Below are 112271 nucleotides of genomic sequence, written 5' to 3'. Positions count from 1 at the left end.
TCAACGTTCGCATCCTCGGCGAGACGAGCGATCAGGTCGTGCAACTGCTGCATCGCCGCGAAGTGGACCTCGCGCTCGGCCGACTGACCACGCCGCTTCAACACAATGACTTCGACTTCGAACCGCTCGCGCGCGAAGCGATGCGCCTCGTCGTACGCGCGAAGCATTCGCTTGCCGCGAAGACTTCGCTCGCGCTCGATAGGCTCGTCGGCTGGCCGTGGATTCTTCAGCCGATCACGAGCCCGGCGCGCGGTCTCTTCGAGGAAGAACTCGCGCGCGCGGGACTCACGACGCCCGCCGATATCGTCGAATGCGCGTCCATCTTCGCAACGCTGCAACTGCTGCAAAACAGCGACGCCGTGGCGATGCTGCCCGAGTCCGTCGTGCGCGACTACCTGCGCGCGCAATTGCTCGTCGCGCTTCCCGTCGAAATCGGCAAGAGCCTGTCGGGGTTCGGCCTTCTGCGCCGCAAATACGAAACGCTGAGCGAGCCGGCCGAGTACTTCATCGCGCTATTGCGCAAGTATTCGTCGGCGTCGCTCGCGCTCACTGCAAGTTGACGAAGAGGCCGCCGTCCACCAGCAAGGACGCGCCGGTCACGTACCGCGCGCGGTCCGACGCGAGAAACACCACGCATTGCGCGACGTCGTCGGGCGCGCCGAGCCGTCCGAGCGGGATGCGCTTTTCCATATAGGCACGCTTGTCCGTATCGGAAAGGTCTTCCGCATTCAAATCCGTTGCGATAGTGCCCGGCATCACCGAATTGCACCGGATTCCAAAAGGTCCGAGCGCGATCGCGCAGGATTGCATCAGCGAATGCACGCCCGCTTTGGTGGGCGTGTAATGCGTCTGCATGCCGCCCCCGACGAGCGCGCTGATCGAACTCGTTGCGACGATGGCGCCGCCCGTGCCCTGCGCTTTCATCTGGTTTGCGGCGGCCTGCGTCGCGTAGAACGCGCCGTTCAGATTCACGGCGACCGTCGTTTCGTAGACGGAAGCGGGCATGTCGAGAAACGCATGAAACGGACAGATTCCCGCGTTGCTCGAAAGCACGTCCACACGCCCGAACGCCTCCACCGTGCGCCGCACGAGTTCGATGCCCGTCTCGCGCTCCGCGACGTTGCCTTCCACCGCAATCGCACGACGCCCGAGCGACTCGATTTCGCCGACGATCGATTCCGCCGCCGATGCCTTGCCGTAGGACTGATCGTTGTCGCGCCAGTAATTGATCGCGATGTCAGCGCCTTCGCGCGCGCTCGCGAGCGCAATCGCCCGGCCGATGCCGCGCGAGCCGCCCGTCACGATCACGACCTTGTTTTCCAGCAGCATGTGACGCCTCGTCAGTGGGTGTAAGGCCGCGCAAGCGCGCATTCGGGATTGAGCCGCACGCCGAAGCCCGGCGTTTCCGGCACTTTCATGCGGCCGTTCACCGGAACCGGCTCGTCGAGCAGCAAGGGCGTGAACATCGGCACGACCTGATCGGCTTGCGGGGCCATCATCAGGAATTCCGCGAATGGCGAGTTGTGCCGCGTCACGACGAAGTGATAGCTGTACACCGACGACCCATGCGGCACGACCAGCACGTTATGCGCGTCCGCAAGCGCGGAAATCTTGATGAGTTCCGTGATGCCGCCGCACCAGCCGACGTCCGGCTGCACGAGATCCGCGCAGCCCATCTCGAAGAGCATGCGAAAGCCCCAGCGCGTGGCTTCGTGTTCACCCGTCGTCACCATCATGCCGCGCGGCACCGATCGGCGCAGTTCGGCGTAGCCCCAATAGTCGTCCGGCGGAAGCGCTTCTTCGATCCATTTCAGCCCGAATTCGCGCGCCGCCGTCGCGAGACGCTTCGCGTAGTTGAGATCGAGGCTCATCCAGCAATCGAACATCAACCAGAAATCGTCGCCCACTTTGGAACGCATGTCCGCAAGTTTGGCGATGTTCGCGGCAAGCCCTTCTTCGCCTTCCGCCGGGCCGTGCTGCAACGGCATCTTGCCGCCGATGAAACCCATCTGCTTCGCGAGATCCGGGCGCGCGCCGGTCGCATAGAACTGCAATTCATCGCGCACCGGGCCGCCGAGCAACTGAAACACCGGCTCCTTGCGCACCTTCGCGAGCAAGTCCCACAACGCGAGATCGACGCCCGAAATCGCGTTCAGAACGATGCCCTTGCGTCCGTAATAGAGCGTCGCGAAGTACATCTGATCCCACATCTTCTCGATGTCCGTCACGCGCTGCCCTTCGAGGAAACGCGCCAGATGCTTCTCGACGATGAACGCGCCGATCTCGCCGCCCGTCGTCACCGCGAAGCCGACTGTGCCGTCGCTCGCTTCGATCTCGACGACGAGCGAACCGAGCACGTTCAGGCCGAACGACTGCCTGCTCTGCCGATACTCGGGATAACGCGCCATCGGCGTCGCGACGTGATCGTCGATCCAGTGATCGGCGCCCTGATCGTGATAATCCGCGCCGCCGCCGCGAACGGTGAACGCGCGAACCTGGCGAATGGTGGGCATGGACATGGTTTTCGTCTCCTAGTTGTCAGGATGCTTCGACGGGCTCACCGCCCGAAATCGGTTGACGTTGCGGCACGCGCACCAGCGCGACGATCACGAGCGCGGCCAGCACGCTCGCCGCGCCGAGCAGCACGAGGCCGGCGCTCGTTGAATGGAAGGCGGCGTCGGCGGCGGTGCGGGCTATCGGCGCGAAGAATCCGCCGAGGCCGCCGAGCGAATTGATGAGCGCGATGCCCGCGGCGGCGGCCGCGCCCGTCAGATAGCGCGTCGGGAAAGTCCAGAAGAGCGGCTGCGCGGCGATGAATCCGCTGGCGGCGCAACACAGCGCGATGAGCGAGACGAGCGGCATGCCAGCCAGCCCCGACACCGCGATCGCCACGCCCGACATCACGAGCAGCGCGACGGCGCATGCGCGATGCTTGCCCGTCCGATCGGCGTAGCGCGGCACGATCCACGTCACGACGAGCGCAGCGATCCACGGCAGCGCGGTCACGAGTCCCACGCGAAAGCCGACCTTCGTGCCGAGCAACGCCGACACCTGTTGCGGCAGATAGAAGACGACGCCGTACACGGCCGCCTGAATCAGGAAATAGACGCAGCACAACACCAGCACGCGGGCATCGACGAGCGCGGCGAGCACGCGATGCGGCCCATGCGACGAAGCGGCGCGCGCGTCATCCGCGAGGCGCGCGACGAGCCACGCGCGTTCATCGTGCGCGAGCCAGCGGGCGCGGGCGGGATCGTCGTCGAGATACCAGAACGCGCACACGCCGACGATGGACGCGAGCAGCCCTTCGACGAGAAAGAGCCACTGCCAGCCCGCAAACCCGAGCGCGCCGTGCAGATCGAGCAGCAGCCCCGAAAGCGGCGCGCCGAAGATGAACGCGAGCGGCGCGCCGAAGTAGAAAACGCCGAGCGCGCGCGCACGCGACGCTTGCGGAAACCAGCGCGTCAGGTAATAGACGATGCCGGGAAAGAAGCCCGCTTCCGCCACGCCGAGCAGAAAGCGCAGCGTGTAGAACGCGGTTCCAGAATGCGCGAAGGCCATCGCCGCCGAAACGAGGCCCCATGTGACCATGATGCGGCACATCCACAGCTTCGCGCCCACGCGATGCAGCAGCAGATTGCTCGGCACCTCGAAAATCGCGTATCCGACGAAGAACACGCCCGCGCCGAACGCAAACGCGGCGTTCGTGAGCCCCGTATCCTGCTGCAACGCCTTTTGCGCGAAGCCGATGTTCGCGCGGTCCAGAAACGCCAGCACGTACATGAGCAGCAGGAACGGCAGCAGCCGGCGCATCACGCGGGACGTGACGGCGCCTTCCGCGAAAGCGGATCGATCCATGTCTCTCTCCAGTGAAACGCGCGGGAATCAGTAGGTCGCGCGTCCGCCCGACAAGTCGAACACCGCGCCCGTGCTGAACGCGCAGTCTTCGGACGAGAGCCACAGGATGAGCGACGCCGCTTCCTCGGGCATGAGGAAACGGTTCATCGGAATCTTGGAGAGCATGTAGTCGATGTGCTGCTGCGCCATCGAATCGAAGATTTCGGTCTTGGCCGCGGCGGGCGTGACGGCGTTCACGAGGATGTTCTTGCCCGCGAGTTCCTTGCCGAGCGACTTGGTGAGCCCGATCAGCCCGGCCTTCGACGCGCTGTAGTGCGAGGCGTTCGGATTGCCTTCCTTGCCCGCGATGGACGCGATATTGACGATGCGCCCGTAGCCCGCCTTCAACATGTGCGGCACGATCGCGCGGCACGTGAGATATGGTCCGATCAGATTGACGTCGATGACGCGGCGCCAGACTTCGGGCGCGAGTTCCCACGTCGCCCCGTTGCCGCCGGTGATGCCGGCATTGTTCACGAGCACGTCGATCTTGCCGTGCGCGGCGAGCGTCGCTTCGACGGCGGCGTTGACGGAAGACTCGTCCGTCAGTTCGACGACAGCCTCGCTGACCGTGCGCCCGTCGTATTTCGACGAGAGTTCGGCGCGCGTGCGCTGGAGCCGCTCCGCGTCCACATCCCACAGCGCGACGCTTGCGCCCGACGCGAGCGCGCGCTCGGCGACCGCAAGGCCGATACCCCGCGCGCCGCCGGTGATGACCACACTGCGATCCGCCAGATCGATCCGGTTCATGCCCTGTCTCCTTGTATTGTCGTGTCGGTGAGATGCCGTGACGGGCACTATAGACCGGCGCCAATAGCGGAACAATTCGAAAGGGCCATCGTTCGATAACGAAAGCGGATCGCCGGTTTAGCGACGGCGCTTGAGTGTCGTGCGTGGCACTTCGGGAACCGTCAGCGTGGGCGCTTTTTGCAGATGCGTCCGGCGAAAAGTCCTGTCGGCGAACAATGCGAACGCGAAAAGAGCCGCGATTCCAACAGGGCAAAGCAAAAGAGTGGCAACGAACATGATGGCATTCCGAGGTCTGTGTTGCGACCGAGTATATCGGTGCAACGTCGCGCAACTGAACCCGAATGTCGTCAAAACATCGTTCAACGCCGTGCAACGCGGATTAGGATAGTTGCGATGTCCACCGCCCTCGCAGCGCGGGCTTAACCGCCCTGGCACGCCCATTGCTCATTGGCTCGCACTGTCGACCAGAGCGCCACGCGCCGCGTCCGGCGACGACCACTCACCCAACTAAAAAAGCATGTTCACACCGAAACCTTGTACCGCAACCTGCGTCCTCGACGGACTGCCCGTCACCCTCACCTACTACCCCGACACGGCGCTCCTGCGCATCACCGACGCGAAAGGCCGCTGCGTGCGCGAAACGCGCTGGCCGGCTCCGTGGCGCACCTTGCTTGCGACGCTGCGCGAATTCAGCGGCCGGGAAGCGAACAGCCAGCTTTCGACGCTGCTCGACGAGATGCCGGACGAAGCCGCGCTCGCCTGACGCATCGCGACTGACGCTCATAACAATCGATCCACCACGCGAGGACGCCCCCCGTTCCACGCTGCAAAAGAAGAGGAAACAATGGCAATTGGCACTGTGAAATGGTTCAACGACGCGAAGGGGTTCGGATTCATCAAGCCGGATGACGGCAGCCCCGACCTGTTCGCGCATTTCTCGGAGATTCGGGCGGACGGTTACAAGTCGCTGCAGGAAAACCAGAAGGTGATGTTCGAGGTGCGTCAGGGTCCGAAGGGCTTGCAAGCGGCCAACATTCAGCCGCAGTAAGCCGCAGTAAGCCGCAATAAGCCGCAACAAGCCGCGAATGCGCAAAGCCGTGAGGCCGTATCGGTCTCGCGGCTTTTTTTCATCGGCAATCAAACGCGACCGAACATCGCCGCCGGCGCCGGGCGCAGCGCGAGCCAATAGACCAGGAAGCGTCCCGCGAAGATTCCGGCGACCACGCCCGACACGAGACCGTTCAGCACGACGAACATCGAATCGACGCCCGCCGCTCCGCCCGTCGCGAGTTCGAAGCCGATCCAGAATTTCGAGGCGAACGTCGCGAGAATCAGCAGCATCGGCACGATGGACCCCGGCACCGTGACGGTGCGCTGTGCGCGATCCACCGTCAGCCCGCTTCGCTTCGCCAGCGCAACGCCGACGCCCGCGCCGGCCAAGCCGCCGACAAGCCACATCGCAGCCGTTTCCCAGCCGGCCGCCGGCCCGGTGACGATGTGCAGCACGCCCCAAGCCGCGAACACGGCGGGCACCACCGCCAGTTTCGAGAGCGGCGCGGTGCCGCCTTTCATCGCCTTCAGGCCGCGCGACACGAGCACCGCCAACAACACCCAAACCCAGACCGGCGTGCCGGCCAGAATCGCTTGCAGAGACATGATCGTTCTCCAGTTGATTGCGCAAGTTCCGTCGATCGACGAATCTTTACGTTGGAAAGATTTTGACTTTCGAGTGCGGCTGGGTCAACATATTTTTACATTGTAAAGATTGATCGACCAGAGGGTTTCCATTCCTATGCAGAACGCCGAAACGCCGCGAAAGCGCGGCCGGCCCGCGACGAAGAACCCCGCGCCGCACGCCTACCACCACGGCTCGCTCCCCGATGCGCTGCTGCATGCGGCCGAGACGGTGCTTCGGCGCGACGGCTTGCGCGGGCTGACGCTGCGCGCCATCGCGCGGGAAGCCGGCGTGTCGCACACGGCGCCCCAGCATCATTTCGGCGATACGGCCGGCGTCCTCAGCGAACTCGCGGCGAGCGGCCATCGGCGGCTCGCGGATGCCATGGCGAAGCGCGCCGCACGAGCGCAGAGCGCGGCGCAACGCAATCGCGCGATCGCGCACGGCTATATCGACTTCGCGGCGGACAATCCCGACCTCTTTCGCCTTATGTCGCGAAACGAGTTGCTCGACGCAAGCCGCCCGTCGCTGATCGCGGCGCGGCGCGTGTCGGCGGGCGCGCTGTCCGGCATGTTCGATACTGCGCAGCCCGCGCCCGCCGCCGACAGCGCCCACCCATTTGCCGAAATCGACGCCGCGCGCGCCATCGCGATGACGTCGGCGTGGGCGCAGGTTCACGGGCTCGCGTCGCTTCTCGTCGACAACCGGCTTGCCGGACTCGCCAGAGCAGCCAGCGCATTCGCGACGCCGCGCGACCTCGTCGACGCCGTCATCGACGCGATGTGACCGCACAGCGCGGCATCGGCGATTGCAGTTTTGAATACGGCGAGCGCCGGCGTTTACAATGAGTGATTCGCTGCGCATCGGCAGCGGCATCGGCATTTCGAAACGCGGTACGCAATATGCGGTACGCCTCGCGTTTTCATGCCTTCACGTGAGCACCCGCTGGCAGTATGGTCACTGAAACCTCATCTCTCGAATCGCTCGCCGTCGCGGAGCGCGTGCGCGAGCTCATGAGCCGGCACGGCATCGGCAAGCGGCAGCAGACAGCCGAGTTGTGCCGCATCCTCGATCTGAGCTTCTCGCAGGGACATCGCAAGCTGCGCGGCAACAGTCCGTGGACGCTCGCGCAGATCCGCCGCGTCGCCGATGCCTTCGACGAACCCGCGCTCAAGCTCTTCGACAGCATTGACACGCGCCCCGACGAAACGGAAGGCATTGCGCACGAAGCCGTCTTCAAGCTCGGCTCGGTCGAGATCGCGTGCACCGCGTGGGTCGGCAACGCGCTCGATGCGGGCAGCCGGCCGGATTTCATCGCGCAGAAGGTGAACGGCCGCTGGATCGTCATGCGGCACGAGGGCGTGCTGCTGCAACAGGCGTGCGACGTCCACAAGATCGAGATTCAGCCGCGGCGCGCCGATACGGAAAAGCCGGTGATCGCGGTCGTCGACGACGATCACGCGTCCGCCGACAATCTTCACGATTATCTCGAGATGACCGGCTTCACGGCGATGGCCTTTTACGGCCTGGACGCATTTCTCGACGCGCTTCAGTCGCAAGTGTTCGACGCCGTGGTCATCGACTGGCTTTTCGGCGCACATACGTCGGCGGGCGCGATCGCGGCGGTGCGCGAGTCCGACAATCCCGACGCGCCGATTTTCGTGCTCACCGGCGAGCTGACGACGGGCAAGGCGAGCGAATCCGAAATCAGCCAGATCATCCGCGATTGCAACGTGACGTGCTTCGAGAAACCCGCGCGGCTCGGCATTCTCGTGGCCGACCTGTCGAAGCGTCTGCTGCGCGCGTGAACGCGCAATACGCGGCTCAGGCCGCGCGCCGCCGCGCCGTCGCCGCGCGATGCACGGCCGCCTTAAGCACTTCGTAGCGCACCGGTTTCAACAGATAGTCGAAAAAGAGAATGGTGGCGCTCGGGTCCACGCGTTCGGGCGCGTAGGCGCTCACCGCGATGATCGGCACGCTCGCGCCCGGCGCCGTCCTCGCGCGGTATTCGTTCGCGAACGAGTAGCCGTCCTTGCCCGGCATATGCAGATCCGCGAGGATCACATCGGCGTCGTTGGCGCGCAGCCACGCGAGCGCACTGTCCACGTCCGGCATCGCGACCGCCGAATAGCCGAGATGCGTCAGCATTTCGCTGAGCGATTCGCGGATCGACTCGTGATCGTCGATCACGAGCACGCGAGACTTCCGAAAAGCGGACACGTCCGCGTCAAGCGCCGCGCGCTCCGGCATCCGCTCCACCGAAATCACCGGCAGGCTCACGCGAAACGCCGCGCCCTGTCCCACTTCGCTCGACACTTCGATGCTGCCGTTGAGCAGATCGACGAGTCCGCGCACGACCGCGAGGCCCATGCCCGCGCCGTCGAAACGCCGCGTGCTCGACGAATCGAGCTGCATGAATTCTTCGAAAATGAGCGGCAGTTGCTCGCGCGCGATGCCCGGTCCAGTATCGATCACGGAAACGTGAAGATGCTCCTCGGCGCGCGCGAAATGCACATCGATGCTTCCGGCGTCCGTGTACTTGATCGCGTTGGTGACGAGATTCGTCACGATCTGCCGCACGCGATGCGGGTCCGATTCGATCGGCCCGCGCACGCCTGCATAGTCGCCGCGCAGCCGCAGACCTTTTGCGCTCGCGGCGGGCGCGTTCGCATCGACGATGGATTCCAGCAGTTCGACCGGATCGAACACCGTCATGCGCAATTCGAGCTTGCCCGCGCCGAGCCGCGCGTAGTCGGTGAGATCGCGCATTTGCGCTTCGAGATGGCGCGCGCCCGTTTCCAGCCGCTGAATGATCTTGCGGTCCGCCTCGCCGCGCAGATTGAGCCCGAGCAGTTCGATGGACGAAACGATCGCATGCAGCGGCGTGCGCAGTTCGTGGCTGATCATGCCGAGGAACGTGTCCTTCGCGACGCCCGCTTCGCGCGCCGAGCGCGTCGCCTGATGCTCGGCGGCGAGCGCCGCGCGTTGCTGGTCGATGAGCCGCGTGCGCCGGTAGCCGTTGAGCAGAAGCAGCGAAGTCGCCCCCGCGGACAAAAGCCCGAGAAGAATGCCGGCGTAGACCAGATAGCGCCGCTTGGCCTCGAAGTCGCGCACCACCGCTTCGTGCTCGGCGACATCCATGAGCCGACGCCCGCTCGCCAGTTCCGCGACCGCCGGCGCGTTCTGCCGCAGCACGCCGATCACGCGCAGCGTGTGCCCTTGCGCGCGTCGCGCGTCTTCGAGGTCGAGCCGGATCGAATCGAGCGCCGTGCGCAACTGCCGCAATATCTCGTGCTGACGATTGCGCAGCGCCTCGTGGCCTTCGAGCGTGACCGTCGATTCCGAGACCTCGTCGAGCCGCGCGCGCAGCCGTGCATAGCTTGCGCGCACCGCGTCCCCGTCCTCGTCGATGCCATCGCGAAAGAGCAGCACCTGGCTCTCGAAACGCTCGTAGGCGATCTGGAACTGCGCCGCGTCCCAATAGAGGCCGTCGTAAGGCACGACGAGCCGATGCGTCTCCCGCGCGATGACGCCGGAATACAGCATGTAGCCGACCGCGCCGATCGGCGGCGCGACCGCGAGCGCGATCATCGCCACGTACCAGAGGCGGCGAAACCACGGGCGCGTGAAACGAGCGCGACGCTGAGGTTGGCTGGGCGAGGCTGTCATGCGCGTGCGTCGGAGGGAACGCGGCGGCTAGCGCAGCGCCTCGATCTCGCGCGCGGCGCGTTCCGACGCGACGACGATCAGCTTCATCGTCGCCCGCGTCGCGCCGACGAAGATCTTGCGCGCGGCCTGATCGTCGAGGGTGTCGAAATCGACTTCGGTCAGCACCACGCACGGCGCGGACTGCCCCTTGAAGCGATAGATCGATTCGAGCAGCACGTCGCCCTCGCGATACTCCGGGTTGCCGAAGAGATCGTAAGTGCCGGTGAACGCGCGCAGCCGATGCGGGCCGAGATGATCCACCGCCGTGAGCGCCGAGCCTTCGCGCCCGCGAAACGACAGCACCGCGATGTCCTGCTTGCGGAATCCGAGCGACAGCGCGTGCGTGATGGCGCGCTTGGTGGCTTCGATGACTTCCTCGGGATGGCCGTCCTCGTAGGTCGAAACGGTGACATCGGAGCCGTCGAACGGGCTGCCCGCGTCGAGCCGCACGTCCGGCCCCACGATCTTGCGAATGAAGCCGAGCAAGTCGCGCGGGCTGCGATAGTTGGTGGTTTCGCGCAGGATCGTCCAGCCGGGCAGCGGCACGGACTCGCGCAGATACAGGTTCTGCATCGGGTCTTCGAGCCACCACCACGCGCCCTCGGGATTGAGCAGCCGCTCCAGCGCGCCGACCCACGCGGCCTGAAAGTCCTGTCCTTCGTCGACGATGAGCACATCGGTCTTCCACTGCTCCGGCACCGGCACCGCGGCGAAACGTTCTTCGAGCGTCGTGAAGACGTTGGGCTGGCTGAAATCCGGCGGACTGCCCGCATCGCGCGCGACCGCCGCGCTCAGTTGATGATAGTTCGCGATCTTCGCGCCCTTCGGCGCAATCGCGCGGATATGGTCCGCGAGCGGCCGGTTGAAGCAGACGTACAGCACGCTTTTGCCGGCGGCGAGCGCATCGCGCATCACGCACACTGCGAGTTGCGTCTTGCCCGCGCCCGCCGTTGCGATGACGCGCAGGCGAAACGGCGCGAATTCGAGCCGCCGCGCCCACGTCGCGAGTCCGCCGGAGAGCCGCGTGACGAGCGTGTTCGCCGCGCCGACGAGCGCGTTCGTGTCGGGCGTGAGCGAGAGTTCGTCGGCGAGAAAGTGATGGATGCGCGCCGCCGCCTCGAAACGCGGCTCGTCGGGCGGAAGAATGTCCAGCACGACGCGCGCGAGCTGCGCCTTGCGGCTCGCATCGACGATACGGCCCGCCGGCACGCCGGCGATCGCGGCGTCTTTCACCGTGTAGTCCGGGCAAAACAGCAGTTCCTCGATGCGGTACGTCCCCGCGCCGAACGCCGCCGTGAAGCGCCGATGCAGGTTTTCGAGCGTGCGTGCGAGCTGGATCGCGACGTTGCGTTCCTTCTGCAGATACACCTTCACGAGGCCCGCGCCGGTTTCGCGCAGGAATCCGGCTTTCATTTCGATCATCAGCACGCGGCCGGACGGCGCGACGACGACGAAATCGGCCTCGCCGAAAACGGAGAAGCCTTCGTTGATGCGCGTCCAGTGAACGCCGTGATAGACCGTGTAATCCTCGGGCAGCTTTTCGAGGAGCGCGAGCGTTTCCAGTTCGCGCGCGGCGGCGCCGGTCGCGTCTAGATTCTTCCAGTCGTCAGGAACGATTCGGGCCATGCGATGCCTTTGAGCATGAGGGACGTGACGGAGATGATGCGGCGTGATGCGGCGTGCGAATCATTGTACGCAACGCGCCTCGCGTGGCCGAAGCTCTGGCGCCGGCGTCGTCAGTCGGCGTAGTCAGTCGGCGTAGTCGTAGCGCCCGCCGCGTTCGAGCGCGCGCCGGTACACGGGCCGCGCGTGAATGCGTTCGAGAAACGCGTGGATATGCGCCAGGTCTTTCGCCCCGGCGCGCTGGCTCGCGGCTTCGAGCGGAAAGCTCATCTGGACATCGGCGGCGCTGAAGGTATCGCCCGCGAACCAGGCGGATTTCGCGAGTTCGGCGTCGATATAGCTCAAGTGCAGCTTCAGTTGCGGATCGATAAAACTCGCCTGCAGCGTCTCGCCGATGCGTCTTGCAATCGGCTTCGCGAAGAACGGCATTTTCGCCTTGCCGATTCTCGACGCGACGAGCTTGAGCAAGAGCGGCGGCATGGCCGAGCCTTCGGCATAGTGCATCCAGTAGTTGTAGCGCACGCGCGCGGGCGACGCGCCATGCGGCGGCGAGAAGCGGCCTTCGCCATAGCGGTCGACGAGATACTCGATGATCGCGCCGGACTCGGCTATCGCGAGCGCGTCATCGGTCAGAACCGGCGACTTGCCGAGCGGATGCACCGCGCGCAATTCGGGCGGCGCGAGCATGGTCCGGGCATCGCGCTCGTAGCGCCTGAGTTCGTAGTCGACGCCGAGCTCCTCGAGCATCCACAGCACGCGCTGCGAGCGGGAATTGTTGAGATGATGGACGGTGAGCATGGCGTGCTGTCGTGTCGTGCTTCGTGATGATCGGCCGCCGAAGCGCTTTGCTCCGACGGTATGCATCTTGCAGGCGTAAGCCGGAGCGAAAGCGAAAGCGAGACCGAACGCGCTGGAAGTCCGCTCGCCTCGCTCACTTTTCACACGACTAAAAGGAGAACCCGATGACGCTGATCATTTATCTCGTGGGCTGGCTTATTTTCATCGGCGGCGTGTCGTGGGCGCTGGTCGCCATGCACGTCTCGCAGCATGTGATCGCGATCGTCGCCGTCATCATGCTCGGCGTCGCCGTCATTACGGGCGCGACGCGGGCGCGCAACCGCGACCGTTCCTAGCAGCGCAAGCCTTGAAGAAGCGCCGCGCGGACGCGGCGCTTCGCGTATCGGTCGCGATCAGGTCACGACGCGCGCATTGAGCGAGTCCTGAATGAGCGTGACGAGTTCGTCCGGATGCGCGGGCTTCGTCATGAAATGCTGGAATCCCTCGCCGATGCTGCGTAATCGGTATTCGTCGCCGTTGTGTCCCGTCAGCGCGATGGCGACCGACGGCGGCAGATTTCCGCGTATTTCGTGGTCGCGCAAACGTTGGATGAGATAGAAACCGTCCATGCCTGGAAGGTCGAGATCGCAGATCACCGCATCGGGGAGCACGCGCGTCGCGGTTTCCGCGCCGTCTTCGGCGTCGGCCACGGCAACGACTTCCGCGCCCTCTTCTTCCAGCAACGTCTGCAGTGATGCCCTGCTTTCCGGATCGTCCTCGATGAGCACGATCCGCGCATGCCCCAGTCTTGCCACTTCGTTCATCATTTTGTTTTCAACAGCCTAAAACGGAATTCTCGCGCTCGGTCTCCACGGGTCGCCGCTTCATCCTCATCTGCCGACCTTCGCGCGGTGCGTTCTGGTGGACAGAAAAACGCGGCGGGAATTCCGGACGCACCGTGTTTTTTGCCGCGCGTGCGCCGGTGCGGAACGTCTCGCGGTGTCCTGGACGGCGCCAGCACGAAATTTCTGCAAGTCGCCACGAGTCCAGCCACCTGAATCGAGCAAAATCCGGACCGGCGTGCACTTCTGCCCGGAGCGCCGCGCGCCGCGCCGCATCGCGCTCTTCCGGTTCTCGCCCGATATCGGCTCTGCTCGCGCACGACCGTGTAATTCCGTTATGGTCCACGCTCGGATTACCGTCAGACGCCGTTCGCATGACAATCGGCGCGGCGGGCGGGCGACTGCTTGGACGACTGCTTGGGCGACTGCATCGGCGACTGCAGCGGCGACTGCAGCAGCGCACGATATTCGGTCGGCGTAATGCCGACGGTCGCCTTGAACTGACGCGTGAACGCGCTGTGGTCCGTGTAACCGCAGAGCGCGGCGACATCGGTGACTTTGTCGTGCGTGACGAGCAGCGTCGTGGCGGCATCGAGGCGCGTTTTCAGCAGCACTTGCCGCGGCGTCAGATGAAAGACCTTGTGGAAGTAGCGTTCGAGTTGCGCGATCGACATGTTCGCCCGCTGCGCGAGGTCGCGCATATTGAGCGGCTGCACGTAATTTTCCTGGATATGCTGCACGACCGCCGCAAGCCGGCTGTACGCGGGATGCGTGCTTTCGGCGGCCTGCAGATCGCGCGAAATGCCCGCCAGCCCGGCGATTGCGCCGCGCGCGTCGCGCAACGGCTCCTTACACGTCATGCACCAACCGGGCTCGCGTCCCGGATAGAGATGCAGTTCCAGTTGGTCGACCAGTTGCACGCCCTGCGCGATGATCGCCTGATCCTGCGCCGTATAGATGCGCCCGAAGCGGCGCGGGAACACGTCCTCGGCCGTCTTGCCGAGGAGCGCGGTCTTGTCGTCCTTGTGGCCGCAGCGCCGCGCGAGCGTGCGGTTGACCATCGCGTAGCGCGCGTCGCGGTCCTTGACGAAGAACACGATGTCCGGCATCGCATCGAAGACGGGCGCAAGCAGCGCGAAGTGCGCGAGCATCGCGTCGAGGCTTTCGGCCGGTTGTGCGCCGATGCCGAACGCGAGAGGCGAGGCGCTGCCGGCAGTGACTGCGGTCGTGCTCATCGTGCGTTCGAGAAATCGCGGTCGGGTCAGAATGGCGCCGATTATAGGGGCGCGAAAACGACGCCAATATTGGCGCTGTCCCCACTATGTTTTCGTTCTTACGTATCGTCCAACGAATCGCACGCGGCGAGAAGCGTGTCGATTCGAACGGGCGCGAACGGTTCGCGCGCCGCCGCGCGCGGCCAGCCGAAATAGAGCGCCGCCGCTTCGCCGCAGATTCGGCCCTGGCACGGACCCATCCCGCAGCGCGTGAGCAGTTTGGCTTCGCGCCAGCTCGCGTGCGCCGCCACTTCGCAGATAGTCACGTCCTCGCAGCGGCACATCGTCGTGTCGGCGGGCGGCATTGCGCGGGCGGCTTCGCCGAGTTCGAACGCGCGCTCGACGCGGGCCGCGAACGCGCGCCACCGGTTGCGCTCGCGATGCCAGCGCGCGTCGATGGGTGCGCCGAGCGCCGCGTGCGCCGCGCACGCGCCCTCCGCGCGCGCGAGTTCCATGCCGCCGACGCCCGTGCATTCGCCGGCCGCGAGAACATCCGCGAGCGACGTGCGCTGCCGGTCGTCCACGCGAATCGCACCGTTTTCGTCGAGCGCGCAGCCGAGCGCAAGCGCGAGCGTCGTGTTCGGCACCAGCCCGTAGCCGCACGCGACGCGATCCGCTTCCATCGTTTCTTCGCCGTTTCGCGTGCGAATCGTGACACGCGTGACGCGCTCGACGCGCGCATCGCCTTCTGCTTTCACGACGACGCTTCCCGTCCGATAACGCGAGACGCCGAGCGCACGCGCAAGCGCCACGGCCTGCGCGAGCTTGGCGGGCGTGGCCGCGAGCGAGCCGAGAAAGCGCGCGATGCGTGCCATCGGCGCCTGTTCGACGACCGCGCGGACATCGGCGCCGTAGCGGCGCGCGGTATCGGCGGCGGCGAGCAGCAGCGGCCCGCTGCCCGCCACGACGATGCGCTCGCCGCGCACCGGAAAACCGCCCTTGATGAGCGCCTGCAAGCCGCCCGCGCCCGTCACGCCCGGCAGCGTCCAGCCTTCGAACGGCAAAAGCCGCTCGCGCGCGCCGGTCGCGAGAATCAGCGTGCCGTACCCGATGACGGCCGCCACGCCTTCGCGTTCGAGCAAGAGGCGCTTGCCGCCTTGCGCGGCGGCGACTTTCGTCGCGGTCATGACGTCGAGGTCGACGCGCGCGGCGGTCGATTCGAGCCAGCCGCGCAGAAGCGGCGAGATGTCCGCAGCCGGCCCTTGCCGCCAGATTTGCCCGCCGGGGCGCGGATTGTCGTCGATGAGCGCGACGCGCGCCCCCGCCGCAACCGCGATGCGCGCCGCCTCCAGCCCCGCCGGACCCGCGCCGACGATCGCGATGTCGAAGCGCTGCGCGTTCATCGCATGGTCTCGATCACGAGTCCATCGCGGCAGAGCGTCTGACAGCCGAGCACATGCGCGCGGCCATCTACGCGCACGCGGCATTCGTGGCACACGCCCATGCCGCAGAACGCCGCGCGCGCCTCGCCGCGAACCGAGCGGCGCGTCGCGGTCCGGCCGTTCAGCGCGATGGCGGCGGCAACCGTCGTGTGTTCGGGAACGGCGAGCGTCACGCCGTCGATGGTCACGCACACGCGTTCAGTCATCGACATGCGCCCCCGCGAAGCGTTGCGCCGAAAACGCGGCGGCGTCCGGCAGCGGGAACGGCATCGGTTCGCCGAACATCTGCGCGGCCAGCAGCTTCGCCGTGCCGAGCGAAGTCGTCACGCCGAGTCCTTCGTGGCCGGTCGCGAGCCAGAGGCGGTCGTCTGCGGGGCGCGCGGGGCCGATGACCGGCAGGCCGTCGGGCGTCGCCGCGCGAAAGCCGGTCCACGCGCGAATCGCGTCGAGCGCGCCGATGCCCGGCAGGTAATGCGACGCGCGCCGGAGCATCGCGCCGAGCACGTTCATGTCGACGGCGGGATCGAGCGTGCCGAACTGCCGCGACGAGCCGATCAACATCTGACCGGTTGGCCGCGGCTGCGCGTTGAACGCGACGGACGTGCCTCGCGCGTGATGCGCGCTCTTGATATAGCCGAGTTCCAGCACCTGATGATGCAGCGTGCCCGGATACCGGTCCGTAATCAGCAAATGCCCCTTCTTGGCTTCGAGCGGCACGCCGTCGATGAGCGCGGACGCGGCGAGCCCGTTCGCCACCACGACATGCGCCGCCGTGCGCCGCTCGCCGTTCGCGAGCGTCACGCAGGCCGCGCTTTCGCTTGCATCGACGGCGGCGACCGCGCATTGCGTCGACACGCGAATGCGCGCCGCGCCGGGCGAACGCGTCAGGAGAAATTGCGCGGCGGCGGGCGCGTAGACGATGGCGTCGTCGTCGATCAGCAGGCCGCCCTGCATCGCGTGACTGAGCGCCGGCTCCGCGTCGCGCAACGCGGCGGCGTCGAGCTGATGCGCGCGCACGCCGCCGCTCGCGAACGCCGCGTGCATCGCGCGGGCGGCGGCGAGCTCGTCGTCGTCCTCGGCGATCCAGAGCGTGCCGCAGCGCGAAAACGCGTCGATCTCGCGAAGATGCGGCGCGAGCGCGAGCCACAGTTCGCGCGAATGGCGGGCGAGCGCGAATTCGGCGGGCGAATCGTTCATCACGACGATATGGCCCATGCCCGCCGCCGTCGCGCCGCCGCCGATGCCACGCGCCTCGATCACCTCCACCGACATGCCGCGCGCCGCGAGTTCCGCCGCGCACGCCGCGCCGACGATGCCCGCGCCGACGACGATCGCGTCCGCGCTCATGCAGGTTCGCCGGGTTCTATCCCCCACGCGAACGGATCGCGTTCGTCGATGACGAGCCGCCCTTCGCCCATCACATGCGCGTAGCCGGTGATGGTCGGGATCAGCCGGTCGCCGTCCATCGCGTAAGCCGCGTCGAACACGCTGCCGATGATGCTTTCCTGCCGCCACGCCGCGCCGGGCGCGAGAAGGCCGTCGGCGGCGAGGCACGCGAGCTTCGCGCTCGTGCCGGTGCCGCACGGCGAGCGGTCGTAGGCGCTGCCGGGACAGAGCACGAAGTTGCGGCTGTCGATGCCCGCGCGCGGCGAATCGGCGAACAGCTCGATATGGTCGATGTACGCGCCGTCCGCGCCCGTGACGCCCTGTGCGTGCAGCGCGTCGCGGATGGCGTCGCAGAACACCGTCAGCTCGCCGATGCGCGCGGGCGTCAGCTCGCGTCGATGCTCCGTTTCGGCCACGAGGAAGAACCAGTTGCCGCCCCACGCGACGTCGCCCTTCAGCGCGCCGTGCCCCGGCACGTCCACGCTGACGCCGCGCCGATGCCGGTACGCCGGCACGTTGCGCACGCTGACGCTGCCGTTCGCATTGAGCGTCGCATCGACGGGGCCGACCGGCGTATCGATCCTGTGCCGCCCCGGCGCGATCCTGCCCGCATGCGCAAGCGACGCGACGAGCCCGATGGTGCCGTGCCCGCACATGCCGAGGTAGCCCACGTTATTGAAGAAGATGACGCCTGCGGCCGCCGCAGGATCGTCGGGCGCGCAGAGCAACGCGCCTACCATCACGTCCGAGCCGCGCGGCTCCGTCACGATGGCGCGCCGCCAGTCGTCGAAATGCGTGCGGAACGCGTCGCGCCGTTGCGCGAGCGTGCCGCCGCCCAGTTCCGGCCCGCCCGCGACGACGAGGCGCGTCGGTTCGCCGCCCGTGTGCGAGTCGATGATGTCGATGGTTTTCATGCCGCCTATCCTAGAAATGCGCGCGGCGGGCGTCTTGGCGCGGCTAGGCGGTTTTGATGACGAAATCGGCATAACGGGGCTATGCCGAAATCGGCGTCGGTCACGCGCGAAACGCGCAAGACGCGCGCATTTGCGCTGCCTACACTCGGTCCGTTCAATCACTTTTGGAGAACCGCCGTGGCGCATATCTGGGAAGGCGTGATGCCCGCCGTCACCACCAAGTTCAACGCCGATTTCAGCATAGACCGCGCGTGGACGAAGAAGAACATCGAAGCGCAGATCGATGCGGGCGTGGACGGCATCATCGCGTGCGGATCGCTCGGAGAAGCCTCGACGCTCTCGCTCGACGAAAAGCTCGACGTGCTCGACATCGCCGTCGATGCGGCGCGCGCGCGGGTGCCGGTGCTCTTGACCATCGCCGAAAACAGCACGCTCGACGGCTGCCGGCAGGCGGAGCGCGCGGCCAATCACGGCGCGTCGGGCTATATGGTGCTGCCGGGGCTGCGTTATCTCTCCGACCGGCGCGAGACGCTCAACCACTTCCGCATGGTCGCCGACGCGAGTCCGCTGCCGCTGATGGTCTACAACAATCCGCTTGCCTACGGCGTCGACGTCACGCCGAGAATGTTCGCGGAACTGGCCGAGGACGCGAAGTTCGCGGCAATCAAGGAATCGAGTGGCGACGTGCGGCGCATCACCGATCTCGTCAACGAGGTCGGCGAGCGTTACGCGCTCTTTTGCGGCGTCGACAATCTCGCGATGGAAGCCATGCTGATGGGCGCGCACGGCTGGGTGGCCGGGCTCGTGTGCGCGTTTCCGCGCGAGACCGTGGCGATCTACCGGCTGCTGCGCGCGGGACGCATCGAGGAAGCGCGCACGATCTATCGCTGGTTCGCGCCGCTGCTCGCGCTCGATGTCTCGCACAAGCTCGTGCAGAACATCAAGCTCGCCGAGGCGATCGTCGGACTCGGCACGGAGCCGGTGCGCCCGCCGCGCTTGCCGCTTGCCGGCGACGAGCGCCGCGAAATCGAGGCGCTGATTCGCCGCAGCATCGAGACGCGGCCCGAGTTGCCCGCGTTTTGAAGCGCCGAAGCATCGAAAAAAATGCCGTCTTTCGACGGCATTTTCATTTGTGCGGCCCGAAGACTTACGCCGCGATACGCGCGTGTTCGGAATCGACGCGCTCGTCGCCGGAATCCTCGCCGTCGTCGTACAGATGAAGCAGGCGGTAGCCGCTCTTGTACACCGGCTGCAGGCGGAAGTGATTGACCGGCTCGATTTCCAGCGCGAGCCGCAGACGCGACACATGGCTATCGATGGTGCGCGTGGTTTCGCGGAACTCGCGGCCCCAGACCATCGCGAAAATATGATCGCGCGACAGCACGCGGCCGATATTCGAGAAGAAGAGCTGTGCGAGCCGGAACTGCGTGCCGCTCAGTTGCACCGGACGCCCGCGCACCGTGACGGTCTGCTGGCGCGAGTCGAAACGATACGGGCCGATTTCGAGGCAAGCGCTCGACGTGGCCGGATACGCGCGGCGCAAAAGCGCCTCGATGCGCGCGCCGAATTCGCCCGGCCGGATGGGATAGACCACGTAATCGTCCGCGCCCGCGGTCAGCGCGCAGACGACGTTGTGCTCGGCGCCATCCGGCGAGGCGAACAGGACCGGCACGCGCTCGCCGAAACTCGAACGCACGGATTTGAGCAGATCCAGTCCGCACAGTCCGGACGAATTCCAGTCGAGGATCAGGAGATCGACCGTCGAGCGCGACAGCGCCTTCGACAGCAGGAGACCGTCGCCGAACGTCACGCAGGTGTGACCGAGTCGTTTCACGACGTCGCTGATGAGATTTCTGTAACTTGAGTCGGTTTGCAAAACGGCGACGCGCATAGTGAAGCCTGATGGGTCCAAGGAACATGGGCGATGCCGCGTCGAGCGGCACCGTCCCGGGCGTCTCGTTACAAAAAGAGACGGGAAACAGGCGGCATTCTGGTCAGCGCGCCATTCCTTTCCCATCGGACTCGTCCGAAAGTGTCAACGCATGTAATCACTTGTTCGCGATGGCGGCGCGCTCGCGCGACAGCAATCGTCATATTTCGTGTAGCAGCGGCTTACATCCTGTAACATGCCGCCTTCGGCGCAAATCCGCCGAAAAGTCCCCGCTTTCGCCGTTTTACCGAGACGCCGTGAGAGCAAGCAGCGACGCGGCGTTGCACCGCCGTGCGCCGCGCGGTCGACTCACGCCGGCTTCGAACCGCGCCCGAGTCGCTCCCTGACGCGCTCACCCGCGCGCCTGACATCCCGCAGGGCATCGCTTCGTCCCATGCGCCGCTTTTCGCCGCGCGTGGCTTCTCTCATTACGGGTCCTTTTTCGATGCAGGCAACACCTCTGAACGGCGCATCGCACGCCGCCGGCCGCGCCCTCACGCGCGGCGACTACAAGACGCTCACGCTCGCTGCCCTCGGCGGCGCGCTCGAGTTCTACGACTTCATCATCTTCGTGTTCTTCGCGCCGGTCATCGGCCAGTTGTTCTTTCCGGCGGCCATTCCCGAATGGCTGCGGCAATTACAGACCTTCGGCATCTTCGCGGCGGGCTATCTCGCGCGGCCGCTCGGCGGCATCGTGATGGCGCACTTCGGCGACCTGCTCGGGCGCAAGCGCATGTTCACGCTCTCCGTGCTGCTGATGTCCGTGCCGACGCTCCTGATGGGCCTTCTACCCACGTATGCGTCCATCGGCCTGATGGCGCCGGTGCTGCTGCTCGTCTTTCGCGTGATGCAGGGCGCGGCCGTCGGCGGCGAAGTGCCGGGCGCGTGGGTGTTCGTGTCCGAGCACGTCCCGGCGCGTCACGTCGGCTATGCGTGCGGCACGCTCACGGCCGGGCTGACGGCGGGCATCCTGCTGGGCTCGCTCGTCGCGACGTTCATCAACAAGACCTTGACTACCGCCGATGTCGCCGGTTTCGGCTGGCGTCTGCCGTTCCTGCTCGGCGGCGTGTTCGGGCTGTGCTCCGTCTATCTGCGCCGCTGGCTGCACGAGACGCCGGTGTTCGCCGAGCTGCAGAAGCGCAAATCGCTCGCAGCCGAGATTCCGCTCAAGGCCGTGCTGCGCGACCACGGCCGTGCGGTCGTCGTGTCGATGCTGCTGACGTGGATGCTGTCGGCGGCGATCGTCGTCGTGATTCTGATGACGCCCACGCTCCTGCAGAAGCAGTTCCACATTGCGCCCGCGACGGTCCTCCTCGCCAACTGCGCCGCGACGCTCGCGCTGACCATCGGCTGCGTGACGGCGGGCGCGATTGCCGGGCGCTTCGGCGCGGGCCGGACGATCTTCGTCGGCGGCATCGCGCTGGCGGTTTCGTACTACGCGCTCTTCCAGCAAGTGGCCGCCGATGCGTCCGTGCTGTTGCCGTGGTACGCGTTCACGGGCTTCACGGTCGGCGTGATCGGCGCGATTCCGTTCGTGATGGTCAAGTCGTTCCCGCCCGCCGTGCGCTTCTCGGGCATCTCGTTTTCGTACAACGTCGCGTATGCCGTGTTCGGCGGACTTACACCCATCGTCGTCTCGCTGATGATGAAATCGAACCCGACCGCGCCCGCGCTCTATGTCGCGGCGCTGTGCGTCGTGGGCGCGCTGACGACGCTCTTCATCAAGGACGCGCCGTCCGCGCGCTGACGGCACGCGTTTCAAACCTCGCTGCAATGGCGCGCCTTCGACGGTGCGCCATTTTCATTTCAGCCGACGCCGAAACATCCCGCCGACGCCGCGCCTACGATGGGCGGCATGAACTCGAACCTTTCCCTGCGTCGAATGCTGGTCGTTGCCGCGACGAGCGTCGGCTTCGTCGTCTCGCAACTGGACGTGTCGATCGTCAACGTGGCGCTGGCGAGCATCGGCCATGATTTCGGCGCAAGCGTCGCGAGCCTGCAATGGATCGTGGACAGCTACGCGCTCGCGTTCGCCGCGCTCATGCTCTCGGCCGGCGCGCTCGGCGACCGCTTCGGCGCGCGGCGTCTCTTCGCGGGCGGCCTCGCGCTCTTCGCGATCGCGTCGCTGGCGTGCGCCTTTTCCCGCGACGCCGCGCAACTGATCGCGGCGCGCGCCTGCCAGGGCGTCGGCGCGGCGGCCATGCTGCCGAACTCGCTCGCGCTGCTAAACGCCGCCTGCGGCCACGACCCGCGCGTGCGGGCGCGCGCGGTCGGCGCGTGGACGGCGGCGGGCGCGGTGTCGATTGCGGCGGGGCCGGTCGTCGGCGGCGCGCTGATCGCGGCCTTCGGCTGGCGCAGCATCTTCTGGGTCAACTTGCCGATTTGCGGCGCGGGCATCGCCGCGACCTTCGCGTGGGTGCGCGCGACGCCGTCGCAACGGCGTGGCGGCATCGATCTGATCGGACAGGCGCTCGCGATTCTCGCGCTCGCCACGTTCGTCGGCGCGGTCATCGAGATGCGGCCGCTCGGCCCGTTCCATCCGCTCGTGCTCGCCGGACTGATCGTCGCGCTGGCGACGGCGAGCGCGTTTGTCGCTTTCGAACGAAAATGCCGCGCGCCGATGCTGCCGCGCTCGCTGTTCGCGCACCGCACCTTCAGCGCCGCCGTGCTGTTCGGAATCGGCGTGAATTTCACCTACTATGGAATGGTGTTCCTGTTGAGTCTGTATTTGCAGCGCGTGCTCGGGCATACGCCGTTCCAGACTGGGCTCGCATTCCTTCCGCTGACGGGCGGCTTTCTCCTTTCGAATCTCGCGAGCGGGCCGATCGTGGCGCGCTTCGGCGCTCGAGTGCCGATGATGGCGGGCGCGCTCGTCGATGCCGCCGGTTTTGCCGCGCTCGTTTTCGTCGATGCGCACACGTCCACCTTCGCGCTGCTTCTGCCGTTCCTGCTGATCCCTTTGGGCATGGGCGTGGCCGTTCCCGCGATGACGAGCGCGTTGCTCGGCACGGTCGGCCAGGAACGCGCGGGCACGGCCTCGGCGGTGCTCAATACCGCGCGGCAGGCAGCGGGCGCGATCGGCGTCGCGGCGTTCGGCGCGCTAGCAGGTCATGGGGAAAGCGCGGCGGCATCGGCGCAAATCGTCGATGCGGTGCGCGCGTCGGCGGGTGTTTCGGTCGCGATGCTGGCGTGCGCGGCGATCATCGCGCATTTCGTGAAACCGGAACATCGCGACGAGGCGCAGGCGAGACATCCGCGCCGCGCGATGGAATGACGAACCGGGAACGGCCGTTGCGCGATCACGGCAAGCGCATACAGGAGAACCATTCATCATGTCGACGATCATGCCTCGCTCCCCCGAAGAAACCGTGGAAACCGTCGAACCGGACCCAGACAAGCTCCTTGATCCCGACGCCGCTCCGAACCCCGACGATCCCGACATGCCCGACGGCCCGGACTCCGCTACGCCGATGATCCCCGCCGATCCGAAGAACGGCGAGCCGCGCATGTAACACGGCGCGGCCATGAAGCAGTGCCCGCGAGGCGGTCACGCCAGCGCGGGCATCTTGCATACAGAACGCAAATCGAATCAGAGCGTCGTCGTCTGCACGGCGCCCGTTTCCAGCGCGCGCTCGATGAGCGCTTCCTGCTGTGCCTTGCGCACCGCGTCCGCAACGAACGTGTCGGGCGCCTCCACTTCGGCGCGAATCGTGCCGATGATGCCGTCGGCCTCCACGATCACCAGCGATTCCGCCGAATCGGCCTTGCTGATGATGACCCGCTGCGGCCCGCCGCCTTCCGCGATGCTCGCGCAGAACTGCATCCGCTCACCGCCGATCACCTGTTCGAATGTCTGAATCATGGCTGCCTTTCCGCGTTGGTTGAACAAGCTGTGAAGGGTGCATGCAAAATGCACGCACCCTACCTCCTCCACATTGATTCGCACATCGGAAGCAGGTTCCATTCCGTAAGCAACCGGCGTCAGCGGCGCGCTGTGGCAAGGGCGCGCAAGGTATCGGCGGTGAAGTCGTCGGCGGGAAGAAACGCCTCGATTGCCAGCTCCGACACGGTGATGTCCACGGGCGTGCCGAACACCGTCGTCGTGCTGAGAAACGAAAGCGGGCCGTGCGCAGTGCGCAAGACGAGCGGCACGATGACCGCATCCGGCACGCTGCGCGGCGCGCTCCTCGCATGCGGCGGCGCGGGATACGCCTTCAGCTCGCCGAGAAGCGCGGCGAGTGTGCCATCGCCCGATACGTCGACTTGCCGCCGCACGCGCGCAAGCAGATGCGCCCGCCATTCGTGCCAGTTCTCGATGACGTTCGCGAGTCCCTTCGGATGCATCGAGAGGCGCAACACGTTGACAGGCGGCGCGAGCAGCGACGCGTCCGCCGATGCCACGAGCGGTTGCAGCGCGGCGTTGGCCGCGAGCATCGTCCAGTGACGGTCCACGGCGAGCGCGGGATAAGGATCGTGACCATGCAGCACACGTTCGACGGCGCGGCGTGCCGCATGGAGTTCGGGATCGTCGAGTGGCCGCTCGCGATACAGCGGCGCATAGCCCGCCGCGAGAAAGAGCGCATTTCGTTCGCGCAGGGGAACGTCGAGTTGCCCGGCCAGACGAATCAACATGTCGCGGCTCGGCATGGAGCGTCCCGATTCGATGAAACTCAGATGCCGCGTCGAGACGTCCGCGATGCACGCGAGTTCGAGCTGACTCATGCGCCGGCGCTGACGCCACTCGCGCAGCAGCATGCCGACAGTGGCGGGCGGCGCGCGATGCGAACGCGGTTCGAGACATTCAAGTGTCGTATCCATGCGCCGATATTAGTCCAGGCGCCGACGCGCGCTCCATTACCTCGCGCGTAATCGGCTGCACCTTACCGGCTCGCGCAAAAGTCGAAGTAACATTTACCTCACGCCGTGGCGCTCCCAAATGTTTGCGCACGTCACCCTAAATCTACCGGTGTACCGCGCCGTTAAAAAGCCAGCATCAAGCAGACACTGCTTTGCGACCCATGCGTGTTTCGCCGTCTTCCGGTGAGCGCGCAAGGCTCGCCAAGCGCGGACATTTGCGGAGAAATCATGTTTGTCGTTATTGGATGGGTGCTCGTCATCGGCTCGGTGATCGGGAGTTTCATCGGCGTCGGCGGTCATCTCGCGGCGCTCGTTCAGCCTTTCGAATTGCTGTGCATTTTCGGCGCGGCAATCGGCGCATTCGTCGTGTCGAACCCTGTGTCGACGCTCAAGAAAACGCTTCAGGCGTTCCCCAAGATCTTCAAGAACGCGGGGTATAGCAAAGAGAAATACCTGTCGCTGATCGCGCTGCTCTACGAGTTGCTGCAAAAGGCGCGCAAGGAAGGAATGATGGCGCTCGAAGCAGACGTCGATGCGCCCGAAGCAAGCCCGCTCTTTCAGAAGTACGAGCACGTCATGGCCGATCATCATCTGCTCGACTTCATCGTCGATTATTTGCGCATGATGTCGGCGGGCAACGTGAACGCGCTGGAATTGCAGGACCTGATGGACGAAGAACTGGAGACGCATCACGCGGAAAGCGCGGTGGCCGCCAATGCGATTCAGAAGATGGCCGATGGTCTGCCCGCGTTCGGCATCGTGGCCGCGGTGATGGGCGTGGTGCATACGATGGGCTCGGTCGGCGCCGCGCCCGCCGTGCTCGGCGAGATGATCGCCGGCGCGCTCGTCGGCACGTTCCTCGGCATTCTGCTCGCGTATGGCTTCATCGGGCCGCTTGCGGATCTGCTCAACGCCAAGGGCACCGCCGAGGCGAAGCCGTTCCAGTGCGTGAAGTCCGTGCTGCTCGCCTCGATGAACGGCTATGCGCCGACGGTCGCCGTCGAGTTCGGCCGCAAGGTGCTTTTCACCGCGGATCGTCCGAGCTTCCAGGAACTGGACGACGCCGTGCGCGCGACCAAGATGCCGAAGTCGGCTTGACGCAACGTTAGAGGCTTATCGCTCATGGCTGAAAGACCGTCACGCGACCCGCTGCAATCCGTGCTCGCACCCACTGTCGTCGTGCGCCGCAAGAAAAAAGGCGGCGGCCACGGCGGGCATCATGGCGGCGCGTGGAAGATCGCTTACGCCGACTTCGTCACCGCGATGATGGCGTTCTTCCTTCTGATGTGGCTGCTCGGCTCTACATCCAAGTACGACAAGGACGGCATCGAGCAATACTTCAACACGCCGCTTTCCGCGCTCTTCGGCAATGACGGCGGCGCTTCCGCGCATACGAGCATCATCAACGGCGGCGGCAAGGACTTGTCGAGTTCGCGTCCGGGCGAAGCCAACAAGAGCCAGACGCAGCCGGTGCCGCCCTCGATCGCGCGCGCGGCCGTCGCAGCCGACGACTTGCAGCGTTTGCAGCAGCTCAAGCAGAAGCTCGCCACACTGATCGAGAACACGCCCGCATTGCGCGCGTTCAAGGACCAGATACGCATCGCCATTACGAGCGAGGGCTTGCGCATCGAGATCGTCGATTCGCTCAAGCGGCCGATGTTCGCATCGGGCAGTTCCAGACTGGAAAGCTATGTCACGACGATTCTCTCGAACATCGGCGCATCGCTCAACGATGTGGACAATCGCGTGTCGATCGCCGGTCATACCGATGCGGTGCCCTATTCCGGAACTCAGGCGGGCTATTCCAATTGGGAACTGTCGAGCGAACGCGCGAACGCGGCGCGCCGCGCGCTCGTCGCAGGCGGCATGAAGGAAAGCAAGGTGCTGCAAGTGCGCGGCCTCGCCGATGTCTTGCCGCTCAACAAGGACGTCATCGACGAGCCGACGAACCGACGCATCAGTATCCTCGTGCTGAACAGGGCAGCCGAACTTGCGTTCTTCCGCGATGGCGGACGCACGACCGTCGATCAGGCGCTGCCCGCCGATGCGGCTATTCCCGCCGCGGTCGCCGCGAAGTCGAATGCGCCGGTTGCCGTCGTCAAGTAACGCACTCGAGTAAGCCACTCAAGTAAGCCACGACGAGGCCGTCTGCACCACTAGCCAGAGGTTCGCCGCGCTGATGACGAAGAACAGCAGCCACGCGATCGCCTTCGTATGCGAGGCGTTCGCGAAGCTGCCCATCAGCGCGCGATCGCTCGTCATGCGGATCAGCGGATAGAGCGCGAACGGCAACTGCAGGCTCAACACGACCTGACTCGCGACGAGCAGCTTGCCGACCGCGCCGTTGCCCATCGCATAGACGCCGATCAGCGCGGGTACGAGCGCGAGCGCACGCGTGATGAAGCGCCGCTGATAGCACGGAATCTTGAGGCGCAGGAAGCCTTCCATGATGACCTGCCCCGCGATAGTTCCGGTGAACGTCGAGCTTTGACCCGAAGCGAACAGCGTGACGGCGAAAAGAATCGCGGCAAGGCCGCTGCCGACGATGGGCGCAAGCAGCTTGTACGCGTCCTCGATTTCGGTCACTTGCGTGTGACCTGTCGCATGAAACGCAGAGGCCGCGAGAATCAGGATCGCCGCGTTGATCATCAGCGCGAGCACGAGCGACACGATGGTGTCGAGCCTCGACAATCGGATGGCCGATGCGAGGCGCTTCGGCTCGCGATCCACCACGCGCGTCTGCACGATCGAGGAATGCAGATACAGGTTATGCGGCATCACCGTTGCGCCGAGGATGCCGATCGCGAGATAGAGCGGCTCGCGCTGCGACAGCACGTTGAACGAAGGCACGAGCCCCGACGCCGCCGATGCCCAATGCGGCTTGACGAGCACTAGCTCGACGATATAGCCGAGGCCGATGGTCGCGATGAGCCCGAGCATGACCGCTTCGAGATCGCGGAAGTTCTTTCCTTTCAGGCCCAGCACGATGAGCGTATCGAAGGCGGTGAAGATCACGCCCCACATCAGCGAGCAGCCGAATAGCAAGTGAAACGCGAGCGCGCCGCCGAGCACCTCGGCGAGGTCGCACGCGATGATCGATAACTCTGCGAGTGCCCATTGCGCGCGGGCGATGGGCTTCGAATAGCGCTCGCGGGAAAGCTGCGCGAGATCGCGGCCCGTCACGATGCCAAGACGCATCGCAAGACATTGCAGCACCATCGCCGCGACACTCGATAGCACGACGACGAATAGCAGGCTATAGCCATAGCGCGAGCCTGCTTCGATGTCGGTCGCCCAATTGCCGGGGTCCATATAACCAATGGATATGAGCAGGCCCGGACCGGCGAATTGCAGCAGCTTTTTCCAAAGCGGCGCGCCGGGCGCAACGGCCACGGAGCCTTTGACTTCGGATGGACAAAACGGAGCGGTGGCGGTTGTCGGCAGTTTGAACGGCAATTTCCGGGCTTTCCTGATTCAATGATCTGATGCCTCTAGGCGATGCGCGAGCCGAGTCTATCACCGGCAGCGTGGCGTTTCATGCGGCGTGAGCGCCCTTCAGTCTGACGAGAGCGCCATGAGCGGGACAGCATCGCGTCACGGTACGACGAATAGAATTCGAGCGTGACCTGTGCATGCGGTCACCGGTTCTTCGCCGCTCGTCGCCCATTACCCGCAACAGGAGTTCGCCATGAAGCTAGTCATGCGTATTGCCGTCGCCGCGCTCATCGCATCGCCGCTCGCCGCGTTCGCGCAGCAAGGGCTTACGCGAGATCAGGTGAAGCAGGACTTGAAGCAGGTCGAAGCGGCCGGCTACAACCCTTCCGAACGCGATGCGTTCTATCCCAACAACATTCAGGCCGCCGAGGACAAGGTCCAGTCCGGAAGGGCGTATGGTTCGTCGTCGGATGGTGCGTCGGCTTCCGGGCATTCGATGTCGACGACGCCGCCCGGACAGACGCCGCAATAAAGCGCTTATTCTCGTTACATCGTTCGATACGACTGGCTCGATCAGGCGAATTCCGAGCACAGGCACGCGCCTACAATGAAGACGGACCCGGCTTGCCTGCCGCGTCCGCGCATTGCAGTACGTTCCCATCATTCGCATGAGGAGTTCGCCATGAAGCCAGTCACGCGCGTCGCCATCGTCGTGCTTGCGCTGTCGCCTGTCGTCGCGACCGCGCAATCGAATGGACTCACACGTCAGCAAGTTCGCGACGATCTGATCCGCGCCGAACAGTCGGGGTATTACCCCGGCGTCGACGATCAGCGTTATCCCGGCAGTTTCCTCGATCTCAAGGAAGGCATCTATACCGGCGCGAGCGTCTATCGCACGGCCGCGCCGCGCAACGTGTCGTCCAGCGATCGTCCATCCTTCAACTGACTTCACGCCGGGCGAGCGCACTCACGCGATCGCTCGCGTCTCGCGAAACATATGCAATATGGCGAAACCGCCATATTCGCGTCATATTGTCGTTGGCACGCGGCCACTACCATAGCGGCACCGAACACGAACCGTCCGCCTCTTCGCCAAGCACGCCGCGCGCACGAGCAGGCCCGCGCCCTTCCCTCGCCTTTCTCGAACGACTCAATGTGGATCGTCAACGTTGCGCTCAAGCGGCCTTACACGTTCATCGTGATGGCCATCATGATTCTGCTGGCCACGCCCTTCGTCCTCTTGACGACGCCCGTGGACGTGCTGCCTGAGATCGACATTCGCGTCGTCAGCATCATCTGGAACTACACGGGCCTGTCCGCGGAAGACATGGCCAATCGCATCACCTCGGTCAACGAGCGCAGCCTCACGACGACGGTGAACAACATCGAGCACATCGAGTCGCAGTCGCTGCCGGGCATCGCGATCATCAAGCTCTTTCTGCAGCCCACCGCGAACATTCAGACGGCCATCGCGCAGACGGTGGCCGTCGAACAGGCGCAGTTGCGACAGATGCCGCCGGGTGCGACGCCGCCGCTCGTCATCAGCTATTCGGCGTCGAGCATTCCGGTGATTCAGCTCGGCCTTTCGAGCCCGAAGCAGTCGGAGCAGGATCTCAACGACACCGCGCTCAACTTCCTGCGCCCGCAACTCGTGACGATTCCGGGCGCTGCCGTGCCTTACCCGTATGGCGGCAAGACGCGCCTCGTCTCCGTCGATCTCGACACGCGCGCGCTGCTTGCAAAGGGACTCACGCCGACCGATGTCGTGAGCGCGGTCAACGCACAGAACCTCATCCTGCCGACAGGCACCGCGAAGATCGGCCCGCGGGAATACACGATCAACATGAACGGCTCGCCGACGACAGTGGCCGGTCTCAACGACATCCCGGTGCGCACGGTGAACGGCGCGACCACCTATCTGCGTGAAGTGGCGCATGTGCGTGACGGCTTCTCGCCGCAGACGAACATCGTGCGTCAGGACGGACGCCGCGGCGTGCTCATCTCCGTGCTCAAGAACGGCAACGCATCGACGCTTTCCATCGTCAATACATTGCAGGGACTGCTGCCACAGGCGCGCGCGTCGCTGCCGCAGGACCTTAAAATCACGGCGCTTTTCGACCAGTCCGTTTTCGTGAAGGCCGCCGTGCAGGGCGTCGTTCGCGAAGCGCTTATCGCCGCCGCGCTGACCGCCGCGATGATCCTGCTCTTCCTCGGCAACTGGCGCAGCACGTGCATCATCGCGATCTCGATTCCGTTGTCGATTCTCTCGTCGCTGCTTGCGCTGCATGCGCTCGGGCAGACCATCAACATCATGACGCTCGGCGGTCTCGCGCTTGCGGTCGGCATTCTCGTCGACGATGCCACCGTGACGATCGAGAACATCGAGCGTCACCTGCACATGGGGACCGATCTGCACGAGGCCATTCTCGAAGGCGCGGGCGAGATCGCGGTGCCGGCGCTCGTTTCGACGCTGTGCATCTGCATCGTGTTCGTGCCGATGTTCTTTCTGACGGGCGTTGCGCGTTATCTCTTCGTGCCTCTCGCGGAAGCTGTCGTGTTCGCCATGCTCGCGTCATATGTCCTTTCGCGCACGCTCGTGCCCACGCTCGCGATGCTGCTGATGGGCCACGCGCACGCGCCCGATGCAAAGGCGAACTCGAACGTGTTCATACGGCTGCATCGCCGTTTCGACCGTGGCTTCGAGCGCATGCGCGGCGCGTATATCGTGATTCTCAGCAGCCTGCTCGTGCGGCGGCGCCGGTTTGCATCGCTATTTCTGGGCTTTTGCGTGCTGTCGGCAGGACTCGTGTTCCTGCTCGGCGAAGACTTCTTTCCAACCGTCGATGCGGGCGATATTCGCATGCACATGCGCGCACCGACCGGCACGCGCATCGAGGAAACGGCGCGTCTCGCGGATCAGGTCGAAAGAGTCGTGCGGCGCGTCGTGCCGCAAGACGAACTCGCCACGATCCTCGATAACCTCGGCTTGCCTTATAGCGGCATCAATCTTTCGTATAGCAACGCGGGAACCATCGGCACGCTCGATGGCGAGATACAGGTCGCGTTGAAACCCGATCACGCGCCGACGCAAGGCTACATCGACCAGTTACGTTCGTTGCTGCCGCGCCTCTTTCCGGGCGTCGAATTCTTCTTTCAGCCGGCGGACATCGTCACGCAGATCCTGAACTTCGGTCTGCCCGCAGCCATCGACGTGCAGATTCAAGGGCAAAACCAGCAAGCGAACTTCGAGGCCGCAAGCAAGCTGATGAAGCAGATACGCATGATTCCCGGCAACGTGGACACGCATATCCAACAGAAGCTCGATGAACCGGCGCTCAACTTGCAGATGGACCGCACGCGCTTGCAGCAACTCAACCTGTCCGCGAGCAACGTCGCGCAGAACGTGCTGATTTCGCTCTCCGGCAGTTCGCAGACTTCGCCGGGCTTCTGGTTCAATCCGCGCAATGGCGTCGAATACAACATGGCCGTGCAGACGCCGCAGTATCAGGTCTCGTCGATCGACGAACTGATGCGCACGCCCGTCTCCGCTTCGATCAACGGGCCGACGCAATTGCTCGGCAACCTCGTGCGTCTTTCGCCGCACAACCAGTTCGCCGTGGTCACGCACTACAACATCCGGCCCGTCATCGATATCTTCGTGAGCGTGGAAGGGCGCGATCTCGGCAGCGTCGCGCGACGCGTGAACCGACTTGTCGATCAGGCGCGCGGGACGCTTCCGCGCGGCAGCCAGATCACCGTGCGCGGTCAGGTCGAGACCATGCGAACGTCCTTCTTTGGACTGGGCATCGGCGTTGCGACGGCAATCGTGCTCGTGTATCTGCTGATCGTCGTGAATTTTCAGTCGTGGATCGATCCGCTCATCATCGTCAGTGCATTGCCCGCGGCGCTCGCCGGCATCATCTGGATGCTGTTCCTCACAGGCACGCATCTGTCCGTGCCCGCGCTCACCGGCGCGATCATGACGATGGGCGTCGCCACGGCCAACAGCATTCTGATGGTCTCGTTCGCGCGCCAGCGCCTCACGGCCGGCGCGCCGCCGCTCACCGCCGCGCTCGAAGCGGGCGCAAGCCGCATCCGTCCCGTTCTGATGACGGCCTTCGCGATGATCATCGGCATGATCCCGATGGCCCTCGGTCTCGGCGAAGGCGCCGAACAGAACGCTCCGCTCGGGCGCGCGGTCATCGGCGGCCTGCTCTTTGCGACCGTGTCGACGCTGTTTTTCGTGCCCATCATCTTCGCGGGCATCCATTCACGGCTTGCGCGCCGCGCGACGCGGCATAAAGAAGCCAAAGAATTTCATCGCGACGATCAACGCTAAACCGCATCACGCCTCGCGCCGAACATGACAGAAAAGAACCACGCCTCTCTCGCGATTCCCGCACGCGATCCGAACGAAGGACCCGCGCTGCCGCCGCGCAACCTCGAATGGAAGCGCGCAAAGATCGCGATCATCATCGTGCTCGCGTTGCTCGCGATAGGCGCGGCGCGCACGGTCGTGACCGACATGGTGCATGGCCGCTCCGTGAACACCCGCACACAACAGAACGCACAACAATATGTGAACGTCGTTTCACCGAAGCAAAGCGATGGCGGCGGCGACACGACCTTGCCGGGCAGCTTGCGCGGCTTCGTGGAATCGCCGATCTATGCACGCGCGACCGGTTATCTGCTGCACTGGTACGTCGATATCGGCGCGCGCGTGAAGCAGGGCCAGTTGCTCGCGGACCTCGATACGCCCGAGATCGATCAGGAACTCGCGCAAGCCGTTGCGCAACGCGATCAAACCGCATCGAGCCTCGGCCTTGCAAAGACATCGCTCGAACGCTGGCAGCAGTTGCGTCAGCGCGATGCCGTCTCGCAGCAGGAACTCGACGAGCGCCAAAGCACGTATAACCAGGGTGTCGCGAACCTTGCCGCCGCCGATGCCAACGTGAAGCGTCTGCGCCAGCTCGAATCGTTCAAGCGCATCGTCGCGCCTTTCGCGGGCGTCGTCACGCAGCGCAATGTGGATGTCGGCGATCTCATCGATGCAGGAAGCGGTGCGAGCCGCGCGCTCTTCGCGCTTGCGCAGTCCGACCCGTTGCGCGTCTATGTGCAATTGCCGCAGGCATATGCGCAGAACGTATCGGTCGGGCAGCAGGTCGTCGTCACGCAGGCGGAGCTTCCAGGCCAGCAGTTTCGCGGCAGGATCACTCACGTATCGGGGGCGATCGATGTGCCGACGCGTTCGCTGCAAATCGAAGTGACGCTGCCCAATCCCGATGGCCGCCTGCGGCCGGGCGCCTATGTGCAGGTCACGGTGCCGTCCGTCGCGCAAGCGCGCATGCTCGTGCCCGGCAATGCGTTGCTCTTTCGCGCGGAAGGTCCTCGCGTTGCCGTCGTCGACGACAAGGGACTCGTGCATCTGCGCAAGATCGTAATCGCAGAAGATCTCGGGCAATCGCTCGAAATCGAAAGCGGCATAGAGGCCAACGACAAGGTCATCATCAATCCGAGCGACTCGATTGCGGACGGCGATCATGTGGTGATCGCTTCACCGCAGAAGCAGCAGCAAGGTGAGACGGAAAAGAAGGCCGCATCATGAGACGCATCGCAGCCACCTTGATGGTGTCGATGCTCGCGGCATGCACGGTCGGCCCCGATTATCAGCGTCCGCTTGCGGACACGCCGCCGTCATGGAAAACCGATTCCTACTGGCGCGTCGGCGAGCCTTCGCATGCGCCGCTCGCGCTCGACTGGTGGCGCGGCTTCGACGACGACATCCTCGACGGACTCGAAGCACAGGCGCTTGCACAGAATCAGACGCTTGCCGCCGCGAGCGCGCATTATGAGCAGGCGCGCGAGACGCTCGCGCAGACGTCGTCGCTTGCGCTGCCCGAAGTGGATCTCGGCGTGCAGGCCGCGCGTTCGCGCACATCGCGCAATCGGCCCGTCAACAACTACACGACGCCGAACATGTCGACCGTGCAGAGCGATCTGAAGCTCGCGCCGACCGTCGATTACGACCTCGATCTCTTCGGACGTATCCGGCGCGAAGTGGAAAGCGCGCAGGCATCGGCGGATCAGTCGCGCGACGATCTCGCGAATGCGCGCCTCGTTCTGACCACGGACCTCGCAAGCGCGTACTTTTCGATGCGCGAGTTCGATGCGGAGATCGACGTGCTGAATCGCTCTGTCGCGCTGCAAGAGAAGGCGCTCGACTATGTGACGACGCAGCATGACCTCGGCGCCGTCTCGGGTCTCGACGTATTGCAGCAGCAATCGCAACTCGATTCCACACGCGTGCAGGCGCAACTGCTCCTTAATCAGCGCGCGCAATACGAACATTCGATCGCGGCGCTCGTCGGCACGCCCGCGCCGCAGTTCTCTATTGCGCCGATGCTCGGCGAACATCCGCTTCCGTCCATTCCGCTCGGCGTTCCGAGCGATGTGCTGCAACGCAGGCCCGATGTCGCTTCCGCCGAGCGCGCAATGGCCGCGGCCAATGCGCAGATCGGCGTGGCGCGCGCCGCGTTCTTCCCGAGCCTCACATTGAACGGCACCATCGGATGGGAAAGCACCGCGCTCGCGAGCCTCGTCTCTGCACCGAGCCTCTTGTGGACCATCGGCACGATGGCGAGCCAGGTCGTCTTCGATGGCGGCCGGCGCTCCGCCGCCGTCGCGTTTGCAAGCGAAGGGTATCGCGCGACGGAAGCCAACTATCGTCAGACGGTCCTCAACGCGTTTCAACAAGTGCAGGACGGCATCGTCGGGCTGTCCGTGCTCGACGGTGCGGCGAAGCAGTCGCATGCGGCCGTCCTCGATGCCGAGCGTCTGCTCTCCCTTGCCAATGACCGCTATTCGGGCGGCCTCGTCGCGTTCCTCGACGTCATCACCGCGCAGCAGCAATTGCTCACGACCGAGCGACAGGACGTTCAAATACGCGGGCAACAGCAGACCGTCTCCGTTGCGCTCGTGAAGGCGCTCGGCGGCGGATGGGACGCGCATGATGCGCCGCAGGAACAAGGCATGGCAGAGGCGCAGGCGAAGTGAAACGTCGGCAGCATGAATCCGACGCTCGTATAGTGTCGGCATCGATACGCCAGTCGCGACACACTGAACACACACAGGTGCAGGCATGAAAGTCCTGATAGTGGAAGATGAACACAAGGTGGTGGACTACCTGCGCTCGGGACTCACCGAGCAGGGATGGGTCGTCGATATCGCGATGGATGGCGAGGAAGGCACGCATCTCGCCATCGAATACGACTACGACGTGATCGTGCTCGACGTCATGCTGCCGCGCCGCGATGGTTTCGCCGTGCTCAAGGCGCTCAGAATGCAGAAGTCCACGCCTGTCATCATGCTGACCGCACGCGATCACATCAACGATCGCGTGCGCGGCCTGCGTGAAGGCGCGGACGACTATCTGACCAAGCCATTCTCGTTTCTGGAACTGGTCGAACGTCTGCATGCGCTCGCACGTCGCACGCGCGCGCAGGAATCGACGCTCATCTCCGTTGGCGATCTCTATGTCGATCTGATCGGGCGACGCGCGACGCGCGACGGTGTGCGCCTCGATCTCACCGCGAAGGAGTTTCAGTTGTTGAGCGTGCTTGCGCGACGTCACGGCGATATCCTGTCGAAAACGGCCATTACCGAACTCGTATGGGAAGTGGATTTCGAAAGCCATACGAACGTGGTGGAGACCGCGATCAAGCGTTTGCGCGCGAAGCTCGACGGACCGTTTCGCACGAAGCTGCTGCATACCGTGCGCGGCATGGGTTATGTGCTCGAAGTGCGCGAGCCGCGCGATGCGCGCGAAACGAGGGAAGACGCGAGGCCATCATGAACGTGCAAGGGGCAGCATTGCGCGAAGGTATGCAACGGTCGCAACGGTCGATTGCGCGGCGGCTTGCCGTGATGTTCGCGCTCGTCGCGCTCTTCGTGTTTTCGCTCGTCGGCTCCGGTCTCTTTCTCGTGCTGCGCGTGCAACTCGAGCAGCATTTGCGCGACTCACTCGACAATCGCGCGGAGATTGCGCGGCTCATCGTCACGCATGTCTCGAACGCGGACAAGTGGAAGATCGCGAACGAGAAGCTCGCGGACATCACGCCGCGCGATGGCTCCACGCTCTTCGCGGTGACGAGCAACGATCCGCGCTTCAACTATGGCGCGCCGCCCATAGGCCACGTCGAGAAGCGAGTGCTTGGCGGTTATGCGCGCTTCAGGCCTCAAGGCCGCGCCTACGACATGCTCATGACGACGCTCACCATTCCGCCCAACGCGGAGCGGCCCCCGCTGCAGTTGTTCGTTGCAGTGGATTGCTCGCCCAACGTTCGCACGATGCGCGTGTTCGGCGTCGCGCTGGCCTCGTTGATGGCGCTCGCTACGGTCGCCGTTTTGCTGTTGAGCTATTCGGTCGCGAAGCTCGGTCTCGCGCCGCTGACGCGCCTCACGCGCGATGCGCAGGACGTGAGCGCGAACAATCGCTCACAGCGGCTCAACACGCGCTCGCTGCCGTTCGAACTCGAAGACCTCGCGAAGTCCTTCAACGGCGCGCTGGAAAGGCTGGATCACGCGTATGGACGCCTCGAATCGTTCAACGCGGATGTCGCGCACGAATTGCGCACGCCCGTCACCATCCTCATCGGTCAGACGGAAGTGGCGCTCACGCGAGACCGTCCCATCGAAGAATTGCGGCATACGCTGCAATCGAATCTCGAAGAGTTCGAGCGCGTGCGCGCGATCATCAACGACATGCTGTTCCTCGCGCGCGCCGATCAGGGTGAACGCGCGACCGGACTCGTCGAAGTGTCGCTTGCTGCGGAAGTGCATCGCACGCTGGAGTTTCTGGAAATACCGCTCGAAGATGCACAGGTCCGCGCAGTGTCGAGCGGCGATGCGCGCGTATTCGTCAACACGTCGCTCTTCGGGCGCGCGTTGTCCAACCTCGTGATGAACGCAATCCAGCATTGCACGCCGGGCGCGACCATATCCGTTTCGATCACGCGCGAACCGGGGCGCGTTCGCATCGCGGTGGCCAATCCCGGCGAGCCGATCGCGCCGCACATCATGGAGCATCTGTTCGATCGCTTCTATCGCGCGGAAAGCTCGCGCACCAACAGCCGCGAGAATCACGGGCTCGGGCTTGCCATCGTGAAGGCGGTCGCGGAAATGCATCGCGGCACGGTGTCGGCGACGAGCGCGAATGGCGTCAATACGTTCTCGTTCTCCGTGGCGCGCTTTGGCAGCGAGCATCGTCCGGCCAGCGATATCCACACGGCACATGCGGTCGAGCCGTCCAAGCCGCGCGCCGACAAGATGGGCGTGCGGCCCGCCGGCTGACGCGCTTACTGACAGAAGTATTCGTCCGATGCCGCGAGCGGCGCTTCGGGCGTGGCGGGCTTGAAGCGGCTATACGTGCGATACGTTTTGCCGTTCGCCGTGACCGTCGCGGCCGATTCCGTCTCGCCGGATGCGAGCGCGCGGCTCCATGCGTCGGCACGCGTCGCGGTTTGCGCGATCGAGTTCGTCACCGGGTTGCCGAATGCTTTTGCGTCGAGCGTCGATTGCTGCGGACGATAACCCCACTTCGACGTCAGTGCGTTCATGTCGATGGTCTGCGGCTTCCATCCGATGACTTTCGCGCCAATCGCGAGCGGCGACAGTTCGACGGCAACGATGCGCGTGCCACGCCGCGCCACGAGCAGGCACTTTCCGCCTGACGTTCGCAGCGGCGCATAGCCGCCCGAAGGCAATAGCGAGAGCGCCTGCGCGTCGGGCATCGGCTGCGCGCCGACGGGATTCGCCGCCCAGATCGCCGCTCCGTTTTCCGCCGCATGCGCACGCAGTGGCAATAATCCGGCGATCGCGACACCGGCGCTCACGGCCAGCAACGCGAACGCCGCTGATTTGAACCGACTCTTCATTGCTTGCCCCAGACTGAACGAGAAAACGAGGGTTGGCCTTCCGGGACCATCGACACCAAAGCCAACCCTTAAGGGAAGAGACGCACGAGAGGGACGTCTCCTGTTCTTGCTGCTTCTAAACGTTTCGGTATCCTACTTTACAGACGATACGTCGATCTTCTCGCCAGCGGGCGCGGCCTGCGTCTTCATCTTGACGGCCGGATCGTTGGCCGAGGTGATCGGCAAGCCGAGACGCGCCCGGATGATCGGATCGCGATACTTCTCGTCATCGGACAGCACCGCGCCCTCGCCGGATTTCGCAAGCGGCGCCGTGGTGCCGGGGCACAGATGCCCGGTCGCTTCCACAGCGCGCCGGTTTGCGTCGCTCTGGCACAGGAGCGCGAGCGCCACGTCGGTCAGGCCCATCGCGCGGAATTCGCGCGCATCGAGGCGTCGCACGCACGCCTGATCGACGAGCGTCGTGCCGCCGGTCGCGCCGAAGCCCGTGATGGACAAGCCGAAGCTGGCCGAGCCCATGCATGTGTCGGAGAGCGTCGTCGTGAGGGCGGGCGCGGCAAGTGCCGGCGTGGTTCGCACCGAGTATGAGCTTTGGTTATAGTCGACGGTCGCACGCGTGTCGTAGGCGCTCGATCCCGGCGTCGATGCGGCTTTCGCCGTGCCGTCCGCTCCGGTGGTCGATGCAGGAAGGCCGCTGCCGCTTGCACCCGCCGACGTATTCGAGCTGGAACCGGACGACGCGAGCGACGGCATCGTGACCGAGATGTTCACGTTGGACGAACCTCCCGTGGCCCGCGCGCTGCCGACGCCGCCAACCGACGACGAGTTCGACGCGGTGCTCGCATTCGACGTCGCCGACGTGCCGATGTTGTTGAGGCTCGATCCCCCGCCCTGACCGATGCCGACCGAACTCGAGCCGGACGTCGAGCCGGAAGTCGAATTCGCGGATGTTGCCGCGTGAGCCAGTTGCGCCGCGCAGAAAAGGACCGCGCACGCCAGATTCAATGTGGTCTTGTTCATGATGGTTCTCCGGAAGAAACGGGAACGCCTGTGGCTAGGCAACGGCGTTCCCTGAACGACTTGATTTTTTTATGGTTGACGCCGACGCGCTTAGCGCCACCCGCCGCCCAGCTTGCTCCATGCGTTCGCGGCTGCGTCGGCGCCCGACGTGCCGCCCGCTTGCGACGTGCCGTGGCCGAAGCCGCCGACCGTCGACGTATTGCTGTGGCTCGTCGTCGCGTTCGTGAGATTGCCCGTCGAGCCGAAAGCGCCGCCGGCGAGCGCCTGCGCGTTGCCGTTGGAAACGCCGTAGTCGGTCGCGGTGAAGCGGCCGAAACCCGACACGGATGCGGACGTCGAGCCGCCCGACGTGGAGCTGGAGGTGGAGGTGGTCGTCGTGGCCATCGCAGCGGCCGAGACGATCGAGAGCAATGCAGCAGCGATCACAATGCGCTTCATGATATGGATTCCTTATCTATCAGTTTAGATTAGCTTTCGGCTTTTTCTTCGACACGTAGGTTTGAATGAGGCAGCGTTGCGTGCGAACGCTTAACGCCAGCCGCCGCCGAGCTTGCTCCACGCATTCGCGGCGGCATCTGCGCCGGAAAGCCCCGTTGCCGACGAACCGCCGAAGCCCTTGCCTGCCACCGACGACGTGTTGATATGGCCGGTCGTCGCGTTGGTCGTGTTGCCCGTCGAGCCGAAACCCGAACCGGCATTGGACGACGCATGGCCATTGGCGGCGCCCGCGTTCGTTGCGGTGAATGCGCCGAAGCCATATACGGCTGCGGACGTGTTACCACCCGAAGTCGAACTGGAACTCGAGTTCGTGCCCGTTGCAAAGGCGGTCACGGAAACAAGCGAAAGAACAGCAGCGATCAGTTTGCGTTGCATGATGAGTCTCCCGATTGGCGTGCGTGGTCGGCCCTGCTGCATGGACGCCGTCATGCAGCAGGTACAGCAATTAATGTTTTATTTAGCTATACGAACGACGCACGTCAGCCGTACGGGCGGCGTAGCGGTGCGCGCAATGTATGGGGTATGGTGCGGACCGGCGAGCGGTCGTAGAGGCGGCGGCCTGCCGCTCTATATGGTCGGTGTGCGTTCTTCATGGCAATCCCCGTATCACCTTTTCGATGATGTTTCCCAGGCCTGTCGTAACGATCGTGTGCCTGTGTTTTGAGGTGACTGTACGGAAGACGCGCCACGCTCTTCGTGGGCGAGACAACATTCGGGCGCACGTCGCGCCGAAACATGAGAGGAATAGTTGGAGAGCGCTCATTCGGGCTGCAGCGAGCCCGAAAGCGCCTTGTTTCCAGAGGTTTTTATCGACGAATCAGGTTGTGGCGAGCCGCGTCATTTCGGTTTCGACAATGAGTTTCCTGAGTTCTGGCACGCACGACCCGCAATTCCCGCCCGCCTTCACGCATGCGGTGATTTCGGCGGCCGTCGTGAGGCCTTTGTCGCGGATCGCGCTGCAGATGGTATTGCGGCCTACGCCGAAACACGAACACACGGTCGGCCCCGTATCTTCGCTTCGTCCCATCGGCTGACCTAGCAGAAGGCTCGCACGGTCTTCGTCGTTTAGGCGCTCCTTGTCGAAGAGGCTCGCAAGCCACGCGCGTGCGGGCAAATCGGGCCGCTCGGAGACGAAGACGCAACTCTCGATGCGATCGTCGAGCACATGCGCCGCGCGATATATACCCGCACTCTTGTCCTCGTATTCGATCCAGTCGGCACGTGGATCGTCGAGTTGAAAGAGGGAACGCGCCCACGCGCGATGATCGTCGTGCGACGCATCGAAGCGATTGCGTCCCGCGAGTTCATAGTGCACGAAGCGAGCGCCATGCACGCGCGTCCAGTGCGTGACGGTGTCCAGCGCGGGCGCTTGGCGCGATAGCGAAAAGCCATGCCATGTCACATGAAACTTGTCGACGGCAACCGGCGTGTGCTTGAACTCCGGTTCGCCCGACACAGGATCGACGGCGGGATTCACCAGCGCGCCCACGCGCGCATCGGATGCCACCTGGTCGTTCCAGTGAATCGGCACGAACACGCTGCCGCGCGGCATGCCGCCGCCGTGTTGCACGCGCGCGATCATCGAACCCCAGCGGCTCGTGATGCGTGCAAGCTCGCCTTCGCGCACGCCGCATGCAAGCGCATCTTGCGGATGCATGTCGATGAACGATTCGCTGATATGAGCCGCGAGCTTCGCGGAACGGCCCGTGCGCGTCATCGTGTGCCAATGGTCGCGCACGCGGCCTGTATTGAGCACGAGCGGATAGTCCGCATCCGGCGCGTTCACAGGCGCGCGCGGTACCGTTGCTATAAAACGCGCGCGGGCATCGGCGTGACTGAAGCGTCGCGCTTCGAAAAGACGTGCCGTGCCGCGCTCGCTTCTCGCGCGAAGCGGCCATTGCACAGGCTCCATTGCGTCGTACTGCGCGCGATCCAGCCCGCTCAAACCGCCGATATGAAATATACGATGCACGCCCGTTACGTCGTCGTTGCGATAGGCGGACAGACGCGCATGTTCGTCGAAGATCTCGTGCGCGCTCTCGAATTCGAAGCCATCGAAACCCATGCGGCGCGCGACATCGCAGATGATGCGCCAGTCCGCGCGCGCCCGTCCCGGCGTCGGCAAAAAGGCACGCTGCCGCGAAATACGTCGCTCGGAGTTCGTCACGGTGCCGTCCTTCTCGCCCCAGCCGAGCGCGGGCAACAGCACGTGCGCGAACGCATTGGTATCCGTCTTCTCGACGATGTCCGACACGACGACCAGTTCGCACTTCTCGAGCGCACGCTTCGCACGGTCGCTGTCGGGCAGGCTCACGACCGGGTTCGTCCCCATGATCCAGACGGCTTTCACGCGCCCGCTCTCGATTGCATCGAAGAGTTCGACGGCCTTTAGCCCCGCACGCGCGGCCATTCGCGGCGATGCCCAGAACGTCTGCACGATTTCGCGATGATGCGCGTGGTCGAGTTCGAGATGCGCCGCGAGCGTGTTCGCAAGCCCGCCGACTTCGCGCCCGCCCATTGCATTGGGCTGGCCAGTGAAGGAAAACGGCCCCATGCCCGGCTTGCCGATGCGCCCCGTCGAAAGATGGCAGTTGATGATGCTGTTCACCTTGTCGCTGCCCGCGCTCGACTGGTTCACGCCTTGCGAGTACACCGTGACCACGCGCTCGGTGCTTGCGAAGAGGCGATAGAACGCCAGCAGTTCATCTACGTCGAGCTTGCAATCCCTTGCGACTCGCGCCATATCGCCAGGCGCGGCTGCGGCGAGCGCGGCGGCGTATCCGCGCGTGTGGGCATCGACGAATGCGCAGTCCGTTGCGCCCTGCTCTGCGAGAAACGCGAACAGACCGTTGAAGAGCCGCACGTCGCTGCCGGGCTTGAGCGGCAGATGCAGGTCCGCCATCTCGCACGTCGCCGTATGACGCGGATCGATCACGACGATCTTCGCATCGGGCCGCGTCTCCTTCATCTTGACGATGCGCTGAAAGAGGATCGGATGACACCATGCCGTATTCGATCCAACGAGCACGATGAGGTCCGCGAGTTCGAGGTCTTCATAGTTCACCGGCACGATGTCTTCGCCGAATGCGCGCTTGTGTCCCGCGACCGACGACGACATGCACAGCCGCGAGTTCGTATCGATGTTCGCGCTGCCGATATAGCCCTTCATCAGCTTGTTCGCGACGTAGTAGTCCTCGGTCAGCAGCTGGCCCGACACATAGAACGCCACGGCATCGGGGCCGTGTTCCGCGACGATGCGCGTAAAGCCGCTCGCGACGGTGCCTATTGCATCGGCCCATGAAACATCGGCTAGCGCGCCCGTTGTCCTGTCTCGCAGCTTCGGACTCAGCAAGCGCCCTTCGAGGCCCACTGTTTCGCCGAGCGCCGAACCCTTCACGCACAGGCGCCCGAAGTTGGACGGATGCGCTTCGTCGCCTTCTATGACAACGTCAGCGGGCATGCGTGGCGTCGCCTTGACGCCGCAGCCCACGCCGCAATAAGGGCACGTCGTGCGGACGCTCGACGGCTCGCTCGGGATGATCGGGATGCCTGCTTTCATATTCATGCGTCTATGTCTCTGCTTCACGCGGCTGCTTCGCAAAGCGACTTGCCGAACAACAGTCGTCCGCGCAAGTGCGATACGTCCGTGCGGTTCTGAATCAGATCGAAGTACCACGCGCCGTCTTTCACATCGCCGTAAAGCACGGCACCGATCACGCGGCCGCCGCGCAGCACGAGACGCTTGTAGACGCCGCGCCGCGAATCGCGCAATACGATGTCTTCGCTATCGTCGCCGCCGATGAAATCGCCCGCGGAATACAGGTCGACGCCTGTCACTTTGAGTTTCGTCGCCGTTGCGCGTTGCACATAGCGGCGATGTCCCGCGCCCGCGAGATGCGCGCCCGCAACGCGCGCCTGATCCCAGATGGGCGCAACGAGCCCGAACGTGGCCGAGCGATGCTGGACGCATTCGCCCACTGCATAGACGCGCGGATCGAAGGTCTGGAGCGTGTCGTCGACGACGATCGCGCGCTCGCAATGCAGACCGGCGTCTCTAGCGAGCGCGATGTTCGGGCGCACGCCCGCCGTCATCACGACGAGATCCGCTTCTATCTCGCTGCCGTCCGCGAAGCGCACGGCCCGCACGCGATCTTCGCCGACGATGTGCGTCGTCTGCGCCGCCATCGCGAAGCGCAGGCCTTTCTCTTCGAGAGAACGCTTGAGCAGCGCGGAGGCGCTTGCATCCAGTTGCCGGTCCATCAGGCTGTCGCTTGCATGCACCACCGTCACCGACATGCCCTGCCGCTGCAAGCCGTTGGCCGCTTCGAGACCGAGCAAGCCACCGCCGATGATGACCGCATGACGATGATCGCGCGCCGATGCGATCATCGTTTCGACATCCTCGATATCTCTGAATGCGATTACGCCGAGGAGATCGCAGCCGGGAACGGGGATGATGAACGGCGTCGAGCCTGTTGCGATCAGCAAACGATCGTAGCGCGCCTGAACGCCTTTCTCCGAACGCACGATGCGCCGCGCACGATCGATTTCGACGACGGCATCGCCAGCATGCAGCGTGATGCCGTTCGCGTCGTACCAGTCGCGCGTATTGATGATGATGTCGTCCATGCTCTTTTCGCCCGCGAGCACCGGCGAGAGCAGGATGCGGTTGTAGTTGCCGTGAGGCTCCGCGCCGAACACGGTGATGTCGTAGAGTTCGGGCGCAATCGCGAGCAGCTCTTCGACCGTTCGCATGCCCGCCATGCCGTTGCCTATCACGACGAGCCTTTGCTTCGCGACGCGAGCCGTGCCAGCGCAAGCCGCGAGCGCATATTCGGTTCTCATGCCTCGATCCACACCTTGCCGCCCGCCACGCGCGCGCGATACGCACTCACCGAACGCTCCGGCGCTTCAAGACATTCCCCCGTGCGCAGATCGAAGTGCTGCTTGTAGATGGGCGACGCGACGACGATCCGCTGGCCGAGACTGCCGACGATGCCTCGCGACAGCACGGCTGCCTGCGAATGCGGATCGAAGTTGTCGATGGCATACACGGTCTCGGATTCGCCCGCCACATGAAAGACCGCTACTTGTGCGCCGTTGACGAGCGCGCAAACGCCGGTGTCAGGGACGATATCGTCGAGATGGCAAACGGGGGTCCAGTCGAGTTCGATGCGATCGTTCATCCTTAGCTCCTCTCGTTCAAGCGGTTTCGACGACTACGGGAATATCGATGCGCCTCGTCTTGCGTTCTTGCGGCGTGGCAGGCCGAATCTGCCCGCGCTCTTCGACGAAGCTCACGTTATCGTCGTTGCTGTCGCTGTTGACGAAGTGACGGAAGCGCTTGCGCGTTTGCGGATCGGTGACGGCCTTCTTCCATTCGTCCTCGTAGGTATCGACGACGAGCTGCATCTCCGCTTCGAGTTCGCGCGCGATATGGAGCTTGTCGTTGAGGACCACATCGATCAGATAATCGAGGCCGCCTTCGAGGTTGTCGCGCCATACGCTCGTGCGTTGCAGGCGGTCCGCGGTGCGGACATAGAACATGAGGAAGCGATCGATGTAGCGCACGAGCGTCGCTTCATCGAGATCGGATGCGAGCAGTTCCGCGTGACGCGGCTTCATGCCGCCGTTGCCGCAGACGTAGAGATTCCAGCCCTTTTCCGTCGCGATCACGCCGATGTCCTTGCCTTGCGCTTCGGCGCACTCGCGCGTGCAGCCCGATACGCCGAACTTGATCTTGTGCGGCGTTCGCAGGCCCTTGTAGCGGTTCTCGAGCTTAACCGCGAGGCCGACGGAATCGCCGACGCCATAGCGGCACCACGTCGAACCGACGCACGACTTCACCGTGCGCAGCGCCTTGCCATACGCATGACCGGATTCGAAGCCCGCTGCGATCAGTTCTTCCCAGATGAGCGGCAATTGCTCGACGCGTGCGCCGAACATGTCGACGCGCTGCCCGCCCGTGATCTTCGTGTAGAGGCCGTACTTCTTCGCGATCTGTCCGACGGCGATGAGTCCATCGGGCGTCACTTCGCCGCCGGGCATGCGCGGCACGACGGAGTACGTGCCGTCGCGCTGAATGTTCGCGAGGTAGTAGTCGTTGGAATCCTGCAGGCTCGCGTGTTCCTTCTTCAGCACGAACTCGTTCCAGCACGATGCGAGAATGTTCGCGACCGCCGGCTTGCAGATATCGCAGCCTCGCCCCTTGCCGTGCTTCGCGAGCAAGGACGCAAACGTGCGATGCCCTTCCACGCGCGCAATGTGGTACAGCGCCTGGCGCGAATACGCGAAGTGTTCGCAGAGATGGTTGTTGACCGCGAGGCCCTGGCGCTGCATCTCCGACTTCATCACCTGCGTGACGAGCGGCACGCAGCCGCCGCACGACGCGCCCGCCTTGCATGCGCTCTTCACCGCGCCGATGCTCGTTGCGCCCGCGCATACGGCCGCGCAGATATCGGCCTTGCTCACGTTGTTGCACGAACAGATTTGCGCCGCATCCGGCAGCGCTTCGACGCCGAGCGTGGGCTTCGCGCGCCCGTCGCTTTGCGGAAGGATCAAGAATTCCGGCGCTTCCGGCAGTTCGATGCCATTCAACATCATCTGAAGGAGCGTGCCGTATTCGGCTGCATCGCCGATCATCACGGCGCCGAGCAGATACTTGCCGCACTCCGACACGACGAGCTTCTTGTACACCTGCTTGCGCTCGTCGCTGAACTGATACGAATGGCTGCCCGGCGTCTTGCCGTGTGCATCGCCGATGCTCGCCACGTCCACGCCCATCAGCTTGAGCTTCGTGCTCATGTCCGCGCCAGTGAATGCGGCTTCGATGCCGAGCAACTGCTTCGCGACGATGCGCGCCATGTCGTAGCCGGGTGCCACGAGCCCGAACGACTGCCCCTTCCACAGCGCGCATTCGCCGATGGCGAAGATGTCGGCATCGCTCGTGCGGCATGTGTCGTCGATGACGATGCCACCGCGCGCGCCGATCTCGAGCCCCGCGGCACGCGCGATGTCGTCGCGCGGACGGATGCCCGCCGAGAACACGATCATGTCCGTGTCGAGATGATTGCCGTCCGCGAACATCATGCGGTTCGCGGCGCCTTCTCCATCGACGATGGCAAGGGTGTTGCGGTTCGTATGCACGCTGACGCCGAGCGCCTCGATCTTGCTGCGCAATACGCGCCCGCCGCCTTCGTCCACTTGCACGGCCATGAGGCGCGGCGCGAATTCGACGACATGCGTCTGCAATCCCATGTCGCGCAGCGCCTTCGCCGCTTCGAGACCGAGCAGGCCGCCGCCGACCACGGCGCCGATCTTCGCGCGCGCACCGAAGGCTTGCATCGCTTCGAGATCGTCGATCGTGCGATACACGAAACATCCTTCGCGATCCTTACCATCGACGGACGGCACGAACGGATACGAGCCTGTCGCGATGACGAGCTTGTCGTAGCCAAGCGTTTCACCCGTGGATGTGGTGACGATGCGCGCGGCGCGGTCGATGGCGACGGCTCTCGCATTGAGCCTGAGCGCATAGCCCGAGCGCTCGAAGAAGCCTTCTTCGACGAGCGACAGCGCTTGCGCCGACTTCCCCGCGAAGAACTCCGACAGATGCACGCGATCGTAAGCCGCGCGCGATTCCTCGCACAGAACCGTGACGTCGAGCGCTCGATGGCCGCTTTCTGCGAGATATTCGAGGAACTTGTGGCTCACCATGCCGTGACCGATGACGACAATTTTCATGACAGGGACCTTCCTCAGTTGGCAACGCCGTTGTTGACTGCAAGCGCGCTATCGCGCAGCGCGGCTTCGCGAGCCTTGTGTTCGGGGGAGAAGCGCACCGCGATTGCGCACAGCGCCGTGCCCGCGACGAGCACGCCCAACAGCGAGAGCGTCTGCTGCACGCTGCCGACGCCTTTCATCAGAAGGCCCGCGGCCACCGCGCCGACATTGCCGCCCGCGCCGATCACGCCCGCCACGCCGCCGAGCGCCTTGCGGTCGATGAACGGGACGAGCGCATAGGTCGCGCCGCATGCCATGTGCGTGAAGAGACCGAAGGCCAGCATCGCGATGATGGCGAGCGTCACGCTGCCCGCATGCGCGAATGCATAGAGGCCGATGCCTTCGCCCGCGATCAGCACGAAGAGCAGCGTCGCGCGCACGTCGAGGCCTTTTTTTGCGGCGGCTTTATCGGAGAGATAGCCGCCGAGCGCGCGTGCGAAGAGCGCGAGCAGACCGAAGCTGCCTGCCGCCATGCCCGCTTCGCCGAGCGTGAGGTTGAAGCGGTCGACGTAATACACGGCCGCGATGTTGTGAATGAACACTTCGACGCCGAAGCACGCGCCATAGGTCACGAAGAGCATCCACACGCGATAGTTCGCGCATGCGGTGACGAAGCTCTGCCAGCCGCCCTTCTTGCCGCCATCGATTGCGATGCCAGCGCGACGCAGCTGCGCGAAGTCGCCTTGCGGACAATCCTGCGTGAAACGCCAGTAAAACAAGGCCATGACGGGCATCGCGATACCCGGCACGAGCAACGCGATACGCCATGCCGATGCGTCGCCCGCGCCGAGCGCGATGGCTGCCGCAACGATGAGCGGCACGATGGCCTGCGCCGCGCCCGCGCCTGCGTTGCCCCAGCCCGCTGTCGTCGCGTTCGCGGTGCCGACGACGTTCGGCGCGAACATCACCGACGTGTGGTACTGCGTGATGACGAAGCTCGCGCCGACCGCGCCGATGGCGAGGCGGCACCACAGAAAGCTGTCGTAGCCCGTGGAAAGCGCCGCGCCGATCACCGGAAACGCGCCCGCGAAGAGCAGCGCGCTATAGACCTTGCGCGGGCCGAAGCGGTCGCACATGGGTCCGACGACGAGCCGCACGAGAATGGTCACGGCCACCGCCGCGATGTTGATGTTCGCGATCTGGTCCGCATCGAGGCCATATTCGCGCTTGATGAGCGGCATCAGCGGCGCGCACGCGAACCACGCGAAGAAGCACACGAAGAACGCCATCCACGTGAGATGGAAGGCACGCATCGGCGCGCTGCGCATGCTGAAGAGATCGATTCTTGTGGCTTTGTCCATCGTCTTTTCCGCGAAAAAAGAAAGGCGTCCCGCGCATCCGGCCAGTGAGCCAAATGCAGGGGACGCCGTTGTCCGATGCCCGCTTGGATTCAAGTCCGCCGGGCGCTTTAGTCAGGACGGATCGCCGTTGATCCGATGGCAAGACATAAGGCAAGGCCTATGCCATGCGCAATGCATCGGCTGACAAGGCTTGCAGCGCAAGGCTCACCGCGATGCGCGCACCGCATGCAGGCACGCGCTCTTCGTCGCGTTTCGATGCAGCCCGGCACAGCGATGGTGCGACGCAGCACTGATCGCGTGCGTTCGCGTTCTCCTTCATGCCCCGACGTACCGTGTGAGCCTGATGCTGCGCGGGCCTGTTCGATCGGTGCGCTGTATCGCGCGCAAATGGCCCGCTTATTGCAGTAGTCAGCGCGACTCGGGCAACGGCGCTCGATGCATGCATGGAACAGGACGTGGTTTCGAAACGCGGACAATGGCGTCCCTCGTGCGCGGCACGAGCGGGCGCTTCTTGCGTTCGCCGCGCCGATCCGCTCCACACCCGAAACACAGGACTCGACGATGAACACCCTCAATGCGACGACGCCGCAAGGCAAGGTCACGCTTCTGAGCGCAGGCCCCGGCGATCTCGATCTACTGACGATCCGCGCCGCGAAAGCGCTCGCCGCCGCGGACATCGTGCTCCTCGACGATCTCGCGAATCCCGACATCGTCACGCTCGCGCCGCACGCACGCGTGATTCGCGTCGGCAAGCGCGGCGGCTGCAAGTCCACGCCGCAAGCGTTCATTCAACGCCTCATGCAGCGCTATGCACGGCTCGGGCTGCATGTCGTGCGCGTGAAGGGCGGCGACGCTTTGCTGTTCGGACGCGCGGGCGAGGAAATCGCGGCGCTGCGCGAGGCGCGGATTGCGGTCGATATCGTGAACGGCGTCTCGTCGGGATTCGCGGCGGCGGCGGGACTCGGCATCTCGCTCACGCATCGCGATCATTGTCAGGGCGTGACCTTCGTCACCGCGCACAGGCAGGATCACGGCGAACCGGACTGGCGCGCGCTCGCCGCCACGGGCATGACGCTCGCCATCTACATGGGCATGAGCCGCATCGCGGGCATCGCGGCGTCGCTCTCCGAAGCGCTGCCCGCGAGCACGCCCGCAGCAGTCGTGCAGCATGCCGGATCGCCCGGCGAGAGGCGTCTCGTCACGACGCTCGATCGTCTTGCCGCCGATGCAGGCGCGGCAGGTCTCGAAAGTCCGGCGGTGATTTTCGTCGGCGGCGCGATCGGCGAAGCAATGCAGCGCGCGGCGCATGGCGAACGCGGCTTCGCGCATGCGGCGTGACGTGCGGAGGCTGAGATCGTATAGGAAGCCGCCTATGCCATTCGGCCAGGTTTTCGCGCGTTGCCTGGCGCGTTAAAGTCCAACGAACCGATTCCCCGCTCAAGGCGAAACAAGCAATACGATGCTCCGCGTTCTTCTCGTCACCGACACCGACAAGCCCATCGGCGATCTGCGCGACAAGCTCGCGCGTCTCGGCTACGAGATGCTCGCCGAAGTCGCCGCGCCTGCTGCGCTGCACGCGGCGGTCGAAAGCCGGAAGCCGGATGTCGTCATCATCGATACCGATTCCCCTTCGCGCGACACGCTCGAACAACTCGCGGTGATGAACCGCGCCGCGCCGCGCCCGGTGCTGATGTTCAGCAACGACGCCGACCAGCAGTTCATCCGCGCGGCCGTCGGCGCGGGCGTGACCGCGTATTCGGTCGAAGGCCTCGCGCCCGAACGTCTCGCGCCGATCATCGAAGTCGCGCTCGCGCGTTTCGCGCACGAGACGCAGTTGCGCAAGCGGCTCGCGCAAGTGGAGAACGAACTCGCGGAACGCAAGGTCATCGACCGCGCGAAGCGTCTTCTGATGGAGCGGCGCGGTCTTTCCGAAAACGACGCCTACGCCACGCTGCGCAAGCGCGCGATGGATCAGGGCGCGAAAGTCGCGGAGATCGCGCGCCAGTTGCTTTCGCTTGCCGATTTGCTGCGCTAGTTGAGCTTTGACGAACACGCCATGAATTCATCCGACTCGCCTTCCTCTCCCGCACCAACGCCAGAACGTACACATGTGCGCGTCGGCTTCGTCGCGCTGTCGGACGCCGCGCCGCTCGCCGCCGCCGCGCTGCGCGACCTCGGGCGGCGTCACGGAATCACGATCGAACTGTGCCGCCAGTCCTCGTGGGCGGCCGTGCGCGACAAGCTGCTCTCGGGCGAACTCGACGCCGCGCACGCGCTGTACGGCCTCGTCTATGGCGTACAACTCGGCATCGGCGGGCCGCAGGCGGACATGGCCGTGCTGATGGTGCTCAACCGCAACGGACAGGCCATCACGCTGTCGAATGCCCTCGCCGATGCCATTGAACGCGGCGCGAGCGTGAAAGACGCGCTCGCCTCGCTCGGAAGGACGCCCGTCATCGCGCAGACCTTCCCGACGGGCACGCATGCCATGTGGCTCTACTACTGGCTTGCGGCAAACGGCGTGCATCCGCTCTCCGACGTGCGAAGCGTGGTCATTCAGCCGCCGCGCATGGCCGATGCGCTCGTCGAAGGCACGCTCGACGGCTTCTGCGCGGGCGAGCCGTGGCACGCGGTTGCACACGCGCGCGGCGCGGGCCGCACGGTGGTTCATACGAGCGAAATCTGGCCGGATCATCCGGAGAAAGTGCTCGCTTGCCGGCGCGATTTCGTCGCGCTGTATCCGACTACGGCACGCGCGCTGGTGCAGACGTTGCTCGACGCCTGCGCGTGGGTCGATGCGCGCGAGCATCGCGTGGAGATTGCAGAGGCGCTCGCGTCGCCGGAACTGCTCGGCGTGCCACGCGGGCTGATCGAAGCGCGGCTCGTCGCCACGGATGGCGCGCCGCCCGTGCGCTTCTTCGACGGCGGCGCGGTGAACTATCCGCGCGTATCGGATGGCGTCTGGTTCATCACGCAGTATCGCCGCTGGGGCATGCTCCCTGCCGCGCCGGATGCCGCAGCCGAAGCGTGGCGCGAGGCCTCGGCCGTCAATCAGGCGGCGCTCTACAGACAGGCGGCGCAGGCGTCGAGCGTGGACGTGCCGGACGAGCGCCGCACCGCGACCTTCTGCGACGCGCGCGTGTGGGACGGCACGGACGCGAATGCCTATCTCGCGTCGTTCGACATCCACGCATGACGCGCGAGCGCCTACCATTACCGTTGCAACCCTGCGCCCTTGCAACGGAGGCTCGCCATGCAGTTGATCGGGATCGCCGTGGAAAAGCCCGAGGAGACTAATTTCATCCTCGGCCAGTCGCATTTCATCAAGACCGTCGAAGACCTGCACGAGACGCTCGTCGGCGCGGTGCCGGGCATCCGCTTCGGGCTCGCGTTCTGCGAGGCGTCGGGCAAGCGGCTCGTGCGCATTTCCGGCACCGACGAAGCCCTCGTCGAGCTGGCCGCGCGCAATGCGCTCAACATCGGCGCGGGGCATAGCTTCATCATCGTGCTCGGGGACGGCTTTTTTCCCGTGAACGTGCTCAATGCGGTGAAAGCCGTGCCCGAGGTCTGCCGCGTGTTTTGCGCGACGGCGAATCCGACGCAGGTGCTCGTCGCCCAGACGGATCAGGGGCGCGGAATCATCGGCGTGGTGGATGGCATGCCGCCGCTCGGCATCGAAGGCGACGAGGATGTGCGCTGGCGGAAGGATCTGCTGCGCAAGATCGGGTATAAGGCTTGACGCTGCCGCTTGTGGATGCGTCCCTCAGCCGGGTCGCGCAAGGCGGTCGGGTTTCGGCTGCTGGATGGCGTGCTTTCGGCGCGTGCGAGCGCTGTCGCGGATCGAGAAGCGCTGGCGATCCGTCGCGAGTCCCGAGTCTTGCGCGCGTGAATGGCCGCCCAAAGCCGCAGCACGCCCGCAGCGCCTTGACTTGCCGACGCAAATCGCGAGAATGAGGCCCCGCCGCGAAAGCGGGGCCTTTTGCGGCGCGCCGATTCCCGCTTAGCGCGCATCCGCGAAAGCCGCGTCGAGCGAAGCCTCCTGCCCCTCGCGCTTCGCATGCCGACGCGCGCATGAGCCGTCCGCGAAGGCGTTTTCCCGCTGGATGTGCAACATCATGGACAATATCGGGATGCGGCGGGAACGTCGCTCGCATGCGCGCGTCGGCCACGATGCGAGGCGCGCCGCCGCACGGCATGCAATCCCGGCAATCGGCTCGTCGGCTCCATTCCCGCCGATGCGCCACCGAACACGGCCACACGCCGCCCGAGGATAGGGTCGTCCTTCGGCGCGGCTAACAAGAATCAGGAGCAAACGCTTATGACCGACATGAATCCGTCCTTTTTCGGCAGGCTGTCCATTGCCTTCGGCGCCTTCTTCGGCATCCTGGGCAACAGCGCCTTTGCTGGCCGCGTGCAGCGTCTGCGCGAAGCGCCTCATGCGCCGGAAGCGTCTCCGACGCCCGAAACGCCTCGAACGCCTCAAGCGCCCGAGAGACCCGTGCCCGCCGCCGCGCCCATCGCGCCCGCGCCGTCGGCGCTCAAGGAAACCAGCCCGGTCGCCGCGCTGCAATTGCTCGGCCTTCTCCAGCGCGATGCGCGCTTCATCGATTTCGTCGAAGAGGACATCGCCAATTACAGCGACGCCGATATCGGCGCGGCCGCCCGCCTCGTGCACGACGGCTGCCGCGCCGTGCTGCGCGAGCACTTCACGATCAAACCGGTGCGCAGCGAAGCCGAAGGCAGCCGCATCACGCTGCCCGACGGCTTCGATGCGAGCGCCGTGCGTCTGACCGGCAATGTCGTCGGCAAGCCGCCGTTCAACGGAAGCATCAGCCATCGCGGGTGGAAGGTCGAAGACACGCGCCTGCCGAAGCTCGCGCAGTCGCATGACGCGAGCATCGTCGCGCCCGCCGAGGTGGAGCTATGAGCGATTACCACGATCAGAACCCGGCGCGCTTCTCCATCGGCGTCGATCTCGGCACGACGCATTGCGCGCTGTCCTACGTGGACATGTCCGCGAGCGACGGCGAAAAGACCGCGCAAGGCGTGTTGTCGATCGCGCAACTCACCGCGCCCGGCGCGGCGGAAGAGCGCGAGCTCCTGCCGTCGTTTCTCTATTTGCCGCATCCGAACGAACTCGCGCCCGGCGATCTCACGCTGCCGTGGACGCAGGATCGCCCGTTCATCGTCGGCGAACTCGCGCGCAGCCGGGGCGCGGGCACGCCCATTCGCCTCGTGTCCAGCGCGAAAAGCTGGCTGTGTCATCCGGGCGTGGACCGGCGCGCGGCCATCCTTCCCGCCGATGCGCCCGAGGAAGTCGAGCGCGTCTCGCCGCTCGAAAGCTCCGTGCGCTATCTGACGCACTTGCGCGAAGCCTGGAACCACGCGCATCCGGACGCGCCGTTCGATCAGCAGGACGTCACCGTGACGATTCCCGCTTCCTTCGATCCCGCCGCCCGCGAACTCACGGCCGAAGCCGCCGCGCAAGCCGGCTACGCGCGCATGACGCTGCTCGAGGAGCCGCAGGCCGCGCTGTATAGCTGGATTCAGAAGTCCGCTGGCGGCTGGCGCAAGCAGGTGAGAGTAAGCGACGTGATTCTGGTCGTCGATGTCGGCGGCGGCACGACCGACCTTTCGCTCATCGCGGTGGTCGAGCGCGAAGGCAATCTGGAACTGCATCGCGTGGCCGTCGGCGAGCACATCCTGCTCGGCGGCGACAACATGGACCTCGCGCTCGCGCACATCGTCGCGCGCAAGCTCGCGACGCAGGGCACGCAGCCCGATCCGTGGCAATTGCGCGCGCTCACTTACGCGTGCCGGTCGGCCAAGGAAATGCTGTTGTCCGATCCGACCGTCGATACCGTGCCGCTCGTCGTGCCGAGCCGCGGCTCGAAGCTGATCGGCGGATCGCTGCGCACGGAACTCACGCGCGCCGAACTCACGCGGATTCTGCTCGAAGGCTTCTTCCCTCAGGTCGATGCCTCCGCGCGCCCCGTCACGCGTGCGCGCGTCGGCCTGACGCAGCTCGGTCTGCCCTACGCGCAGGATGCCGCCGTCACGCGGCACCTCGCCGCGTTCCTCGGCCGGCAAGTGAACGCGCTCGCCGAAGTGGAAGGCTTGCGGCACGAAGCACCGCAAGGCGCGACGCTGCTGCACCCGACCGCCGTGCTCTTCAATGGCGGCGTCTTCAAGTCGCATTTGCTGGTCGAGCGCGTGATGTCGACGCTCAATGCGTGGCTCGCCGCCGAGAACGCGCCCGCCGCGCGTCTGCTCGAAGGCGCGGACCTCGATCTCGCGGTGGCGCGCGGCGCGGCGTATTACGGCTACGTTCGTCGCGGCAAGGGCGTGCGGATTCGCGGCGGCACGGCGCGGGCGTACTACGTGGCGGTCGAATCCGCAATGCCCGCCGTGCCGGGACTGGAGCCGCCCGTGCAGGCGCTGTGCGTCGCGCCGTTCGGCATGGAAGAAGGCACCGAGGCCGCGTTGCCCGCGCAGGAATTCGGGCTGGTCGTCGGGGAGCCGGTGCATTTCCGCTTTTTCGGCTCGTCGGTGCGTCGGCAGGATCAGGTCGGCACGCTGCTCGATTACTGGCAGCCGGACGAACTGCAGGAACTCGAGGAGATCGAAGCGTCGCTGCCGTCCGAAGGCCGCACGCCCGGCGAAGTCGTGCCGGTCAAGCTGCATGCGCGCGTGACCGAAGCGGGCACGCTCGAACTCGAAGCGGTGCCGCGCGCGTCGCAGGAGCGCTGGAAGGTCGAGTTCGACGTGCGCGGCGTCGCGAGCGCGGATCACGGCGCGGGCCTGTAAGTGCCGACGCGCAAGAAGAAGGCGCCGGGCGCGCGGTATCGCGTCGGCATCGACCTCGGGACGAGCAACACCGTCGTCGCTTATGCCGAGGCCGGGTCGAACGATATCCGCGTGTTTCCGGTCGAGCAGCTCGTCGGTCCGGGCGAAGTGGCGGCGCAATCGCTCTTGCCGTCGCTGCGGTATCACCCCGCGCCGGGTGAACTCGCGCCGGGCGATGTGACGCTGCCGTGGACGTCGACGGACGAGTCGGCCGGACGCGACGAACCCGCCGCGGTCATCGGCCATTTCGCGCGCACGCTCGGCGCGAATGTTCCGGGGCGGCTCGTGTCGAGCGCTAAAAGCTGGCTCTCGCATGCGTCGGTGGATCGCGTCGCGCCGATTCTTCCGTGGGGCGGGAGCGCCGACGTCGCGAAGGTTTCGCCGGTCGCGGCGAGCGCGAGCTATCTCGCGCATGTGCGCGCGGCGTGGAATGCGCGCTTTCCGGATGCGCCGCTCGAAACGCAGGATCTCGTGCTGACGGTGCCCGCCTCGTTCGACGAAGGCGCGCGCGCCCTCACGCTCGAAGCGGCGCGCATGGCGGGCCTCGCCGCGTTGCGCCTGCTGGAGGAACCGCAGGCCGCGTTCTACGACTGGCTGTTTCATCACCGCGAGACGCTCGCCGGCGAACTCGCGGGCACACGTCTCGTGCTCATCTGCGATGTCGGCGGCGGCACGACCGATCTCACGCTGATCCAGGTCGAGATGGACGCAGACGGCGGCGAGCCGCGCCTCACGCGCATCGGCGTCGGCAATCATCTGATGCTCGGCGGCGACAACATGGACCTCGCGCTCGCGCATCTCGTCGAAGCGCGGCTCGCGGGCGGCGACGGGCGGCTCTCCGCGTCGCGGCTGTCGCAGCTCGTCGAGCGATGCCGCGCGGCCAAGGAACATTTGCTCGGCGAACGCGCGCCCGGATCGGCGTCGATCACGCTGCTCGGCGCGGGCTCGAAGCTGATCGGCGGCGCGCGTTCCGCCGATGTGACGCGCGAGGAGATCGAGCGGATCATCGTCGAAGGATTCTTTCCGCGCGTGTCGGAGAGCGAGAGACCGGGGCGGGCGCGCGGCGGCATCGTCGAATTCGGGCTGCCGTATGCGAGCGATCCGGCCATCACGCGGCACGTCGCGGCGTTTCTCGCGCAGCATGCGACGCAGGCGCGCAAGGCGTTGGGCGCGGTCCGAACGGGCGAAGGCGGTGCAGCAACGCGCGACCGCGAGAACGTGGCGGCGCGAAGCATCGAAGCGGGCAGCATCGAAGCGCGCGACGCCAATGTGCGCGATGCCAATGTGCGCGATGCCAATGTGCGCGATGCCAATGTGCGCGATGCCAATGTGCGCGACGCGACGGCCCGCGCGCGCCCGCGCGACGCCGCGTCAGCAACGTCCGGCGCCGACCCGCGCCAGACTGAAGCGGGCAACCCGCCCGGCACCGCAGACACCGCCAACGCCACCCTCCCCGTCCCCGACACGCTGCTCCTCAACGGCGGCGTCTTTCGCGCGGCCCCGCTCGCGCGACGCATCGCCGATACGCTCGGCAACTGGCGCGGCGAGCCGGTCAAAGTGCTCGCCAACGACAACCCCGACGTCGCCGTCGCGCGCGGCGCAGTCGCCTATGCGCTCGCGCGCGCGGGTCACGCGCCGAAGATCGGCGGCGGCTCGGCACGCAGCTACTTCCTCCTGCTCGACGAAGACGGCGACGCCACGCGCGGCGTCTGCGTCCTGCCGCGCGGCACCGAGGAAGGCCAGGCGATCCATCTCGCCGACCGCACTTTCGCGCTTCGCCTCGGCTCGCCGGTGCGCTTTCACCTCGTCTCGTCGGTCGCGGACACCGCGTACAAGGCGGGGGAAATCGCCGATGTGAGCGCATCGGCGGGCGACTTCGTGCGGCTGCCGCCGATTGCCACCGTCGTCGATCCGCGCGGCGAAGCGAGTGCGATCGCAAGCCCGAGCGCGAGTGCCGGCAAGCCGCGCGAGACGCCGGTGCAGTTGACGACATCGCTCACGGAAATCGGCACGCTGGAGATGCACTGCATCGCCACCGACGATCCTTCGAAGCGCTGGCTTCTCGAATTCCAGCTGCGCCGCGACGAACCGAGGGCCGATGCCGCTGTCGGCGGGACGCATCCGGGGCTGCCGAAAGCGCTGGAACTCATCGACCGGACCTTCGGCACGCGCGCGCAGGACGTCGGCCCGAAGGAAGTCAAGCGGCTGCGCGCGCAACTCGAACACGCGCTCGGCGCACGCGATACGTGGGACATCGCGGTTTTGCGCGAGCTCTTCGGCGCGTTCTGGGACCGCGCGAAAAAGCGCCGCCGCACCGCCGATCACGAGCGTCTGTGGCTCAATCTCGCGGGCTACTGCATGCGTCCGGGCTTCGGGCATCCGCTCGACGAATGGCGCGTCGAACAGTTGTGGACGCTCTTCGATCAGGGTATCCAGTACGTCAACGAAAGCCAGATCTGGTCGGAATGGTGGACGCTCTGGCGCCGCGCGGCAGGCGGTCTCGATGAAGCCGCGCAACTGCGCCTGCTCGACGACATGGCCTTCGTGCTGCAACCGCCCGGCACGAGCCGCTACCGGCGCGCGGCGGGCGCGGCGCGCGCGGGCTACGAAGACATGGTGCGGCTCGCGGCATCACTCGAACGCGTGCCGGTGGAACGCAAGATCGAGGTCGGCGAATGGCTGCTCACGCGCCTCAAGAAGCCGTCCGAGAACCTGCAAAGCTGGTGGGCGGTCGGACGCATCGGCGCGCGGCAGCCGTTCTACGGCAGCGCGCACGGCGTCGTGCCGCCCGACATCGCCGCGAACTGGCTCGATGCGATCCTCGCGCTCGACTGGAAGAAGGTCGAGCCGGCGGCTTTCGCAGCGGTGCAGATCGCGCGCATGACGGGCGACCGCTCGCGCGATATCGGCGACGACGTGCGCGCCGCTGTCATCGAGCGTCTCTCGACGATGGGCGCGGCGCAGTCGTGGATCGCGATGGTGCGCGAGACCGTCGCGCTCGATCGCGCCGACGAAGGCCGCGTCTTCGGCGAGACGCTGCCCGCCGGACTCAAGCTCATCGGATGAGCGCGGGCGGTGCGCCGGAATGATTCGCTGTCAGAAGCGTTCCGGCGCGCGCGGGCGGGGCATCGCTTGAATAGCGGCTACCCGCATCCTATGGTTATCAGTGTGTCGCTTCGACACTCATCGATACCGAAGGAGGTCATCATGCCGTCCCCACGCAAGGCTCAGGCGAGCCATCCCGCAGAAACGGAAATGTCGAGCCGCAAGAAAACCGCCGGCACGAAGGCGTCCCCCGCGAAGTCCGCAGGCGCGAAGGAAACGAGCGTCGGCAAGCGGACGACGAAGGCCAAGCAAAAAGCCTGACGGCGCGTCGAAGCCAACCGCGCTTCTTCGCGCGGGGCAACGGTTGTGGCTTTCCTTCGACACGGCGGCCGTATGCGATGCACGTCCGCCGTTCGCGCTCATCTCCTTCGGCGATGCTTCCTCGCGCCCGCCGGAACCGCCAAATCAGCATGCTTTGCCGCACCGAACGGCGCCACGCCCAAAAAAGCCGCTACGAAAGAGCGGGCGTGACCTAAAGTAGTTAACCCGCGAAGCTACCGCTTTCGAACCCGACATCCGACGATGGCCGTCCCGCCACGCGCCGCTACCGTGCGCACGCCAGGCATTCTTTCCGCGTCCGCGCGCGAGGCGGGCGCGAGCCTCGTGCGCAATCTCTCGATTCCCGCGCCGTTCGCGGATTCCGCGCTGGAAGCGCAGTTTCTCGAAGATCACAGCCAGCGTTTTTGCGCGTTCAGGCGCGCGTCGGCCCTGCTCGCGCTCGTCATCTGGACGTGCTTTCTGTGGTGGGACTTCAGCTTCGTGCGCGGCAACAAGGCGCTCAACGTGCGTCTCGCGGATATCCTCGCGCTGCGCTTCGCGGGCGTCGCGCTCCTGATCTGCGTCGGCTTTCTCGTGCTGCGGCCTTCGTTCCGCTCGCATGCGACGGCGCACCGCGTCATCGTCACCGGCATCTACGGCTTGCTGTGCCTCATCCTGACGATGGTCGCGATCACGCCCGCGCCGTACAACTACACGCAGTACTTCATCGGCCTCTATCTCGCGCTGTTCTTCCAGTTCAGCTTCTTTTATCTGCGCTCGCGCGTCGCGCTGACGGTCGGTGTCATCACGATGGCCTCGGTCGTCTTTCTGCAAATCACGGTGCGCCTGCTCAATCCCGAGGACTTCTTCGCGGGGCTGTTCTATATGTTCAACGTGGTCGTCGTCGGTCATGGCGTGTGCGCGCATGCCGAGCGCGTGTCGCGCGAGCGATATTTGGCCGAACGCGCGCTCGCCTCGCTCAACGACGAACTGCGCGCCGCCAACGGCTCGCTCGAACGCAAGAACCGCGAACTGGAAAGCTCGAAGCGCGACCTCGAGACGAAGACCAACGCGCTGCTCGCGCTGCGCGAGCAGCAGATGCTCGCCGCGCAGAGCGCGAGCCGCGAGAAATCCAACTTTCTCGCCGCCGCGACGCACGACCTGCGCCAGCCGATGCATGCGCTGAACCTCTTCCTCCAGGCCGCCGCCGAAGCCATTCGTAACGGCGAGTTCGCGCAGGCCGAGCGGCTCATCAACGAATGCGGGCGTTCGTCGGTGATTCTCGCGCGCCTTCTGAACGCGGTGCTCGATCTGTCGCGTCTCGAATCGGGGCGCGTCGTGCCGCGCTATCACGTCTTCGACGTGCGGCAGATCGTCGAGGAAGCGGCCGAGCAGTTGCGCCCGTTCGCCGCGAGCCGGGGCGTCGATCTGCGGCTGCGGCTGCCGAAGGACGATGTCGTCTGCGTGCGCAGCGACGCGCATTGGCTGGGCCGCGCGGTCGCGAATCTGGTGTCGAACGGGATCAAGTACGCGGATACCGGCAAGAGCGCGACGCCGACGGTGATCGTCGGCGTGGTGCGCTCGCCGACGCGCGCGCGCATCGACGTGCTGGACAACGGCATCGGCATTCCGGCCGACTGCTTCGACGCGATCTTCCAGCCGTTCTTTCAGCTCGACAACCCGGAGCAGGACCGCGATAAGGGTCTCGGGCTTGGCCTTTCCATCGTCAATGCGGTCGTGTCGATGCTGGACGAACACCGCATCGAGCTGAAATCCGCCGAGGGGCGCGGCTCGCGTTTCTCGCTGGAATTGCCGCTGTGCGGGCCGTCGCCGGACAAGCCGTCCGCGCGCGCGCCCGCGCGCTCGGCGGCGGCGGAAGCCGCGCAACTGAACGGGCGCTACGTGCTGCTCGTCGAGGACGACGGTCTCGTGCGCGCGTCCACCGAAGCGCTGCTGTCGCAATGGGGCGTGCTGTACGAATCGGCGGCGACCTTCGAGGAATACGAAGCCATTCTCGCGACCATCGAGCGCTTTCCCGATTTCATCATCACCGACTACCGCCTGCGCGATTTCAAGACCGCCCGCGAAGTCGCGATGCTCGGCGCGGCGAAGCTCGGGCGCGCGTGCCCGTGCCTCGTCGTGACGGGCGAGCCGGCGGCGACCATCGTGCCGCTCGCCTGCGAGCACGATGTCCTGAGCAAGCCCGTCAGCCCGGATGCGTTGCGGCGGGCGATGGTCTCGCTCATCAGCGGCGGCTAGCGCGCCGACGCCGCGAGCCGCGCGCCGAACCACTCGCGCAACGCCTCCACTTCTTCCATGCAGACGGTGTGCGCCATCGGATACGCGTGCCAGTCCACTTCGCAGCCCTGCTCGCGGGCGAACTCGCTGGCGTCTTCGCCGAGCCGCACGTCGAGCACATCGTCGAAGGTGCCGTGCGCCGCGAAGATCGGCGTGGTGCGGTTCGCCTCGCTGAACGATGCATCGATCAGTCCTTTCGACGGGATATAGCCCGACAGCACGATCAGCCCGGCGAGCTTCTCGGGATGCGTGAGTCCCGCGTGATACGTCATCGCGCCGCCCTGCGAAAAGCCCGCGATGAAAATGCGCTCGCTCGGAATGCCGCGCGCGTTCTGCTCGGCGATGAGTTCGCGCACGCGCGCCACCGACGCCTCGATGCCCGCTTCGTCCACCTTGCGGTTGATGCCTTCGAACGACAGAATGTCGTACCACGCGCGCATCACGTAGCCGTTGTTCGCCGTCACCGCCATCTCGCGCGCGTTCGGGAACACGAAGCGCACGGCGGGCGCATCGGCGAGGCGCAGTTCGGGCACGAGCGGTACGAAGTCGTTGGCATCGGCGCCCAAGCCGTGCATCAGAATGACGGCGAACTCGGGGTCCGGCGCGGTCTCGATTTCGACGCTCGACGGGGAATCGGTCATGCGTCCTCCTCTTTCAGATGATGGGAACGAGCATCTGGACGATGCCCACGATGGAAACCAGCCACACGAGCGAGCGCAGGAACGGCACGCCCGCCGCGTAGAGCGGCACATAGACGACGCGCGCGACGAAGTAAGCGAGCGCGCCATAGTGCGTGAGCGCGTTCTCGCGTCCGCTCACATGCACGATCAGCACGGCCACCGCGAACACCGGCAGCGTTTCGAAGAGATTCGCCTGGGCGCGCATCAGACGGCCGGTGAGCTTGCCGGGCGGCGGCGCGGGGCCATCGCGCGGGCCGGTGTTGTACTTGACGCCCGTCTCGCGGTTGCGCAGCAGCGCCGGCAGCAGAACCTGCACCAGCGCGAGAACCAGCGTCCAGGCCAGCATCGTCAATTCGAAACTCATCGCGTCTCCTGTGGTTGATACGTGTCGCGCGCGCGTGCGCAGAAGCGTCTAGCCCGCGGGCGCGGCGAGCGCGCCTTGCGCTGCGCCGTCCAGCGCGAGATCGTGACACGCCATCCGTTCGAAGCGTTCGCTCGTGTCCGAGTAGTCCCAGCGTTCGACGAGCGCGCGCCGCGCGAAAGCGTCGCTCGCGTCCGTCGAATAGCGAATCAGGTTCACCGAATTACCGATGCTCCTGCGCGTTCGCGACGACAGCGCCGTGCCCGCCTGCACCGCCCACACGCGCCGCCCGATGCCCGCGAACGCATCGTGCAGCGGCACCACGTAAGGCAGATGGACATGACCGCCCACGATCAGATCCACGCCCGCGCGCGCCCAGCATTGCACGGCGCGCGCCCGGCCATGCAGCAGGTTGTTCTCGTCGTGCACGCGCGTGACGGCGACCGGATGATGCGTCACCACGACGCGCAACTGCGCCGCGCTTGCCGCCGCGAGCCGCACGGCCACGCGGCCGATTTGCTCCGTCGACACTTCGCCGTCCGTGTGCCGATATGCACGCGTCGTGTTGACGCCGATGACGAGCACATCGCGCGATTCGAACGACGGCTCCAGCTCCGCGCCGAACGCCCGCGCGTGGTTCGCATACGGGCGAAAGAGCCGCGCGAACGGATCGAAGAGCGGGATGTCGTGATTGCCCGGCACGACGACCGTGGGCGTTGCGCCGAAGGTGTTCATGAACGCGCGCGCCTGTGCGAACTGATGCCTGCGCGCGCGCTGCGTGATATCGCCGGAGAGGATCACGACATCGGGCCGCATGGCATCGGCGAAACGCAGCAGCGCCGCCACGACGCGCGGCCGTTCTGTGCCGAAATGCGGATCGGAAATCTGCAGCAACGAGGTCATGAGCGATGCGCTTCTGCCACGGCGGGCTCGGGCTTGAGCAACAGAAGCCGCCGCTCCCGCACGCGGAATTCGAGCGGCATGTCGAGCCGGGCGACTTCGTTATCGGTTGCGCTCTTCGCGCGCCGCCGCTTGCCCGGCGCATCCGTCGGACGCGTCACCGGGATGCGGTCGAACGTGAAGGCATCGACATGTCCGGAATGGCTCAGGCGTCCTGTTGCGCCGCGCAGCATCAGGACGAGATGCGCGAGCCGGCCGATGGAGCGCGGCGCAATGGCGACGAGCAAGCCGCGTTCCAGTGCGCGGATTGCTCGATCTGCGAGCGGTTATTGCCGATGACAAGCGCGGACGCGCGCACTCCGCGCGTCACACGCAACAGCGCGACGAGCGCCGAGCCGAGCGCGACTATAAGAAAGCCCTACAACGCGAACGCGCCCGGACGGACGCTTACGTGTGCTCGCCGCGAATGTAGTACTCGAGCTGCTGAATGGTGAACTGCTGTTCGGAGATGATGTTCTTCACCAGATCGCCGATGGAGATCATGCCGACGAGCCTGCCGTTGTCTATCACGGGCAAATGGCGCATGCGCTTGTCGGTCATGAGAGCCATGCAGTCGTCGGTGGTCTGGTCGGGGCGCACGTAGCGCACTTGCGAGGTCATGATGTCGCGCACCGGCGTGTCCTTCGACGAGCGGTCCATCAGCACGACCTTGCGCGCATAGTCGCGCTCGGTCACGATGCCGACGATCTCGTCGCCCTCCGTCACGATCACCGCGCCGATGTGCTTGTCGGCCATCAGTTTGATCGCGTCGTACACCGGCGATGTTTCCGCGATCGTATAGACCGTGTGGTCGGGTTTGGAATTCAAAACATCTGCGACTGTTGCCATCGACCGCCTCCGTCTGGCTTCGCGCCGCCCGCCGGCGAGATGGCCGTCGATCGAACGCGCTGTGGTATCCGGAAAACGTAGCTGCGCTGGGTCGAGCGTAAGGCTTCCCGCGCGATGCCTTCATCGGCATTAACCCGACCATTCGAAAAAAGTATAGGACAGCGACGCCGCGCCCATGCGCGCTTTCCCCGCCTTCAGTTTTGCCGATTCCTGCCGCTAATCAGGCATCGCGCGGAACACACAGCAATCCGCGCGCACAACGCGGCGCTTCGCCAACCAACGAGGGAAAGACAGTGAGCAATTCGCAACAGGATATCGAGCAGCGCGTGCGGCTCGCGGGCAGCAACATGTTCGAGTTGCTTCTCTTCAGGCTCGGCGAGGCCGCGGGCACGGAGCAGCGCGACCTGTACGGCATCAACGTGTTCAAGGTCCGCGAGATTCTCGCGATGCCGGCGATCACGACCGTCGCCGGATCGAGCGAGGCGATTCTCGGCGTCGCCGACATTCGCGGGCAGATCATTCCGGTGATCGACCTCGCGCGCGTGGCCGGCTGTCGGCCGAAGAACGGGCCGAAGATTCTGCTCGTCACCGAGTTCGCGCGCACGACGCAGGGCTTCGCGGTCGAGGAAGTCGACGACATCGTGCGGCTGGAGTGGAATCAGGTGCTGTCGGCCGAAGCGCATTCGGGCGGTCGCACGGTGACGAGCTTCGCGCGGCTCGACGGCAACGTCGACGGGTCGCGGCTCGCGCAGGTGCTGGATGTCGAGCGCATCGTGCGCGACGTGCTGCCGGGTCAGGAGCCGGACATCACCGAGGCGAACACCGGCCGCCTGCAGCTGAAGCCGGGCGCGCGCGTGCTCGCCGCGGACGATTCCGGCGTCGCGCGCGCGCTCATCGAGCAAAGCCTGACGGCGATGGGCGTGCCTTTCGTGATGACGAAAACCGGCCAGGAAGCGTGGGACGTGCTCGACGCCGCGCGCCGCAGGGCGCAGAAGCACGGCACGGAAGTCGCCGACGAAATCGCGCTCGTGCTCACCGACCTCGAAATGCCCGAGATGGATGGCTTCACGCTCACGCGGCGCATCAAGGCGGATTCGGGGCTGCAGCACATTCCGGTGGTGATCCACTCGTCGCTTTCCGGCTCGGCGAACGAGCAGCATGTACGCAAGGTCGGCGCGAACGCGTATGTATCGAAGTTCGAGGCGTCGGAACTGGCGAGCGTGATGCGCGGCGCGCTCGTGGACGCTGCCTGACGCATTCGGATACCGCCGCGCAAAAAGAATCGGCGCCCGGCGCAGTCAGACCTCGTGAGTCTGGTGCGGCGGACGCCGAAAGGGTCGCGCGAGTCTAAAAGCCGGCGGGTAAGTCGAAAGACACGCCGGCGAGACCGGTTCGATCAGTGACCGAAGTAGACCGAGTTGGTGCTGTTAGCTGCCTGAACGCGGCTGCCGGACTGAGCCAGCGAGTCGCGCGAGCCGCCGAAGGCGTTCGCATCGACGCCGTGGGCGTGTTCTTCAGCAGCGAACGTTTGTGCGCTCGGGCCTTGCTGCGACGAGGGCGCGCCAACAGCCGGACGGTAGGACGGCGCCGGGCCGTAGCCGCTTGCGAAAGCGGGCGCGGCGAGCGTGGCGGAAGCGGCGATAAGAAGCGAGGCGAGAAGATTGCGTTTCATGGTGTGCTCCATAGACGGTTGACGTTCTTTCAGAAAGCGCCGCAGCGGTGTCGCGAGAAACTGTCTGCTACGTCGATGGAAAGCAGTGTATACCCCTACTATCGTTCTTTTATCCCGATATATTTCAATACACTTTTCACGCAGCGCCAACAATGGGCGTGGGCATCGAGGCGTGAAAACGGCGGCATCGCACGCCGCGTAAGGGATTGAGCGAAGCACGAGCGGGCGCGCAGCCAGTCATCGGTCGATGGGTATTTATCGCACGAACGTGCTTAATCGGGACGAACGCGCCCGAATTCATCGCCGTTCGGGACGTTATCAGTGAACGAGCCGTTGCATGAGGTGCACGAGCGTCGCCGGCGAATTGCCTTTCTGACAATAGGCGTCGAATCCGGCGTGCACGCCTTGGGTGCGCACCAGTTCCTCGCCGAGCGCCGTGAACGCGATGATGCCCGCGTCGCGCGTGCGGGCGATGCGCCGAAGGACGCGCGCGGTCGCGAAACCGTCGTGTTCGGGCATGCTGATGTCGAGAATGACGACGTGCGGCGCCCAGCCATCGACTGCGTGGAGCGCATCCACGCCTGAAAGCGCGACGCGCGTTTCGAATCCGTCTGCGGTGAGCGCCGCTGCGAGTGCCTCGGCGCTGGAGGCGTTGTCATCGATGACGAGAATGCGCCAGCTTCGAAGATCCACATCGATACTGCGGTTCGTCCACACGGCGCACTGAGGGGAATGCAAGGTCACGGGCATAGCGAGTCGGGAGATTCATCCAATCGCGTTTCAGCATGTTTCGCGCCCGAACCGGCGCCGCCCTCGTCCCGGCGTTCGCCAGCGCACTCAGGCGCTGGTCTCGCGCTTTGCCTTGCGCCGCTTGCCGGAGCGCTCCTCGCTCTCGCGCAGCCGCGCATTCGCTTCGACGAGCGAGGCGGCGTCGCGCTGGCGCAGCGCCACGTCCAGCTCGCCGAGCGCCGCGACGAGCGCGTCGCGGTCCGCGTCCTCGCACGCCGGTTCGCCGCGCGCCACGACGCGCCGCGCTTCCTTGTCGAGCCGCTTGAAGAGCTTCGCGGCAAAGCGCGTGTCCACCGCGCCGTCGCGCGCGAGTGCGGCGATCACCGATGCAAGGCGGATCAGGCCCGCCGCCGTCGTTTGCGTCGCGCCATCCAGATCGTCCAGGTCTTCCACAACGCCTCTCCCCAAGGTTGATCGACGGCGCCCGCGCCTTTCGCGGCGCGTCGGCCCGTCTCGCATCGCGCCATCATACGCCGTCAATGTGACAGTCATTCTTGCGCGGCACGCGACGAGTCCCGGTTTCGTTTCGCGCATTCGCGACACGCCAAACGCGCGCATGGCGAGCCGCGAGCGATGGCACACTAACGCCTGACGCCATCCGCACGGAGCGCAAACGCCCGCATGAACCCCGCTGCCCTGCAAAGACCGCCCTACGGTTCCGACTTTACCGGCCTCGTTTGCGGCTTTCGTTTTCGCGTCGATCAACCGGGCGAAGCAATCGACGCCGAAGCCGCCAGCGCGTGGCTGTCCCGCGACGACACCACGAAGGAATTCGTCTGGCTGCACTTCGACCTTGCGAACAGCGCATGCGAACGCTGGATGCGAACGCGCCTCGGCCTGCCCGACGCCTTCTTCGACACGCTGCACGAAGGCTCGCATTCGACGCGCATCGAGCATCAGGAGGGCGCGCTTTTCGCGGTCATCAACGACGTGATGTTCAATTTCGAGCTGACGCCTTCGGAAATTGCGACGCTCTGGGTCTACACGCATCAGAAACTGCTCGTCACGGCGCGCATGAAGCCGCTGCGTTCGGTGGATTCGCTGCGCGAGTCGGTGCGGCGCGGCGAAGTCTTCCGCTCGCCGGCCGAATTGCTCGCGCATCTCTTACGCGATCAGGCGGACTTGCTCGTGCACATCGTGCGGCGCACGAGCGCGGAAGTGGACGGCATCGAGGACCGGTTTCTCTCGACGCATTCGTCCACGACACGCTCGGACCTCGGCGCGCTGCGGCGCGTGCTCGTGCGGCTGCAGCGTCTGCTCGCGCCCGAGCCCGGCTCCGTGTTTCGCCTGCTCGCGCGGCCGCCGCGCTGGCTGCACGCACAGGACATTCAGGACTTGCGCGACGCCACCGAAGAGTTCTCGCTCGTTCTCAACGATCTCGCCGGCCTCGTCGAGCGCATCAAACTGCTGCAGGAAGAAATCGCGACGCGCATGGATGAGCAAAGCAATCGCACGCTTTTCACGCTGACGCTCGTGACCGTGCTCGCGCTGCCGATCAATATCGTCGCCGGTTTCTTCGGCATGAACGTCGGCGGGATACCGTTTGCGGAGAACCATCACGGCTTCTGGCTGCTCGTGTTCATCGTCGCGAGCTTTACCGTGCTTGCCGGATGGTGGGCGTTCAGGCGACGCCGCGATATGTGAGCGCGGCTGGCCGTTAAAGCCCGAGTTCGCTCAGGCCCGGATGATCGTCGGGCCGGCGGCCGAGCGGCCAGTGATATTTGCGCTCGGATTCGTTGATCGGGACATCGTTGATGGACGCATGGCGATGCGTCATGAGGCCGGCTTCGTTGAACTGCCAGTTCTCGTTGCCATAACTGCGATGCCAGTTGCCTGAATCGTCGTGCCATTCGTAGGCGAAGCGCACCGCGATGCGATTGCCCGTGCAAGCCCACAGTTCCTTGATGAGCCGATAGTCCAGCTCACGCACCCATTTGCGATGCAGGAACGCTTCCACTTCCGCGCGCCCATTGACGAATTCCGCGCGATTGCGCCAGCGCGTGTCCTCGGTATAGGCGAGCGCGACGCGCTTCGGATCGCGCGTATTCCAGCCGTCCTCGGCAAGACGAACCTTGAGCGCGGCGGTGTCTTTGTCGAACGGCGGGAGCGGCGGTCTCGTTTCCATGACGGTTCCTATCGGTTGGCATGCGTGCGGTTTTGGTAGACAGACCTGTCTACTTGCAAAGCACTCTAGCGCAGGTAGACAGGTCTGTCTACAATCGACAGCATGAAACTCATCGCTTCTCAAGCCGATCCTTTGGCGCTCACGCCGGATGCGCGCATTCTTCAGACGGCTCACGACCTCTTCTACCGCGACGGCATCCGCGCGACGGGCATCGACCGCGTGATCGCGGAATCGGGTGTGGCGAAGAAGACGTTCTACCGCTACTTTCCGAGCAAGGACGATCTGATCGTTGCGTTTCTGGAATATCGGCACGAGAACTGGATGACGTGGTTCCGCGACGCCCTCGCGCGTCATGGTGGCACGCTTTCCGCGCTCGTTCCCGCGCTCGCGGAATGGTTCGGCGGCGAGCGTTTCCGCGGCTGCGCGTTCATCAACTCGGTGGTGGAAGTGGGCGCCACGTTGCCACAAGCCGTCGAGATCGCGCGGCGGCACAAGCGCGACATGACCGCCGCCATTCGTGCGTTGATGCCGCCGTCGCGCACCGCGAAAGCGGACGCGCAGGCGCTCGCGCTGGCGGTCGATGGAGCGATCGTCGCGGCACAGTTCGCCGATACGCCCGCCGATGCGTTGAAGGCCCTCGCCCGCGTGGTACGGGCGGTCAAGCGTGCCGCCAACGCCGGATAAGCGGAGCTTGCACGCCTAACGCGCTTGCACGCCGAGCGTGCTGCTCATCTGATCGATATCGTCGGTGCTCAACGTGGCGGCGTCCGCCTTCAGTTGCAGGAACGCGACCACGGCCGCATAGCGCGAGCGCAGCAAGTCGCGGCGCGCCGTATAAAGGATGTCGATCGCGCGCAGCACGTCGCTGCCCGTGCGGCTGCCGACCTTGAAGCCCACTTGCGTTGCGTCCAGGGAATCGCGCGAGCTATGCACCAGATGCGCGAGCGCGTCGGTTCGCTGCCGTTCGCGCACGTACTTCGCGAAGTTGTCTCTCGCTGACGCCTCGGCCTGCACGGCGGCCTGAAGATAGCCCTGCTTCGCCTTGTCTTCGAGTGCGAGGGACTCCTTCACGCGCGCCTGAATCTCGCCGCCCGAAAAGAGCGGGATCTGAATCTGCAGCATGCCGGTGGTCGTCGTGGTCGGGCGCGCATAGCCGGAAGCCGCGCCCGCGGGCGTGTAGCTGCCCGTCACGCTGACGACGGGATAACCCGCCGCACGCGCCTTCGTCGATCCGAACTTCGCGATCTCCCAGCCGAGCTGCTTCGATTGCACCTCGAAGCCGCGTGTCTTCGCCTGCTCGACCCACGTTTCCTCGCCTTCCGCGAGCATCGGCAAAGCGACGTCGGGCGGCAAGGCTGCCAGCGCGGAAAATGGCCGACCGGTAACTTGCGCCACGGCGCGGCGCTTCACGGCGCGCTCCTGATCGGCGTCGACTTGCTGCAACTGTGCCTGTTCGCAGGCGGTATCGGCTTCGCGTTCGTCGATCAGCGTCGCTTCTCCCGCCGCGCGTTTGCGGCGCACCTGTTCGCGTTGAGCATCGATGGCCGCGAGATAGTCGGCGGCGCGTCTCACTTCTTCCTCGGCGGCGAGTTCGTCGAAATACGCGCGCACGGCGCGCAAGATCGCGGCTTGCTGCGCGCCCGCGAAATCCACGGCCCCTTGCGCGACGACGAAATCGGCCTGCCGATACGCCGTCCACTTGCTCCAGTCGAAAACCGGCTGCGAGACCGTCGCCATCCAGCCGTTCTGCCAGTATTTCTGGCGCGGAAGCCCGTCCATGTCGATGCGGTTGTACGCGCGGCCCCAGCCGCCCGCGATCTGCGGCAGCAACGCCGCGCGCGCGATCGGCACCGCCTGTTTCGCGGCTTCGTATCCGGCGCGCGCCGCACCCAGTTCCGCGTCGTAATCGAGCGCCTGCTGAACGACGGCAACGAGATCATCGCCGCGGGACGCATCGGCGTAGGCGAGTGCTGCCGCGAACGTGCATATCCACAGACTTCGCTTAAACATGGAGCGCTTCGTCCGCCGTGATGGTGTTGGCTGCGCTGGCATCGGGCACGAGCGCGCCGTCTTCGAAGCGGTAACGCGTATCGAACGCCGAGGCGAGCGCCATGTCGTGCGTAATGACGACGACCGTCCGGTCGAGATTGCGCAGCAACGCCGCGATGCGCCGCACGGAGACGGGATCGAGGTTCGACGTCGGCTCGTCGAGCAGCAACAGTTCACGCTCCTGATAGAGCGCGCGCGCGAGCAAAAGGCGCTGCCGCTGCCCCGCCGATATGTTCGCGATCGTATCGCTGATGACCGTGCGCGTGCGCATCGGCAAGCGCATGATGTCGTCGAGCAGCCCAACGTCTTCGAGCACGCGATGGATGCGCGCTTCGTCGGCGTGACCGGCGAACAGCGTGACGTTGTCTGCAATGGAGCCGTGCAGGATGATGTCGCCCTGCCGCATGTGCGCCTGATGCCGGCGAATTTCATCGACGGCGAGATTGGGCCACGCGATGCCATTGAGCGAAATATGCCCTTCGCGCAGCGGTTCCGACGCCGACAGCAGCTTGAACAGCGTGGACTTGCCACTGCCCGACGGCCCCGTTATCGCGATCTTGTCGCCGCGACGAATGGCGAGGCTCGCGTTCACGAGCACCGGTTCATCGGAGACGCCGTAGCTGAACGTCACGTCACGCATGTCGACGCGCTCGAACGCTCTCACTTCGGTCGCGCGCTGCGTATGTTCGAGCGGCGTGTAACGCTCGTTCTCGCATTCCACGATGTCGTCGACGCGCGCCGTCGGAACGCTCAACATGAAGTACTGGAACGTTGCGTTGATGGCGCTCGCGAAGCGCTCGGACATCAGCGACTTGTAGATGAGGAACGAATAGAACACGCCGACCGACACTTTTCCGCCAAGCATCAGCCGCGCGGCGAGCCACGTAATGACGATGGTGTCGGCATAGGTCACGAGCTTGAGCAGCCCGTCTCGCGTGCACGCGAGGCGGCCGCTTTTCAACAGCGCGGCGGCATATGCCTTGTAGAAGGTCATGTAGATGGCGGTGCGCCGTGTCTCGCCCTGCGCGAGCTTGAGCAAGGACGCGGCGCGAATCGTTTCGAACAACGAATCGTCACAACGCGCCGATGTTTCCATCACGAGTGCATGGTTGTCGCGCATGGCGGCAAACATGCTGAGTGCAAGTCCGATATACGCCGCGAAGATCAGCAAGGCCACCACCGTCAGTTGACGGCTTTGAATCAGCATCAATACGAGCGCAAGCGCGCCGACCGCGAGATCGACGAAGAGCGTCACCGTGGTGCGAGTCGTGAAGACGCTGATTTCGTCCTGGGCCTTGACGCGCGCGAAAACGTCGCCCACATGCCGCTTTTCGAACCAGGACATCGGATTGCGCAGCATGTGGCCGAGCAAGCCTTCGGTCGAGTTGATCTGCGTGATGTTGTAAAGCAGCTCGGTCAGGTACTTCTGAACGAATTCGCTCAGCGCGCCCAGCACGAAGATGCTCGCGAACGTGACGACAAGCACGTCGAGCAGATTGCGGTTGTCCGCGGCGACGACATAGTCGAGCACGAGATTGCCGAAGTATGGCGCGGCAAGAATGGCGAACTGGCTGCCGAGCGCCACGAACAATATCTTGCCGATTTGGGAACGCAGTTCCGGACACAACGCGCGCACGCGCTTGAGCGCCGCTGGCACGCGGGACTTCGCGCGAATGCGAGGCATCTGCGGCGTAGGCGCGAATTCGAGCAGAAAGCCCGAGACGGCGGAGCGGAACGTGTCCATCGAGATTCGCCGTCTGCCGGTTGCGGGATCGATCACGCGCACGTAGCCATGCCCCGCCTTTTCGAATACGACGAAATGCGCGCCGCCAAAATGAAGGATGGAGCCTCTTTTAACGGCTGAAAGATCGGACGCGTCGAAGCGGTATGCCTGCACCGCCAGCCCGAAATCGACGGCGACATCGTATAGATCCATGAGCGACAAGCCGTTCGCCGAGACCGGCTTATACGACGACAACTCGCGTACTTCGGTGGCGCGTCCGAGATGCGAAAGCACCATCGCGAGGCATGCGTATCCGCATTCGGCCACTTCATTCTGATAAATAATGCGCACATCAACCTCTTAGCATACGGAAGAGCGGCGCCAGCACCCACTCCGCAATCGTCCTGCGTTCGACCACGATGCTCGCCGTCGCACGCATGCCCGGCAGAATCCTGAAGTGCTGGCCTTCGAAGTCGAACGTACTGCCGCGCAGCGTGGCCCACGCAAGATAGTCGCCCTCGGACTCTTTCGCGCTGGGCGTTTCCTCGGCCGGATCGCGCGCGCCGGGCGTACCCGGCGGATTCATCGGGCTGGCCGGAAGCACCGTGGTGCCGGATATCGAGTCGATGCGCGCCTCATACGTGCCGAACTTGGCATAAGGAAACGCGTCGAACTTGAGCCGGACGATCTGCCCTTCCCGCACGAAGCCGCGACGCCGCGAAGGAATGCTCAACGCAGCGCGCAACGGTCCGCCGTCGGTGGTCGCGATGACCATCGCGACATCGCCCGCTGCGAGCATGCGGCCCGCAACCAGCCCGGAGAACGTGACGATGCCGCCCTTCGGCGCGGACACCGTCGCGTCCTGACGTTCGCGCTCGAAACGCGCGCGCACGTCCTGAACGTCGCGAGCATGGCGTGCGTCGAGTTCGCGCAATTGCGCCGCGAGATCGGTCTGCGTGCCGTTCGACGCGCTGATTTCCGCCGCAAGCTGCTGTCGGCGCGCGACGCTCTGCGCGACCGTGACTCTGCCCTGATGAATGTCGGCGCGCGCCTGTTCGAGCTTGTCCGCCGTGACGTATTCCGCGACGCCGCTGAGCCGCGCGAGCCGTTGCTCGAATTCGCCGACGAGTTGACTGTTCTGCGCGATCTGCGCGTCGAGCGAGCCCAGTTCCGCGCGACGGCTCGCTTCCGTGAGCCGCGCGGTTTCGCGCTGCGCGTTGAGCTGAATGCGCCGCTCGCCGTATTGCTCGTCTATCGCGCGGATTTGCTCGTCGCGCATCTTCTCGTCGAATGCCTGGCGACGCTCGCCGTCCGTCGTCAGAGAGAAATCGCGCTGTAGACGAAAGAGCGGCGTTCCCGGTTCGACGCGATCGGACGGCCTTGCCGAGATCGATGAAACGAGTCCGCTCAAGCCCTGAATCTTTACTTCGGATGCCGAAACGACTTCGCCGGATACGTCTTGTTTCAGTTCGATCTCGTGGACGAATCCGAACGCTACCGCGAATATCGTGAACGCGGACGTCGCGTAGGCGATCCAGCGCCACGGCACGTCTTTGAATTGCGGGAGGTCTGTCGGTTGCATGGATGATGGCCTGAGATGACGATGCGTCGCGTAGCCACGCGACTGACGATATTCGAGCGGGCTGCCGTCGCCTCTTATCGCGACGGTGCGAACGCGTACATCGCGGGATGCCCGGCGGGAAGCCACTGCTCGTAGTTGTCGCGAAGCGCCGTTTCGATATATTCCGCGAGCCGCTGCGGTGAATCGGCGGCGTCGAGAGCGAGTGCATCGAAAACGCGTAATTCGAAGCGGCCGCGCGCGAAGCGCAGATAGAACGGCAGAAGCACGGCGCCGAACGATTCCCCCATGCGAAAGACGCCGTTATGGATTCGCGCGCTCTTGCCGAACATCGTGACTTCGACCGTTTCCATCGGGTAGCGATGCATCGTGAACGGCGGAACATCGCTGAAGAGCACGGCGACGCCGTCACGCTTCAGCGATCGCGCCACGCGCACGCCGAGGCCGTTGCGGTTGGCATCGCCGTAGGTATAGAGCACCTTGATGCCGGGAATCAGCGCGTGGTCGTCGCCATACTGGTTTCTCGGCACGCCCGAGACGACCGACATCGACTGCAGGCCGAGCAACCCGGCCACGCGCTCGACGATATAAATGTTCGCGTACTGCGAGACGAAGTGAAACGGCGACAGAAATACCGGACGCCGAGGCGCTTCCTTCCTGAGTTTCTCAACGGCTCTCGCGAGCGTTTGGGCGATTGCGTCCAGGTCGGGCCATGTTTCGCTCTTGCGAATGTCGCGGCCAAAATAAATGCGCTGATCGATCAGCTTTTCAACCTGTGCGCCCACGCGCGCGCGATGCGATTGCGCCCGCGGCAAACCGAGAACATCGGCGCCGATTTCGGCTCTAACGAGGCCGCTCGCACGCGCTTCGGCGTCGAACAGGCTGCGCATGCGCCAGATGCAAATGGCGAGCGTTTCCACGGCATGCACCGGAATCCGGCCGACGATACTGCGGCGCGCCCGATGCTTTCGCATGGCGATCCATTTCTTCAGCGTGGAACGCAAGGCTGACATGACAAACTCGTCGTCGAAAAGACGGAAAACGGTGGACGGGAATGGATCGGGGTTTAGAACTAGCCCCAAGGAAACCGCATTCGCTTGCAGCGAATGCGGTTTGGCGGCGAACATGTGCGGCTGTGGCCGCCGACCCGGTTATCAGACGCCTGACGGCGTCAATAACCTTATTTCGTCGTGATGTAGATATTAATCGTCGTCGAGGCTGCGGAACGGCTGCTGTTCTTTGCGCAGCCGCCAGCCAGCGATTCCTTAACCAGTGCGTTACGGTCGATCTTTTGCATTTTTATTCCTTTTCGAATTATGGTTTGATTACTAACGCGCTCTACTGAGTCGCGTTCAATTCGTCCGGTCAGGACGTTCAAGGAACCAGTTTCATCTGGACTTGAAGGCGGGAATGGTAGGCATTTTAGCCAAAAGCGTAAATGACGAAAATTCCTAAAACGCGTCATATTAATGGCGCGTCAATGGCCGGTTCCTGAGCTTGCTTCGATGCAACGCACCGATATTCGAGCCATGCCGGCAACCGACGACTTCCTTAATGACGAAAAGCTGACAGTCAATGCAATTCGCAATATCGCTGCCGATAATCAACCTTAAATCCGACGCCGCGCGCACATATCACGAGCGACAAATAAAAAAGGCCGTCCGCAAAGCGGACGGCCTAAACACCCTTCGCTTGAACTTTAGCGAGTGGAAACAGAGAGCAGAACCGCTTTCTGATTGTTGTTCGGCGATTGCGCCGGTGCCGAGATGCCGATTGTTACGGTCGTTGAGTTGGAAGAACTGCTTGACGTCTTCGCCGTTCCGCCCGCGATCGAGCAGGCATTCAGCATGTTGCGGTCGATTTTTTCCATCTTGTCAAACTCACGAAATTTCGATTGAAGAGATACTGCCGCGCATCGCAGATACGCGGCTCCCGAGACTACCTTGCACTTCCCCGTTGCACTACTAGTGTTGACACTTACTTCGTCGTCCGAATTATTCCATCGCGGTCGTCAGTTGTAGGCGAAATTGACGGTCGCGGTTGCGGACACCGTGCCGCTCGTCATCGTGCCGAGCCGATAAAACTGCGCCACCAGCGGTATGGTCATCGCATTAGTGGCATCGACGGCGCCAAGCGTCATCGCGGTGTTGAGCGCAACCGGCGATCCGGTCGTGCCGCCCGTGTTTGCCGCTTTGAGCAATTGCACGCCGACCTGCGCTGCGGTGCCCGTATTCTTCAGCACGCTTTGCACCGTGTCCGAGGTTCCGTTCACCGTCATGGAAACGTTCGTGTTGGCCGCGCAGTTGTTGAGCTTGAGATCGAACGCGGTGGCGTTCTTCGTGTCGCCCACCGCCGTAAAGTCCGTGGTTCGCGCGGTTCCGAGCAGAATGCTCTGCGTCACCGAGTTGGGATCGACCGTGCACGTCGGCAAGATGATCGTGCCGGTGAAGGTCAGCGTCGCGTCGGCGGCGAATGTGGAGCCTGCGCTCATGAGTCCAAGCACAGCAACGCCTAGTTTGAGTCTGTTCATGTTCAATTCTCCTGTCGTTGATATTGCATGCGCGGAACGACGCGGCGTGCCGCCCGTCGCGCTGGTGGCAGCCGTGACGATCACTGGTATTGCACGGTCATCGTCATAGTCGCGTTCGCGGGCCCGGCGCTCAGCGTGCCGGTGCGGTAGTAGCGCGCTGTCATCGGAATCGAATAACTTCCGCCATTCGTGCTGTCGAAGCCGCTGAGCGTGCGATACGTCGCGAAGGGAAACACCGCGCCGGTGCTGTCATAAAGCTGAATGCCGACGCCGCCCGCAGCCGGACTGCCGCCCAGCGCCGCAACATTGGTGTAGCCGGCGATCGTCCCCGCCGACGGATCGATGCGGTACTGCACGCTATGAATCTGCCCCGCCGACGTGCCCGAGACCGTCGTGCCGCCCGGACAATTGTTGAGGCTGAGATTGAACGAGGCCACCTTGCTCGGCGCCGGCCCAATGCTCGGCAAATCGGCAGGACCTTGAATGCCCATTGGAACGGTCACGTCGGGCGTCTGACACGTCAGCACGGTGATGACAACCGGCGTGACATAGAAGTTGATGACACCGGCCGATGGCACGTTCCCCGCGGGCGGCGGCGTCAAGGTTTGCCACGAGAACGCCTGCGCGACCATGCCGGTGACGGTGCCAGGCGTGATGTCGCCCGTCTTCACCAGCGCCACGATCAACTGGCCGCCGTTATAGATGGTTCCGTTCGCGTTCCATTGACGACCGAGCCTCGAGAACGGCCACGGCCCCGAACTGAGGCTGTTCGGGATGGTGTAGCCGCCCATCGCGATGCCCACGCCGGGGACGTTCGTCGGATAGACCTCGAAATTGACGCCCTGGTAGTTCAGCGTATAAGCGGTCGGCCCTGCCGTCGTGATGCCTGCGGTCTCGAAGTCCGTGCCCGTATAGACGCTTCCCGATACGATGCACGTCCAATAGTCGCTCTCGCCGTGGACGAAGACCACATCGTGAGCACCGATCCATTCGGCAAGTCGCGGGCGACCGCCACGGTCGCTGGAAGGGTCAGCGTGAACGAGCTGTAGTTGACCGTGCAGTTCGCGGCGGCCCACGCGGAAGACGGCATGACCAGCAGTGCTGTGAGCCAGCACATGGCAAGACGCAGCAGCGTGGACACAAGTCGGTCAGTGTATTTCATTATGTCATCCTAACGTTTTCGTCGATGCGGCATTCATCATTGGCAAACAGCGTCGGAAATGCTGACCGTGTTCGGCTTCGAGGCGTCGGCTGCGTTCGCGGCGGCGGGCAACTGATACCGTACCGCGCAACGCTGCTCCGGCGCGTCGCCCCATCTCACGTCGAGCGTTCCCGCGTCCAGCTTGAGGCCCGTTGCGATGATGCGGCTGCCTTGCGCCACCGTTCCCACGGTGCGGTTGTCGCCATCGAACACTTCGGAGCCAAACGGCAACGGCTTGCCGTCGGGACGCGTCACCCGCATGACCGCTGGCTTGCCCATGTTCTCGGTATCGAACTGCAGGCGCACGACGGCGCCCGCGGTCGGCGCTGTGCGCTGCACCGTGGACTTCAGCGCGATGTTGATCGGCAGGCCCTTCGGGTCCAGCTCGATGTCGTTATTCGAGTACGGCTGCATGCCGGACACGATCGCGTGTCCCCACGGATCCACGCGCAAGCCGACGCCGTTCGCGAGGCGCGCGCCCGCTGCGTCCTTCGCTTCGACGACCGCGACCGTATCCCCCATGTTCGGCGTGAACGCAACGCCATCGCGCCATGCCACGACGCCGCCCGACATCCCTGCGCCGACCTGCGAGTACTGACGGCCCGCGCTCGCATTCGCCGTGAGAAGCGCGAACGGCGCCACGTATCCGACGTTGCCGCCGGCGCTCGCCGATCCGCCCGCATCGTTGCCGCCATCGTTGAGCGTGGCGTTGACGCCATAGCTGAACGCGTTGTCGACGCCGAGCGTGCCCGTGACCGACTGCTGGAGCGTCGAGCGACCGTCGGCCGTATCGTGCTGGAAGTTGGTCGAGGCTTGCGGGGCATGTGCGCCGAAACCGAGCGGAATCGACAGGTTCAACATGATCCGGTTGTCCCAGCGCTTGGTTTCCACCAGGAACTGCCGCACCGCCGAGACGCCATACGTCAGGCGCTTCCAGTTGTTGTTGTAGCCAATCTGGAACTGCGTATCGTGGTTCGCGCGGTTCCAGTACGTCTGCAACGAACCGGTCGCGTAGAGCGAGCCGTAACGTCCGCTCTCGCCGAGGCTCTGGTTGAGCACGAACTGCAGGCGCGACTTCTGCATCGCGTTCATCAGTCCCGGCTGATGACGCTGATTCAGTTCACGCAGCGTGACCGCGTCGGGCAACGTGAAGAAGCCGTTCGTCGAATAGCGATACGCCGCGATCGCAATGTTCGTATTGGTCGGCTCGAAGAGGCGCGAATAGCTGATTCGAACGCTCGCCCCGTTGTGCGTGCCATAGCCTTTGAAGCTCGCGCTCGCCTGCGTCACGTCGAGACCGAACGCGCCGACGCTCGTGTTGAGCGCCGCGCCGACCATCGAGGCGAAGTACATGTCCGCGGCGCTCACGCCACCATACAGCGTGACGAGGTTGCTGACGCCGCGCTGAACCGTGAACTGCGAGACGAACGGATGAATGTCGATGGTCGGATCGCGGTACTGGCCGATCGTCGCGCTGTATCGCGTGACGCCGGGGCGCAGCGCGTTGACGGCGGCCGCATACGGCACCGTCGACACATGTTGGGTGCCGTCGGCTTCTGTCACGACGACGTCGAGGTTGCCGCCATAGCCCGTCGGATACAGGTCGTCTATCTGGAACGCGCCGGGCGCGACGGTCGTTTCATAGATGATGTTGCCGTTCTGCCTGACCTGCACGCGCGCATTGCTGTTCGCGATGCCATGCACGACGGGCGCATAGCCGCGCTGCGATTCCGGATACATGCGGTCGTCGCTGCCGAGCGTCACGCCGCGCACGCCGAAGCTGTCGAACAACGCGCCGTCCGTGAAGGTATCGCCGGCCGTCAACTGACTCTTGATGTCCTTGAACGGACGCTGCACATAGGTCTGCACGGTCTGAAAATGCGACCCGCTGACGTTGTTGTGCGTGAGACTGCCCTGATAGCGGAAGCGCCACGGTCCCACATTGATCCCGCCGATAAGACCGAGATACTGCGAGTCGTTGTCGTAGCCGCCAGTCGAACTGTGATAGACGTTGGCGTTGTACTGCAACGTGGCCGCGTTGATACCTTCGTCCCAGTACTTCGGATCGACATAGCCGCGCGCGCGGGCGCTCATTGCAATCTGCGGCACGCTCACGTCGAGCCGCTGCTCGCCGCCGTCGAACGATGCAATCGCGCCGGGAATCAGTTCAGGCAGCGTCACGCATGCATTGCCGGCGTTATCCAGCATCGCGGCGGCTTCGGGCGAGAGCTTGCGCAGGTCCACGCCCAGGCGTTCCACGAGTTCCGTATCGACACACGGCAGAACCACGCCGGGATGCTGCGCGGAATCGCGCACGTCGACGTCGAACTTGCCGCGCCAGACGTTGTTCACGTAGGTGTCGGCGCGGTACGTTCCCGGCAGGACCGGCTGGCCTTTATTGAAGCGCGAAATGTCGAGCTTTTGCGCTCCGCCGGAATCGAGGAACTGCTCGTTGAACTCGACGGCGGCGGGCTGCGGGGAAGTCTGCGCCCACGCATGCGCGCTCACGCCCATCGCAGCCAAAGCCTGAAGCGTGAATAGCGTGACGGGCCTTAATCGCGCGCTGGGCAAGGGAGCGTTGCAGTAGTGCGTTTTCATTCAGTTATCCGAACTTTCGACAAAAGCGAATCCCCGACGTGCCACTTGCGTGCACGCTGTCGCTTTTCTACGGGATATGGCGGCGCGACGCGCGCGCGGCCAGCGGACGGTGTGTCCTTGCGGCGAAAGCGCGCCGCTTACGGAGCAAGACTGGCGTCGCCGTCTTGCGGGCCGCCGTAGTCGTTGATCGCGGTGTAGTGCACCTTCGCGCCGGCTGCGGGAACGTCGCCCTTGATGGCGAACGCCTTCGTCTCGCCCGGCGCGACCATGCCGCCATCGGTGAATTCCGCTTTCTGCGCACCGTTGACCACCTGAATGCGGTCGAACGATACGTGATATTGCGTGGGATTATTCGCGACGATCATGTTCTGTCCGCCATCGCGCTTCAGATGCCAAACGATCAGCCCCGGCGCATCGCTTGGCTGGCCGCTGAGCGCAGTCGGACGATAGAAGAACTTGATGCGCGTGCGGAACGCGAGCTGCAGCTGATTCGCGCTCGCTTCGTCGCCGGTGGGCTTGGGCGGAACTTCCAGCACGTTCAGGTAGAGCACGCTCTCGTTGTCGCCCGACAGCGGCTCGCCCGTCGACATGATGCGCAAGGTCTGCGACTTGCCGGGATCGATACGCATCATCGGCGGGTTGATGGTGAACGGCACGTCGATGGTATCCGGCTTCGCGTCCGCATCGCCCTTGTCGATCCACACCTTCGTGAGACCGGGCAGCTTACCGTTGTTCGTCAGCTTGACGGTGACTTCGGAATCGGCCTGGTTGTACACGACGCGCGTTCCGGCGATCACGACGGACGCATGTGCATGCGGGCTCAAGCCCTGAATCGCGGTAACGAGCGCCGCGGCGGATGCGAGTCGGCTAAGCAGTTTCATAGTGACGAGGAGAAGCCCACGCGGAGCACAGAATCATGAGGAGGCGGGCGTGGCGCCCGCCCATGCAGCGGAGCCTAGCGGCCTGAAGGCCGAAAGCTCCGTTGATATCGCACCGGTTATTGATAATCGATGCTGTAGACAACCGACGAATTCGCCGCGCCTGCCGACGTCGCGCCCGTTGCGTAGTAGCGGACTTCGTAGTTGAGCGTCGCTGCGCCCGACGAAATGTCGGCCGGCTTGGAGTTCTGCAGGTCGCGCGAATAGCCCGCCTTGATCTGCGTTTCGTCGTTATTGAGGAGTTCGAGCTTCACGTTCTGCGCGCCGCCGCTTGCGACGACCAAGCGGCCGTCCGCCGGGTCCACGGTGGAGCCGGCTTCATAGAACACGGCTGCCTTGCTCGTGCTCGTGACCGGCGCGCAACCCGACAGCGCGATGTTGTACGACGTGGCGCCCGCCGTCTGGCCGCTGGCCGTCAGGGTCGACGTGGAGACGGTCGGCAGCGTCACGGTGAAGTCCCTCGACGACGTGCCGTTGCCATTGATCGTGCAGGTGCTTGCGGTCAGCGCGCCGTTGAAGGTGATGGTGCCGTCCGACGCGAATGCGCCGCCCGCAGCAAGGGCCAGCACGCCAGCGACGAAAGCCGAGATCACGGACTTCTTCATGTTCAATACTCCAAAATATTTTGATTAAAAACGGTTCCAGTCTTGAAACCGATGCAAGCACCGCGGCGCGTCGGTCGGTCTGCCACCTTGATGCCGGGGCGGCGCATTTCGCCCTCGCCCGCACTGCAGGCAGCGCGGCGGGTCGGCCCTCGGTTTATCTTTAGCCTGCTTGGTTGAAATGCGCCGGTCGGAATTTTCAATCAAAGGGGTTGGAAAAGACACCCCCGAGAAATCCTAATTCGTAAGCAGCCGTAAGGTCGTTGCCAGCGCGCGGCATCTGCAGCCAAGCCACTGCGTGACGGCAGCGGAAGATGAAACGACGCCCGGACACAGCAGTGTCCGGGCGTCGATGATGTGCCTTTAGCCTCAGCCGCAGGCGCCGACTTCACCGCATGCGGTGCAGAAGTCGCAGCCGTCCTTGCGGATGACGGCGTTCGCGCCGCACGTCGCGCACTTGCGGCCGTGCATGCGCGCGAGTCCGTGCGGCTCGGTCGCGGCTTGGGGCACGTCGCCGGCGACTTCATCCTCGGGCTGCAGCGCACGCACCGGCTGCGCCGCGTCGCTGCGCATTTTCGCGAGCACGCGCGAGGGAACCTGATTGCCCTCGGCGTCGAGAAAGCCGCGCCGATGCAGGATCTGCTGGATCGCATACGCGAGCGCCGCGACTTCGGAGTCGTGCCAGCGCGGACTGCGTTGACCGTCGAGCCGCTCGACATCGCCGAGACGCACCTGACCGCGATCCCACGACACCTTGCGCATGTCCTGCAACGTGCGCGCCGCGAAGCCGCCGCGCGCGGCGAGCGAAAGCGAACGCATGGTCGCGGTGATCCATTGCTGCGATTCGTCGCTCTGGCCGGTTGGAATAAAGAATTCAATCGGCCGCTCGATGGTCACGTCCTCGCCCGCGATGCGCCCCGTCACTTCGATGAACGACACCGCGAGATACAGCGACTTCTTGCCCGCCTGCGTCAGATATTCGACCTTCTCAATGATCGCGGGCAACTCGCCGCGCGGCCGGTGATCGATCGCGATGCGCAACGGATCGAGATCGAGTTCGGGATCGGGCGAATCGCTCGGGGTCTCTTGCGGCGTCACCGACAGCACCGCGCCGAGCGTCTCGTTCGGCCGGTACGTGGCGAGTCCCTTCAGCCCGCGGCGCCATGCCTCGAAGTACAGGTCCTGAAACTTGTCGAACGGATAATCCGCGGGCACGTTCACGGTCTTGGAGATGGACGTATCGACGAAAGGCTGCACCGCCGCCATCATGTCGAGGTGATCGTGCGCGGACATGTCGAGCGCGCTCACGAAGTAATCGGGCAGCGCGTTCACGTCGCCGCCCATCTCGCGATAGAGGCGGTACGCGTGGTCCTCGACGGCGAAGGTCTGACGCGAGCCGTCCGCCATGCGCTTCGTGCGCTGATACGTCCACGAAAACGCGGGCTCGATGCCGTTGGACGCATTGTCCGCAAACGCGAGGCTCACCGTGCCGGTCGGCGCAATGGAAAGCAGATGGCTGTTGCGAATGCCGTGCGCGCGAATGGCGCTCTTGATGTCGTCGGGCAGGCGCGAGGCGAACGTGCCCTCTTCCAGATAACGCTTCACATCGAAGAGCGCGAACGGGCCGCGCTCGCGCGCAAGTTCCACCGATGCGCGATACGCCTCGTCGCGCATCGTGCGTCCGACACGCGCGGCGAAGTCGCGCCCTTCCTGCGCGTCATAGCGCAAGCCGAGCATGACGAGCGTATCGCCCAGACCGGTGAAGCCCACGCCGATGCGACGCTTCGCTTGCGCTTCTCGCGCCTGTTCCTCGAGCGGCCAGAGCGTCACGTCGAGCACGTCGTCGAGAAAGCGGACTTGCGTGCGCGTCGTGCGAACGAGGCCGTCCCAGTCGAAGCTCGGCGCGCCGCCGCGCATCTGCGCGAACGGATCGCGCACCAGGCGCGTGAGATTGAGCGGGCCGAGATTGCAGCAGCCATAAGCGGGCAACGGCTGCTCGCCGCAGGGGTTCGTCGCGCGGATCGTTTCGAGCGCGCGCAGATTGTTGTCCTCGTTCATGCGCGAGATGAAGACGACGCCCGGCTCCGCGACATCGTAAGTAGAACGCATGATCGTGTTCCACACTTCTCGCGCGCGCACTTCGCGATACACCCACAGGCCGTCCTCGCGCTGACGGATGTCCGCCGATGCGCGTTGCGATGGCGACGGCTCCGCCTTGTGAACGAGCTGCCAGATCGCATCGTCGGCGACGGCCTGCATGAACTCGTCCGTGACCGCGACCGATACGTTGAAGTTGTTCCATCGCCCTTTCGTATGCTTGGCCGCGATGAATTCGAGCAGGTCCGGATGCGTGCAATCGAGGATGCCCATCTGCGCGCCGCGCCGCGCGCCCGCGCTTTCGACCGTGCGGCACGATGCATCGAACACGTCCATGTAGCTGCATGGCCCCGACGCTGCGGAGCCTGTCGAATGCACGCGCGCGCCGCGCGGACGGATTGCCGAAAAGTTATACCCCACGCCGCCGCCGCGCCGCATGGTCTCGGCGGCCTGCAACAGCGCCACGTAGATGCCCGGCAAGCCGTTATCGTCGACGCCCTGAATCGCATCGCCGACAGGCTGCACGAAACAGTTGATGAGCGTCGCGTCGATCCCCGCGCCCGCCGCGCTCATGATGCGCCCCGCGCCGAGAGCGCCGCGCCTGAAGTTATCGACGAATTCGGCTTCGATCTTCGCGCGCGTCTCGGCAGGTTCTGCAAGCGCCACGCCGCGCGCGACGCGCCGGTGTATGTCTTCGACGCGCGCCTCGTCGCCCTTGGCGTATTTCTCGAGCATCACGTCGGTGGAAAACTGCTGTGGAGCGAGAGCGGTGCTGGGATTGTCTTCGGCCATGTCTGATCCTATGGAATGCCGTGTGCTCGCGGGCAACGCGCGCCCCACGGCGTGCAAGCACGATCCACGACGATAGCGCGATTTTCCGCGCCTCGCCAACAAGCCGCTAAACCCGGATCGACGCAACGACAATACATCGCATGAATTCGCCGCATCCGCCGCTTTTCGGCATCTCGGGCCGCTCCGGTCAGGGCAAGACCACGCTGATCGAAGCGCTTTTACCGTGGTTTCGCGCGCACGGACTGACGGTCAACGTCATCAAGCACAGCCATCATTCCATCGAACTGGAACCGCCTTCCAAGGACAGTGCGCGCTTTCGTCGCGCGGGCGCGGGCGAAGTGCTGATTGCGTCGCCGTATCGCTATGCGATCGTGCGCGAATTGAACGACGAAGCCGAACCGCCGCTGTCCGCGCTCGCCGCGCGGCTATCGCATGCGGACTTCGTGATCGTCGAAGGCTTCGCGCGCGACGCGATGCCGCGCCTCGAAGTCGTGCGCCCATCGACAGGAAACGCGCCGCTCTACATGACCGATATCGACATTCTCGCCATCGCTACCGACGATCCCGCCGCCATCGAAAGCAGCTTGCCGACGCTGCCGCTCGGCGACATCGAAGCGATCGGCGCTTACATCTGCAAGACGCTCGGCATCGAACTAAAGCGCTAAGAGAGCCGCGCGATCAGCTCGCGATGCTGCGGATATTGCGCCTGCAGTTGCACGCTGGAACCGAGTTCGAATTCGCTGAACTCGAAGCCCGGCGCGACCGTGCAGCCGACGAGCGCCGCGCCCGACGCATCGCGGCATTCGGCGGCGAACCAGTCGCCCGCATGCACGACGGCATGAAAGACGGCATCCGCGTGCACGAGCGCATCGCCGAGCCGATGCGTGACGAGCTTGCCGCCGGCGTCGAGCACATGCACGTCGAGCGGATCGCCCGCATGGAAGTGCCAGATTTCGTCGGAGCGAATGCGATGCCACGCGGAATGCGCGCCGTCGCAAAGCAGGTAGTAGATCGCGGTGGACGCCGCGCGCGTCTCGATGGCGCCTTCGCGCGTCACGCGCTGGCTCGCGCGATACGTCTCGCGGAAGTAGCCGCCTTCGGAATGCGGCTGCAAGCCGAGGCGCGCGATCAGCGCGTGCGCGTCGAACGGTCGATTCATGGCGCGTGTCCTTTGCAAGAGCGGTAACGGTTCGCGTATTCTGCATGCTCGCGCATTCCGAGGCACTCGACACCATGACGCTTTCCGCCACCTTGCTCCAAGCCTTCGCGCCGACAGGCGTGCTGCGCGCCTCCATCAATCTCGGCAATCCGATCCTCGCGCATCGCAACGCGGCGAAAGGCGAGCAAAGCGGCGAGCCGGGCGGCGTATCCGTCGATCTCGCGCGCGAACTCGCGTCGCGTCTCGGCGTGCAAGTCGCGTTCAGCGCATTCGATACCGCCGCGAAGTCCGTCGAGACCGTGACGAACGAAGCCGCGGACATTGGCTTCTTCGCAATCGATCCGCTGCGCGGCGCGGGCATCGCGTTCACCGCGCCGTATGTGCTGATCGAAGGCTTCTACCTCGTTCGCAATGAGTCGCCGCTTGCGAGCAACGACGAAGTGGACCGCGAAGGCAACCGCATCATGGTCGGCCAGGGCAGCGCGTATGACCTCTTCCTCACGCGCGAAATCAAGCGCGCGCAGATCGTTCGCACGGAGTCGTCGCAGGCGGTCGTCGAGACCTTTCTGCGCGATGGTCTCGAAGTGGCCGCGGGCGTCAAACAGCAGCTCCAGGCCGATGCCGCGCGCACGCCCGGCTTGCGGCTCCTGAACGAACGCTTCATGGTGATCCAGCAGGCGATGGGCTTGCCCAAGAGCCGTGGCGACGAAGCCGCGCGTTACTTGCGCGATTTTGTCGAGGACGTGAAACGCTCGGGCTTCGTCGCCGATGCGCTCGCGCGGCATGGCATCGAAGGCGCGTCGGTGGCGCCGGCCTCGCAGGTCTGACATGGACGGCGTGACGGTCGCGGTGGCCGACTGGATCGACGAATCGTTTGAGAAGGAAGTCGCGGGCGGCCTCGCGGCCTTCAACGCGGCGCAGCTCGGCGCAAGCGGGCATCGCGATCTCGCGGTGTCGCTTTATCTTGCGGACGACTTCGTCGGCGGGCTTGCGGGCTATACCGCGTGGGACTGGCTCTTCGTCAAATGGCTATGGATACGCGAGGACGCACGCGGTCGCGGGCTCGCGTCGCGCGCGCTCGAAGCCGCCGAGACCGAAGCGAAGAAACGCGGCTGCCGCGCCGCGTGGCTCGATACGCTCAACGCGGACGCGCGCGATCTCTACGCGCGCCACGGCTACGAGACATTCGGCGAAATCGCCGGTTTTCACGGCGGGCGCTCGCGCTATTTCATGCAGAAGCGTTTCTGACGCTTCACGCGCTCGCAGCCAGCCGTTGAGCCACGCGCGCCGTGGTCTCGCGCCGCGCCGCGATCGACGCCGCTTCGTACTCGCGCACGATCCGCACGACTTCGGCGGGCGCGCGCGATGGATCGCCCGCATCGAACGGCGGCGCGGGCGCGTATTCCATCGCGAGTTGTATGGCCTGCGCGCCATGTTCGCCTATCAACTCCGCCGCAAGCGTCAGCGCGAAATCGATGCCGGCCGTAATGCCGCCGCCCGTCAGCACATTGCCGTCGCGCACCACGCGCTCATGCACGGGCACGGCGCCGAGCTCGGCGAGCATGTCGTGATACGCCCAGTGCGTCGTCGCGCGCTTGCCGCGCAGAAGCCCCGCCGCGCCGAGCACGAGCGCGCCGGTGCAGACCGACGTCACGTAGCGCGCGACTTGCGCCTGCCGACGCAGAAACGCCAGCGTTTCGCCGTCTTCCATCTGTGCGCCGACGCCGGCGCCGCCCGGCACGCAAATCACGTCGAGCGCGGGGCAGTCGTCGAAGGTCGTGTCGGGCGTGAGGATCATGCCGGCGCTCGATTCCACGGCCTCGCGCGTCTTCCAGACGAGATGAACCTGCGCGCCCGGCATGTGGGCGAACACGTCGTAAGGGCCGGTCATGTCGAGCTGCTGCACGCCCGGAAACAGCAATAAGCCGATGTGAAGCGTCATCGCGTTCTCCTTTGTCGATGTGAGTAGACGAGCCAATCCTACGCGGCTACGCTATGGCGAAATTGACAGCCGACCCACGTTTTCCGCCACCATGCACGACGCCTCCGAATTTGCCCCGCGCGACATCGACGTGCTCGCCTTCGCCGACGTCCAGTTGCTCGATGTCGCCGGGCCGCTGCAGGTATTCGCGTCCGCGAACGAGCTGGCCGTCGCAGCGGGCATGGCGCGGCCGTATCGCGCGCGCGTGGTGGCGGACGGCGCGACGGTGACGGCGTCAGCCGGCCTCGGCCTCGTCTGCGAACCGTTACCGGACGCGGCTTCGCCGTGCGACACGCTCGTCGTCGCGGGCGGTTGGGGTGTGCAACAGGCGGTGCGCGACCCGGCGCTCATCGACTGGATCCGCACGCGCGCGCGGCACACGCGGCGCACCGCATCGGTCTGCACCGGCGCGTTTCTGCTCGCGGCGGCGGGCCTCCTGAACGAGCGCCGCGCCGTCACGCACTGGACGCGGTGCGCGGAACTGGCCGCGCGTTTCCCGGCGGTGCGCGTGGAGTCCGATCCGATCTTCATTTGCGATGGCGCCGTCTGGACGTCGGCGGGCGTCACGGCGGGCATCGATCTGTCGCTCGCGCTGGTCGAAGAGGACCTCGGGCGTGCGCTTGCCCTCGATGTCGCGCGTCATCTGGTGGTTTTTCTGAAGCGCCCCGGCGGTCAGGCGCAGTTCAGCGCGGCGCTTTCGCTGCAAAAAGCCGGCGAACGCTTCGGCGAACTCCACGCGTGGATCGCGGAGAATCTCGCGGCCGATCTGTCCGTCGCGAGCCTCGCCGCGCGCGTCGGCATGAGCGAGCGCAGTTTCGTGCGCCATTACCGGGCGCAAACGGGCATGACGCCGGCGCGCGCCATCGAACGCATGAGACTGGAAGCGGCGCGGCGGCTGCTCGCCGATACCGCGCTGCCCGTCAAACGCGTGGCCGCGCGCTGCGGCTTCGGCACCGAGGAAACCATGCGGCGCGGCTTCCTGCGCTCGCTCGGCGTGTCGCCGCAGGCGTATCGCGACCGGTTCGCGGCGGGCGTCGACACGGCGCGCTGATGCAGCGCACCTCACGATTTTTTTTCGCCGATGCTCAAGCCCGCAGGCGCTTTGCCGTTAGCCCGGTAAGAGCGAATACTCAAGAAGCCCGGACCGCCCGAAAAGCCGCCGGAAACGATCCGACAAAAGTTCTGAATGACGGCCTGGAGCGCCAATGACTGTGTTTCCCGCGTACAACGCGCCGCCGGCTCCGATCGCGGATAGAGCCGCCACCGACGAGACCGATCTCCAGTCGATCGAGGCGCTCTTGCGCGACGCCGCCGCGATGCGCTGCGGCCAGGAGTGGGCGTGGTATCGCGCGGGTGAGCAGTTGCATCTCGCGCGCCGGGGCGGCGCGTCGCTCGCGTGGCCGCGCAGCATCCCCGAGGAAAAGCTGGCTGAGTTTTGCGCCGCGCACGGCTGGTGCCGCTGGCCGACCGGCCGCGGTGAAGGCGTGCTCGGCTGGCTCATCGCCCCGCTTGCGCACCGAAACGACCCCCAACTCGCGGAACTCGCGCGGCGTCTCGGCGAATGCGTGCAGACGGACGCCCTCGCGCGCGCCCAGCTCACGCAGCGCGTGCTGTACGAAATCGCGTATCTGGCGAGTTCGGTGCCGGACCGCGCCGAATTCCTGCGCTGCGTTCACCAGCGCCTCGGCACGCTCATCGACGCCGAAAACTTCTACCTTGCGCTTTACGATCGCAAGACGGGCAAGATCACGTATCCGTATTACGTCGATGTGATCGATACCGACGTCCTCGAAGCCGACAATTTCGACATACTCGATCCGTCCCGCCTCTCGATGACGGGCCGCGTGCTGACGAGCGGCCAGCCGCTTTTCGTGACCGCCGCCGACATCACCGCCGCCGAGCGCGACGGACGCTTCTACTGCCTCGGCGACCGCCCGGAGTTCTGGATGGGCGCGCCGCTCAAGAACGCATCCGACGAAGTGTTCGGCATGCTGGCGATGCAGGTCTATGACGTCTCGCGCATCTACACGGCCGAAGACCGCGCGCTCTTTCTCGTGGTGGCGCGGCACGTCGCGATGGCGCTCGACCGCATCCTGCACCGCGCCGATCTCGAAGAGCAGGTCGCGCGGCGCACGTCGGAGCTGTCGCAACTGAATGCGGCGTTGCGTCACGGCATTGCCGAGCGCGAGCGGTCGGAGCATCTGCAGGCCGCGCTTTATCAGATCGCGGAACTGTCGAGCCGGCCGGGCGACATGATGGAGTTCTTTCGCAGCTTGCATGGGATCGTCGGCGAACTGCTCTACGCGCGCAATTTCTTCATCGCGCTCTTCGAAACGGAGACGGGCGAGGTGTCGTTTCCGTATTACGTCGACGAAATCATCAAGGAACGCCCCGCGCCGCGACGCGGACAGCGCGGCCTCACCGAGTATGTGATTCACGAGCGGCGCGCGCGGCTCATCGATCATCACGAAGCGGAGCGGCTCATTAGCGAAGGCGCGTTCGAAACGGAAAACGGCACCGTGCGCCTGCGCTCGTGGCTAGGCATTCCGCTCTTCGACGGCGATGTCGTGCGCGGCGTGCTCGCGGTGCAGAGCTATTCGCCGCTCGTGCGCTATTCGCTGCGCGATCAGGAATTGCTGACGTTCGTATCGCGCCATATCGACACCGCGCTCTCGCGCCGCCGCGACGCCGAAGCGCTGCATGCCGCGAACCTCGAACTCGAAGCGCGCGTGCAGGCCCGCACGCGCGAACTGGACGAAGCGAACGCGCGCCTCATCCACGAGAACGCGCATGACTCGCTGACCGGGCTGCCCAATCGAAACCACCTGATGCAGCGGCTCGATGGCGCGTGGCGCGACTATCGCACGCGCGGCGACGAACTGTCGGTCATGTTCATCGACCTCGACCGCTTCAAGGTCGTGAACGACAGCCTCGGTCATCACTTCGGCGACATGCTGCTCGTCGAAGCAGCCGCGCGATTGCGCGATTGCGTGCGCCCGACGGACCTTCTCGCGCGTCTCGGCGGCGACGAATTCGCGGTGTTGTCGCCGAACGCGCCCACGCACGATGCGATAGCCATTGCAAAGCGCATTCTCGCGGCCTTCGATCTGCCGTTTCATATCGAAGAGCATGTGGTCTTTTCGTCGTGCAGCATCGGCATCGTGAGCGCGGACAGCGAGTTCCATACCTTACCCGCAGATCTTCTGCGCGACGCCGATACCGCGATGTATCGCGTGAAGAATGCGGGCCGCGACAGTTTCGTCGTGTTCAATCAGGAACTGCGGCGGCAAGTGTCCGACCAGGTGGAACGCGAAGGCGCATTGCGCAACGCGATGAAACGCGACGACGAACTGCTGCCCTACTTTCAGCCTATCGTCGATGTGAAAAGCGGCGAAGTCGTCGCGCTCGAAGCATTGATCCGCTGGCGTCAGCCCGATGGCTGCATCGTCGGGCCGGCGGCGTTTTTGCCCGCTGTCGAAGGGCTCAGGCTGATTGGCCGGCTCGATCTCTACATGCTGGAACGCGTCGCCGCGATTCTGTCGAGTGAGCGCTACGCGCACTGGCCGCCCGTTCATGTGAACTGTTCGAGCTATAGCATGACGCGCCCGGAATTCGCAGACGACGTCCTCGCGCTCTTGCAGCGTTATCGCGTATCGCCTTCGCGCGTGTGCCTCGAATTGACAGAAGGCGCGCTCGTCGCCGAACCCGATCTCGCGCGACGCACGATGCAGCGGCTCGCGGATAACGGCATGTCCGTGGTGCTCGACGATTTCGGCTCGGGCTTTTCGTCGCTCAGTTACGTGCATCAGTATCGTTTCAGCGGCCTGAAGATCGACAAGTCGTTCATTCTGGAACTGACGCAAAGCGCACGCAGCCGCGCGATCGTGCGAGCGATCGTCCGCATGGCCGAATCGCTCGATCTCACGCTCGTTGCCGAGGGCGTGGAAGATGCGGCAACGCTTGCCGTGCTTCGCGACATGGGCGCCGCGCAAGCGCAAGGCTATTTCTTCGACAAGCCGATGCCACTTGAAGCGCTGACGCGCGCCGCGCTTGCGCCGCGTTCGACGGCAAGCGCGCTGCTCTAGGCTTGTTTCTTCGCGACGATCAAGGCATGCCGCCAAGCGACGGCGAGATGATGCTGCCCGGCTCACCTTCCTTCAGTCCGCCTTCCTGGACGGCGGCGCGCGTCGATACGGGCGCGTGATCGCGCGTGCACGTGTCGAGCGTGCCGCCGCCGAGGCATTGCTGGAATGCGTCGGCCCTCGCCTTGTCATCGAACGTATAGATGGTGTCTTCGACCTTGACCTCGGTGTCGGAGATGCGGTCGGCAGAGATGGTCATGCGTGTCCTCCTTTTTTGATCACACGCTAACCGCAGCATCAAACGCGCCCGCTGACGGGTACGCGCGTTGCTCCATTCGTATGCTCACTGTCATCGAAAGGAGGCCTTATGTCTCAGCATCCCGCGCAGTCGCAGCATCAACGGCATCTGGACGAACCCGGTCCTGACGCAATCGTGCGCGCGCTAAAAGGCGCCGATTATCCGATGGGCAAGGAAAAACTTATGGCGCTTGCCAAGCGCAATGGTGCCGATGGCGAAGTGATGGCGGTCCTAAGAAAAATGGCCGATCACAACTACGACAGCGACGCTTCGGTGCTGCGCGAAGCGGCCCGCGCCGAATGACTTTCTAAAGGAAACGTAATGGCCCAGACACCTGAAGCTCCGGACACACACGACAAGCCGCGCGCACCGGGCGGTAACGAACTGAACAATATTCGCCCGGAAGACGTGGACAGGGTAATCCCTCGCCCCGGCGAAATGATGGAACGCGACGAGGCCACTGATCCTGAAAAAATCAGTACGAACCCTGACGATTCGGGCAATCGCCCGAGGCCGCTATAAATAAATTAAATGATCACTGTGGCAATTTCCAATGATGCAAACGCTCAAGTCGCGCTAGGATGAAAGAGCGTCGATTTTGGGGGCGCGGCGTTGCACGGCGCTGGAGCAGTTGAACCGCGCAACGGCCTGTCGTTCGTCAGGCCGCTCATTGCACAAGGAGGCTTTATGAAGTGGGAAACCCCGAGCTTCACCGACATGCGCTTTGGCTTTGAAATTACGATGTACATTGCCACGCGTTAATCGGCATAAAACAAAGCGGCCGCAGAAATGCGGCCGCTTTGTTTTTGCACTCGCGATTAGCGGATCAATTGCCGCGCGGCGGCACGTCCTGTTGCCCGAGACTATGATCGTCGCTGACTTCCGGGCCTTGCCCTCCCTTGCCGGGCGCTTCGGGTCGATCGCCCGAGCCTAGCGGGACTTCCGCTGTCTGATGCGGCTGCTGTCCGAGACGCCGCTCTTCCGGCTCGACTTCACCGGCATTGGGCTGACGCACGCCTTGCTTCGGATCGCCGCCCGTTGCGGCGCCCGGTCCTGGCTGATTGCCGAACGAGCCGCCGCCGCTTGCTCCACTGCCCGCATCGCCGAGCGGCTTGTCCGTGCTGCCCGGTCCTTCGAAACGATCATCGCTGCTCATAGTAGGCCTCCATTCGTGTAGATGCGTCTTAGTCGAGCAACACGCATTCCACGGCGCTATCGATTACGAGGTCCGCAACTTGCTTCGCGGTTATCTAAAGTCACCGGAGAATGCGATGTCCGCGATCCAGCACAAAGTGGCGCGCGTGGACGACTTGCCAGGCGACCGTGGCACGCGGGTGGCGGCCTTCAACATGGCCGGCATAGCGCGCGAGTATGCGGGCGTCCCCTTCTTCTGGACGCTTCACTACGACAAGACGTTCGAGTATCTCGGCCATGCGGACGAATTCGACCGCGTAGAAATAGACGGCGATCTCGATGCACAGGCCTTCATCGCCTATACGACGAAGGGCGATGCGCTGCGCGCCGTCATGTCATGCGAACGCAGCGCTGCGACGAGCCGGCTTGCGGAAGCCACGCGCGAGCCGCTTACGCTAGACGCCGCGCGACGCATGGCGAACGGTTGAGGCCGCATGCCATGCCGACCATCAGACAACCCGGCGTAGAACCCGACCAGACTCCGGATTCGCTCGACGAATGCCATCGCTGCGCGCTCTACAAGGACGCGACGCAAGCGGTGCCGGGCGCGGGTCCGCGTCATGCGCCGCTGATGATCGTCGGCGAGCAGCCCGGCGATCAGGAGGATCTGCAGGGCAAGCCTTTCGTGGGTCCGGCAGGCGCGATGCTCGATCGCGCGCTCGATGAAGCAGGCGTCGCGCGCAAGGAAGTCTATGTGACCAACGCAGTCAAGCACTTCAAATGGGAGCCGCGCGGCAAGCGCCGCATGCACAAGACGCCCGCGCAGCGCGAAGTCGATGCATGTCATTACTGGATGGATCGCGAAACCGCGACTATCGATCCCAAGGTGATCGTCGCGCTCGGCGCAACCGCGCTCAAATCGGTGTTGCGCGATTCGAAGGCCAAATTGCAGGCGTCGATGGGACACGCGATCGAACACGAAGGACGCGTTGTGGTCGCCACCTATCACCCTTCGTTCGTGTTGCGCGCACCCGATCCCGAAACGCGCCATGCCGCCTATCAGGCGATCGTCGATGCGCTGCGCGAAGCGCATCGGCTCATGAAGAACACACGTTGATCGAGGAACGTCATGGCAACGAGCCGCAAGACCACGAAGACATCGACAGGCGCAAGAAAGACGCGCTCCGGCAAGACCGGCGGCACGCGGCAGCGTCATGCGCTCGCAAGCGATCGCAAGAAGGCCGGCAGCGCAAAGCGTGCACCGGCTAAAGCCGCCGGATCGAATCATCGCTGGTCGCATCATGTGATGGAAACGAGCGACGCGATGGATCTCGAGCACGATATCTTCAAGACCGGCAATGCAGAGGAAATCGCGCAATCGCTCAAGCACTCTTCGGAGAAAAGCACACGTCGCAAGGGCTCGCCGTTTCAATCGGCCATGTCGATGCTTAACTTCTATATCAATCGCGCGGGGCGTAATCTGCCCAAGACGCGGCGCACTACACTCGAGCGCGCCAAGAAACACTTGCGCGAAGCGTTCGGACGCAAGCCTTAAACGCGGCAAAGGGAACGGCGCTTGCTCATGCCGAGCAACGGACAATTTCCAAGCGCGCTCGAGCAACACCACGCAGCACCACCACCAGGAGACGATCATGGCGCAAGAACCCCCACTGAGTCCCGGCGATGAAGCGGAACCCGGCGCGCCCGGCACGGGCGAGGACATCTGCCCTGACTGCAACGGCACCGGCAAGCAAAATGGCGCCGATTGCCCGACTTGCGACGGCACCGGCAAGGTGACGCAAGGCATCGGCGGAGGCTGATCGATGAACTCGCGACGCTTGCGCGCGGCGGCTATCGCGATGCTGGCCGTCGCGAGCGGCGCGACGCGCGCGGACGACTATCCCGCGGGCTTCGGCCCGAATCCCATGCTGCCCGCGCCGCACAAGTCGTTGCTGCCGACGGTGAACATCGCGCCGGCGAGGGCGTGGGCGCAAGGGCAAAAGCCGCTGTCACCGGCAGGCTTCAATGTGAATGCGTTCGCGTCTGGACTCGATCATCCGCGATGGATCGCGACCTTACCTAACGGCGATGTACTCGTCGCTGAGACGAATGCGCCCGCACAGCACGACGAAAACGCGGGCGTCAAAGGCATGGTCATGAAGAAGGTGATGAAGCGCGCCGGCGCGGGCATGCCGAGTCCGGATCGCATCACGCTGCTGCGCGATGCGGATGGCGACGGCGTCGCGGAAACGCGCACGGTCTTCATCGACAAGCTGCATTCGCCGTTCGGCATGGCGCTCGTCGGAGACGATCTTTACGTTGCCGATACGGATGCGATCGTGCGCTTCAAATATCGAAGCGGCGAAACGCACATCGAGTCGCCGGGCGAGAAGTTCATCGACTTGCCCGCTGGGACCATTAATCATCACTGGACGAAGAACGTCATTGCAAGCGCGGACGGCAAGCGGCTTTACGTGACGATCGGCTCGAATAGCAACGCGGCGGAGAACGGCATCGACGCCGAGGAGGGACGCGCGGCGATCATGGAAGTGGACATTGCAACGCGGCAAACGCGGCTCTTTGCAACGGGTTTGCGCAATCCGAACGGCTTGTCATGGCAACCGCAAAGCGGCGCGCTATGGACGGCGGTGAACGAGCGCGATGAGCTCGGCAACGAACTCGTTCCCGACTATATGACGTCGGTTAAGGATGGCGCGTTCTATGGCTGGCCTTATAGCTATTACGGCCAGCATGTCGACGATCGCGTGAAGCCGCAACGCGCGGACCTCGTGCAATCAGCCGTGGTTCCGGACTATGCGCTCGGCGCGCATACGGCATCGCTAGGACTCGTGTTTTACGATGCCGAAGCGTTTCCGCAGCATTACTGGAACGGCGCGTTCATCGGTCAGCATGGATCGTGGAACCGCAAGCCGAGAAGCGGTTACGAAGTCATCTTCGTGCCGTTCGCGGACGGCAATCCGTCCGGCCCGCCCGAAGTCATTCTCACTGGTTTTCTTTCTTCGGATGGCCACGCGCTCGGTCGTCCCGTGGGCGTCGCCGTCGATCATGCGGGCAATCTGCTCGTCGCCGACGATGTCGGCAACACCGTATGGCGGGTCGCGCCCGCGTCGAAATAATGGCCGCGCGCAAACCGAGGGCGAAGCCCGTCGTTGCCTCTCAACCGAGTCTTTTCGCGCTCGCGGAGCGGCAGATCGTCGGCTTATACGATGCCGGCGTGCTCTCTCCGGCGGTCCTGCATCATGTGATCGCAGCCTATGCGAATAGCGGCATCGACTGGAACGAAGCAGGCGCGCTTCATACCGTCGACGACCGCACCGTGCAGGAAGCGGTCGTGCTCATGATGATGCCGGGGCGCGCATTGCGCGCGGCACAGAAGGACTTCATCTCGGTGGTCGAGCATCTCGCGGGCGCGCAGCAGGCAAACGCGCGCGCCGAGCCGACCAATGAAGAACCCACTGACGACGAAGACTTGCTGAGTCAGTTGGGCGGGGAAAGCAAGCGCGCGACGCGCACAAAGCGCAGCGACGACGACACCGCATCGCCAGGCAAGCGCGCATTCAATCCGCTCGTAGGCGCGCGCCCGATTTCCTCGCATGACAAAGGCTAGAAGTCAATGCGGCACGCCTTCCGCGATGAGATCGCGAAGATCGTCCATGTCGAATGGCTTCGCGAGAATCGGCACGCCGAGATGCCTCGCACGCTCTATCTCGTCCGCATAGCCCGTCATTAACACGAGTTTCTGCGCGGGCAGCCGCTTCATGATCTGCTCGGCGAGATCGATGCCGTTCATGCTGCCCGGCATCTGCACGTCGGACAGCACGAGGTCGAACGCATGGCCTTCGCCGAGCAGCGCGAAAGCGCCATCCGCGCTCTCTTCGTGATGCACGGCGCAACCGAAGACTTCGAGCACGGCCATGACGCCGGCCGCAACGTCCTTGTTGTCTTCGACGAGCAGCACGGACATGCCATGCAACGGATGCTCGTCGCTTGCGGTGGATGACGGCTGCGCGCGCTTCACCGGCTCCGGCTCGATCACAGGCGCGGACACGGGCGCGGACGTGGGCGCTGGCCCATGATGCTTCGGCAGATAAAGCCTAACTGTCGTGCCCGCGCCCGCCACGCTCGTGATGCGCGCGGTGCCGCCCGCCTGTTCGCATGCGGCCAGCACTTGCGCAAGGCCCAAGCCGGTGCCCGCGCCGCGAACCTTCGTCGTGAAGAGCGGCTCGAACGCGCGGCGCAAGACCGCTTCGCTCATGCCCTCGCCGTTGTCGGTGACGGAAATGAGCACGTATTCGCCATCGGGCAAATCCGTTTCCGATGCGCGCACACGCGCATTCTGGCAACGAATCACGATGCGTCCGCCGCGCGGCATGGCCTCGCTCGCATTCGCGACGATATTGACGAGCGCGAGTTCCAGTTCGACGGCATCGGCCATGATCGGCCACACGTCCGCCGAGAATTCGACGGTCAGCGAGACCGACGGATGCACCGCGCGCTTCACGATGTCGAGCATGCTGCGAAGCCACGCGGCGGGATCGATGACTTCCTGCTTGAGCGGATGCTTGCGCGCGACGCTCATGAGCCGCCGCGCAAGCGATTCGGCGCCCGCCGTCGCGCGTTCGACGGCCAGCACTTCGCTTTCGACATCGTTGAAGTGCTTGCGCCGCGCAAGCGCCATGTTCGACGACACGACCATCAGCAGGTTATTGAAGTCATGCGCGACGTTCGCGACGAGGTTGCCGAGCGCGCCCATGCGCCGCAACTGCCGGCTCGATGCCTCGATCGACAGGCGCGTCGCCACTTCGGCTTGCCAGCGTTCCCACGCGTCGCGCTCGGCATCGAGCCGGCGGATCGAAAAGGCGATCAGAAGCCATACCGCGATGCACGGCAACGCCGCGATGGCCGCGACGAGCGCGAGATTCTGACGCCAGCGCGCGCGCACGACGGACGTCGCATAGCCTGTCGCGACGTACAGCGGGAAATCTCCGACACGCCGATATGCAAGCACGCGCTCGACGTGGTCCACGGTGGATGTCATGCGCAGGCGGCCATACAACTCGTTGCTGCGAAACGCCTGGGTGAACGGCGTATTGTTCGCGGGCTGCGCCTCCTTGCCCGGCGGATAACGCACGAGAATGCCGCCATCGCGACGATATAAGCCGATTACGAGCGCGTTATCGCCCGCCGCTATCTCGTGATAGAAGTCGACGAAGTAATCGCGCTTGAGCGCAATCGACACCACGCCGAGAAACTGCCCGTCGCGGCCTATGCGGCCCATCGTCGTCGTGAACACGTCCGATTGCGCGAGCTTGCCGAGCAATGGCCGCGAAAAGTAGGTCACGGGTGCGAGCGCGCGTGCGGAACGGAAGTCGTCGCGATCGGCGACGGAAATGTGCGGCGCGGGATACCAGCGGCTATTGGCGAGCAATTCGCCGTTCACTCCGAATAGCGAAATGGCGGCGACTTGCACGAGGGTCCCGCTCATGTCGTCGAGCGCGCGATGCAGCGCTTCTTCGCGGCTGCGAATGCTAGCGTCGTCGCTATCACCGAGCAGATCGGAGACACGCGTCTCGAGTTGCTGATTCAGATCGAGGACTTTGAGCGCATGCTCGTTCGCGACGCGGGCGAGGCGCTCCGTCAGTTCTTCGGCATCGGCGAAGCGGCGCTGGTAGTCGTAATAGCCGTAAATGCAAAGACACGCGAGCGGAATCACGACCGAGGCGGCCAGCACGAGCAGCAGCACGCGCCGCGTCAGCGCGAAGTTGCGCGAAGGGAGCGGTAAATCGAAGTTCCCGGTCTCTGTGGGGTTCAAGCGTTCGGCCTTTATGTGAGTCGGCCGCTATATCGTAACCGGCGAGCACGCATCGGCATAGCGAGCCGATGTCGACGTGCGTCGCGACTTCTTCGAACCGATGCGGCCGCATCGATCGGTGACATGCCTCGTCCCGATCGCCGTCACATTCAGCGAAACGTATGCCCGGCTCTGCTCTGATACTCCGCAAACCGGCGGCGATTGCATCTTGCATGCCGCCCGCCGGTATTTTGCGTGCAATCGGCGATCGATCGCTCAGCCCGCCATCTCGCGATCCGGCGTCGACGAAATGCGGTGGATGGCGAGGTCCGCGCCGTTGAACTCTTCCTCGCGGTCGAGGCGCAGTCCCACCGTCATCTTGATGGCGCCATACACCGCGGCCCCGCCGGCGAGCGCCAGCAACACTGCGCCGATGGTGCCGATGGCCTGCGACCAGATCGACACCCCGCCGATGCCGCCGAACGCCTTCTGCCCGAAGATGCCCGCCGCGATGCCGCCCCACGCGCCGCACATCCCGTGCAGCGGCCACACGCCGAGCACATCGTCGATACGCCAGCGGTTCTGCACGCAGGTGAACATCTGCACGAAGAGCACGCCCGCGACCGCGCCCACGATCAGCGCGCCCAGCGGGTGCATCAAATCCGAACCCGCGCACACGGCGACGAGACCGGCGAGCGGCCCGTTGTACGTGAAGCCGGGATCGTTGCGCCCCGCGAACCACGCGGCGAGCGTGCCGCCGACCATCGCCATCAGCGAATTGACCGCGACGAGGCCGCTGATCTTGTCGACCGTCTGCGCGCTCATCACGTTGAAGCCGAACCAGCCGACGGCGAGCACCCACGCGCCCAGCGCGAGAAACGGGATGCTCGAAGGCGGATGCGCGGCGATGCGTCCGTCCTTGTGATAGCGCCCGTGACGCGGCCCGAGCAGCAGCACCGCCGGCAGCGCGACCCAGCCGCCGAATGCGTGCACGACGACAGAGCCGGCGAAATCGTGGAACGGCGCGCCGAAGGCATGCGCGAGCCACGCCTGAATGCCAAAGCGCTCGTTCCACGCCACGCCTTCCAGCAGCGGGTAAACGAAGCCGACGATCACGCAGGTCGCGAAAAGCTGCGGATTGAACTTCGACCGTTCCGCAATCCCGCCCGACACGATCGCTGGTATCGCGGCGGCGAACGTCAACAGGAAGAAGAAGCGCACGAGCGCGTAGCCGTTATGTTCGGCCAGGATGTCGGCGCTGTGCATGAACTGCACGCCGTAAGCGATGTTGTAGCCGATGAAGAAGTACGCGAGCGTCGAAACGGCGAAATCGACCAGGATCTTCACGAGTGCGTTCACCTGGTTTTCGCGGCGGACCGTTCCGAGTTCGAGGAAAGCGAAACCCGCGTGCATCGCGAGCACCATTGCGGCGCCCAGAAGCAGGAAGAGCGTGTCGGTTCCGGATTGAAGTGCCTGCATGATCGACGGCCGTCTCAAAAAGCCGCCTTCTCTGCAAGTTCCGAGCCAAAACCTGTGGCCGGCATCGGAATCGTGCGTATGCCCCAACCGTGGGCGCTAACGGGAATCCATGCTTTGAAACTGTGATGCCCGCCGTCTGTGCAATGCCCGATCCTGCGGCAGACACGCACCGTTAGAGAGCATTCGCATCCGGCATGGTGCATACGAATGCAAAACGCCGTTTATGCCCCGGACAGGTGTCGCGCCGCAACGAATGGACCCCCGCTCTGCAATGTTTATTTCCAAAAATTTCCGTAACGTGTAATGATATTGATTCGTATTTAGCCGATGCGACGCTAGATCGAGGCAATAACAGCCAGCGCCTGGTTCGACCGACGCGAATCCGGCACGCCGTCAGCAAGACGGCGCTAGCCGGCAGCAGCACATCACTAACAAGTATCGGGGAACGACATGTTGAGGAAAACGCCGCTTGCCGCGGCACTGGTTACTATCGCGGCCGTGCCGATGGCCGCGCCGCTTTACGCGCAGACCGCAGCACCCGCATCGCAGGTCGCACGGCCTGCCGCGGCTCCCGCCGAAGGCGCTTCCGCCGCCATTGCGGATTCAAAACCGAACACGGATGCTCCCGAGACCGCTACCCTTCCCGCCGTCGCGGTGACCGGGCAGAGCGAAACCGCAGGCGATTTTCAGCCGGAAGTGTCGAGCGTCGGCGCGAAGGTGCCCACCGCCCTGCGCGACATTCCGCAGGCAGTCGTCGTCGTGCCCAAGGCGGTGTTGCAGTCGCAGGCGGTCAGTTCCTTTTCCGACGCGCTGCGCAACGTGCCCGGCGTGACGCTCGGCGCGGCCGAAGGCGGGCAGATCGGCAACAACATCAATCTGCGCGGCTTCACGGCGCGCACCGACATCTATCTCGACGGCTTTCGCGACCGCGGCCAGTACTATCGCGATACGTTCAACCTCGAATCCATCGACGTGCTGTATGGCCCGTCGTCGCTCTACTTCGGGCGCGGTTCGACAGGCGGCGTCATCAATCAGGTCAGCAAGCAGCCGACCCTCAAGCCGCGCGCCGACGTATCCGTGCAGGCCGGCACGCACGACCGCTATCGAACGACGGTCGATATCGACCAGCCGATGACGGATACGTCCGCGTTTCGCATCAATGCGTTCGGCCAGGACCTCGGCTCGACGCGCGATCAGATGAAGAGCAAGGACTACGGCGTTGCGCCCGAAGTGAAGTTCGGCATCGGCACGCCGACGCAGGTGACGCTGTCAGCGCTCATCCAGCACAATCGCGATCAGCCCGACTACGGCATTCCGCCATTGAACGGCCATCCCGCCCCCGTCGATACGAAGACCTTCTACGGCTTCACCGACGACCGCACGATTCAGGACGTGCAGACGCTCAACGCGCGCGTCGAACATCGTTTCAACGACATGTTCACCGTGCGCAATCAGACGCAGTTCAGCCACTACAGCACCGAAGCGCGCGCAACAAATGCAGCCGCCGTGCTCACCGGACCGCTCGGCACTTCCACCGCGCTCACGAGCGGCAATTACACGACGCTGCCGCTTTCGTCGCTATACGTGCGGCTCCAGGGCAAGGACCGCAATATCAACGATCACTCGGTCTACAACACGACTGATTTCGAGGGCAAGTTCGCGACGGGCTTTCTCAAGCACGACATGCTCGTCGGCGTCGATCTGAGTCACGAGACATATAGCAACCAGAGCTTCACGGCGACCACGCCGGGACTGCCGTCGAACACGCTCGCCATCGTGCCGCTCGTCGATCCGACCTATACATCGCGGCCCTCGAACTATCGCGAAGTGGCGACCAATCTCGCCGAATCGAGCGCGAATGGCATTGGCCTTTACCTCAACGATACGATTTCGCTCGGTGAGAATTGGAAATGGATCGGCGGCGTGCGCTGGGACCGCTATGAGGCATCGATTCACAACTCGATCAACGCGCCCGGATATGCAACGCAGACGAATTACTTCACGAGCGTGCGTACAGGCATCGTATGGCAGCCGACGGAATGGCAGTCGTATTACGTGTCGTATGGCACATCGTTCAACCCGTCGCTCGAAGCGCTGACGCTCACGAACAATCAGCAGAACACGCCGGCCGAGAAGAACCGCTCCTATGAAATCGGCTCCAAGTGGGACTTGCTGAACGGCGGCCTTTCGGTCACGCAGTCGCTTTTCAATATCGAAAAGACGAACGCACGCACACAGGTCTCGACGGGCGAATACACGCTCGACGGCGACGTGCGCGTGCGCGGTTATCAGCTCGGCGTGGCCGGTCACATCACGAACAAATGGCAAGTCTTTGGCGGCTACACGTACATGAACGGTACCGTGCAAAGGGCGCTCGACGGTACAACGGGCAATACGCTCGCCAACACGCCGCGAAACATGCTGACGCTGTGGTCGACGTATAACGTCACGTCCAACTGGGAGTTCGGCGGCGGGCCATCGTATGTGTCGTCGCGTTATGCGGCGAATAACGATCTCGTTCAAGTCGGCGGCTATACGCGCTGGGACGTCATGGCCGCGTATCATCAGAAACGCTATGACATCCAGTTCAACGTGTTGAACCTGACGGACAAGAAGTACTACGATGCCCTCATCCCGTCCGATGGCGGGCGCGCGGTGCCGGGCCTTGGCCGCACGTTCCTTGCGACCTTGAATTACCGGTTCCGTTAATGTGCAACCGTGCCTTGCGCGCACCGTTTCGGGCCGCGCGCGCAAGGCACGTCAAGAAGCTAACGCAATGATTCTCTCTATACCGGGCGTACTTTCGCCACAGGATGCCGCCGCGATGCGCGCGCGCCTCGAAGCTGCCACTGATTCATGGGTCGATGGGCGCGCGACCGCGGGTTATCAAGGCGCGCCGGTCAAGCGCAATCAACAGATCGCGGAAGGCTCGCCTATTGCGCGTGAGTTGGGCGATACGATCGTCGGCGCGCTGGAGCGGCATCCGCTTTTCATCAGCGCGGTATTGCCCAATCGCGTTTATCCGCCGCTATTCAATCGCTACGAAGGCGGCATGCATTTCGGCAGTCATGTCGATGGCGCAATACGCATCGTGCCGGGGCATGGCGCGCGCGTGCGGACGGACGTTTCAGTCACGCTTTTTCTATCGCGTCCCGAAGATTACGACGGCGGTGAACTCGTGATCGAAGACACTTACGGCGTGCAGGAAGTGAAGCTGCCGGCGGGACATGCCATCGTCTATCCGGCAACGAGCTTGCATCAAGTGCGGCCCGTGACGCGCGGCGCGCGCGTCTCGAGTTTCTTCTGGGCGCAAAGCCTAGTGCGCGACGACGCACAACGCGCACTGCTCTTCGATCTCGACAATTCCATTCAGCGTCTCAACGCGACGAACGGCGACGAAGCCGCCAAGCGCACGCTCGTAGGCTGCTATCACAACTTGCTTCGCATGTGGAGCGAGACGTGATTCATTGCCCAGGCGCTTGAGCTCTAGTGACTCATGCGCTCGCCCGCGCGTTTCGCGGCACGGGCAGAGAGTCCTGACCCAGTTCCGCAAGCAATGCTTCGTCGCGCGCAATCACCTGCGGAAGATGCGTGCGCAGGAATTCAACCCACGTGCGCGTCTTTGCATCGACGAACTTGCGCGATGCATAGAGCGCATAGAGATTGGTACGCTGCAACGTGTGTTGCGGCAGCACGCGCACGAGCGAGCCGTTGCACAAACCTTCTATCGCGGCGTAAAGCGGCAACATGCCGATTCCCATGCCCTCGCGTATCGCAACCGCAAGCGACTCCGCGATATTCACCTGCACCGGACCGCTGATTTGCAGCGTCTCGCTGCCTTGCGGCCCTTCGAGTGTCCATTCGCGCGCGGGAAAAGCGGGCGTCTGCAACGTAAGGCAATCGTGATTCGCAAGGTCCGCAGGTTGCGCGGGAGCGCCGCGCGCGCGGAGGTAATCAGGCGAGGCGCACAGAATGCTGAACGTCGTGCCGAGCCGATGCGATATGACTTCCGAATCCGACAACGCGCTCGCCGAAACCACCGCGACGTCGCTGCTGCCTTCGAAGAGATCGGGCATGCGCTGCGAGAGCGTCAATTCGACCTTGACCTCGGGATGCAGCGCGCGATATTGCGCGATGGCCGGAAGAATATAGTGCTGCCCCACGCTCGCAAAGCTGAACATGCGTAAGGTGCCCGATGGATGTTCGTGCGCGCAGCTTGCTTCTTCCTCCGCGCCGTCGATATCCGCGAGAATCTGCAGCACGCGCTTGAGATAGCGCTCGCCCGCCGACGTCAGTGCAAGGCGCCGTGTCGAGCGATTCATGAGGCGCGTGCGCAAATGGGCTTCGAGTTCTGAAACGGCGCGCGACATGGCGCCTGTCGTTGAATTCATCGATTGAGCCGCAGCCGTAAAGCTTCCGGCTTCGATCACGCGGGCAAATACCCGCATGTTCTGTAGGGTGTCCATCAAACCGTCACAATCACGAGGAAACACTATTGTCCGCTGAATAGCCGAAGGCATTGTTATTGAATCTGGAAAGAATGTTCCCTGATTCTCTCCTTAATTCGTAATGCCGCGCTGCCTACAATCGGCCCTTCACGAAGACGGGCATCGGGCAACAGCATGTCGTTCACGGATCGGCCGCGCGCAAGCGTCTATTGCGCGAAAGAACTTGTCGGCGGCTGGCGCGACTGGCTCGCAACCGATGGCACACTCTCGCTGCATCTGCTGAAGACACTCTTTGCCGCATTCATCGCGATGGGGCTTGCCATGCGTTTCGAGCTGACGCAGCCGCGCATTGCAATGACGACTACCTTCGTGCTGATGCAGCCTTTTTCCGGCATGGTGCTTTCCAAAAGCGTGTACCGCTTTGCAGGCACCACGCTCGGCATGTTGGCGGCGCTCGTGCTCGGCGCGGTGTTCGTGCAGCAGCCCGAACTCTATGTACTAGGCCTGACGATCTGGGTCGCGGCCTGCGCAGCGCTTGCCGTGCGCTATCGCCAATTCCGCTGGTATGGATGCGTGCTCGCGGGCTATACGGCTGCGCTGATCGGCGTACCCGTCGCAAGCGCGCCCGATCAATTGCTGCTCGCGACGCTTACGCGAGGCGCGGAAGTGATGCTCGGCATCGTGTGCTCGAGCGCCGTGAGCGCCCTCGTCTTTCCGCGTCATGCAAGCGCATCGCTTGCCACGACGCTTGCGCAACGCGAGGCGCGCTTCAACGCATTCGCCGCGGAGGTGTTACGCGGCGGCCTGCGTCGCAGAATGCGCGAGCACCGTTATACCGACTTGGTCGAGGAGATAGTCGGCTTCGAAGCGACACGCCGCTTCGCGGCTTACGAAAACCCTGCTTTGCGCCGGCAGCGAGTGTTGCTCGCGCGCCTCAACAACGCTTTCATGGACGCATGTGCGCGTCTTCACGCACTCGACCAGTCGATCAAGCGTTTGCGCGCAAGCGCAGAACATCCCGCATTCGCCTCGAGCCTAAGCGATCTCGCGCAACTGCTTGCTTCGCCTCGATTGAACGCGCAAGCACTCGCGCGCTTCGAGGCTTCACTGCGAAAGCGCCTTGACGACGCATCGCACATCGACACGGTCACGTCCGCAGAGTTGCTCGAGCGCTTGACGAGCGACATCGCTCGCATGATGAACCTGCGCGACGCCATCGGCAGCGGCCAGTCCGACGCGCCGGTGCCCACGCGCTACGCGGCGACGACGGATCGCTTCGTCAGCGCTGCGACGTTCGCGCGCACGGCATGCGTTATCGGAGCAGTCGCGTGGTTCTGGATAAGCACGGCTTGGCCGAGCGGCGGCCTGGCGGTCATAGGCGCGATACTCGCTTGCGCGCTGTCTTCGGCATCGGCGCGGCCCGCACGCTACGTCGCGCATATGGCCGTAGGTGCTGCGGGCGCGGTTCTCGTCGGCTATCTGTATCTGTGCCGGGTCTATCCCGCCATCGACGGCTTTCCGCTCTTGTGCGCGGTCCTCGCACCGCCGCTCGCGGCAGGCGCTTTCCTTGCGATGCGCCCGGCCACCGCGGGATACGGTACAGGTTTCTGCGTATTCTTTTGCCTGCTTGCGGCGCCGGACAACGTCATTGCCTACGACCCGGCCATGCTGTTTAACAATGGCATTGCGATCGTCGTATCGATGTCAGTCACCGCAATCGCGTGCGCAATCATTTTGCCGCCTCATATGCCTTGGCTTGTCGGCAAGACCCTTGCCGCTTTGCGCGCACAGGCGGCGCTTGCGTGCGAAGGCCGACTGCCGAATCTTAGCGAGCGCTTTCACTCGGGCACTCACGATCTCATGTCGCAATTGTCAGGCTTGCTTACGCGGCGCTCGCGTGAACATCGCCGCGCACTTCAATGGATGCTGGTCACGCTCGAAATAGGTCAGGCGATGATCGATCTGCGCATCTTGAACGCGGCGCTAAGGCTCGATAGCGTTCCTGCATCCGTGCGCAATGCGTGGTCATCGGCGCTCGCACGCATGCTGCACGACATCCCCATGCTTTTTCGCGTGCCCGATAGCGCCGCACTGCGCCGCGCGATTACCGCGGCTGTGGCATCGCTTTTTGCAGTCGAGGCACTGCTCGCATGCGAGACGCTTTCAGATACGCAAAGGCACGACGTTCAGCGCATGCGTGCATGGCTGCATTTCATCCGCAGCGCGCTCGCCGATCCGGATGCGCCTTTCGACAAGCATCGCTAAAACGATCTTTCGTTCGCAAGGAAATGTCCCTTCCTCGCACGACGATGTATTCCCTCGATCACGCATCCTATAGTTGTCCTGTGCGGCCCGTTCACGGCGCACGTCATACGAGGAGAAGTTCATGAAACCCCTTAAGTTCGTGGTTGCCGCGATCCTGGCGGCGAGTGCATCGCTCGCCATTGCTCAAACCTCCCCATCCGCCGACGACGGCAGCGCCATGCAGCAATCGAACCAGGCGTCGCGCCAGTTGCAGGAATGCGTGGGTCCGACGAGCTATTGCAGCTTGTACGCTGGCGGTAGTTGAACGAATCAGAGTGCTGTTTTGCGGCGCGTCGGCTTCGTTAGGGCGCGCCGAATTAGACAAAGCGCAAAGGAATTGCATTACGCGAGATGGCCTTTCATGGATGCACCCATGAAAACGCCATTCGATACCTATAATCGCGGCCTTGCCCGCCAGTCTCCGTCAGCATCGACTCGTCCGAATGAAGCGCCGTGCGAAGGAAGCCTCTTCACCGCGCGCGCGTCTCTCTGCGCGCCAATGCGAAAAAGGCACGACGAGACAAAGGACGAGGCATGAGTTATCCGTTTCATGGAGATGTCGATGTTCGAAGATCGCATTCGTCGTGCCGACTTGCGCGCCAGAATCACTACTGCGGCCGACGCCGCTCAACTCGTGCGCAACGGCATGCGCGTAGGCGCGAGCGGCTTTACGCGCGCGGGCGATGTCAAGGCCGTGCCACTCGAGATCGCACGCCGCGCGCGCGACGAGAGCGAACCGCTCAGAATCACGCTGATGACAGGCGCATCGCTCGGCAACGACACCGATGGCATTCTCACGCAGTCCGGCGCGCTCGAACGCCGTCTGCCTTTTCAGGTCGATGCCACATTGCGCCGCGCGATCAATCGCGGCGAAGTCATGTTCGTCGATCAACATCTCTCGGAAACGGTCGAGCTATTGCGCGACAATCGCCTGGGCAAGCTCGACATCGCGATCATCGAAGCCGTGGCGATTACGGAATCCGGCGGCATCGTGCCAACAACTTCTGTTGGAAATTCGGCGACATTCGCGACGCTCGCCGAAAAAGTCATCGTCGAAATCAATCTTGCGCAACCGCTCGCGCTGGAAGGCCTGCACGACATCTGGTCGCCTAAACCGCGACCCGCACGCGGGCCACTGCCCATCATCCACGCGCGTGACCGCATCGGCGCAACCTGCATCGACATCGCGCCCGACAAGATCGCTGCTATCGTCGTTACGGATCAGCCGGACAGTTCTTCGAACGTACTACCCGCCGATCAGGACACTGCGCTGATTGCCGGCCATCTCGTCGAATTCTTTCAGCACGAAGTCTCGCGCGGGCGCATGCCTAAGCGATTGCCGCCATTGCAAGCGGGCATCGGCACCATTGCCAACGCGGTGCTCTCCGGTTTCGCGGCATCGCCCTTTGATGCACTCACTCTATATTCCGAGGTGCTCCAAGACTCCGCGTTCGACTTATTCGATGCAGGCAAGCTCGAATTCGCGTCCGGCGCGTCGATGACGCTTTCCGCGAAGCGCCACGAGCAGGTACTTCGAGACATCGACCGCTACCGGGAGCGCCTCGTTCTGCGTCCGCAAGAACTGAGCAATCATCCTGAGGTCATTCGTCGTCTCGGTCTTATTGCCATCAATACCGCGCTCGAAGCGGATATCTATGGCAACGTCAATTCCACGCATGTCGGTGGAACGCACATGATGAACGGCATAGGCGGCTCAGGCGACTTCGCGCGCAACGCGGCTTACGCGGTCTTTGCCACTAAGTCCGTCGCGAAAGATGGCCGTATTTCCAGCATCGTCCCAATGGTTTCGCATTGCGATCACAACGAGCACGATGTGGACGTGATCGTCACCGAGCGCGGCCTGGCGAATCTGACGGGCCTAGCCCCGCGTGAGCGTGCGTCGGCGATCATCGAGCGTTGCGCGCATCCGAGTTATCGCGATGTCTTGCGCGATTATTTCCGCGAGGCATCCGCGCTTGGCGGGCACACGCCGCATCGTCTCGATCAGGCGTTCGCACTGCACGCGCTTTATGCGAAAACCGGCTCGATGCTCGGCTAGCGGTTTCGCGCGTTGCTGCATTGCGTTAGCACTCGAGGCTGCCGCGCGGCGGCTTTAGGCGCACAATGGCGCGAGTATCGTTCGCACGTTGGCGAACGGGAGGAGCATCATGACCGCCATTACGTGGGTTCTGGCCGCCGACGAACACCGTGCGCGCGTCTTCGAGACGCGAGGCCTCAAGCTGGATCTTCAGCAGGTGCAAGACATTCGAAACAGCGCAGTACATAGCGTCAATTCACGCGACATTTTCGCTAAAGAGATCGCGACGTTTCTTGAGCAGAGCCGCCTGAATCATCGCTTCGATCGCTTGCGTCTCGCCGTTGAAGCGCCATTTCTTAGTGTCCTCGATGTCTACCTGAGCAGCGACATCCGCGCACTGGTCCACGACGATCCAGGCAACGACGCGCAACGCGCGCGCCGTCACATCGAACGTTATTAACCGTGCACGCCACTTCACGCAGGCTGGATGTTCTGATTGCTGCGGAAAACGTTGTCCGGGTCGTAGCGCCGCTTAGCTTGCGCAAGCCGCTCATAGTTCGGTCCATAGGCGGCTTTGACCCGATCCCCTTCATCGCCCGTGAGGAAGTTCACATATACGCTGCCGAGTGCATGCGGCGTCAACGCGGCGAACATATCGCGGGCCCATTGCGTGCATCTGTCGTCGTCCGACGCTTCGGTCCATCGGCCATGGATGTTTATCGTGAAGGCCGAGTCCCGGTTCGCGTATGCCGTTGCATCGGGGGAAACACGGTTCGTCTGCCCGCCCATTGCGCCAATAAAAATCTCACAATGAGGCGAAGGAAGATCACGCACCGCATTCGTCAGGATGGCGAACGTATCGTCGGTGAGCGCGGCGAAGTTATGCGACTTCCAATAGTTTCGCGCGCCGGGCGTAAGCAGCGGATCGAATGCCTTTTGCCACGCAGTAAAGGGCATGGCGCCGAGATGCTCACCGTATGGCATGCCGAAGCCACGCACCGCTTCGAGCGCCCGCGCACCATCCTCGACTGGACCGATATAGCAACACGCCAGCGCGATGACAGGCTTGCCATGCACTTCGGGCGGCAGGAATGGCAAGGGCGGCGCAAGGCGCATGACAGCCCACACGGTCAAGTCTTCCGAGCCTGACGCGACCAGCTCGCGATACTGCGGCAACACCGTGTCGGCCTGTTCCAGCGGATACACGACCAGCCCGCCATAAACTTGCGGCCCGACTTCGTGGAGCCGGAATTCGAATAGCGTCACCACGCCGAAGTTTCCGCCGCCCCCGCGCAACGCCCAGAACAACTCCGGCTCCGACTCTGCGCTCACGCGCCGCCATTGGCCATCGGCCGTGACGATATCGGCAGCGACGAGGTTGTCAACCGTCACGCCAAACTTGCGACTGATCCACCCAAAGCCACCGCCTAGCGTCAGGCCCGCGACGCCGGTGGTCGAATTGATGCCGAGAGGTGTCGCAAGACCGAACGCTTGCGCTTCGTGGTCGAAGTCCGATAGCAGCGCGCCCGGCTCGACATACGCGCGCTTGGCCTGGGGGTCGACGCGCACGGATTTCATCGCGGACAGATCGATCATCAAAGCATCGTCGCTTACTGCGCTGCCTGCGATATTGTGGGCGCCGCCGCGTATCGACAACAGCAGGCCATTCTGGCGCGAGAACGCCAAGGCCGCGATGACATCGGCCGTGCCTGCGCAACGCACGATGAGTGCCGGATGCCTGTCGATGGTGGCGTTCCACACTTTGCGCGCATCGTCGTAATCGGAATCGGCGGGCGCGATTACTTTTCCGCGCACGGACGTCTTGAGGGTATCGAGTGCCTCGACCGGGATGTTGACCATTTAGAACCTCGCTGCATGAAGACGCGCTGCGACGTGCCCGACCCTGCCATCTGGAACGCTAAAGCGCAAGGATTCCGCTTCGGTCCGCAAGTGTGCGGCGCGATAGACAATGAAGCGGATTGCGGTAACGGACGTGTGCGTCCGCTTGTCGATTAAAGGCGCGGCATTACGGAATGTAAAGCCCTCGGGCAGCAATTTTTCGCACGACATCTAGCATGCATCGGACAAACTTGCCTTGAGGATGCCGAGTGGAATGCAGCGCTTCATGCATTGAAGGCGTTAAGAACGCACTGCTTAATTAGCTCGATGCTAAGGTCTCTTATAAGCATTGATGTCGGCGCACCTCAAGTCACCGATGACCCTGACAAGCGCCGAGCACTGCTCGCAGAAATCCCCGCCTTGTCCGACATGCGCACCAGTTCCGCAAGGGAATGGGCTTCCATCTTTTCCATGACGCGCGCGCGATGCACCTTCACTGTTTTTTCAACGGTGCCCAGTTCGCACGCGACCTGCTTATTCGGCAATCCATCCGCGACGAGCGCGAACACTTCGCGCTCGCGCGGTGTAAGACGCCCGATGCGTCGCTGGATGGAATCGAGTTCCATTTGGCGCGCGAGCGCATTTGCGGAACGTTCCAGCGCCGCGCCAATGGCATCGAGCAAGGC

At 64.4% G+C, this 112271-nt stretch carries 108 protein-coding genes (2 of these 108 cut by a window edge); 52 read left to right on the top strand and 56 right to left on the bottom strand.

From position 1 onward, the window contains the following. Nucleotides 1-560, top strand: the 3' portion of a protein-coding gene (locus tag LDZ27_RS16840; RefSeq protein WP_244817116.1) for a LysR family transcriptional regulator. It extends 397 nt beyond the left edge of the window; only the last 560 of its 957 coding nucleotides appear in the window; its start codon lies beyond the left edge, outside the window; the stop codon is at nt 558-560. Here the strand turns inward: LDZ27_RS16840 and LDZ27_RS16835 are convergent. Genes LDZ27_RS16835 through LDZ27_RS16820 form a run of 4 tightly spaced genes read right to left on the bottom strand, consistent with a single transcriptional unit; the run spans nt 547 to nt 4647 of the window. Further along, complete coding sequence (locus LDZ27_RS16835; RefSeq protein ID WP_244817115.1) at nt 547-1329, bottom strand: SDR family NAD(P)-dependent oxidoreductase; 783 nt, start codon at nt 1327-1329, stop codon at nt 547-549. The two genes, LDZ27_RS16840 and LDZ27_RS16835, sit on opposite strands and share 14 nt — an antisense overlap. A gap of 11 nt (nt 1330-1340) precedes the next feature. Further along, nucleotides 1341-2519 carry an L-rhamnonate dehydratase gene (rhmD, locus tag LDZ27_RS16830; RefSeq protein ID WP_244817114.1) on the bottom strand — a complete coding sequence of 393 codons (1179 nt, stop codon included), beginning with the start codon at nt 2517-2519 and terminating at the stop codon, nt 1341-1343. 19 nt (nt 2520-2538) lie between these two features. Beyond that, nucleotides 2539-3858, bottom strand: coding sequence for an MFS transporter (locus LDZ27_RS16825; RefSeq protein ID WP_244817113.1), 1320 nt, complete (start codon nt 3856-3858; stop codon nt 2539-2541). A gap of 27 nt (nt 3859-3885) precedes the next feature. After that, the gene (locus LDZ27_RS16820; protein ID WP_244817112.1) at nt 3886-4647 is read right to left on the bottom strand and encodes an SDR family NAD(P)-dependent oxidoreductase; all 762 of its coding nucleotides are present in this window, start codon (nt 4645-4647) and stop codon (nt 3886-3888) included. A 517-nt stretch (nt 4648-5164) separates the two neighbouring features. Between LDZ27_RS16820 and LDZ27_RS16815 the strand changes: the two genes are divergently transcribed. Together LDZ27_RS16815 and LDZ27_RS16810 are read left to right on the top strand one after the other, a co-directional pair. Next, entirely contained in the window at nt 5165-5410 is a 246-nt protein-coding gene (locus LDZ27_RS16815) for a hypothetical protein (protein ID WP_244817111.1), read from the top strand. Between the two features lie 81 nt (nt 5411-5491). Beyond that, entirely contained in the window at nt 5492-5695 is a 204-nt protein-coding gene (locus LDZ27_RS16810) for a cold-shock protein (protein WP_244817110.1), read from the top strand. Nucleotides 5696-5784: 89 nt separating this feature from the next. Here LDZ27_RS16810 and LDZ27_RS16805 read toward each other — a convergent pair whose 3' ends face one another. Beyond that, nucleotides 5785-6303 (bottom strand): DUF6622 family protein, encoded by a 519-nt coding sequence (locus LDZ27_RS16805; RefSeq protein WP_244817109.1) that lies wholly within the window; start codon nt 6301-6303, stop codon nt 5785-5787. Between the two features lie 136 nt (nt 6304-6439). Between LDZ27_RS16805 and LDZ27_RS16800 the strand changes: the two genes are divergently transcribed. Then, nucleotides 6440-7108, top strand: coding sequence for a TetR/AcrR family transcriptional regulator (locus LDZ27_RS16800; protein WP_244817108.1), 669 nt, complete (start codon nt 6440-6442; stop codon nt 7106-7108). Nucleotides 7109-7275: 167 nt separating this feature from the next. Beyond that, complete coding sequence (locus LDZ27_RS16795) at nt 7276-8130, top strand: helix-turn-helix domain-containing protein (protein WP_244817107.1); 855 nt, start codon at nt 7276-7278, stop codon at nt 8128-8130. 16 nt (nt 8131-8146) lie between these two features. Here the strand turns inward: LDZ27_RS16795 and LDZ27_RS16790 are convergent, their stop codons facing one another. The 3 genes from LDZ27_RS16790 to LDZ27_RS16780 form a co-directional block, all read right to left on the bottom strand. After that, nucleotides 8147-9991: an ATP-binding protein gene (locus LDZ27_RS16790; RefSeq protein ID WP_244817106.1), complete on the bottom strand. Its 1845-nt coding sequence runs from the start codon at nt 9989-9991 to the stop codon at nt 8147-8149. Between the two features lie 27 nt (nt 9992-10018). Next, a complete protein-coding gene (locus LDZ27_RS16785) occupies nt 10019-11656 on the bottom strand; it encodes an ATP-binding domain-containing protein (protein WP_244817105.1) in 1638 nt (545 codons plus the stop codon). Nucleotides 11657-11779: 123 nt separating this feature from the next. Further along, nucleotides 11780-12451: a glutathione S-transferase gene (locus LDZ27_RS16780; RefSeq protein ID WP_244817104.1), complete on the bottom strand. Its 672-nt coding sequence runs from the start codon at nt 12449-12451 to the stop codon at nt 11780-11782. Nucleotides 12452-12615: 164 nt separating this feature from the next. On the opposite strand from LDZ27_RS16780, the gene LDZ27_RS16775 reads away from it, so the two are divergent. Beyond that, nucleotides 12616-12786 carry a hypothetical protein gene (locus LDZ27_RS16775; RefSeq protein ID WP_244817103.1) on the top strand — a complete coding sequence of 57 codons (171 nt, stop codon included), beginning with the start codon at nt 12616-12618 and terminating at the stop codon, nt 12784-12786. A gap of 57 nt (nt 12787-12843) precedes the next feature. On the opposite strand, the gene LDZ27_RS16770 is transcribed toward LDZ27_RS16775, so the two are convergent. From LDZ27_RS16770 to LDZ27_RS16745, 6 genes are all read right to left on the bottom strand, one after another. After that, complete coding sequence (locus LDZ27_RS16770) at nt 12844-13254, bottom strand: response regulator (RefSeq protein WP_370653455.1); 411 nt, start codon at nt 13252-13254, stop codon at nt 12844-12846. A gap of 377 nt (nt 13255-13631) precedes the next feature. After that, nucleotides 13632-14423, bottom strand: coding sequence for an AraC family transcriptional regulator (locus tag LDZ27_RS16765; RefSeq protein WP_244817306.1), 792 nt, complete (start codon nt 14421-14423; stop codon nt 13632-13634). A gap of 182 nt (nt 14424-14605) precedes the next feature. Next, nucleotides 14606-15889, bottom strand: a complete 1284-nt coding sequence (locus tag LDZ27_RS16760) for an FAD-dependent oxidoreductase (protein ID WP_244817101.1) — start codon at nt 15887-15889, stop codon at nt 14606-14608. Further along, nucleotides 15886-16134, bottom strand: coding sequence for a (2Fe-2S)-binding protein (locus LDZ27_RS16755; RefSeq protein WP_244817305.1), 249 nt, complete (start codon nt 16132-16134; stop codon nt 15886-15888). Before LDZ27_RS16755 ends, LDZ27_RS16760 begins: the two co-directional genes overlap by 4 nt. Next, nucleotides 16127-17275: an FAD-binding oxidoreductase gene (locus tag LDZ27_RS16750; protein WP_244817100.1), complete on the bottom strand. Its 1149-nt coding sequence runs from the start codon at nt 17273-17275 to the stop codon at nt 16127-16129. The genes LDZ27_RS16755 and LDZ27_RS16750 overlap by 8 nt, the downstream gene beginning before the upstream one ends. Continuing rightward, nucleotides 17272-18237 (bottom strand): 4-hydroxyproline epimerase, encoded by a 966-nt coding sequence (locus LDZ27_RS16745; RefSeq protein ID WP_244817304.1) that lies wholly within the window; start codon nt 18235-18237, stop codon nt 17272-17274. Before LDZ27_RS16745 ends, LDZ27_RS16750 begins: the two co-directional genes overlap by 4 nt. Before the next feature lie 168 nt (nt 18238-18405). Here LDZ27_RS16745 and LDZ27_RS16740 point away from each other — a divergent pair, with 168 nt between their 5' ends. Then, the gene (locus LDZ27_RS16740; RefSeq protein ID WP_244817099.1) at nt 18406-19311 is read left to right on the top strand and encodes a dihydrodipicolinate synthase family protein; all 906 of its coding nucleotides are present in this window, start codon (nt 18406-18408) and stop codon (nt 19309-19311) included. A 64-nt stretch (nt 19312-19375) separates the two neighbouring features. Here the strand turns inward: LDZ27_RS16740 and LDZ27_RS16735 are convergent, their stop codons facing one another. Then, the gene (locus tag LDZ27_RS16735; protein ID WP_244817098.1) at nt 19376-20119 is read right to left on the bottom strand and encodes a response regulator transcription factor; all 744 of its coding nucleotides are present in this window, start codon (nt 20117-20119) and stop codon (nt 19376-19378) included. Nucleotides 20120-20603: 484 nt separating this feature from the next. On the opposite strand from LDZ27_RS16735, the gene LDZ27_RS16730 reads away from it, so the two are divergent. The 3 genes from LDZ27_RS16730 to LDZ27_RS16720 all read left to right on the top strand — a co-directional run bounded on the left by LDZ27_RS16730 (nt 20604) and on the right by LDZ27_RS16720 (nt 23670). After that, nucleotides 20604-21905 carry an MFS transporter gene (locus LDZ27_RS16730; protein WP_244817097.1) on the top strand — a complete coding sequence of 434 codons (1302 nt, stop codon included), beginning with the start codon at nt 20604-20606 and terminating at the stop codon, nt 21903-21905. A gap of 99 nt (nt 21906-22004) precedes the next feature. Beyond that, a complete protein-coding gene (locus LDZ27_RS16725) occupies nt 22005-23432 on the top strand; it encodes an MFS transporter (RefSeq protein WP_244817096.1) in 1428 nt (475 codons plus the stop codon). 58 nt (nt 23433-23490) lie between these two features. Next, nucleotides 23491-23670, top strand: coding sequence for a hypothetical protein (locus LDZ27_RS16720; RefSeq protein WP_244817095.1), 180 nt, complete (start codon nt 23491-23493; stop codon nt 23668-23670). Between the two features lie 77 nt (nt 23671-23747). Here the strand turns inward: LDZ27_RS16720 and LDZ27_RS16715 are convergent, their stop codons facing one another. Beyond that, the gene (locus tag LDZ27_RS16715; RefSeq protein WP_244817094.1) at nt 23748-24020 is read right to left on the bottom strand and encodes a hypothetical protein; all 273 of its coding nucleotides are present in this window, start codon (nt 24018-24020) and stop codon (nt 23748-23750) included. 119 nt (nt 24021-24139) lie between these two features. Next, nucleotides 24140-24976 carry a helix-turn-helix domain-containing protein gene (locus LDZ27_RS16710; protein WP_244817093.1) on the bottom strand — a complete coding sequence of 279 codons (837 nt, stop codon included), beginning with the start codon at nt 24974-24976 and terminating at the stop codon, nt 24140-24142. A gap of 267 nt (nt 24977-25243) precedes the next feature. Between LDZ27_RS16710 and motA the strand changes: the two genes are divergently transcribed. Further along, nucleotides 25244-26113: a flagellar motor stator protein MotA gene (gene motA / locus LDZ27_RS16705; RefSeq protein WP_244817092.1), complete on the top strand. Its 870-nt coding sequence runs from the start codon at nt 25244-25246 to the stop codon at nt 26111-26113. A 24-nt stretch (nt 26114-26137) separates the two neighbouring features. Further along, the gene (motB, locus tag LDZ27_RS16700; RefSeq protein WP_244817091.1) at nt 26138-27121 is read left to right on the top strand and encodes a flagellar motor protein MotB; all 984 of its coding nucleotides are present in this window, start codon (nt 26138-26140) and stop codon (nt 27119-27121) included. 18 nt (nt 27122-27139) lie between these two features. Here the strand turns inward: motB and LDZ27_RS16695 are convergent, their stop codons facing one another. After that, nucleotides 27140-28471, bottom strand: coding sequence for an Nramp family divalent metal transporter (locus LDZ27_RS16695; RefSeq protein ID WP_244817090.1), 1332 nt, complete (start codon nt 28469-28471; stop codon nt 27140-27142). A 232-nt stretch (nt 28472-28703) separates the two neighbouring features. Here LDZ27_RS16695 and LDZ27_RS16690 point away from each other — a divergent pair, with 232 nt between their 5' ends. The 7 genes from LDZ27_RS16690 to LDZ27_RS16660 all read left to right on the top strand — a co-directional run bounded on the left by LDZ27_RS16690 (nt 28704) and on the right by LDZ27_RS16660 (nt 37798). Then, nucleotides 28704-28982, top strand: a complete 279-nt coding sequence (locus tag LDZ27_RS16690; RefSeq protein WP_244817089.1) for a DUF4148 domain-containing protein — start codon at nt 28704-28706, stop codon at nt 28980-28982. A 150-nt stretch (nt 28983-29132) separates the two neighbouring features. Beyond that, entirely contained in the window at nt 29133-29396 is a 264-nt protein-coding gene (locus LDZ27_RS16685; RefSeq protein ID WP_244817088.1) for a DUF4148 domain-containing protein, read from the top strand. Between the two features lie 207 nt (nt 29397-29603). Next, the gene (locus LDZ27_RS16680; RefSeq protein WP_244817087.1) at nt 29604-32789 is read left to right on the top strand and encodes an efflux RND transporter permease subunit; all 3186 of its coding nucleotides are present in this window, start codon (nt 29604-29606) and stop codon (nt 32787-32789) included. Nucleotides 32790-32813: 24 nt separating this feature from the next. Next, nucleotides 32814-34055 carry an efflux RND transporter periplasmic adaptor subunit gene (locus LDZ27_RS16675; protein WP_244817086.1) on the top strand — a complete coding sequence of 414 codons (1242 nt, stop codon included), beginning with the start codon at nt 32814-32816 and terminating at the stop codon, nt 34053-34055. Continuing rightward, complete coding sequence (locus LDZ27_RS16670; protein WP_244817085.1) at nt 34052-35503, top strand: efflux transporter outer membrane subunit; 1452 nt, start codon at nt 34052-34054, stop codon at nt 35501-35503. The genes LDZ27_RS16675 and LDZ27_RS16670 overlap by 4 nt, the downstream gene beginning before the upstream one ends. An 85-nt stretch (nt 35504-35588) precedes the next feature. Next, a complete protein-coding gene (locus LDZ27_RS16665; protein ID WP_244817084.1) occupies nt 35589-36302 on the top strand; it encodes a heavy metal response regulator transcription factor in 714 nt (237 codons plus the stop codon). Nucleotides 36303-36331: 29 nt separating this feature from the next. Beyond that, nucleotides 36332-37798: a heavy metal sensor histidine kinase gene (locus LDZ27_RS16660; protein WP_370653454.1), complete on the top strand. Its 1467-nt coding sequence runs from the start codon at nt 36332-36334 to the stop codon at nt 37796-37798. 5 nt (nt 37799-37803) lie between these two features. Here the strand turns inward: LDZ27_RS16660 and LDZ27_RS16655 are convergent, their stop codons facing one another. From LDZ27_RS16655 to LDZ27_RS16615, 9 genes are all read right to left on the bottom strand, one after another. Further along, entirely contained in the window at nt 37804-38382 is a 579-nt protein-coding gene (locus tag LDZ27_RS16655; protein ID WP_244817082.1) for a hypothetical protein, read from the bottom strand. Between the two features lie 132 nt (nt 38383-38514). Then, nucleotides 38515-39399, bottom strand: coding sequence for a hypothetical protein (locus LDZ27_RS16650; protein WP_244817081.1), 885 nt, complete (start codon nt 39397-39399; stop codon nt 38515-38517). Nucleotides 39400-39489: 90 nt separating this feature from the next. After that, nucleotides 39490-39837 (bottom strand): hypothetical protein, encoded by a 348-nt coding sequence (locus LDZ27_RS16645; RefSeq protein WP_244817080.1) that lies wholly within the window; start codon nt 39835-39837, stop codon nt 39490-39492. Between the two features lie 90 nt (nt 39838-39927). Then, complete coding sequence (locus LDZ27_RS16640; RefSeq protein WP_244817079.1) at nt 39928-40272, bottom strand: hypothetical protein; 345 nt, start codon at nt 40270-40272, stop codon at nt 39928-39930. 442 nt (nt 40273-40714) lie between these two features. Beyond that, nucleotides 40715-43462 (bottom strand): nitrate reductase, encoded by a 2748-nt coding sequence (locus tag LDZ27_RS16635; RefSeq protein ID WP_244817078.1) that lies wholly within the window; start codon nt 43460-43462, stop codon nt 40715-40717. 17 nt (nt 43463-43479) lie between these two features. Next, nucleotides 43480-44742 carry an NAD(P)/FAD-dependent oxidoreductase gene (locus LDZ27_RS16630; protein WP_244817077.1) on the bottom strand — a complete coding sequence of 421 codons (1263 nt, stop codon included), beginning with the start codon at nt 44740-44742 and terminating at the stop codon, nt 43480-43482. Further along, nucleotides 44739-45083, bottom strand: coding sequence for a nitrite reductase small subunit NirD (gene nirD, locus LDZ27_RS16625; protein WP_244817076.1), 345 nt, complete (start codon nt 45081-45083; stop codon nt 44739-44741). The genes LDZ27_RS16630 and nirD overlap by 4 nt, the downstream gene beginning before the upstream one ends. A gap of 16 nt (nt 45084-45099) precedes the next feature. After that, a complete protein-coding gene (gene nirB / locus LDZ27_RS16620) occupies nt 45100-47640 on the bottom strand; it encodes a nitrite reductase large subunit NirB (protein WP_244817075.1) in 2541 nt (846 codons plus the stop codon). Between the two features lie 14 nt (nt 47641-47654). After that, nucleotides 47655-48980, bottom strand: a complete 1326-nt coding sequence (locus LDZ27_RS16615; protein WP_244817074.1) for an MFS transporter — start codon at nt 48978-48980, stop codon at nt 47655-47657. A gap of 561 nt (nt 48981-49541) precedes the next feature. Here LDZ27_RS16615 and cobA point away from each other — a divergent pair. The 9 genes from cobA (at nt 49542) to LDZ27_RS16570 (ending at nt 61448) form a co-directional block, all read left to right on the top strand. After that, complete coding sequence (gene cobA, locus LDZ27_RS16610; RefSeq protein WP_244817073.1) at nt 49542-50318, top strand: uroporphyrinogen-III C-methyltransferase; 777 nt, start codon at nt 49542-49544, stop codon at nt 50316-50318. 121 nt (nt 50319-50439) lie between these two features. Beyond that, entirely contained in the window at nt 50440-51015 is a 576-nt protein-coding gene (locus LDZ27_RS16605) for an ANTAR domain-containing response regulator (RefSeq protein ID WP_244817072.1), read from the top strand. Nucleotides 51016-51036: 21 nt separating this feature from the next. After that, the gene (locus LDZ27_RS16600) at nt 51037-52176 is read left to right on the top strand and encodes a CmpA/NrtA family ABC transporter substrate-binding protein (RefSeq protein ID WP_244817071.1); all 1140 of its coding nucleotides are present in this window, start codon (nt 51037-51039) and stop codon (nt 52174-52176) included. Nucleotides 52177-52233: 57 nt separating this feature from the next. Next, complete coding sequence (locus LDZ27_RS16595) at nt 52234-52719, top strand: adenosine-specific kinase (RefSeq protein WP_244817070.1); 486 nt, start codon at nt 52234-52236, stop codon at nt 52717-52719. Nucleotides 52720-53298: 579 nt separating this feature from the next. Beyond that, nucleotides 53299-53907 carry a DUF2760 domain-containing protein gene (locus tag LDZ27_RS16590; RefSeq protein ID WP_244817069.1) on the top strand — a complete coding sequence of 203 codons (609 nt, stop codon included), beginning with the start codon at nt 53299-53301 and terminating at the stop codon, nt 53905-53907. Then, the gene (locus tag LDZ27_RS16585) at nt 53904-55787 is read left to right on the top strand and encodes an Hsp70 family protein (protein ID WP_244817068.1); all 1884 of its coding nucleotides are present in this window, start codon (nt 53904-53906) and stop codon (nt 55785-55787) included. The genes LDZ27_RS16590 and LDZ27_RS16585 overlap by 4 nt, the downstream gene beginning before the upstream one ends. Beyond that, nucleotides 55788-58892 carry an Hsp70 family protein gene (locus LDZ27_RS16580; protein ID WP_370653437.1) on the top strand — a complete coding sequence of 1035 codons (3105 nt, stop codon included), beginning with the start codon at nt 55788-55790 and terminating at the stop codon, nt 58890-58892. Between the two features lie 141 nt (nt 58893-59033). Further along, nucleotides 59034-59192 carry a hypothetical protein gene (locus LDZ27_RS16575; RefSeq protein WP_244817067.1) on the top strand — a complete coding sequence of 53 codons (159 nt, stop codon included), beginning with the start codon at nt 59034-59036 and terminating at the stop codon, nt 59190-59192. A 261-nt stretch (nt 59193-59453) separates the two neighbouring features. Further along, the gene (locus LDZ27_RS16570) at nt 59454-61448 is read left to right on the top strand and encodes a hybrid sensor histidine kinase/response regulator (RefSeq protein WP_244817066.1); all 1995 of its coding nucleotides are present in this window, start codon (nt 59454-59456) and stop codon (nt 61446-61448) included. Here the strand turns inward: LDZ27_RS16570 and LDZ27_RS16565 are convergent. The 5 genes from LDZ27_RS16565 to LDZ27_RS16545 form a co-directional block, all read right to left on the bottom strand. Then, nucleotides 61445-62128 (bottom strand): alpha/beta hydrolase, encoded by a 684-nt coding sequence (locus LDZ27_RS16565; RefSeq protein ID WP_244817065.1) that lies wholly within the window; start codon nt 62126-62128, stop codon nt 61445-61447. The genes LDZ27_RS16570 and LDZ27_RS16565 overlap by 4 nt on opposite strands. Before the next feature lie 13 nt (nt 62129-62141). Then, a complete protein-coding gene (locus LDZ27_RS16560) occupies nt 62142-62531 on the bottom strand; it encodes an MAPEG family protein (RefSeq protein ID WP_244817064.1) in 390 nt (129 codons plus the stop codon). Nucleotides 62532-62579: 48 nt separating this feature from the next. After that, entirely contained in the window at nt 62580-63431 is an 852-nt protein-coding gene (locus tag LDZ27_RS16555; RefSeq protein ID WP_244817063.1) for a metallophosphoesterase, read from the bottom strand. Then, the gene (locus LDZ27_RS16550; protein WP_244817062.1) at nt 63428-63715 is read right to left on the bottom strand and encodes a hypothetical protein; all 288 of its coding nucleotides are present in this window, start codon (nt 63713-63715) and stop codon (nt 63428-63430) included. The genes LDZ27_RS16555 and LDZ27_RS16550 overlap by 4 nt, the downstream gene beginning before the upstream one ends. A 160-nt stretch (nt 63716-63875) precedes the next feature. Continuing rightward, nucleotides 63876-64316, bottom strand: coding sequence for a CBS domain-containing protein (locus tag LDZ27_RS16545; RefSeq protein WP_244817061.1), 441 nt, complete (start codon nt 64314-64316; stop codon nt 63876-63878). A gap of 293 nt (nt 64317-64609) precedes the next feature. Between LDZ27_RS16545 and LDZ27_RS16540 the strand changes: the two genes are divergently transcribed. Further along, nucleotides 64610-65569 (top strand): chemotaxis protein, encoded by a 960-nt coding sequence (locus LDZ27_RS16540; RefSeq protein WP_244817060.1) that lies wholly within the window; start codon nt 64610-64612, stop codon nt 65567-65569. Nucleotides 65570-65712: 143 nt separating this feature from the next. Here the strand turns inward: LDZ27_RS16540 and LDZ27_RS16535 are convergent, their stop codons facing one another. The 3 genes from LDZ27_RS16535 to LDZ27_RS16525 all read right to left on the bottom strand — a co-directional run bounded on the left by LDZ27_RS16535 (nt 65713) and on the right by LDZ27_RS16525 (nt 67170). Further along, nucleotides 65713-65988 carry a hypothetical protein gene (locus LDZ27_RS16535; RefSeq protein ID WP_244817059.1) on the bottom strand — a complete coding sequence of 92 codons (276 nt, stop codon included), beginning with the start codon at nt 65986-65988 and terminating at the stop codon, nt 65713-65715. A gap of 318 nt (nt 65989-66306) precedes the next feature. Beyond that, on the bottom strand, nt 66307-66738 hold the full coding sequence (locus tag LDZ27_RS16530) for a response regulator (protein ID WP_244817058.1): 432 nt from the start codon (nt 66736-66738) through the stop codon (nt 66307-66309). Nucleotides 66739-66825: 87 nt separating this feature from the next. Next, the gene (locus LDZ27_RS16525) at nt 66826-67170 is read right to left on the bottom strand and encodes a hypothetical protein (protein ID WP_244817057.1); all 345 of its coding nucleotides are present in this window, start codon (nt 67168-67170) and stop codon (nt 66826-66828) included. A gap of 228 nt (nt 67171-67398) precedes the next feature. Between LDZ27_RS16525 and LDZ27_RS16520 the strand changes: the two genes are divergently transcribed. Continuing rightward, a complete protein-coding gene (locus LDZ27_RS16520; RefSeq protein WP_244817056.1) occupies nt 67399-68421 on the top strand; it encodes a transporter in 1023 nt (340 codons plus the stop codon). A gap of 13 nt (nt 68422-68434) precedes the next feature. Here the strand turns inward: LDZ27_RS16520 and LDZ27_RS16515 are convergent, their stop codons facing one another. Beyond that, the gene (locus LDZ27_RS16515) at nt 68435-68902 is read right to left on the bottom strand and encodes a nuclear transport factor 2 family protein (protein ID WP_244817055.1); all 468 of its coding nucleotides are present in this window, start codon (nt 68900-68902) and stop codon (nt 68435-68437) included. Nucleotides 68903-69004: 102 nt separating this feature from the next. Between LDZ27_RS16515 and LDZ27_RS16510 the strand changes: the two genes are divergently transcribed. Next, nucleotides 69005-69586 (top strand): TetR/AcrR family transcriptional regulator, encoded by a 582-nt coding sequence (locus LDZ27_RS16510; RefSeq protein ID WP_244817054.1) that lies wholly within the window; start codon nt 69005-69007, stop codon nt 69584-69586. 15 nt (nt 69587-69601) lie between these two features. Here LDZ27_RS16510 and LDZ27_RS16505 read toward each other — a convergent pair whose 3' ends face one another. The 4 genes from LDZ27_RS16505 to LDZ27_RS16490 form a co-directional block, all read right to left on the bottom strand. Continuing rightward, a complete protein-coding gene (locus tag LDZ27_RS16505) occupies nt 69602-70912 on the bottom strand; it encodes a TolC family protein (protein WP_244817053.1) in 1311 nt (436 codons plus the stop codon). Then, nucleotides 70905-73025 (bottom strand): peptidase domain-containing ABC transporter, encoded by a 2121-nt coding sequence (locus tag LDZ27_RS16500; RefSeq protein ID WP_244817052.1) that lies wholly within the window; start codon nt 73023-73025, stop codon nt 70905-70907. Before LDZ27_RS16500 ends, LDZ27_RS16505 begins: the two co-directional genes overlap by 8 nt. A 1-nt stretch (nt 73026) precedes the next feature. Further along, nucleotides 73027-74256, bottom strand: coding sequence for an HlyD family efflux transporter periplasmic adaptor subunit (locus tag LDZ27_RS16495; RefSeq protein WP_244817051.1), 1230 nt, complete (start codon nt 74254-74256; stop codon nt 73027-73029). A 74-nt stretch (nt 74257-74330) separates the two neighbouring features. Then, nucleotides 74331-75266, bottom strand: coding sequence for a hypothetical protein (locus LDZ27_RS16490; RefSeq protein ID WP_244817050.1), 936 nt, complete (start codon nt 75264-75266; stop codon nt 74331-74333). A 456-nt stretch (nt 75267-75722) separates the two neighbouring features. On the opposite strand from LDZ27_RS16490, the gene LDZ27_RS16485 reads away from it, so the two are divergent. Beyond that, nucleotides 75723-75866, top strand: coding sequence for a hypothetical protein (locus LDZ27_RS16485; protein WP_244817049.1), 144 nt, complete (start codon nt 75723-75725; stop codon nt 75864-75866). Nucleotides 75867-75952: 86 nt separating this feature from the next. Here the strand turns inward: LDZ27_RS16485 and LDZ27_RS16480 are convergent, their stop codons facing one another. The 7 genes from LDZ27_RS16480 to LDZ27_RS16450 form a co-directional block, all read right to left on the bottom strand. Further along, on the bottom strand, nt 75953-76123 hold the full coding sequence (locus LDZ27_RS16480; RefSeq protein WP_244817048.1) for a hypothetical protein: 171 nt from the start codon (nt 76121-76123) through the stop codon (nt 75953-75955). 141 nt (nt 76124-76264) lie between these two features. Then, entirely contained in the window at nt 76265-76783 is a 519-nt protein-coding gene (locus tag LDZ27_RS16475) for a fimbrial protein (protein ID WP_244817047.1), read from the bottom strand. Between the two features lie 80 nt (nt 76784-76863). Continuing rightward, a complete protein-coding gene (locus tag LDZ27_RS16470) occupies nt 76864-77754 on the bottom strand; it encodes a fimbrial protein (protein ID WP_244817046.1) in 891 nt (296 codons plus the stop codon). Nucleotides 77755-77981: 227 nt separating this feature from the next. Next, complete coding sequence (locus LDZ27_RS16465; protein WP_244817045.1) at nt 77982-80582, bottom strand: fimbria/pilus outer membrane usher protein; 2601 nt, start codon at nt 80580-80582, stop codon at nt 77982-77984. 137 nt (nt 80583-80719) lie between these two features. Next, a complete protein-coding gene (locus LDZ27_RS16460) occupies nt 80720-81463 on the bottom strand; it encodes a fimbria/pilus periplasmic chaperone (RefSeq protein WP_244817044.1) in 744 nt (247 codons plus the stop codon). 116 nt (nt 81464-81579) lie between these two features. Then, nucleotides 81580-82125 carry a fimbrial protein gene (locus tag LDZ27_RS16455; RefSeq protein WP_244817043.1) on the bottom strand — a complete coding sequence of 182 codons (546 nt, stop codon included), beginning with the start codon at nt 82123-82125 and terminating at the stop codon, nt 81580-81582. Nucleotides 82126-82491: 366 nt separating this feature from the next. After that, on the bottom strand, nt 82492-85011 hold the full coding sequence (locus tag LDZ27_RS16450; RefSeq protein WP_244817042.1) for an adenosylcobalamin-dependent ribonucleoside-diphosphate reductase: 2520 nt from the start codon (nt 85009-85011) through the stop codon (nt 82492-82494). Nucleotides 85012-85151: 140 nt separating this feature from the next. On the opposite strand from LDZ27_RS16450, the gene mobB reads away from it, so the two are divergent. After that, nucleotides 85152-85676 carry a molybdopterin-guanine dinucleotide biosynthesis protein B gene (gene mobB, locus LDZ27_RS16445; protein WP_244817041.1) on the top strand — a complete coding sequence of 175 codons (525 nt, stop codon included), beginning with the start codon at nt 85152-85154 and terminating at the stop codon, nt 85674-85676. Here the strand turns inward: mobB and LDZ27_RS16440 are convergent. After that, the gene (locus tag LDZ27_RS16440; protein ID WP_244817040.1) at nt 85673-86170 is read right to left on the bottom strand and encodes a cupin domain-containing protein; all 498 of its coding nucleotides are present in this window, start codon (nt 86168-86170) and stop codon (nt 85673-85675) included. The two genes, mobB and LDZ27_RS16440, sit on opposite strands and share 4 nt — an antisense overlap. Before the next feature lie 74 nt (nt 86171-86244). On the opposite strand from LDZ27_RS16440, the gene LDZ27_RS16435 reads away from it, so the two are divergent. Both LDZ27_RS16435 and LDZ27_RS16430 read left to right on the top strand, forming a co-directional pair. Then, a complete protein-coding gene (locus tag LDZ27_RS16435) occupies nt 86245-86997 on the top strand; it encodes an ABC transporter substrate-binding protein (protein WP_244817303.1) in 753 nt (250 codons plus the stop codon). A gap of 1 nt (nt 86998) precedes the next feature. After that, nucleotides 86999-87418 carry an N-acetyltransferase gene (locus LDZ27_RS16430; protein WP_244817039.1) on the top strand — a complete coding sequence of 140 codons (420 nt, stop codon included), beginning with the start codon at nt 86999-87001 and terminating at the stop codon, nt 87416-87418. Nucleotides 87419-87422: 4 nt separating this feature from the next. Here LDZ27_RS16430 and LDZ27_RS16425 read toward each other — a convergent pair whose 3' ends face one another. Continuing rightward, a complete protein-coding gene (locus tag LDZ27_RS16425; protein ID WP_244817038.1) occupies nt 87423-88112 on the bottom strand; it encodes a DJ-1/PfpI family protein in 690 nt (229 codons plus the stop codon). Nucleotides 88113-88236: 124 nt separating this feature from the next. Between LDZ27_RS16425 and LDZ27_RS16420 the strand changes: the two genes are divergently transcribed. Together LDZ27_RS16420 and LDZ27_RS16415 are read left to right on the top strand one after the other, a co-directional pair. Then, nucleotides 88237-89202: a GlxA family transcriptional regulator gene (locus tag LDZ27_RS16420; protein ID WP_370653453.1), complete on the top strand. Its 966-nt coding sequence runs from the start codon at nt 88237-88239 to the stop codon at nt 89200-89202. A gap of 154 nt (nt 89203-89356) precedes the next feature. Continuing rightward, a complete protein-coding gene (locus LDZ27_RS16415) occupies nt 89357-92236 on the top strand; it encodes an EAL domain-containing protein (protein ID WP_244817036.1) in 2880 nt (959 codons plus the stop codon). Between the two features lie 19 nt (nt 92237-92255). On the opposite strand, the gene LDZ27_RS16410 is transcribed toward LDZ27_RS16415, so the two are convergent. Then, complete coding sequence (locus tag LDZ27_RS16410) at nt 92256-92492, bottom strand: hypothetical protein (protein ID WP_244817035.1); 237 nt, start codon at nt 92490-92492, stop codon at nt 92256-92258. Nucleotides 92493-92600: 108 nt separating this feature from the next. Between LDZ27_RS16410 and LDZ27_RS16405 the strand changes: the two genes are divergently transcribed. From LDZ27_RS16405 to pqqA, 3 genes are all read left to right on the top strand, one after another. Continuing rightward, complete coding sequence (locus LDZ27_RS16405; protein ID WP_244817034.1) at nt 92601-92834, top strand: DUF2795 domain-containing protein; 234 nt, start codon at nt 92601-92603, stop codon at nt 92832-92834. An 18-nt stretch (nt 92835-92852) separates the two neighbouring features. Beyond that, on the top strand, nt 92853-93053 hold the full coding sequence (locus LDZ27_RS16400) for a hypothetical protein (RefSeq protein ID WP_244817033.1): 201 nt from the start codon (nt 92853-92855) through the stop codon (nt 93051-93053). Nucleotides 93054-93218: 165 nt separating this feature from the next. Continuing rightward, nucleotides 93219-93293: a pyrroloquinoline quinone precursor peptide PqqA gene (gene pqqA / locus LDZ27_RS28940; RefSeq protein ID WP_008353049.1), complete on the top strand. Its 75-nt coding sequence runs from the start codon at nt 93219-93221 to the stop codon at nt 93291-93293. 64 nt (nt 93294-93357) lie between these two features. Here pqqA and LDZ27_RS16390 read toward each other — a convergent pair whose 3' ends face one another. Next, entirely contained in the window at nt 93358-93687 is a 330-nt protein-coding gene (locus tag LDZ27_RS16390; protein WP_244817032.1) for a hypothetical protein, read from the bottom strand. Between the two features lie 115 nt (nt 93688-93802). Between LDZ27_RS16390 and LDZ27_RS16385 the strand changes: the two genes are divergently transcribed. The 6 genes from LDZ27_RS16385 (at nt 93803) to LDZ27_RS16360 (ending at nt 97293) form a co-directional block, all read left to right on the top strand. After that, a complete protein-coding gene (locus tag LDZ27_RS16385) occupies nt 93803-94153 on the top strand; it encodes an oxidoreductase C-terminal domain-containing protein (RefSeq protein ID WP_244817031.1) in 351 nt (116 codons plus the stop codon). An 11-nt stretch (nt 94154-94164) separates the two neighbouring features. Then, nucleotides 94165-94782 carry a UdgX family uracil-DNA binding protein gene (locus LDZ27_RS16380; protein WP_244817030.1) on the top strand — a complete coding sequence of 206 codons (618 nt, stop codon included), beginning with the start codon at nt 94165-94167 and terminating at the stop codon, nt 94780-94782. A 12-nt stretch (nt 94783-94794) separates the two neighbouring features. Beyond that, nucleotides 94795-95220, top strand: a complete 426-nt coding sequence (locus tag LDZ27_RS16375; protein WP_244817029.1) for a DUF3175 domain-containing protein — start codon at nt 94795-94797, stop codon at nt 95218-95220. A gap of 97 nt (nt 95221-95317) precedes the next feature. Further along, entirely contained in the window at nt 95318-95485 is a 168-nt protein-coding gene (locus LDZ27_RS16370) for a hypothetical protein (protein WP_244817028.1), read from the top strand. Nucleotides 95486-95488: 3 nt separating this feature from the next. Next, complete coding sequence (locus LDZ27_RS16365; protein WP_244817027.1) at nt 95489-96802, top strand: sorbosone dehydrogenase family protein; 1314 nt, start codon at nt 95489-95491, stop codon at nt 96800-96802. Continuing rightward, the gene (locus LDZ27_RS16360) at nt 96802-97293 is read left to right on the top strand and encodes a hypothetical protein (RefSeq protein WP_244817026.1); all 492 of its coding nucleotides are present in this window, start codon (nt 96802-96804) and stop codon (nt 97291-97293) included. The genes LDZ27_RS16365 and LDZ27_RS16360 overlap by 1 nt, the downstream gene beginning before the upstream one ends. Before the next feature lie 3 nt (nt 97294-97296). On the opposite strand, the gene LDZ27_RS16355 is transcribed toward LDZ27_RS16360, so the two are convergent. Both LDZ27_RS16355 and LDZ27_RS16350 read right to left on the bottom strand, forming a co-directional pair. Beyond that, nucleotides 97297-99498, bottom strand: a complete 2202-nt coding sequence (locus LDZ27_RS16355; protein WP_244817025.1) for a hybrid sensor histidine kinase/response regulator — start codon at nt 99496-99498, stop codon at nt 97297-97299. A 255-nt stretch (nt 99499-99753) separates the two neighbouring features. Beyond that, nucleotides 99754-100956 carry an ammonium transporter gene (locus LDZ27_RS16350; protein WP_244817024.1) on the bottom strand — a complete coding sequence of 401 codons (1203 nt, stop codon included), beginning with the start codon at nt 100954-100956 and terminating at the stop codon, nt 99754-99756. A gap of 450 nt (nt 100957-101406) precedes the next feature. Between LDZ27_RS16350 and LDZ27_RS16345 the strand changes: the two genes are divergently transcribed. Together LDZ27_RS16345 and LDZ27_RS16340 are read left to right on the top strand one after the other, a co-directional pair. Next, nucleotides 101407-103665 (top strand): TonB-dependent siderophore receptor, encoded by a 2259-nt coding sequence (locus LDZ27_RS16345; RefSeq protein WP_244817023.1) that lies wholly within the window; start codon nt 101407-101409, stop codon nt 103663-103665. A 67-nt stretch (nt 103666-103732) separates the two neighbouring features. After that, nucleotides 103733-104419, top strand: coding sequence for a Fe2+-dependent dioxygenase (locus LDZ27_RS16340; RefSeq protein WP_244817022.1), 687 nt, complete (start codon nt 103733-103735; stop codon nt 104417-104419). A gap of 31 nt (nt 104420-104450) precedes the next feature. Here the strand turns inward: LDZ27_RS16340 and LDZ27_RS16335 are convergent, their stop codons facing one another. Further along, the gene (locus LDZ27_RS16335) at nt 104451-105422 is read right to left on the bottom strand and encodes a LysR family transcriptional regulator (protein ID WP_244817021.1); all 972 of its coding nucleotides are present in this window, start codon (nt 105420-105422) and stop codon (nt 104451-104453) included. Nucleotides 105423-105578: 156 nt separating this feature from the next. Between LDZ27_RS16335 and LDZ27_RS16330 the strand changes: the two genes are divergently transcribed. The 4 genes from LDZ27_RS16330 (at nt 105579) to LDZ27_RS16315 (ending at nt 110206) form a co-directional block, all read left to right on the top strand. Continuing rightward, the gene (locus tag LDZ27_RS16330) at nt 105579-107669 is read left to right on the top strand and encodes an FUSC family protein (RefSeq protein ID WP_244817020.1); all 2091 of its coding nucleotides are present in this window, start codon (nt 105579-105581) and stop codon (nt 107667-107669) included. Between the two features lie 121 nt (nt 107670-107790). Further along, complete coding sequence (locus tag LDZ27_RS16325) at nt 107791-107973, top strand: hypothetical protein (protein WP_244817019.1); 183 nt, start codon at nt 107791-107793, stop codon at nt 107971-107973. 297 nt (nt 107974-108270) lie between these two features. Beyond that, on the top strand, nt 108271-109767 hold the full coding sequence (locus tag LDZ27_RS16320; RefSeq protein ID WP_244817018.1) for a succinate CoA transferase: 1497 nt from the start codon (nt 108271-108273) through the stop codon (nt 109765-109767). Nucleotides 109768-109876: 109 nt separating this feature from the next. Continuing rightward, entirely contained in the window at nt 109877-110206 is a 330-nt protein-coding gene (locus tag LDZ27_RS16315; protein WP_244817017.1) for a host attachment protein, read from the top strand. A 14-nt stretch (nt 110207-110220) separates the two neighbouring features. Here the strand turns inward: LDZ27_RS16315 and LDZ27_RS16310 are convergent, their stop codons facing one another. Together LDZ27_RS16310 and LDZ27_RS16305 are read right to left on the bottom strand one after the other, a co-directional pair. Continuing rightward, nucleotides 110221-111606 carry an FAD-binding oxidoreductase gene (locus LDZ27_RS16310; RefSeq protein WP_244817016.1) on the bottom strand — a complete coding sequence of 462 codons (1386 nt, stop codon included), beginning with the start codon at nt 111604-111606 and terminating at the stop codon, nt 110221-110223. Between the two features lie 344 nt (nt 111607-111950). Continuing rightward, nucleotides 111951-112271, bottom strand: the end of a protein-coding gene (locus tag LDZ27_RS16305) for a response regulator transcription factor (protein ID WP_244817015.1). 327 nt of this gene lie beyond the right edge of the window; 321 of the gene's 648 nt are visible here — the last part of the coding sequence; the start codon falls outside the window, past its right edge; its stop codon occupies nt 111951-111953.

This window comes from Caballeronia sp. Lep1P3, from assembly GCF_022879595.1.
Lineage (GTDB): Bacteria > Pseudomonadota > Gammaproteobacteria > Burkholderiales > Burkholderiaceae > Caballeronia.
The sequence above is the reverse complement of the archived record's forward strand: the minus strand, read 5'-3'. Positions and strand labels throughout refer to the sequence as shown.

What these genes read in the sequence shown, in the direction of transcription:
- LDZ27_RS16835 (WP_244817115.1), bottom strand. Translation starts at nt 1,329, where the DNA reads ATGCTGCTGGAAAACAAGGTCGTGATCGTGACGGGCGGCTCGCGCGGC.
- rhmD (WP_244817114.1), bottom strand. Translation starts at nt 2,519, where the DNA reads ATGTCCATGCCCACCATTCGCCAGGTTCGCGCGTTCACCGTTCGCGGC.
- LDZ27_RS16825 (WP_244817113.1), bottom strand. Translation starts at nt 3,858, where the DNA reads ATGGATCGATCCGCTTTCGCGGAAGGCGCCGTCACGTCCCGCGTGATG.
- LDZ27_RS16820 (WP_244817112.1), bottom strand. Translation starts at nt 4,647, where the DNA reads ATGAACCGGATCGATCTGGCGGATCGCAGTGTGGTCATCACCGGCGGC.
- LDZ27_RS16815 (WP_244817111.1), top strand. Translation starts at nt 5,165, where the DNA reads ATGTTCACACCGAAACCTTGTACCGCAACCTGCGTCCTCGACGGACTG.
- LDZ27_RS16810 (WP_244817110.1), top strand. Translation starts at nt 5,492, where the DNA reads ATGGCAATTGGCACTGTGAAATGGTTCAACGACGCGAAGGGGTTCGGA.
- LDZ27_RS16805 (WP_244817109.1), bottom strand. Translation starts at nt 6,303, where the DNA reads ATGTCTCTGCAAGCGATTCTGGCCGGCACGCCGGTCTGGGTTTGGGTG.
- LDZ27_RS16800 (WP_244817108.1), top strand. Translation starts at nt 6,440, where the DNA reads ATGCAGAACGCCGAAACGCCGCGAAAGCGCGGCCGGCCCGCGACGAAG.
- LDZ27_RS16795 (WP_244817107.1), top strand. Translation starts at nt 7,276, where the DNA reads ATGGTCACTGAAACCTCATCTCTCGAATCGCTCGCCGTCGCGGAGCGC.
- LDZ27_RS16790 (WP_244817106.1), bottom strand. Translation starts at nt 9,991, where the DNA reads ATGACAGCCTCGCCCAGCCAACCTCAGCGTCGCGCTCGTTTCACGCGC.
- LDZ27_RS16785 (WP_244817105.1), bottom strand. Translation starts at nt 11,656, where the DNA reads ATGGCCCGAATCGTTCCTGACGACTGGAAGAATCTAGACGCGACCGGC.
- LDZ27_RS16780 (WP_244817104.1), bottom strand. Translation starts at nt 12,451, where the DNA reads ATGCTCACCGTCCATCATCTCAACAATTCCCGCTCGCAGCGCGTGCTG.
- LDZ27_RS16775 (WP_244817103.1), top strand. Translation starts at nt 12,616, where the DNA reads ATGACGCTGATCATTTATCTCGTGGGCTGGCTTATTTTCATCGGCGGC.
- LDZ27_RS16770 (WP_370653455.1), bottom strand. Translation starts at nt 13,254, where the DNA reads ATGAACGAAGTGGCAAGACTGGGGCATGCGCGGATCGTGCTCATCGAG.
- LDZ27_RS16765 (WP_244817306.1), bottom strand. Translation starts at nt 14,423, where the DNA reads ATGCTCGCGCACTTCGCGCTGCTTGCGCCCGTCTTCGATGCGATGCCG.
- LDZ27_RS16760 (WP_244817101.1), bottom strand. Translation starts at nt 15,889, where the DNA reads ATGAACGCGCAGCGCTTCGACATCGCGATCGTCGGCGCGGGTCCGGCG.
- LDZ27_RS16755 (WP_244817305.1), bottom strand. Translation starts at nt 16,134, where the DNA reads ATGACTGAACGCGTGTGCGTGACCATCGACGGCGTGACGCTCGCCGTT.
- LDZ27_RS16750 (WP_244817100.1), bottom strand. Translation starts at nt 17,275, where the DNA reads ATGAGCGCGGACGCGATCGTCGTCGGCGCGGGCATCGTCGGCGCGGCG.
- LDZ27_RS16735 (WP_244817098.1), bottom strand. Translation starts at nt 20,119, where the DNA reads ATGCGCGTCGCCGTTTTGCAAACCGACTCAAGTTACAGAAATCTCATC.
- LDZ27_RS16730 (WP_244817097.1), top strand. Translation starts at nt 20,604, where the DNA reads ATGCAGGCAACACCTCTGAACGGCGCATCGCACGCCGCCGGCCGCGCC.
- LDZ27_RS16725 (WP_244817096.1), top strand. Translation starts at nt 22,005, where the DNA reads ATGGGCGGCATGAACTCGAACCTTTCCCTGCGTCGAATGCTGGTCGTT.
- LDZ27_RS16720 (WP_244817095.1), top strand. Translation starts at nt 23,491, where the DNA reads ATGTCGACGATCATGCCTCGCTCCCCCGAAGAAACCGTGGAAACCGTC.
- LDZ27_RS16715 (WP_244817094.1), bottom strand. Translation starts at nt 24,020, where the DNA reads ATGATTCAGACATTCGAACAGGTGATCGGCGGTGAGCGGATGCAGTTC.
- LDZ27_RS16710 (WP_244817093.1), bottom strand. Translation starts at nt 24,976, where the DNA reads ATGGATACGACACTTGAATGTCTCGAACCGCGTTCGCATCGCGCGCCG.
- motA (WP_244817092.1), top strand. Translation starts at nt 25,244, where the DNA reads ATGTTTGTCGTTATTGGATGGGTGCTCGTCATCGGCTCGGTGATCGGG.
- motB (WP_244817091.1), top strand. Translation starts at nt 26,138, where the DNA reads ATGGCTGAAAGACCGTCACGCGACCCGCTGCAATCCGTGCTCGCACCC.
- LDZ27_RS16690 (WP_244817089.1), top strand. Translation starts at nt 28,704, where the DNA reads ATGAAGCTAGTCATGCGTATTGCCGTCGCCGCGCTCATCGCATCGCCG.
- LDZ27_RS16685 (WP_244817088.1), top strand. Translation starts at nt 29,133, where the DNA reads ATGAAGCCAGTCACGCGCGTCGCCATCGTCGTGCTTGCGCTGTCGCCT.
- LDZ27_RS16680 (WP_244817087.1), top strand. Translation starts at nt 29,604, where the DNA reads ATGTGGATCGTCAACGTTGCGCTCAAGCGGCCTTACACGTTCATCGTG.
- LDZ27_RS16675 (WP_244817086.1), top strand. Translation starts at nt 32,814, where the DNA reads ATGACAGAAAAGAACCACGCCTCTCTCGCGATTCCCGCACGCGATCCG.
- LDZ27_RS16670 (WP_244817085.1), top strand. Translation starts at nt 34,052, where the DNA reads ATGAGACGCATCGCAGCCACCTTGATGGTGTCGATGCTCGCGGCATGC.
- LDZ27_RS16665 (WP_244817084.1), top strand. Translation starts at nt 35,589, where the DNA reads ATGAAAGTCCTGATAGTGGAAGATGAACACAAGGTGGTGGACTACCTG.
- LDZ27_RS16660 (WP_370653454.1), top strand. Translation starts at nt 36,332, where the DNA reads ATGCAACGGTCGCAACGGTCGATTGCGCGGCGGCTTGCCGTGATGTTC.
- LDZ27_RS16655 (WP_244817082.1), bottom strand. Translation starts at nt 38,382, where the DNA reads ATGAAGAGTCGGTTCAAATCAGCGGCGTTCGCGTTGCTGGCCGTGAGC.
- LDZ27_RS16650 (WP_244817081.1), bottom strand. Translation starts at nt 39,399, where the DNA reads ATGAACAAGACCACATTGAATCTGGCGTGCGCGGTCCTTTTCTGCGCG.
- LDZ27_RS16645 (WP_244817080.1), bottom strand. Translation starts at nt 39,837, where the DNA reads ATGAAGCGCATTGTGATCGCTGCTGCATTGCTCTCGATCGTCTCGGCC.
- LDZ27_RS16640 (WP_244817079.1), bottom strand. Translation starts at nt 40,272, where the DNA reads ATGCAACGCAAACTGATCGCTGCTGTTCTTTCGCTTGTTTCCGTGACC.
- LDZ27_RS16635 (WP_244817078.1), bottom strand. Translation starts at nt 43,462, where the DNA reads ATGAATATGAAAGCAGGCATCCCGATCATCCCGAGCGAGCCGTCGAGC.
- LDZ27_RS16630 (WP_244817077.1), bottom strand. Translation starts at nt 44,742, where the DNA reads ATGAGAACCGAATATGCGCTCGCGGCTTGCGCTGGCACGGCTCGCGTC.
- nirD (WP_244817076.1), bottom strand. Translation starts at nt 45,083, where the DNA reads ATGAACGATCGCATCGAACTCGACTGGACCCCCGTTTGCCATCTCGAC.
- nirB (WP_244817075.1), bottom strand. Translation starts at nt 47,640, where the DNA reads ATGAAAATTGTCGTCATCGGTCACGGCATGGTGAGCCACAAGTTCCTC.
- LDZ27_RS16615 (WP_244817074.1), bottom strand. Translation starts at nt 48,980, where the DNA reads ATGGACAAAGCCACAAGAATCGATCTCTTCAGCATGCGCAGCGCGCCG.
- cobA (WP_244817073.1), top strand. Translation starts at nt 49,542, where the DNA reads ATGAACACCCTCAATGCGACGACGCCGCAAGGCAAGGTCACGCTTCTG.
- LDZ27_RS16605 (WP_244817072.1), top strand. Translation starts at nt 50,440, where the DNA reads ATGCTCCGCGTTCTTCTCGTCACCGACACCGACAAGCCCATCGGCGAT.
- LDZ27_RS16600 (WP_244817071.1), top strand. Translation starts at nt 51,037, where the DNA reads ATGAATTCATCCGACTCGCCTTCCTCTCCCGCACCAACGCCAGAACGT.
- LDZ27_RS16595 (WP_244817070.1), top strand. Translation starts at nt 52,234, where the DNA reads ATGCAGTTGATCGGGATCGCCGTGGAAAAGCCCGAGGAGACTAATTTC.
- LDZ27_RS16590 (WP_244817069.1), top strand. Translation starts at nt 53,299, where the DNA reads ATGACCGACATGAATCCGTCCTTTTTCGGCAGGCTGTCCATTGCCTTC.
- LDZ27_RS16585 (WP_244817068.1), top strand. Translation starts at nt 53,904, where the DNA reads ATGAGCGATTACCACGATCAGAACCCGGCGCGCTTCTCCATCGGCGTC.
- LDZ27_RS16575 (WP_244817067.1), top strand. Translation starts at nt 59,034, where the DNA reads ATGCCGTCCCCACGCAAGGCTCAGGCGAGCCATCCCGCAGAAACGGAA.
- LDZ27_RS16570 (WP_244817066.1), top strand. Translation starts at nt 59,454, where the DNA reads ATGGCCGTCCCGCCACGCGCCGCTACCGTGCGCACGCCAGGCATTCTT.
- LDZ27_RS16565 (WP_244817065.1), bottom strand. Translation starts at nt 62,128, where the DNA reads ATGACCGATTCCCCGTCGAGCGTCGAAATCGAGACCGCGCCGGACCCC.
- LDZ27_RS16560 (WP_244817064.1), bottom strand. Translation starts at nt 62,531, where the DNA reads ATGAGTTTCGAATTGACGATGCTGGCCTGGACGCTGGTTCTCGCGCTG.
- LDZ27_RS16555 (WP_244817063.1), bottom strand. Translation starts at nt 63,431, where the DNA reads ATGACCTCGTTGCTGCAGATTTCCGATCCGCATTTCGGCACAGAACGG.
- LDZ27_RS16545 (WP_244817061.1), bottom strand. Translation starts at nt 64,316, where the DNA reads ATGGCAACAGTCGCAGATGTTTTGAATTCCAAACCCGACCACACGGTC.
- LDZ27_RS16535 (WP_244817059.1), bottom strand. Translation starts at nt 65,988, where the DNA reads ATGAAACGCAATCTTCTCGCCTCGCTTCTTATCGCCGCTTCCGCCACG.
- LDZ27_RS16530 (WP_244817058.1), bottom strand. Translation starts at nt 66,738, where the DNA reads ATGCCCGTGACCTTGCATTCCCCTCAGTGCGCCGTGTGGACGAACCGC.
- LDZ27_RS16520 (WP_244817056.1), top strand. Translation starts at nt 67,399, where the DNA reads ATGAACCCCGCTGCCCTGCAAAGACCGCCCTACGGTTCCGACTTTACC.
- LDZ27_RS16515 (WP_244817055.1), bottom strand. Translation starts at nt 68,902, where the DNA reads ATGGAAACGAGACCGCCGCTCCCGCCGTTCGACAAAGACACCGCCGCG.
- LDZ27_RS16510 (WP_244817054.1), top strand. Translation starts at nt 69,005, where the DNA reads ATGAAACTCATCGCTTCTCAAGCCGATCCTTTGGCGCTCACGCCGGAT.
- LDZ27_RS16505 (WP_244817053.1), bottom strand. Translation starts at nt 70,912, where the DNA reads ATGTTTAAGCGAAGTCTGTGGATATGCACGTTCGCGGCAGCACTCGCC.
- LDZ27_RS16495 (WP_244817051.1), bottom strand. Translation starts at nt 74,256, where the DNA reads ATGCAACCGACAGACCTCCCGCAATTCAAAGACGTGCCGTGGCGCTGG.
- LDZ27_RS16490 (WP_244817050.1), bottom strand. Translation starts at nt 75,266, where the DNA reads ATGTCAGCCTTGCGTTCCACGCTGAAGAAATGGATCGCCATGCGAAAG.
- LDZ27_RS16485 (WP_244817049.1), top strand. Translation starts at nt 75,723, where the DNA reads ATGGCGCGTCAATGGCCGGTTCCTGAGCTTGCTTCGATGCAACGCACC.
- LDZ27_RS16480 (WP_244817048.1), bottom strand. Translation starts at nt 76,123, where the DNA reads ATGGAAAAAATCGACCGCAACATGCTGAATGCCTGCTCGATCGCGGGC.
- LDZ27_RS16475 (WP_244817047.1), bottom strand. Translation starts at nt 76,783, where the DNA reads ATGAACAGACTCAAACTAGGCGTTGCTGTGCTTGGACTCATGAGCGCA.
- LDZ27_RS16465 (WP_244817045.1), bottom strand. Translation starts at nt 80,582, where the DNA reads ATGAAAACGCACTACTGCAACGCTCCCTTGCCCAGCGCGCGATTAAGG.
- LDZ27_RS16460 (WP_244817044.1), bottom strand. Translation starts at nt 81,463, where the DNA reads ATGAAACTGCTTAGCCGACTCGCATCCGCCGCGGCGCTCGTTACCGCG.
- LDZ27_RS16455 (WP_244817043.1), bottom strand. Translation starts at nt 82,125, where the DNA reads ATGAAGAAGTCCGTGATCTCGGCTTTCGTCGCTGGCGTGCTGGCCCTT.
- LDZ27_RS16450 (WP_244817042.1), bottom strand. Translation starts at nt 85,011, where the DNA reads ATGGCCGAAGACAATCCCAGCACCGCTCTCGCTCCACAGCAGTTTTCC.
- mobB (WP_244817041.1), top strand. Translation starts at nt 85,152, where the DNA reads ATGAATTCGCCGCATCCGCCGCTTTTCGGCATCTCGGGCCGCTCCGGT.
- LDZ27_RS16440 (WP_244817040.1), bottom strand. Translation starts at nt 86,170, where the DNA reads ATGAATCGACCGTTCGACGCGCACGCGCTGATCGCGCGCCTCGGCTTG.
- LDZ27_RS16435 (WP_244817303.1), top strand. Translation starts at nt 86,245, where the DNA reads ATGACGCTTTCCGCCACCTTGCTCCAAGCCTTCGCGCCGACAGGCGTG.
- LDZ27_RS16430 (WP_244817039.1), top strand. Translation starts at nt 86,999, where the DNA reads ATGGACGGCGTGACGGTCGCGGTGGCCGACTGGATCGACGAATCGTTT.
- LDZ27_RS16425 (WP_244817038.1), bottom strand. Translation starts at nt 88,112, where the DNA reads ATGACGCTTCACATCGGCTTATTGCTGTTTCCGGGCGTGCAGCAGCTC.
- LDZ27_RS16415 (WP_244817036.1), top strand. Translation starts at nt 89,357, where the DNA reads ATGACTGTGTTTCCCGCGTACAACGCGCCGCCGGCTCCGATCGCGGAT.
- LDZ27_RS16410 (WP_244817035.1), bottom strand. Translation starts at nt 92,492, where the DNA reads ATGACCATCTCTGCCGACCGCATCTCCGACACCGAGGTCAAGGTCGAA.
- LDZ27_RS16405 (WP_244817034.1), top strand. Translation starts at nt 92,601, where the DNA reads ATGTCTCAGCATCCCGCGCAGTCGCAGCATCAACGGCATCTGGACGAA.
- LDZ27_RS16400 (WP_244817033.1), top strand. Translation starts at nt 92,853, where the DNA reads ATGGCCCAGACACCTGAAGCTCCGGACACACACGACAAGCCGCGCGCA.
- LDZ27_RS16390 (WP_244817032.1), bottom strand. Translation starts at nt 93,687, where the DNA reads ATGAGCAGCGATGATCGTTTCGAAGGACCGGGCAGCACGGACAAGCCG.
- LDZ27_RS16385 (WP_244817031.1), top strand. Translation starts at nt 93,803, where the DNA reads ATGTCCGCGATCCAGCACAAAGTGGCGCGCGTGGACGACTTGCCAGGC.
- LDZ27_RS16380 (WP_244817030.1), top strand. Translation starts at nt 94,165, where the DNA reads ATGCCGACCATCAGACAACCCGGCGTAGAACCCGACCAGACTCCGGAT.
- LDZ27_RS16375 (WP_244817029.1), top strand. Translation starts at nt 94,795, where the DNA reads ATGGCAACGAGCCGCAAGACCACGAAGACATCGACAGGCGCAAGAAAG.
- LDZ27_RS16370 (WP_244817028.1), top strand. Translation starts at nt 95,318, where the DNA reads ATGGCGCAAGAACCCCCACTGAGTCCCGGCGATGAAGCGGAACCCGGC.
- LDZ27_RS16365 (WP_244817027.1), top strand. Translation starts at nt 95,489, where the DNA reads ATGAACTCGCGACGCTTGCGCGCGGCGGCTATCGCGATGCTGGCCGTC.
- LDZ27_RS16360 (WP_244817026.1), top strand. Translation starts at nt 96,802, where the DNA reads ATGGCCGCGCGCAAACCGAGGGCGAAGCCCGTCGTTGCCTCTCAACCG.
- LDZ27_RS16350 (WP_244817024.1), bottom strand. Translation starts at nt 100,956, where the DNA reads ATGCAGGCACTTCAATCCGGAACCGACACGCTCTTCCTGCTTCTGGGC.
- LDZ27_RS16345 (WP_244817023.1), top strand. Translation starts at nt 101,407, where the DNA reads ATGTTGAGGAAAACGCCGCTTGCCGCGGCACTGGTTACTATCGCGGCC.
- LDZ27_RS16340 (WP_244817022.1), top strand. Translation starts at nt 103,733, where the DNA reads ATGATTCTCTCTATACCGGGCGTACTTTCGCCACAGGATGCCGCCGCG.
- LDZ27_RS16335 (WP_244817021.1), bottom strand. Translation starts at nt 105,422, where the DNA reads ATGGACACCCTACAGAACATGCGGGTATTTGCCCGCGTGATCGAAGCC.
- LDZ27_RS16330 (WP_244817020.1), top strand. Translation starts at nt 105,579, where the DNA reads ATGTCGTTCACGGATCGGCCGCGCGCAAGCGTCTATTGCGCGAAAGAA.
- LDZ27_RS16325 (WP_244817019.1), top strand. Translation starts at nt 107,791, where the DNA reads ATGAAACCCCTTAAGTTCGTGGTTGCCGCGATCCTGGCGGCGAGTGCA.
- LDZ27_RS16320 (WP_244817018.1), top strand. Translation starts at nt 108,271, where the DNA reads ATGTTCGAAGATCGCATTCGTCGTGCCGACTTGCGCGCCAGAATCACT.
- LDZ27_RS16315 (WP_244817017.1), top strand. Translation starts at nt 109,877, where the DNA reads ATGACCGCCATTACGTGGGTTCTGGCCGCCGACGAACACCGTGCGCGC.
- LDZ27_RS16310 (WP_244817016.1), bottom strand. Translation starts at nt 111,606, where the DNA reads ATGGTCAACATCCCGGTCGAGGCACTCGATACCCTCAAGACGTCCGTG.